Below are 115,343 nucleotides of genomic sequence, written 5' to 3'. Positions count from 1 at the left end.
GCGCGCGGTATTGGTCCTCCCGCGCTAATCCATCGCCGCGCGGATCGCGGCGCCAGCGACGAACGGCGCACCGGCAACCAGCAACAGGCTAACCGCCGCGAGCAATTTCACCGCGCCTGCGCCGCCGTCGAGCGAGCCCGCGCCGAAGATCAGCAACGGCACCGCGAGCGGCAGCATCACCAGCCCCGCGACCGCGCCGCCGCCGCGCACGCCTGCGACGAGCGCACTGGTTGCAACCGCCAGCGCAGCAAGCCCCGGCGTACCGATCGCCAACCCGATCTCGACGCGCAGCAACGTCTCGCCGGAGAGGTCCAACAACCCCGCAGCAACCACTGCGGCCAGCATCAGCGGCGGACCGAAACTGAGCCAGTGCGCCAGCGTCTTCGCCGCCGCGACCGCCGCGATCGACACACCGCGCACCGCGAACTGGTCGAACACGCCCGTCTCCAGGTCCGGCGCGATCAGACGTTCCACGGGCAACAGGCCTGCGAGCAGCGCCGCGGTCCAGATGATTCCGCCCCCGACCCGCGCAAGCAACGCCGCATCCGGACCGATCGCAAACGGGAACAGCGTCGCGACCAGCAGGAAGAAGCCGACGACCAGTGTCGCGCCCCCTCCGGCGACGTTGCGCCGCAAGTCGCGCGTGACGATACCGATCACAGCGCGATCTCCTGCGCGTCCGGCATCGCCAGCGGCTGATGCGTCGCGACCAGCACGATCCCGCCACCTGCGCGGTGCGCGGTGATCATCGTCTCGAGCCGCGCGACCGAATAGCGGTCCAGTCCGTTCGCAGGTTCGTCGAGCAACCACAGCTCGGCGCCGCTCGCCGCGACGCGCGCGATCGCGGCGCGGCGGCGCTGGCCGGTCGACAACAACCGCACCGGGATAGCTGCCAGATCGGCAAGATCCAGCGCGCCGAGCGCCGATCGCACCCGCGTCTCAGGATCGGGCGCCGCATCGAGGCCCGCCCAAAAACCCAGCGCTTCGACCAGAGTCCGGTCCCCATCAAGTGCCGCCGCCTCGGTCAGTAGCGCCCGCGTCCCGCCGAACGCGACCGATCCGCCAGCCGGCGCCAGCAACCCCGCGGCGATCCGAATCAGGCTCGACTTGCCGACACCATTGGGGCCGGTCACCACCGCCGCCCCGCCCGCCGCCAGCGTAAAGTACAGCCCCTCGAACAGCAGCCGCCCGCCCCGCGCGCAACTCACGTCGCGGAACGCCAGGCTCACGACCCGCCCGACTCCTCGAGCGCGTGCATGTCTTCGTCGGACAGCCCGAAATGATGCCCGATCTCGTGAATCGTCACATGCGCGACCAGATCATCGAGGCGCACCCCGGTCTCGACCCATTCCTCAAGGATCGCACGGCGATACAAGAAGATCCGATCAGGCAGCGCCCCCGTATCCATCGACGATTTTTCGCCGATCGGGCGGCCGTGATACAGGCCGGACAGGTCCAGCGGGTGGTCGACCCCTAGTTCTGCCAGCGTCTCGTCATCCGCGAACTCCTCGACCTGCAGCACGACATCGCCAAGGTGCGCGGCGAACGCAGCCGGCAGCCGCGCGATCGTCGCACGCGCGATCGCCTCGATGGCTGCGGCGTCCGGCGCCGCGGCGAAACGCTCTTGCCCGCTCATGCCCCCAGCCATAGGCGTAGTGGCTCGATAGCGGCAAGGGACGGTGATGATCGAAGCGTTGAACGAAGTCGACCGCGCCGAGGCGCTCGATGGCCTGGACGAGTGGGATTACGATGACGCGCGCGACGCGATCACGCGGACGATCGTGTTCGCGGACTTCGTCGAGGCGTTCGGGTTCATGACGCAGGTCGCGCTGATCGCCGAGCGCGCGAACCACCATCCGGAATGGAAGAATGTGTGGAACCGGGTCGAGATCCTGCTGACCACGCACGACGCCGGCGGGCTGTCCCCGCGCGATATCGAGATGGCGCAGGCGATCGACGCGATCGTCGACGAGGACTAGCGCCGCCGCCCGCGCATCATTTTCCGGAGCTTCCCCGGCATCCAGCGCGCGGCGAACGCCATGCGGTGCGCAGTCTTGCCGACATAGGTGTGGAGCCGCTCGCCGTGCACGGCATCCCATGCGGCCTGCGCCACCGCCTCGACGCCGGTCAACTCCATCCCCGCCGCGGTCACGGTTTCGCGGATCGAGCGGTTGGTCGCCGCGGTGGTGGTGTTGAGCAACGGCGTGTCGATGAAACCCGGGACGATCGACCGCACCCGGATACCATCCGCGGCCCATTCGCCGTCCAGCGCCTCGGTCAACGCGCGCACGCCGAACTTGGTCGCGGAATAAGGCGCGAGCCCGGACGAACCGTAGATCGCAGAGGCCGATGCGGTGTTGAGCAGGCACGATCCGGGCGTCCGCTTCAGATAGGCATAGCCGATCTTGGCGCCGTTGATCGCGCCCACCAGGTTGATCGCGACGACGCGGTCGATCTCGGCGAAATCGGTCAGCGCGAGCGGCCCGCCCGACCCGATTCCGGCATTGTTGAACAAAACGTCGAGCCCACTGCCAACGGTGAACGCGTCGAGCGAAGCGACCCAGGCGTCGCGGTCGCGCACGTCCATTTGGTAGGTTTCGGCCATCCCCGCAGGCAACAACGCCTTCGTCGCCGCCAGCCCCGCGATATCGACATCGGCAAGCCCGACCTGCCAGCCGTGCATCGCGAACAGCACCGCGGTCGCGCGGCCGATGCCCGATCCGCCGCCGGTGATGAAGATAGTCTGGGTCATGGCCCCTCTCCGTTTGATTTTGTCCCCTGCATCCCGCATCCCCGACGTAGATGCCAGCGCTTTCCCCCACCCTCGCTTTCGAAGGCGTCACGCGGCGGTACGGCGCGACGGTCGCAGTCGACGACGTCTCGGTTCAGATCGTCGGCGGCAGCTTCGTAGCGCTGGTCGGCGCGTCGGGATCGGGCAAGTCGACGTTGCTGAAGACCATCAACCGGCTGGTGGAACCGAGCGCCGGCCGCGTGACGATCGACGGCGCCGACGTCGCTGACGGCCCCGCACCCGCGCTGCGGCGGCGGATCGGCTATGTGTTCCAGACCATCGGGCTGTTCCCGCACATGACGGTGGCCGAGAACATCACGGTCCCGTTGCGGATCGCCGGGCGGCACAAGCCTGAGCGGGTCGGCGAGCTGCTCGATCTGGTCGACCTGTCGCGCGAAGTCGCCGGCCGGATGCCGGACGCGCTGTCGGGGGGCCAGCGCCAGCGGGTCGCGATCGCGCGGGCGCTGGCGCCGGGCGCAAAAGTCCTGTTGCTTGACGAGGCGTTCGGGGCGCTCGATCCGGTCACGCGCGATGCGCTGGGAACGGAGATCCGACGGCTGCATGAACGGCTGGGGCTGACGACGATCCTGGTAACGCATGACATGGCCGAGGCATTGCTGCTCGCAGACCGCGTGCTGGTGATGAAGGCGGGGCGGATCGTTGCCGATGCGACACCCGGCGAACTGCTTGCAGGCCAGGGCGGCGCAGACGCGCAGGCGCTGGTCCAGGTCCCGCGCGACCAGGCCGCGCGGCTGGCAGCATTGAAGCCATGAACGCCTTCCTCGACGCCCTTGCCCGCGTGCCGCCACTGCTCGCCGCGCATGTCCAGCTGTCGGCCTGTGCGCTGTTGCTAGGGATCATGATCAGCCTGCCGCTCGGCATCTGGTCGGCGCGCAACGTCCATGTCGCCCGGGTCTCGATCGGGTTCGCCAGCCTGGTCCAGACCGTCCCGAGCTTGGCGCTGCTCGCGCTCTTCTATCCGCTGCTGCTCAGCCTGTCGGCCCTGATCGGCGGCGGCATTCCCGCGCTCGGCTTCCTGCCGTCGCTGATCGCGCTCACCCTGTATGCGCTGCTGCCGATTCTCCGCAACGCGGTGACAGGGTTGCACGGCATCGATCCCGCGGTGCTGCAGGCGGCCGATGCGGTCGGGATGACGCCAGGTCAAAAACTGCGGCTGGTCGAGGCGCCACTGGTGGCTCCGGTGCTGGTCGCGGGCATCCGTACCGCGGCGGTGTGGACGATCGGCGCGGCGACGCTGTCGACCACGGTCGGCCAGCCCAGCCTCGGCGACATGATCTTTGCCGGCTTGCAGACCCAGAACTGGGCGCTGGTGCTGGCGGGGTGCGTGTCGGCGGCGGCTTTGGCGCTCACGGTCGATGCGCTGATCGGGGCGATCGAACGCGGCATTGCAACGCGCCGCCGCTGGCTGTGGATCACGAGCGCGGCCTTGCTGGTGATCGGCACGCTGGCAGCGACCGCGCCGCTATGGGCGCATGCGGGCAAGGGCCGTACCGTGGTGGTCGGCGCCAAGAACTTTTCCGAACAATATATTCTCGCGCGGCTGATCGGCGATCGGCTCGAACGCGCGGGCTATACCGTCGAGTATCGCGACGGGCTTGGGTCGGCGGTGGTGTTCGGTGCGGTCGCGGGCGGCGATATCGACGTCTATGTCGATTATGCCGGCACGATCTGGACCAACGCGATGAAGCGCACCGACGTGCCCGATCGGCCCGCGATGGTGAAGGCGCTCGGGGCGTGGACGAAGGCGACCAGCGGGGTGCGGCTGGTCGGCGCGCTGGGGTTCGAGAACGCCTATGCGTTCGCGATGCGCGGCGACGATGCGCGGCGACGCGGAATTGCCAGCCTTGACGATCTTGCGAAGGCATCGCCGGGACTGAAGCTGGGCAGCGACCTGGAGTTTCTGGAACGGCCGGAATGGGCGGCGGTATCACGCGCCTATCCGCTGCGGTTCGCGGAGGCGACGCCGTACAGTCCGACCTTCATGTATCGCGCGCTGGAGAGCGGGAATGTCGATGTGATCTCGGCGTTTTCATCGGATGGGCGGATTGCGGCGGACAAGCTGACGGTATTGACCGATCCGCGTCATGCGATCCCGGGGTATGACGCGATCCTGCTGGTCGCGCCGAAACGCGCGGGCGATGCGAAGTTCGTCGCCGCGCTACAACCGCTGATCGGGAAGATCCCGGTCGAGGCGATGCGCGCGGCGAACTACCAGGTCGACCGGGATACGGACAAGCGCACGCCGGAGGCTGCGGCGACGTGGTTGGCAGCGAAGGTCGGACTTTAACCTGTCCTAGAAGAACAGTTTCCGGACGCTCAGCCGCACCGTGCGGCCCAGCGCGTCAAGATAATCCGGCTGGAAGCTGATCGGCGTCACGCCGGTCGCGTCGGTCACCCGCTGGCGGCTGTTGAAGACGTTATCGACCGAGAAGGTCAGGCGCATGCCGCGGACCCAGGGGTGCGCCTTGACTAGCGTCAGTTGCTGGCCGAGGTCGGCGAACAGGCGCAGATTGCCGGTCGCGAGCCCCGAGAAGTTCAGCGTCTCGGGGGCAGCGGTGGTGCCGCCGTTGACGCGCGTGCCGTTGGCGTAGTTGGCCGACAGCCGCACGCCGATGCCGTTGTTGCTGTAGCCGGCCTGCGCCTCGACCTCGTGGCGCGACTGGCCGCCACTCGCGCCGATCGCGTCGCCGTTGAGCAGGTCGAGCGATGGTCCGCCCTGCTGCACCAGGACCCGGTCGGTGAAATGCCAGGTGTGGTAGACCGCGAACTGCAGACGCCCGCCGCCCTGCCCGCCGCCGCGGCCACCGAAGCCCCCGCCGCCGCCACGCCGCCGCCACCGAAGCCGCCACCGCCACCGCCCGGTCCGCCGGGGCCACCACCTGGACCACCGGGACCGCCGCCGCCGGGCGCGCCCTCGCCGCCCGGCCGGCCACGAAAGCCACCTGGGGGTGCAAGGCCTTCGAACGGGTTGGGACCGGTCCCGGCGCGATACGCTTCGAGCTCCTTCTGGATCTTCGACTTGATCGGCGCGGAGAAATTGATCCCCCAGCGCAGTTCGGAACGCTCACTGCGCGCGAAATTGATCGGTCGCTGGTCGACGCGGAGCAGATTGCCGCCGGCATCGCGGGTGAAGCGGTCGGGGAACGCGGCCTCGATCGCGGCGGTCGGGGTCGGGAACGACGCGATCGGGTTGTCGGTGCGTGCGCTGACGTAATTCGCGGTGAAATTGATGTCGCGCTTGGTCCACGGCTTCAGCGTCAGTCCGAGCTTCTTCACATGGTTGTTGTCCGCGATCAGGTTGGGGTTGCCGCCGCTGATCGCGGTGACGGTCGCGGTGGTACCCTGGATATAGTCGAAGATGCGCACGTTCGGCCGGGTGATCGATGGGTTGCCGAGCTGCTGTGCGGACGGTGCCTCGTCGCTGTCGGTGGCCGACGCGATCACGCGCACGCCCTCAATCGGCGACCAGTTCGCCCCATAGCCGAGCGTCGTCAGCGTGCCGAAATCGGAGAGATGATCCTCCGCAAGGTTGAAGTTGGCGGACAGATTGCCGAGGAAGCCGAGCACGTCCTTCGTCCGGCTGGCGATCGGCACGTCGATATTGACCTGGCCGTTGACGGTGTCGCGCGAGACCTGGCCGGTGGTGAGCAGGTTGGCGCGGTACGAACGGCTGCTGAAGTCGGCAGTCTCGGCACCCAGCTTGATGCTGGTCGATACCGCGCCGGCGGGCAGGCTGAACAGCGTACCGTTGAGTAGCGCATCGACGCCGCCGGTGCTCTGCTTGGCGTAGGCGCGGTTGCCGGGAGTGGCTGCGATGTCCGATGCGGTCAGGCGCGACAGGCTGGCGGTCGGATCGCCGGCGGTCAGCCGCGTCTGGAATGCGCTCCCATCGACGCCGGTTTCGGAAAAGGTCTGGGTGTCGCTGCGGTCGTAATTGCCGGTGACCGACCAGCGCCAGGTGCCAAGCCCGCCGTTCATCGTCGTGCCGAGATGGGCCGCGATCGAAGAACTGGTCTGCGCGAGCGGCAGGAAGCCGGGATCGTCGAGCGCGCGGCTGACCGTCGTCCCATTCGGCAGCGTGAAATTGGCGACCGGCAGGCCGTTCAGGCTCTTGCTGTCGGTCGATTCGAGCCGCGCGTTGATCGTCGCGCCGACATTGCCGAAGATGTTGCGCGCATAGACCGCGTTGGCGCTGGTCGTACGGCTGGAGCCGAGCAGCGTGCGGTACGGCGTCGGATCGATCACCGCACCACTCGCGCCGACCGCGGTGGTCGGCGTGGAGATGATATCGCGTTCCGATTCGGTCAGCGCCGAACTCTGCGTGTGATCCAGATGCAGGTTCATCCGCTTGTCGCGCGATATGCCGAGCAGGTCGATCGTCCCCTGCGGGGTGTTGCGACCGCCCTCGGTCGCGAGACGATCGTTGGCTTCCAGCGTCGCGGCACGGAAACGACGGCGCAACACGAAGTTCACGACCTTCTGGTCGGCACGATAGCCGTATTTAAGCGCGACTTCCTCGGGCAGGATGTCGACGCGCTGGATCGCCTCGGTCGGGATGTCGCGGATTTCGGCGAAGCTGGAGATGCGGCGGCCGTTGAGCAGCACGACGGGCGCGCCGCCGCTGCCACGACCGCTCGTCGTCTGCGGCGCGAGTTCGGCGAGCAGGTCCGATACCGTACTGACGCCGTACGAGCGGATGTCCGCCGGCCCCAGCTGCTGGTCGGGCGGAATGTCGCCGATCACCGCGCCGGGCAGGTTGCGCTGGCCGGTGACGATGATGTCGGGCTCGTCCGAATTGCCTTCCTCGGCCTGTGCTGCCGGTGCCGCCGGCGTGGCGGCAGGCGCGGGCGCCTGTTGTGCGGTCGCCAGCGCGGGCGTGCTCACCGCCAGAAACAGACCCAAACGCCGCATGAAAACTCCCTCGATACCCATGCGCATCGCCTAGTCGGCAATTGTCGCAAGACTATGCCGGAGGCGAAACGGACTTCGGGTTTCTCGACGACGCGTCCGCGCGGTCACCGCCAAACGGCTCTTGTCATCGCACGCCCGAGGCTAGACACTCGCCGCCACAACCGAACGGGAGAGCGGGATGGCGGCGATAACGAACGCGGAATCGAACGGGGGCACGCCCGCGCGGCAGAGCGAGCGACTGATCATCATCGCGTCGTCGCTCGGCACCGTATTCGAATGGTATGACTTCTACCTCTACGGCCTGCTCGCGACGATCATCACCGCGCAGTTCTTTTCGGGCGTCAACGAAACCACCGGGTTCATCTTTGCGCTCGCAGCCTTCGCTGCCGGGTTCGCGGTGCGGCCGTTCGGCGCGCTGGTGTTCGGCCGGATCGGCGACATGGTCGGGCGCAAGAACACGTTCCTCGTCACGATGGGGATCATGGGCGTCTCGACCTTCGTCGTCGGGCTGCTGCCCAATTACGCGACGATGGGCGTCGCCGCGCCGATCCTGCTGGTCGTGCTGCGGTTGCTGCAGGGTCTCGCGCTCGGGGGCGAATATGGCGGGGCGGCGACCTATGTCGCGGAACATGCGCCGCCGCACCGTCGCGGGCTGCACACCAGCTTCATCCAGACCACTGCGACGCTTGGGCTGTTCGCGGCGCTGCTGATGGTGATCGGCGTGCGCACGCTGATCGGCGAGCCGGCGTTCGCGGCGTGGGGCTGGCGCGTGCCGTTCATCGCCTCGATCCTGCTGCTCGGCGTCTCGCTGTGGATCCGCATGCAGCTCGCCGAGAGCCCGGTGTTCCAGAAGATGAAGGACGAGGGCACGGTGTCGAAGGCGCCGCTGACCGAGGCGTTTGCGCGCTGGGGCAATCTGAAGATCGTGCTGATCGCATTGTTCGGCGCGGTGATGGGCCAGGGCGTGGTCTGGTACACCGGCCAGTTCTATGCGCTGTTCTTCCTGGAAAAGACGCTGCGCGTGGACGGCGCGACGACCAACATCCTGATCGCGATCGCGCTGCTGATCGCAACGCCGGCGTTCGTGTTCTTCGGCTGGCTGAGCGACCGGATCGGCCGGAAACCGATCATCCTGACCGGTTGCGCACTGGCCGCGCTGACCTATTTCCCGATTTTCCACGGCCTGTCGCAAGCCGCCAATCCCGCGCTCTACGCCGCGCAGGCCAATGCGCCTGTCACCGTGGTCGCCGACCCGCGTGAATGCTCGGTGCAGTTCGATCCGGTCGGCAAGAACAAGTTCGATTCGAGTTCGTGCGATATCGCCAAGGCGTATCTGGCTAAGGCCGGCGTATCGTACGAGAACGTCGCCGCCCCCGCAGGCACGCTCGCGACGATCCGGATCGGCGGCACCACGCTAGACACGGTCGATCCGCGGCTGGTCACCGGGCCGGCACGTGCCGATGCGATCAAGGCGTTCGGGGTCCGCGCAAAGGCCGCGTTGTCGGCGGTCGGCTATCCCGAAAAGGCCGATATCGCTGCGATGAACAAGCCGCTCGTCGTGCTGTTCCTGACCATTCTCGTGCTCTACGTGACGATGGTCTACGGCCCGATCGCGGCGTTGCTGGTCGAACTGTTCCCGACGCGGATCCGCTACACGTCGATGTCGCTGCCCTATCATATCGGCAATGGCTGGTTCGGCGGGTTCCTGCCGACGACCGCGTTCGCGATGGTCGCTGCGACCGGCAACATATATTACGGGCTGTGGTATCCGGTGGTCGCCGCGGCGGCGACGGTCGCGATCGGGCTGTTCCTGTTGCCGGAGACGTTTCGGCGGTCGCTGGATTAATCCAGCGCGACCGTCGCGGCGTCGATACGGCGGAGCATCGCGACGAAGCCGGCGATCTCGTCCGGCTCGAACCCGGCAAAGATCCGTGCCTCCAGGTCGCGTGCCTTGGGCGCGACGTCGGCGTAGAGCGCCCGCCCCGCGTCGGTCAGCACCAGCAGATGCGAGCGCTTGTCTCCGGGATTGTCGCTCCGCCCGAGCAGCCCGCGCTCGACCAGCCCGATCGCGGCGCGGCTGACGGTGACCTTGTCCATCCGGGTACGCTGGCCGATCTCGCCCTGGCTGATGCCGCCGGTCTCGGCGACCACCGCGACCAGCCGCCATTGCGGGATCGTCAGCCCGAACAGCGCCTCATACGCCCGCGCGACGCGTTCGCTGACCAGGTTCGAGGTGAAGGACAGCCGGAACGGGATGAAATCGTCGAGCACAAGTGGGCGGTCGGACGGTTGGGCGGTCATGCCGAGATGGTAACGGTTGACACCATCGCTGCAACCCGACAAATTGGTATCAACGGATACTAAGCTCAATTCGAGGATGCGCGACATGGACCATATGGACGTCAACCCGATGGGTCTCGACGGTTTCGAGTTCTGCGAATTCACGTCGCCGGATGCCGATGCGATGGCCCGGCAGTTCGAGCAGCTCGGCTTCGTCGCGGCGTCGACGCACCCGACCAAGGCGGTCACCCGCTACAAGCAGGGCCGCATCAACCTGCTGCTGAACCGCGAGCCCAGTTCGCACGCATCGGACTTCGCTGCAGCGCACGGTCCTTCGGCAAGCGGGATGGCATTCCGCGTCGCGGATGCGAAGACCGCGTTCGAAGCGGCCGTCGCGCGCGGCGCGAAGGCGGCGGATGCGAGCTCGGGCGCGCTGGGCGAAGGCTATGTGCTCGAGGGGATCGGCGGATCGCTGCTGTACCTGGTCGACCGTCACGGTGCGGCGGGGTCGCTGTACGACGACTGGACCCCGGTGCCGGGCGCTGCGGAAGCGGAGGCGGAGAACAATGTCGGGCTCGACCTGCTCGACCACCTCACGCACAATGTGAAGCGCGGGCAGATGCGGACCTGGTCGGCATTCTACGGCCAGATCTTCGGGTTCGAAGAGGCAGAAGTATTTCGACATCAAGGGCAAAGCGACCGGGCTGTTCAGCCAGGCGATGATCGCCCCCGACCGCGCGATCCGCATCCCGCTGAACGAGAGCCAGGACGACAAGAGCCAGATCGAGGAGTTCATCCGCGACTATAACGGCGAAGGCATCCAGCATCTCGCGCTGACCACCGACGATATCTACACCACCGTCGAGAAGCTGCGCGCGCGTGGCGTCAAGCTGCAGGACACCATCGAGACCTATTACGAGCTGGTCGACAAGCGCGTGCCGAACCACGGCGAGGACCTTGCGCGCCTGAAGGCGAACCGCATCCTGCTCGACGGCAATGTCGGCGAGGAAGGCCTGTTGCTGCAGATCTTTACCGAGACGATGTTCGGGCCGATCTTCTTCGAGATCATCCAGCGCAAGGGCAACGAGGGTTTCGGCAACGGGAACTTCCAGGCGTTGTACGAGTCGATCGAACTGGACCAGATTCGGCGCGGTGTAATTACCGTCGACGCGTAGGATCGGGTCGAGCGGACATACCGTTCTCCTGCGAACGCAGGAGCCCAGGAGTCCCGAAGGACGGCGTTCGTTACCCTGGGCTCCTGCGTTCGCAGGAGAACTGATGACGTACCGGAGAAGTTTTGAACGGCCGGCGGTCGTGCACGGATCGGAACAGGTGTTGGAGAGGAAGCCAATGACAATACACCAGCCGATCGAGACCGCCGGCCAGCGCGAAAACTATATCCCCGGGTTCGGCAACCACGTGTCGACCGAAGCGGTCCCCGGCGCACTCCCGATCGGCCGCAATTCGCCGCAGCGCCCCGCGTTCGGCCTGTACACCGAACAGCTGTCGGGCACCGCCTTCACCGCGCCGCGCCATGAAAACCGCCGTAGCTGGCTCTACCGCCTGCGCCCGACCGCGGAACATCCGCCCTACACGCGGTACGAAGGCGCGAAGCGGTTCGCACCCGGCACCAGCGACGCCCCGCTCGCGCCCAACCGGCTGCGCTGGGACCCGATCTCGGATTGCCCCGCTGGCACCGACTGGATCGACGGGCTGACGACGATGCTCGCCAACCGCGACCCCGCCGATCTCGAAGGCGTCGCGCTTCACGTCTATGCCGCCGACACCGACATGCGCCGCGTGTTCATGGACGCCGACGGCGAACTGCTGTTCGTACCGCAGGCTGGGCGGCTCGACATCGTCACCGAACTCGGCCGCATCGCGATCGCCCCCGGCCAGGTCGCGCTCGTCCCCCGCGGCGTCCGCTTCCGCGTGATGCTCCCCGACGGTGCCGCGCGCGGCTATGTCGTCGAGAATCACGGCAGCCTGTTCCGCCTGCCCGACCTCGGCCCGATCGGCGCCAACGGCCTTGCCAACCCGCGCGATTTCGAGACGCCGGTGGCGTGGTTCGAGGACCGCGACGAGCCCACTGAGGTGGTCCAGAAATTCATGGGCAGCCTGTGGACGACGACGCTCGATCACTCGCCGCTCGACGTGGTCGCATGGCACGGCAACCTCGCGCCGTGGCGCTACGATCTAGCGCGGTTCAACACCATCGGCAGCGTCAGCTTCGACCACCCCGATCCGTCCATCTTTACGCTGCTGACGAGCCCCAGCGACGTGCCCGGTCGCGCCAACGCCGATTTCGTGATCTTCCCGCCGCGCTGGATGGTCGCCGAGGACACCTTCCGCCCGCCCTGGTTCCACCGCAACATCATGTCCGAGGCGATGGGGCTGATCACCGGCGCCTATGACGCCAAGGCCGAGGGGTTCGCACCGGGCGGCATCTCGCTGCACAATCTGATGGCGGGCCACGGCCCCGATCTGGCGAGCTGGACCGGCGCCAGCAACGCGACGCTCGCGCCGCACAAGATCGATGGCGCGATGGCGTTCATGGTCGAGAGCTGCTGGCCCTACAAACCGACCAGCTACGCGCTCGAACATGCCCAGCTCGATTACGACGCAGTCTGGGCGGACTTCCCCAAGGCGAAACTGCCGGAATGATCCTGCACGGCTATTGGCGATCGACCGCCGCTTACCGCGTGCGGATCGCGTTGGCGCTGAAGGGCGTGGCGTACGAGCACGCGACCCACGATCTGCGAACGGGGGCGCAGGGCGCGGCGGATTACCGCGCGATCAACCCGCAGGCGCTGGTACCGGCAATCGAGGCGGACGGTGACGTGCTGACGCAATCGCTGGCGATCCTGGAGTGGCTGGAGGAGCGTTATGCGTCCCCGGCACTGCTGCCTGTAGGCCTCACCGATCGCGCCATCGTGCGGGCCATGGCTGCAACGATCGCCTGCGACATCCACCCCATCAACAACCTGCGCGTACTGCAGGTGCTGCGCGGCGAATTCGGCGCGGACGAGGCGGCGGTGAATGGATGGATCGCACGCTGGATCGGTGACGGATTCGCTGCGCTTGAAGTGCTGATCGGGCGGCATGGACGTGGCTTCGCGTTCGGGGACACACCGACGATCGCCGATTGCTGCCTGGTGCCGCAGGTTTATTCCGCCGAACGGTTCGCGGTCGACCTGATGCCGTATCCGCGGTTGATGGCGGCGGCCGAGACCGCGCGCGCGCTGCCCGCCTTCCAGGCAGCGCACCCCGATCGCCAGCCCGACGCCGGATGACCGAGCGCGTGTTCGCGACGCCGGCGGGGGTGACGTTGGGGCCGCTGTCGGCGATCCCCGACGGCACCGCGCGCAACTATGTGCTGCAGCTGCGCGCCGGGCGGTTCCACGGTTTCGTCGTACGGCGCGGTGATGATGTCGTCGGCTATGTCGATCGCTGCCCGCACATGGGCGTGCCGCTGGCGCAGATGCTCGACGCCTATCTGACCCCCGACGGTACGCGGATCGCGTGTGCGTGGCACGGCGCGCTGTTCGAGATCGACGATGGGCTGTGCGTTGGTGGACCGTGCGTGGGGGCGAGACTGACCCCGTGGCAGGTTACGGTGGCGGACGGGGCGATCGTCACGGCGTAACGTTCTCCTGCGAACGCAGGAGCCCAGGGTTACAGAACACAGCGCCTGCGACTCCTGGACTCCTGCTTTCGCAGGAGAACCGTTATTCCAACTCCAAGATCACCTGATCAACCGCCAGGCTGTCGCCGGCCTGCGCCGAAACCGACTTCACCGTCCCGGTCTTCTCAGCGCGCAAAATATTCTCCATCTTCATCGCCTCGACCACAGCGAGCGGCTGCCCCGCCTCGACCGTGTCGCCGGCGCCGACATCGAGCCGCACCAGCAGACCCGGCATCGGGCAGATCAGGAACTTCGACAGATCGGGCGCGACCTTCTCGATCATGTGCCGAGCATAGGGGGCCGCGCGGGCCGGCAGTACGCGGACGACATGGCTAGCCCCCCGCGCCGTCAACTTGAACCCGCTCCGGGTGCGGGCGATGCGGACGGTGAGGTCCTCCGCGCCCTCGACCGTGACCATGCGGTCCCCGGGGGTGTATTCCAGGCTGAGGTCGAGATCGTCGCCGTCGACCGCGATGCCGTCGGTCGAGACCGTCACCGCATGGTCGTGCGCGGCGATCGTCACCACCCAGTCCGAGGGCGGCCGTAGCCGGCGACCCAATTGCCCGTCGGTGCGACGCGCGCGGTCCGCCTCTGCGGTGGCGGCGAAGGCGGCGACCGCGGCGAGCGTCTTCAGCAACGGCGCGTCGGCAGGCGCGCCGTGGAAGCCGTCGGGATATTCCTCGGCGATAAAGCCGGTGGTGAGTGCGCCCGACTGAAAGCGCGGATGCTGCATGATCGCCGAGAGGAAATCGATGTTGTTGCCGGGGCCTTCGAGTTCGAACGCGTCGAGCGCGGCGATCTGCGCGGCGATCGCACCATTTCGCGTTGGGGCCCAAGTGATGAGCTTGGCGATCATCGGGTCGTAGAACATGCTGACCTCGCCGCCCTCACGCACGCCGTCGTCGACTCGGATTCGGGGCTCCCCTCCCGCATCGCGGGAGGGGTTGGGGGAGGGCATGTCGGCGTAGGACACGTCTGCGTACGCGGACATGCCCTCCCCTAGCCCCCCCCGCGAGCGGGAGGGGGACTGATGCGGCGGATTATACCGCACGAGGCGGCCGATGCTCGGCAGGAACCCGCGATACGGGTCCTCGGCATACACCCGGTTCTCGATCGACCAGCCGTTCAGCTTCACCTCGTCCTGCGTGAACCCGAGCGGCTCGCCGGCCGCAACACGGATCATCAGCTCGACCAGATCCAGCCCGGTGATCTCCTCCGTCACCGGATGCTCGACCTGGAGCCGGGTATTCATCTCGAGGAAGTAGAAACCCTCCCCCGTCGTATCCGCACCCGAGACGATCAGCTCGACCGTCCCCGCCGAATAATACCCCACCGCCTGCGCCAGCGCGACCGCCTGCTCGCCCATCGCCTTGCGCATCTTAGGCGTGACGAACGGCGACGGCGCCTCCTCGACGACTTTCTGGTGCCGCCGCTGGATCGAGCATTCACGCTCGTTGAGATAGATGATGTTGCCGTGCTGGTCGCCGATCAGCTGGATCTCGATGTGGCGTGGCGATTCGATGAACTTCTCGATGAACACGCGGTCGTCGCCGAAGCTCGCTAGCCCCTCGCGCTTGGTCGCTTCGAAGCCTTCGCGGACGTCCTGTTCGCTGTAGGCGAGCCGCATGCCCTTGCCGCCGCCACCGGCCGACGCCTTCATCATCACCGGATAGCCGATGCCGCCGGCGATCTCGACCGCGTGATCGGTGCTGTCGATCTCGCCGAGATAGCCCGGCACGACGTTGACGCCCGCGGCCTTAGCGAGCTTCTTCGATTCGATCTTGTCGCCCATCGCGGCGATCGCGTTAGGTGGCGGGCCGACGAACGCGATCCCGGCCTCGGCGCAGGCCAGCGCGAAACTCTCGCGTTCGGAGAGGAAGCCGTAGCCCGGATGGATGCAGTCGGCGCCGGTTTCCTTGGCGGCGAGCAGGATCAACTCGGCCTTGAGATAGCTCTCCGCGGCAGGTGCCGGCCCGAGCCGGACGGACTCGTCGGCCATCAGCACGTGCGGTGCACGCGCGTCGGCGTCGGAATAGACCGCTACGGTCTTGATGCCCATCGCCTTGGCGGTCCGCATAACGCGGCACGCGATCTCGCCCCGATTGGCGACCAGGATTTTCTTGAACATTCTCGCTCCCCTCCCGCCTGCGGGAGGGGCCGGGGGAGGGCCTGTCCACGCGCGGATATTATGGTGCGGGAGGACATGCCCTCCCCTAACCCCTCCCGCAAGCGGGAGGGGAACTACTCCGCCGCAGCCCGCATCGGCTCCGCGCCGACCATCGGCTTCATCCCCAGCTTCGCCAGCAGCGTCGCATCGGCGCTGTCGCCGGCGTTGCCGGTGGTCAGCAGCTTGTCGCCGGTGAAGATCGAGTTCGCGCCGGCCATGAAGCACAGCGCCTGCGTCGCCTCGGACATGCTCTCGCGGCCCGCAGACAATCGCACCATGCTCAGTGGCATCGTGATGCGCGCGACGGCGACGGTCCGGACGAACTCGATGTCGTCGATCTGCGCCATCGGCGTGCCCGCGAGCATGTCGCCGAGTGGCGTCCCCTTGACCGGGACCAGCGCGTTGACGGGGACGCTCTCCGGGTGGCGCGGCAGCGTGGCGAGCGCGTGGACGAAGCCGACGCGATCGCTGCGCGTCTCGCCCATTCCGACGATCCCGCCGCAACAGACTGAAATGCCCGCGTCACGCACGTTCGCCAGCGTCTCCAGCCGATCGCCGAAGGTGCGCGTGGTGATGACGTTGCCGTAATTCTCCGGCGAGGTGTCGATGTTGTGGTTGTAGTAATCGAGACCGGCGTCGGCGAGTTGCTTCGCCTGCTGCGCGTCGAGCATGCCGAGCGTCATGCACGTCTCAAGCCCCATCGCGCGGACGCCCTCGACCATCGCGACGACCTTCGGCATGTCGCGCGGCTTCGGGTTGCGCCAGGCGGCGCCCATGCAGAAACGCTGCGATCCCGCGGCCTTGGCCTGCGCGGCGTCGGCGAGGACCGCGTCGACGTCCATCAGCTTTTCCGCCTTCAGGCCGGAGTCGGACGACGCGGACTGCGAGCAATAGCCGCAATCCTCGGGGCAGCCGCCGGTCTTGATCGACAGCAGCGTGCACAGCTGGACCTCGCCGATCGCGTGGTGCGCGCGGTGGAGGGTCTGCGCGCGGAACATGAGTTCGTCGAACGGGAGGTCGAACAGCGCGGCGATCTCGGGACGGGTCCAGTCGGTGCGGGACACGGGAGCATCGCGCACCAGGCTCGGAGCCACTGCATGTACGAGAGTACGAAGAAGGGTATCGGTCATTCGGCGGCTTCCTCTTGCGGGGCCATATTGTGGCCGAGGAGTTTCAACACGTCCTCGGCGGCCTGGATCAGGTTGGTGCCGGGTCCAAAGATCGCCTGGACCCCGGCATCGCGCAGCGCCTGATAGTCCTGTGCGGGGATAACGCCACCCGCGATCACCTTGATATCCGCGCGGCCCGCCTCGCGGAGATAGCCGATCAGTTCGGGGATCAGCGTCTTGTGGCCGGCCGCGAGCGACGAGGCACCGACGATGTCGACGTCCTTCTCCAGCGCGAGCGCGGCGGCTTCGGCGGGGGTCTGAAACAGCGGGCCGGGGACGATCTCGAACCCCAGGTCGCCGAACATCGACGAGACGAGGTTGGCGCCGCGGTCGTGGCCGTCCTGCCCCATCTTGGCGACGAGCATGCGCGGTTTGCGGCCCATCCGGCGCTCGGTGGCTTGGACGCCATCGGTGAGGCGGGTCCAGCGCGCGTCGTCCTCGTACGCGCCGCCGTAGATGCCCGAGACGGGGGTGGGCTGCGTGCCGTAGCGGCCGAACACGTCCTCCATCGCCGACGAGATTTCGCCGAGCGTGGCGCGGGCTCGGGCGCATTCAACGGCTAAGGCGAGGAGGTTCGTTTCCGATCCTCCCCTGGCAGGGGAGGTGGCAGCCGCGTTTGCGGCTGACGGAGGGGTATCGCCCTCTCGATAGGGCGCAACCCCTCCGTCATCGCTGTGCGATGCCACCTCCCCCGCCGGGGGAGGATTTCCGCGTCGCGCCCCTTCACGCAACGCGTCGAGCGCGGCGCGGCACGCCGCGTCGTCGCGCGTCGCCTTTACCCGGTTGATGCGTTCGATCTGGCCTGCCCGCACCGCGACGTTATCCACGTCGAGGATCTCGATCGCGTCCTGTTCGGCGAGCTTGTACTTGTTCACGCCGACGATGACGTCCTCGCCGCGATCGACGCGGGCCTGGCGGCCGGCGGCGGCTTCCTCGATCATCGCCTTGGGCCAGCCCGCCGCGACCGCTTTCGCCATGCCGCCTTCGGACTGGATCCGCTCGATCAGGCTCCACGCGCCGTCGACCAGCGACTGCGTCAGGCTCTCGATATAATAGCTGCCGCCGAGCGGATCGACGACCTTGGTCATCCCCGTCTCTTCCTGGATCACGATCTGCGTGTTGCGCGCGATCCGCGCGGAGAAGTCGGTCGGAAGCGCGATCGCCTCGTCGAGCGCATTCGTGTGGAGCGACTGCGTGCCGCCGAGCATCGCCGCCATCGCCTCGATCGTCGTGCGCATGACGTTGTTGTACGGGTCCTGCTCGGTGAGCGACACGCCCGACGTCTGGCAATGCGTGCGCAGCATTTTCGAGCGCTCGTCCTGCGCGCCCAGCTGCGTCATCGCGCGGTGCCATAGGACGCGGGCGGCGCGGAGCTTGGCGATCTCCATGAAGAAGTTCATGCCGATCGCGAAGAAGAAGCTCAGGCGCCCGGCGAACTTGTCGATGTCGAGCCCGGACGCGACGCCGTATTTCACATATTCCATGCCGTCGGCGATCGTGAAGGCGAGCTCGTGGAGCTGCGTCGCCCCAGCCTCCTGCATGTGATAGCCGCTGATCGAAATGCTGTTGAACTTGGGCATCTCGCGGCTGGTGTAGCCGAAGATGTCCGAGATGATCCGCATGCTCGGCTCGGGCGGGTAGATGTAGGTGTTGCGGACCATGAACTCCTTGAGGATGTCGTTCTGGATGGTCCCGTCGAGCAGTTTCCGGTCGACGCCCTGCTCCTCGCCCGCGACGATGAAGAAGGCGAGGATCGGGATCACCGCGCCGTTCATCGTCATGCTGACCGACATCTTGTCGAGCGGGATGCCGTCGAAGAGGATCTTCATGTCCTCGACCGAGTCGATCGCGACGCCGGCCTTGCCGACGTCCCCGGTGACGCGGGGGTGGTCGCTGTCGTAGCCGCGGTGGGTGGCGAGATCGAACGCGACCGACAGGCCTTTCTGGCCGGCGGCGAGGTTGCGGCGGTAGAACGCGTTCGAGGCTTCGGCGGTCGAGAAGCCGGCGTACTGGCGGATCGTCCACGGGCGACCGGCGTACATCGACGCGCGGACGCCGCGGGTGAAGGGGGCGAAACCGGGGAGGCCGGGGTCTTCGCGCACGTCTTCCGCGGTGTAGAGCGGCTTGACGTCGATGCCCTCGGGGGTCGGCCAGATGAGGTCGGTGCCTTTTACTTCCTTGGCGGCGAGCGCCTGCCAGTCGGCGAGGGTTGGGGCGGTTTCGGGCGTGTCGGTCATGCTGAAAACACCACCCCGGCGAAGGCCGGGGCCCAATTGGAAAGGTTGCTGTAACGGAGAACAGCACCAGCCAAGGCGCCGTTGCCCAATTGGGCCCCGGCCTTCGCCGGGGTGGTGTTGAAGGCGAAGGTCACTTGCCAGTGAACACCGGTTTGCGCTTCGTCAGGAACGCGATGCCCCCCTCCATCGAATCCGCAGACCCCCGCGCGTCGCGCTGGTTCGCAGCCTCCGCCTGCATCGCGGTCGCGTAATCCGTTTCGTACGCAGCCGTAATCGCCCGCCGCATCAACCCGAGCGCGACCGTCGGCATCGCCGCCAACCGCTCGGCCAGCGCAAACGCCTCAGCATCCAGCGCGTCGTCAGCAACGACCTTGTGCACCATCCCCCAGTCGAGCGCCTTCGCCGCCGGCACCCGCTCGCCAAGCATCATCATCTCCGTCGCGCGGGCCTTGCCTATCAATCGAGGCAGCATCCAAGATGCACCGCCGTCGGGCACCAGCCCGATGTTCACGAACGCCTGGAGAAAATACGCGGTCTCGCTCGCGACACAGAAATCCGCAGCGAGCGCGAGGCTGCAGCCGATGCCCGCCGCCGGCCCACGCACCGCGCTCACCACCGGCACCGACAGATCGGCGATCGCCGCCATCGTCGGATTATAGCTTCCCGTCAGCGCCGCGAACGTCGCCTCGCCCGGATTGTCCGAGCCAAGCGCCCCGCCACCAACATCCGCCCCCGAACAGAACGCCCGCCCCGCACCCGCGACCAACACCGCCCGCGCGCCATCGAGATTGCCCAACGCCGCGCGCAATTCCTCGAACATCGCCGGAGGCGCTGCGTTCAGCCGGTCGGGCCGGTTCAACGTCAGCACCAGCACGTCGCCGCGTCGCTCGCTCAGGATATGCATGTAGCTCAATGCGCGTCCTTCGGGGTTTCCATGAGCTCGACCAGCATCCCGCCGAAATCCTTCGGATGGACGAACACGATCGGCGTGCCATGCGCGCCGATCCGCGGGCTGCCAAGAACGGTGGCGCCCTTGGCGGTCAGATCGGCGACCGCCGCATCGATGTCAGGCACCTCGAAGCAGACATGATGCTGCCCACCGGCGGGGTTCTTGCGCAGAAACCCGGCGATCGGCGACGTCTCGTCATACGGCTCGATCAGCTCGATCTGCGTGTTCGGCGTATCGATGAAGCACACCTTCACCCCCTGCGCGGGCAGATCGAACGGCTCGCCGATCGCGGTCGCGCCGAGCAGCAGCCGATACGTCTCGACCGACTTCGCGATCGACGGCGTCGCTACCCCGACATGATTCAAGCGTCCGATCGTCATTTCGGGTCCTTGGCCGGCGGCGGCGTGGGTACGACGCCCAGCGTATAGCCGCACACGCCCAGCACCTGCCGGATCATCGCATCGTTGCCTGGCGCGGCGAAGGTCGCTTCAACCGCGAAGTTCGACGCGTTGGTGGTCTCGACGCCGACCTGCTTCGCCTTGACCAGGAAGCTCGTCAGTTTCGTGACCGCCTCCGGATCGGCGATGTAGGTCGCGGTCCCCGGAAACTGCCACAGATAATTGAAGGCCGGCCCGCCATCGAACCGCATTGCAACGGCCTTGGCGGCCGACTCGCCGAGCGCAGTCGGCTGGATGAACTGTACCGAGACGATCGGTTCGGATCCGACGTCGCACTTGACCAGCAATCGCGACAGACCGTCGCGCCCGATGACCGACGCCGAAACGCTGCGCACGCCGGCGGCATTGGTGCGTTCGGCAAGTTTCCATGCCTGGGCCGCCGGTGCCGGGGCAGGTGTTGCGGCTGCAACGGCCGCCTGGAAAAGCAGGGGTACGATCATTCTTCGATCCTCCGTTGCTGCCGCCCGGACGCCATCGCCGCGCCTTCGATCATACCCTCGAGGCGAGACACCCGATCGCGTAGGTCACCGTGCGCCCCGGCGAGACCACTGAGTCGCCCGCCGAGTTGCGCGAGGTCTCGATCGAGGTCGTCGAGTTGATCCTTCAGCGTCAAGATGGTCTTGAAAACACCAAATGCCTTTTCGCCGGCGCTCACGGGTTTTCGCCGGCCAGCACGGCATCAACGGCAGCACAGCTACGCGCTATATTTTCGCGCATCGACCGAATGGATGCCTTCATGTCGTCGACAGCAGCTTCGATCTGCGGCGTTAGCATCGCCAATGCCGCGTCCTCATCATGCGATGCCGGCGAGGCAATGTACCGTGTGGTCGCCTCGCGCACGACACGGCCAACCGACATGCCACAATTCGCTGCATAGGCGTCGAGCGCGGCCTTGTGGTCGGGCGTAGTCAAAAACGTCACGCGTTCGCTCTGCATGTCGCGACTCCTTCGCATGACATTATAATGTGCTTATCATCCTGCAACAAGCTGGCGGGCGGGTCGTAGGTCAAAGCGGAATGTTGTCATGCTTCTTCCACGGATTCTCAAGGACCTTGCCGCGCAGTTTCCGCAGGCCGAGCGCGATGCGGCGCCGGGTAGAGTGCGGCTGGATCACCTCGTCGATAAAACCCTTGCTCGCCGCCACGAACGGGTTGGCGAAGCGCGCCTCGTATTCGGCGGTGCGCGCGGCGATCTCGTCCGGGGTCTTGCCGCGGAAGATGATCTCGACCGCGCCCTTGGCACCCATCACCGCGATCTCCGCGGTCGGCCAGGCATAGTTCAAATCGCCGCGCAAATGCTTCGACGCCATCACGTCGTACGCGCCGCCATACGCTTTCCGCGTGATCACGGTGATTTTTGGCACGGTCGCCTCGCCGTACGCGAACAGCAGCTTCGCACCGTGCTTGATGATGCCGTTATGCTCTTGGGCGATGCCAGGCAGGAAGCCGGGGACGTCGACGAAGGTTACGATCGGGATGTCGAACGCGTCGCAGAACCGCACGAACCGCGCCGCCTTCTTCGAGCTGTTGATGTCGAGCACACCCGCCAGCACCATCGGCTGGTTCGCGACGAAGCCGACCGTGCGCCCTTCGATTCGGCCGAAACCGGTGATGATGTTGGCCGCATGTGCCGGCTGCGTCTCGAAGAAATCGCCTTCGTCGACGACCTTCCGGATCAACTCGTGCATGTCATAGGGCTGGTTGGCCAATGCCGGGATCAGCGTGTCGAGGCTGTCCTCGATCCGGTCCCATTCGTCTGCGGTCGGGCGTTCGGGCACCCCCTCCCGGTTCGAGGCGGGCAGGAAGTCGAAGAAGTCGCGCGCCGCCAGCAGCGCCTCGATGTCGTTCTCGAACGCGTTGTCGGCGACCGACGTCTTGGTCGTGTGCGTCACCGCGCCGCCGAGCGCCTCTTGCGTCACGACCTCGTTGGTCACGGTCTTGACCACGTCGGGGCCGGTCACGAACATGTAGCTCGAATCCTTCACCATGAAGATGAAGTCGGTCATCGCCGGGCTGTACACCGCGCCGCCTGCGCACGGCCCCATGATCAGCGACAGCTGCGGCACCACGCCCGACGCCAGCACGTTGCGCTGGAACACGTCGGCATAGCCGCCGAGCGACGCCACGCCCTCCTGGATGCGCGCGCCGCCCGAATCGTTGATTCCGATCACCGGCGCGCCGACCTTCATCGCCATGTCCATGACCTTACAGATTTTCTGCGCATGGCGCTCGCTCAGGGATCCGCCGAACACGGTGAAATCCTGGCTGAACACGAACACCAGCCGGCCGTTGATCGTGCCCGATCCGGTGACGACGCCGTCGCCCGGATAGACCTGGTCCGCCATGCCGAAATCGACGCAGTTATGCTCGACGAACATGTCGAGTTCCTCGAACGAATTCTCATCGAGCAGCACGTCGAGGCGTTCGCGGGCGGTCAGCTTGCCCTTGGCATGCTGCGCCGCGATGCGCTTCTCGCCGCCGCCGACGCGGGCCGCTTCACGGCGCCGGGCGAGCTCTTCGATCGTCGAGGACATGGACTCTCCTTGGTATTCCGCGCCCTACCTTTGCGGAGCAGCGCACATGGCGAGGGGTGCCTATTCTATTCCGCGTCCTTGGGAAAGAAGTGCTCGATGACGCTGTTCGCCAGCCGCGACGGCCGCAGCGTCTCGGCATCGAGGCAGCACCAGCTCGACTTGACCTCGGCCAGCACGTCCTCGCCGCGCTTGATAATCGTCTCGTAGAACGCGCGCGCGCCTTGCACCTTTTCGAGCAGGACGGTCGCGATGACGTCGTCGTTCAGGAACGCCGGCTTGCGGTAGGTGATCTCGTGCTTCAGCGCGACCCACAGGTGCCCCGCGACCGCATCGGGGGGCGCCAGGCGCTGCCAATGGTCGACCACGGCGGCCTGTACCCACTTCAGATAATTGGCGTTGTTGACGTGACCCATGAAGTCGATGTCGTCCGGCTCGATGCCGATGGCGTAGCTATGGGGAATGGCGGTGGACACAGCGCTATCCTAGCACGATCCCGGCCCGGGCGCGACGGCGATCAATCGCCGGTCCGTGCCGGATCATCGCCATCGGCAGCGCGGCCCAGCCGCTGCTCGGTCAGGATCTGCCAGCCCGTGATGAACAGTGCCCCCGCCAGCGGCCCGACGACGATACCGCTCAGCCCGACCAGATCGATCCCGCCCAGCGTGGTGACCAGCACCAGCCAGTCCGGAATACCGGTATCGCGACCGACCAGGATCGGCCGCAGAATATTGTCGGCCAGGCCGATCACCAGCACGCCCGACACGATGACGACCACGGCCTGCCAGATCGCACCGGTTGCGAGCAGGTAGATCGCGACCGGACCCCAGATGATCGCCGGACCGATCGCCGGCAGCAGCGCCGCGACCGCCATCAACATGCCCCACAGCAACGCCGCCGGCAGCCCGACCACCCAGAACGTCACCGCACCGAGTGCACCCTGGACCAAGGCGACGACGCCGGACCCCTTGATCGTCGCCCGCACCACGGCGACGAACTTGTCCGCGAGACGCCGCGACACCGTCGGCTCAAGTGGCAGCGCGCGCACGATCGCAGGACCGATCCGCGCACCGTCGCGGAGCAGGAAGAAGGTCACGTACAGCCCGACGCCAAAGGCGAGCAGAAAGGCGGCGGCGTTCGCGCCGATCGACAGCGCGCGGCTGGCCAGCATGCTCGCGCTGTTGCCGACCGCCTGCGAGAGTTCGGCCTGTGCGCGTTCGAAGCTGCCGAACCCGGCCTTGTCGATCAGCCGCTGCAAGCGCAGTGGCAACGCGTCGTGGACCTGTTCGAAATAGGACGCGAAGTTGATCTGGCCGCTGCGCATCTGGTTGTAGACGCCGGCCGCCTGCTCGACGACCAGGCTGGTCACGATCAGCGCCGGAATGACGACCGCGACGGTGATGATCAGGATGGTCAACGCGGCTGCGGTGTTGCGACGCTCCGGCCACCGCGCCAGAATGCGCTGGAACAGCGGCTGGAACAGCAATGCCGCCAGCACCGCCCACAGCAGCGCACCGGCGAAGCTGGATACCACCAGCGCGAGGCCGACGGTGATGAAGGCGAGGAAAAGGATAAGCCCGCCGTTTTCGACGCGGGGCCGCGCAATAGTCATGGGGTCGAGCCTTGCAGGGAGAGATACGCCCCGTCGGGGTCGTTGCGCAGGTGTAACTCTCGTCGCGCACTAAGGCTCCCGCCAGGCGTTTGCGGGGTAGCTGCCCTTAGCGGAAATTATCCGCGTAGCTCTGCAACTTCAGCGTCTTTTGCGGCGCGGGGACGATATTGTGGTCCCAGCCCTCGCGCTCGCAATGCGCGACGGCAGCCTCCAGCGTCGGGAAGAACAGCCGCACCTGATCGCGGGTGTCGCCGCTGCCGGCCCAGCCGGTCAGCGGGTCGGGCCGCTTGGGCTCGGACGGCTCGAATTCCAATTGCCAGGATTCGGTCCGGTACTTGCCGGACTGCATGGCGTTCTTGGGGCGCTGGAAGATACGGGCGGTAGGCATGACGCTTCCCTACCGCGAACCGGCGGCCCTTGCATCCGCCTTTTTCGTGCGCAGCGTCGCCGACGCCGAGGCGGGATCGTCGGGCCAGGGGTGCTTGGGGTAGCGCCCGCGCATTTCCTTCGCCACCGCGCTCCAGCTGCCGGCCCAGAATCCGGGCAGGTCGCGCGTCGTCTGGATCGGCCGGCCCGCGGGCGAGGTCAGGCTGAGTACCAGCGGCACGCGGACCTCGCCGATCACCGGATGCACCGCGAGCCCGAACAACGCCTGCACGCGCAGGTCGACGCGCGGGCCACCCTCCGCGGCATAGTCGATCGCGTGGGTGCTGCCCGCGGGGCTGGTGAAATCGGCGGGCGCGAGCCGGTCGATCGTCCGCATCGCATCCCAGCCGATGAGATTTCGCAGCGATTCGGTAAGCGACCCGATCTGGTCGAGCCTGCGCTTGCCCGCCAGCAACGGCGCGAGCCATTCGTCGGCACGATCGAGCAGCGTCGCATCATCGAGCGGAACCCCCGCGAACGCGGCACGGTCACGGAGTGCCTGCGCGCCCTCGCTCCACGCCAGCAATGCGAGCCCATGGGTCCGCACGCCATCTAGTAGCGCCGCGGCGATCGCCTCGGGATCGGCGCCGCTGTCCGGCCCGCTCGACAACCGGATCGCGCCGAGCCGGCGTTCGCGGGTCGGCTGCACGCCGCCCGTCGTTGGGTCGAAGGTCGCAGTGCGCCGCGTCTCGATACGGTCGGCGAACAACGCTTCGACGGTGGCGGCGTCGATCGCCGCCGCGGACAGGATGCGCGCGCCCGCCGCCGAGCCTTGCGTATCGGCCACCGCCAGCCATTCCGAGCGCGCGAGCGGCAATGTCGGATCAAGCCGAAACCCCCGCCCCCCAACCGAAGCCCAGGTCTCCCCCGAAGCATCCCGCCGCCGCGCGATCCGATCCGGAAAGCCAAGGGCAAGCGCGACTTCTACTCCCCTCCCGATTGCGGGAGGGGTCGGGGGAGGGGCTGTCGGTCCAGAACGCGCGGCAATATCCCCGACACGCCCTCCCCCAGCCCCTCCCGCAAGCGGGAGGGGGGCAAGACGCGCCCACCGTTCAGCCATCCCCCGAGCCGCCTGCGCCTTCGGCCCGCGCTCGCCCTTCCATCGCCGCAACCGCGCTTCCAGATCGACATCCGGCCCCCCGATCCCACGCTCCCCCAGCAACACCGCAACCTCCGCCGCGACCTGCCCCAGCCCCCGCTCGCCCGCACGGATCAGCATATGCGCCAGTCGCGGCGGCATCAGCAGCTTCGCGATCGCGCGCCCATGCGCGGTCGGGCGCCCATCGGCGTCGATCGCCTCCAGCGTCATCAGCCGCGCCTGCGCCTCGTCGGTCGCAGCCGCAGGCGGCGCGTCGATCCAGCGCAGCCCGTCGGGCGTCACGCCCCACAAGGCGCAAGCCAGCACCAGCGCCGACAGGTCCGCCTCCAGTATCTCGGGCGGATCGTAGCGCGGCAATCCCGCGGTCGCCGCGGCCTCCCACAGCCGATACGCCACCCCCGGCCCCTGCCGCGCCGCGCGACCGGCGCGCTGTATCACCGCCGCCTGGCTCGCGCGTTCGGTCACCAGCCGCGTCATCCCTGCCGCGCGATCGTAGCGCGGACGCCTCGCCAGCCCCGAATCGACGACGATGCGGATACCGTCCAGCGTCAGGCTGGTCTCGGCGATACTGGTCGCGAGCACGACCTTCCGCCGCCCGTCGCGCTGCGGCAGGATCGCGGCGCGCTGCGCGGCGGGGTCGAGGCTGCCGTGGAGTTCATGGACCACGATGTCGTCGGGCAGATTCGCCAGTCGTTCGGCGGTACGCTCGATCTCGGCGACGCCGGGCAGGAAGGCGAGCACCCCGCCCTCGCTTTCGGACAGCGCCAGCCGAACCGCACTCGCGACCGAATCCTCGATCCGCAGCTCGGCGTTCCGCCCGATGTGACGCAACTCGAGCGAATAGCTTCGCCCCTCACTTTCGATCACTACAGCGTCGTCCATCAACGCCGAGAAGCGCGCACCGTCCAGCGTCGCCGACATCGCGACGATGCGCAGGTCGGGGCGGAACCCCGCCTGCACGTCTAGCGCGAGCGCGAGCCCGAAATCGCCGTCGAGACTGCGCTCGTGCACCTCGTCGAACAGCACCGCCGACACGCCAGCGAGTTCGGGATCAGCCTGGATCCGCGCGACGAAGATACCCTCGGTGATCACGGTGACGCGCGTCGCGGCGGAGCGCTTGCTGTCCATCCGGGTCGCGTAGCCGAACGTCCCACCAACGGACTCCCCCGCGGTCGCGGCCATCCGTTCGGCGGCGGCGCGTGCCGCCAGACGTCGGGGGGAAAGCAGCAGGATCTCGCCCCCGCACCAGGGTTCCCCAAGCAGCGCCGGAGCGACCGCGGTGGTCTTGCCGGCGCCCGGCGGCGCGACCAGCACCGCGGACGACCGTTCGCGCAAGGCGGCGAGCAGCTCGGGCAGAACGGCAAGGATCGGCAACGCAGGCGTCATCCGCGCCTGCTGCCATGGATCGCGGCGGAGAGACAGTACTCCAGTAACCGTTCCCTCGCGCAAGCGGGAACCCAGCGAACACCGCCCCGAACCCTTCGTCATCCCGGGCTCGTCCCGGGATCCAGAGCCAAGCAGCACCGCCCCCCGTTACCCTGGATCCCGGGACAAGCCCGGGATGACGAAGGAGATGTACGTCGGGATGCCGAAAAAGACAGCGACGCCCTTCTACCGCGACAGACCGAACCCCGCTGGCAAGCGTCCGCGAACCTGCTAAACGCTCGGCCCAGTTTATGGCATCCGAACCTCCCCCCAGCTCGACCGTCCAGATCCGCCGCCCGATCGCGGCTGCCCGCGGCTGGCTCGCGCGCGTCTGGTCGCGGAAACTCGTCAAGGCCGCGCTGGCGCTGATCGTCCTCGGAATCGTCGCGATCTTTGCGTTCTGGCTGCTCGTCGTCCGCGACCTGCCCTCGGTCGACGCCTTGCGCACCTATGAGCCGCCGCTGCCGACCAACGTCCGCGGCATCGATGGCGTCCCGATCCACAGCTATGCCCGCGAGCGCCGCGTCGAACTCAGCTACGCCGAATATCCGCCGATGCTGATCCGCGCGTTCCTGGCCGCCGAAGACAAGTCGTTCTTCGAGCATCACGGCGTCGACTACACTGGCCTCGCCGGCGCGGTGATCGACTATGCATCGAAGATGGGCACCGGCCGCCGCGCCAAGGGTGGCTCCACGATCACCCAGCAGGTCGCCAAGAACCTGCTGATCGGCAACGCCTATTCGCCGACGCGCAAGCTGCGCGAGGCGGTGCTGGCGTACAAGATCGAGGACACGCTGACCAAGCAGCAGATCCTGGAACTCTACCTCAACCAGATCGCGCTCGGCCGCAACGCGTTCGGCGTGGAGGCGGCGAGCCACGCCTATTTCGACAAGGAGCTCGACCAGCTCGACCTCGCGCAGATGGCCTATCTGGCGATCCTGCCCAAGGGGCCGTCCAACTACGATCCGGTGCGGTCGCGCGAACGGGCGACGATCCGCCGCAACTATGTGCTCGCCCGGATGCTCGACAACGGCTTCATCACCCGCGCCCAGCACGATCAGGCGCGTGCCGAACCGATCGTCGCGGTGCTGCGTCGCACCCCGAAATTCGAGAGCGTCGGCGGCTATTTCGTCGAGGAAGTACGCCGCCAGTTGCTCGCCAAGTTCGGCGAGAACGCGAAGGACGGTCCGTACAGCGTCTATTCCGGCGGGCTGTGGGTGCGGACCTCGCTAGACACCCGGCTGCAGGACCTGGCGCAGAAGGCGTTGCGCGACGGCCTGATCCGGTTCGACCGCGGTCGCGGCTGGGCCGGGCCGATCCGCCATATCGACCTGACCACCGACGACGACGGCCAGGCCAACTGGCTGCAGTCGCTGCTCAACACCAACATCGCGCTCGATTACAACGACTGGGTGGCGGCGATCGTCACCGCGAAGTCGAGCGGATCGGCCGAGCTAGGGTTCGCGGATGGCGATACCGGCACGCTGCCGCGATCGGGCGCGCAGATGCCGGTTCGTGGCCAGGGCGGCAATGCGTTCACAGCGCTGAAGGTCGGCGACATCGTCGCGGTCGCTCCGGAAGGCGGCGGCTTCGGCCTGCGCGCGATCCCGAAGATCTCGGGCGGGTTCGTCGTCGAGGAACCGTCGAGCGGCCGCGTGCTGGCGATGCAGGGCGGCTTCGACGACCGTATCCAGGCGTTCAATCGCGCGACGCAGGCGATGCGGCAGCCGGGGTCGACGATCAAGCCGATCGTCTATTCCGCGGCGCTCGACAACGGCATGACCCCAGCGTCGATCATCGTCGACGGCCCGTTCTGCGTCTATCAGGGCGCCCGGTTGGGCAACAAATGCTTCCGCAACTTCGGCAATTCGCGTGGGAGCGGGCCACACACGATGCGCTGGGGCATCGAACAGTCGCGCAACCTGATGACGGTGCGCGCCGCCGCGCAGACCGGCATGCCGAAGGTCGTGGCGACGATCAAGAAGATGGGCGTCGGCGACTACGCACCGTATTTGTCGTTCGCGCTGGGCGCCGGCGAGACCACGGTGGGCCGGATGGTCAACGCCTATTCGATCCTCGCCAACAACGGCAAGGGCGGCGCGCCGTCGCTGATCGACTTCGTCCAGAACCGCCGCGGCAAGGTGATCTGGCCCGAGAACTGGCGCCCCTGCGATCGCTGCAACGCGCCCGACTGGGACGGCAAGCCGATGCCGCGGCCGGTGCCACGCCAGCGCCAGGTGCTGGACGCGCAGACTGCGTTCCAGATGGTCCATATCACCGAGGGCGTGGTCCAGCGCGGCACCGCGGTGACGCTGCGCGATCTCGACCGGCCGATGTTCGGTAAGACCGGCACCAACAACGGCCCCACCGACGTGTGGTTCGTCGGCGGCACCCCGCAATATGTCGGCGGGCTGTACATCGGCTTCGACACGCCGCGGAACCTCGGCGGCGCCGCACAGGGCGGCACGCTGGCCGCACCGATCTTCAAGCAGTTCGCGATCAAGGCGTACGAGGGGCTCGAGAAGCTGCCGTTCCGCGCCCCGCCGGGGATTCGTATGGTCCGCATCGATCGTGCCAGCGGCCGTCCGGTCTATGGCACCTGGCCCAATACCAGCGATCCCAAGCCCGCGGTGATCTGGGAAGCGTTCAAGCCCGAGAGCGAACCGCGCCGCGCCGCGCGCCGCTCGGGCGGGCCGATCGCGCCGGTCGTCGCCAAGCCCGTCGCGCCGCGTGCCGAAGCGCCGCGCGACAGCGATTTCTTGCAAAGGCAGGGCGGCATCTACTAGGCCGTGTCCTATATAGCGGGATTGGCCGTTCGTGCCGTTCCCGACCATTGGAGAATACCCATGCGCGCCGAAGCGCAGGCTCATGTCGACACCATCAACGACGCGCTGGCGCTGCTGCGCCGCTTCCTCGACTGGGACCGCGCGCTGCGTCGCCTCGACGAGCTGAACGCGCGCGTCGAGGACCAGGCGCTCTGGTCGGATCCGAAGGCCGCGCAGGAGGTGATGCGCGAGCGTCGTCGTTTGGACGAGGCGATCTCGGCGACCCGCGCGATTGAGAGCGAACTCAGCGACACCTCCGAGCTGATTGAGATGGCCGAGGCCGAGGGCGATACAGCGATGGAAGCCGACGGCGTCGCCGCGCTCGCAGAACTCGCTGCGCGCGCCGACCGCGACAAGATCAAGGCGCTGCTCGCGGGCGAAGCCGACGCCAACGACACCTATATCGAGGTGAACGCCGGCGCCGGCGGAACCGAGAGCCAGGACTGGGCGGGCATGCTCAGCCGGATGTACTCGCGCTGGGGCGAGCGCCATGGGCTCAAAGTCGAACTGGTCGACCAGCATTCGGGCGAACAGGCCGGGATCAAGTCCGCCACGCTGCTGCTCAAGGGCGAGAACGCGTACGGCTATGCCAAGACCGAAAGCGGCGTCCACCGCCTGGTCCGCATCAGCCCGTACGACAGCGCCGCACGCCGCCATACGTCGTTCGCCAGCGTCTGGGTCTATCCGGTCGTCGATGACGACATCAACGTCGAGTATAACGAGAGCGACCTGCGCATCGACACCTACCGCGCGTCCGGTGCGGGCGGGCAGCACATCAACACGACCGATTCGGCGGTGCGCATCACGCATATCCCGACCGGCATCGTCGTGCAGTGCCAGAACCAGCGCTCGCAGCACAAGAACAAGGCCGAAGCGTACAACCAGCTTCGCGCACGCCTGTACGAACGCGAGCTGGCCATTCGGGAAACGGCAGCCAATGCCGAGAACGCGGGCAAGACCGACATCGGCTGGGGTCACCAGATCCGGTCGTACGTCCTGCAGCCGTACCAGATGGTCAAGGATCTGCGCACCGGCGTCGTTTCGACCAGCCCGTCCGACGTGCTCGACGGCGATCTCGAGCTTTTCATGGCCGCGGCCCTGTCGCAGCGCGTGACCGGCGAGGCCGTCGAGGTGGAGGACGTCGATTGAGGATAGCCGTCGGACTCGCATTGATACTCTCGCTCGTGGCCTGCGACGGCAGCAAGCCGCTGATCAAGCGCGAGCCGAAGGGTCCGGGGCCGTTCCCTGCCGCCGACCGCCCGGTCGCGTCGATCGTGTCGGCACGCTGGTCGAACGAGGAAGCGCGCGACCGGCTTAACGAAGCCGGCGAGGTGATGGACAAGTCGCATATCCGTACCGGCATGACCGTTGCGGATATCGGCGCGGGCGAAGGCTATTATACCATCCGCCTGGCCGCGCGGGTCGGGCCGGACGGCCGCGTGCTCGCCGAGGACATCGTAGCGCACGTCCGTGACCAGCTCGCCGAGCGCGTGGCGCGCGAACGGCTCGACAATGTCAGCGTGCGGCTGGGCGAACCGAACGATCCGAAACTGCCGCCGACCAGCTTCGACCGCGTGCTGATGGTGCACATGTATCACGAGATCGCGCAGCCCTATGAGTTCCTGTGGCGCCTGCGGCCGTCACTGAAGCCCGACGGACTGGTCGTGATCGTCGATGCCGACCGTCCCACGCGCGACCACGGTACGCCGCCGCCGCTGCTGAAATGCGAACTGGCCGCGGTCGGCTATACCCAGGTGGCGATGGACGACATGCCGTCCGCGGGCGGCTACATGGCGACCTTCCGTGCCACCGGCCGCCGCCCCGAACCGACCGGGATCGTTCCCTGCAGGCTGAATAGTCCGGCGCCGCAAAAATAGGCGCCGTCAGGATGACGTAAGGTCGCGAATGCTCGTCGTCGCCTCTCCCGCCATCACGAGATGGTCGAGCAGTTCGACCTCGATCCCTGCCAGTCCCCGCGCCAGCGCCCGCGTGAACGCCAGGTCGCGCTCGCTCGGCCGCGCATCGCCGCTGGGATGATTGTGCGCCATCACCACCGCCGCGGCGTCGAACGCCAGCGCATCGGCCACGATCCCGCGCACCGAAACATCGACCCGGTCGCGCGTGCCGACGATGTGGCGCAGGCCGAGAATCCTCCGATCCGGATCAAGATACGCCACCCCCACCACTTCGCGCCGCGCCTGACCGAGCGCGTGAAACAGCGCGAGGGCGGTCGCGAAGTCGTTGACAGGCGGCAGGTTCGGCACGAACCGGCCTGCACTGCGGCTGCCGACCATGCACGACGAGCCAACTCCATCTTGGCGGCAGGCACGGCTTGGACTAGGCATCCGGCATGCGTCAATATCTCGATCTCATGGACCGTATCGTCTCGACCGGCGTCGAGACGATGGACCGTACCGGCACCGGCACCCTGAGCGTGTTCGGCGCGCAGATGCGCTTCGACCTCGGCCAGGGCTTTCCGGTGCTGACCACCAAGAAGCTCCACCTCCGCTCGATCATCGTCGAGCTGCTCTGGTTCCTGCGCGGCGACACCAACGTTCGCTGGCTGCAGGAGCGGAACGTCGCGATCTGGGACGAATGGGCGGACGAGACCGGCGACCTCGGCCCGGTCTACGGCAAGCAATGGCGCGACTGGGTCGCCGCGGACGGCCGCCATATCGACCAGATCGCCGAGCTGATCGACCAGATCAGGACCAACCCCGCCAGCCGCCGCCAGATCGTCAGCGCCTGGAACCCCGGCGACCTCCACGCGATGGCGCTGGCGCCGTGCCACTGCCTGTTCCAGACGCACGTCGCGAACGGCAAGCTGTCGCTGCAACTCTACCAGCGCAGCGCCGACGTCTTCCTGGGCGTGCCGTTCAACATCGCGAGCTACGCGCTGCTGACGCACCTGCTGGCGCAGCAGTGCGGGCTCGAGGTCGGCGAGTTCATCTGGACCGGCGGCGACTGCCACCTCTATTCAAACCATCTGGAGCAGGCGCGCACGCAGCTCGCCCGCACCCCCGGCCCGCTGCCGCAGCTGGAAATCGTCCGCAAGGCGCCGTCGATCGACGCCTATGACTACGAGGATTTCGTGCTGCACGATTACGTCGCGCAACCGCACATCAAGGCACCGGTCGCAGTCTGAAGCGATCGAATCGCAATAGGAACCGCGCGCACGCTGCGCGGTTCGGACCCGCATGGACATCACACAGCTCATCCTCGACGAACACGCCCAGCAGCGGACCCTCTTCGCCCAGATCGATTCGATCGACGCGAAGGACACCGAAGCGCTCTCCGCGCTGTGGACGCGCCTGAAAAACCTGCTCGACGCGCATGCGGAGGCCGAAGAGCGCTTCTTCTACCCGCGACTGATGCAGATCGGCACCGGCGGCAACGATGCCGACTCGGCCGCCGAGGAAACCGAGGACGCGATCGAGGATCACAACGACATCCGCGACACGGGCGAGGCGGTCGACAAGCATCCGGTCGGCTCGGACGCGTGGTTCGAGGCGGTCGGCGAATGCAACAAGGCGAACAGCGACCACCTCGCAGAGGAGGAACGCCAGGGCCTGACCGATTTCCGCAAGCACGCCACGCTGGAGGAACGCCACGAACTGGGCGTACGGTTTGCTGCGTTCGAGGCGAACCACCTGAACGGCGTGAAGGTCGTCGACAAGGACCCCGAAGCCTACGTTAAGGAACACGCACCGAGGTAAGGCATGTTCTCCTGCGCACGCAGGAGCCCAGGGTATCAAGCGTTACCCCCCGTAACCCTGGGCTCCTGCGTGCGCAGGAGAACGGGGTGGTCTTGGTGCATTCGCTACGGCATGACCGAAGCATGATCACCTTCCACCTAGCCCGCGCCGCCAACGGCGTGATCGGCCGCGACGGCCAGCTCCCCTGGCGCCTCCCTGCCGACCTCAAGCGCTTCAAGACCCAGACCATGGGCAAGCCGATGATCATGGGCCGCAAGACCTTCGAGAGCTTCCCCAGCCCCCTACCCGGCCGCCGCCACATCGTCCTCACGCGTGGCACTTGGAGCGCCGCCGGTGCGGAAATCGCCCATTCGGTCGACGAAGCGCTAGCGATGGCCGGCGACGACGTCGCGGTGATCGGCGGCGCGGAAATCTTCGCGCTGTTCCTGCCGCACGCTGACCGCATCGAACTGACCGCGGTCCACGCCGAACCCGAAGGCGACGCCACCGTGCCCGCGTTTGACGGCTGGCAGGAGACAGCTCGCGAAGACCACCCCGCCGACGGCGATCGCCCGGCGTACAGTTTCGTGACCCTCACTCGCTAAGGATACAGAAGGACTATCGCCTTTGGCAGCGGCTGGTTACTGACCCGCGCATGCAGCGGCTCGACGGGGGCGCTTCGATTCCCCCGCATCTCAGCAACGGGATCGTCGCGCTCGGCAATTTCGACGGATTCCATCTCGGCCACCAGGCGGTGGTCGCGCGCGCCGTCGCGTGGGCGAGGGCCGAGGGGCGTCCGGCGCTGGTCGCGACCTTCGACCCGCACCCGGTCCGCCATTTCCGCCCCGACACCGCACCGTTCCGCCTGACCACGCTCGACCAGCGCGAGCGGCTGTTCGCACAGGCCGGCGCGGACGCGATGATCGTGTTCCATTTCGATGGCGACCTCGCCGCACTGACTGCCGAGCAGTTCATCGCCGATCGGCTCGAACGCGCGCTGAAGATCGCCGGCGTCGTCACCGGCGAGGACTTCACTTTCGGCAAGGGCAAGGCCGGTACCGTTCACACCCTCGCCGCTCGCGGCCCCGCGCACGGCTTTCGCGCGGAAACCGTCGGCGCGGTCGCGCTCGACGGCGAGATCGTCTCCTCCACCCGCATCCGCGACGCGCTCCGCGCCGGCGACATGGCGACCGCCACGCGCCTGCTGACGCGCCCGTTCGCGATCGAGGGTGTGGTCCAGCACGGCGACAAGCTCGGCCGCACGATCGGCTATCCGACCGCGAACCTCGACATGGGCAAATATCTGCGCCCCGCCTACGGCATCTATGCGGCGACCGGACGGCTGCAGGACGGACGCGTCCTCAAAGGCGCCGCGAACCTCGGCATCCGCCCCAGCTTCGACCCGCCCAAGGAGCTGCTGGAGCCGTTCTTCTTCGACTTCTCAGAAGACCTGTACGCGCAGACGATCGAGGTCGCCCTGATCGAATATCTCCGCCCGGAGGCCAAGTTCGACAGCCTCGACGCGCTGACCACACAGATGGACGCCGACTGCGCGCGCGCGAGAGAGATACTGCGGTAGGCGCACGCCCCAAACCCCGTCACCCCAGCGAAGGCTGGGGTCTCCCTCCACGGGCCGCGCGCCTGCCGCATGAGATCCCAGCCTGCGCTGGGATGACGAGATCGTTGGGGAAGACAGCACGCTGACCTCCGCCTCCGCGTGAACCCCCTTCTTCCCTATTTGTGTAAGACCGACAGCGCGGGTAAAGCCCCGCTCTCATGACCGACGCTCCCACGCCCGCCCCCGCCCGCGATTACCGCGACACCGTCTTCCTGCCGAAGACCGACTTCCCGATGAAGGCGGGTCTCGCCGCGAAGGAACCGGCGATCCTCGAGCGCTGGGCCAAGCTCGGGATCTACGACCGGTTGCGCGAACAGAGGCTTGGGCGCGAGCGGTTCATCCTGCATGACGGCCCGCCCTACGCGAACGGCGACATCCACATGGGCCACGCGATGAACAAGGTCCTGAAGGACATCATCGTCCGCTCGCAGTCGCTGATGGGCAAGGACGCGCCCTATGTCCCCGGCTGGGACTGCCACGGCCTGCCGATCGAGTGGAAGGTCGAGGAAGCGTATCGCGCGAAGAAGCTCAACAAGGACGACGTCCCCGTCGCGCAGTTCCGCGCCGAATGCCGCGCCTATGCCGAGAAATGGGTGGCGGTGCAGAAGGCCGAGTTCGAGCGGCTCGGCGTGATGGGCGACTGGGCCGATCCGTACCTGACGATGAAGTACGACGCCGAAGCGACGATCGTCGGCGAGCTGCTGAAGTTCGCCGAGAGCGGCCAGCTGTACCGCGGCGCCAAGCCGGTGATGTGGTCGCCGGTCGAGAAGACCGCGCTCGCCGAGGCCGAGGTCGAGTATGAGGACATCGTCTCCACGCAGATCGACGTCGCGTTCGAAATCGTCGAGGCGCCGAACGCGCCCGAACTGGTCGGCGCGCATGCGGTGATCTGGACGACCACGCCGTGGACGATCCCGGTGAACCAGGCGCTGAGCTATGGGCCTGAGATTGAGTATGTGTTTCTCAATTTAAGGATGGGCTTCCATAATCCGTCTCAGTCCGCAGGCGATGCATTCGTTCCAACAGAGCACCCTCTGAACGACAAGCCCCTCATCGTGGCAGCAAACCTCGTTGAACAGTTTATCATCCGACTAAAAACTGATTTTCAGTCCAGCTTACCCGAGCGCATAGCTGGAACCCCTGTATCGATTCAGTACGCAATACAGCGTAGCTACAAGGGCTCCGACCTCGCCGACGCAACCGCCCGCCACCCGATGCACGCACTCGGCGGGTTCTTCGCGAAGCCGCGGCCGTTCCTCCCCGGCGCGTTCGTCACGACCGACGCCGGCACCGGGCTCGTCCACATGGCGCCAGACCACGGCGAAGACGATTTCGAACTCTGCAAGCAATACGGCATCGACCCGGTCTTCGCGGTCGACGGCGCGGGGATGTACCGCGCGGACTGGGCGTGGCTCGGGGGCCAGGGTAGCGTCATCAACAAGAAGTTCGTGGGCGCCGACGGCCCGATCTGCTCGGACCTGCGCGAGGTCGGCGCGCTGCTGGCGGCAAGCGACGACTTCAAGCACAGCTACCCGCATTCGTGGCGCTCGAAGGCCAAGGTGATCTTCCGCGCCACCCCGCAATGGTTCATCCCGATGGACTCGTCTTCTTCCCCCTCCCGCAAGCGGGAGGGGCCGGGGGTGGGCACGCGCTCTCGACCGGTGCTGACGGGGATGGCGCGAGCCCACCCCCCAGCCCCCTCCCGCTTGCGGGAGGGGGAGCAGAAGCTGGCAACGGCGCCACCCTGCGCGAGATCGCCCTCGACGCGATCGCCGCGACCACCTGGATCCCCGCGCGCGCGGAAAACCGGATCACGTCGATGGTGCAGGGCCGCCCCGACTGGGTCATCTCACGCCAGCGTGCCTGGGGCGTGCCGATCGCGTTGTTCGTGAACCGCGCCACCGGCCAGTACCTCAACGACCCCGCGGTCAACGCGCGCATCGTTGCAGCCTTTCGCGAGAACGGCGCGGACGCGTGGTATTCCGACGGCCATCAGGCGTTGCTCGGCCCCGACTACGACCTCGCCGACTATGAGGTCGTGAAGGACATCCTCGACGTCTGGTTCGACTCCGGCTGCACCCACGTCTTCACCGTCGAAGCGCGCTACGGTGAGGGCACGCGCGCGAACCTGTATCTCGAAGGCTCGGACCAGCATCGCGGCTGGTTCCAGTCGTCGCTGCTCGAAAGCTGCGGCACCCGCGGTCGCGCACCGTACGACGCGGTCCTGACGCACGGCTTCGCGCTCGACGGCCAGGGCCGGAAGATGTCGAAATCGCTCGGCAACGTCGTCGATCCATTGAAAATCATCGGCGAATCCGGCGCGGACATTCTGCGCATGTGGGTCGCTTCGACCGACTATTTCGACGACGTGAAGATCGGCAAGGAGGTGCTCGCCACCGCCTCCGACGCATACCGGAAGCTGCGCAACACCTTCCGCTACATGCTCGGCGCGCTCGAAGGCTTCGAGGAATCGGAGCGCGTCGCGGTGTCCCACATGCCCGAACTGGAGCGCTACGTGCTCCACCGCCTCGGCATGATCGACACCGAACTGCGCCAGGCGGCTGAAGCGTATGAGTTCAATCGCTACACGCGCCTGCTGACCGACTTCGCGAACGAGGACCTGTCCGCGTTCTTCTTCGATATCCGCAAGGATTCGCTCTATTGCGACGCGCCGGGCGACATCAAGCGCCGCTCGTACCGCACGGTGCTCGACGTGCTGTTCCACGCGCTGGTGCGCTACGCCGCCCCGGTGCTCTGCTTCACCGCGGAAGAAGTCTGGCAGTCGCGATTCCCGAGCGACGACAGCTCGGTCCACTACCTCGAATGGCCGCTGTTACCGCACGTCGAGGTCGAGGGCGCCAAATGGCATGAGATCCGCGCGCTGCGCGAGCGCGTGACCGAGGCGATCGAGCCGCTGCGCCGCGAGAAGACGGTGCGATCGAGCCTGGAAGCGGAAGTCAGCGTCCCGACGATGCCGCTCGACGCCGCCGGCCTGACCGAGGCGTTCATCGTCGCAAAGGTCACCGAAGGCGAGCTGTTCGTGACCCGCACCGAATACCTGAAATGCGGCCGCTGCTGGCGCCATCTGCCCGAAGTCACCGAGGACGGTAGCCTGTGCGCCCGCTGCGAAAGCGTGGTCGCCGATGCGTAATGTGCCCCGCGCCGGGATCGCCACGGCCGCGCTGCTGTTCGTTGCGGACCAGCTCAGCAAGTTCGCAGTCACGCGCACGATGGGAATCGACTCGCTCGGCGACTCGCGGACGATCACCTCGTTCTTCGACCTGCGCTTCGTGCCGAACATCGGCATCTCGCTGGGGCTGCTGCCCGCCGACGGCCATGTCACCCGCTGGGCGCTGATCGCCTTGACCGGGGCGATATCGGTCGGCGTCGCGATCTGGATGACGCGGGAAAAGAACCGCGCGGACCAGGTCGCACTCGGTTTCGTGCTGGGCGGGGCGCTCGGCAATATCCTCGATCGCGCGCGGCTGGGCTATGTCGTCGACTTCTGCGACCTGCATATCGGCGACTGGCGTCCGTTTTTGGTCTTCAATGTCGCCGACGCAGCGATTACGGTCGGCGTGCTCGTCCTGCTTGTTCGGGCGCTCCTCGTGCGCGAGAAGCCCCCTGTGGAGAATTCCCATGCGTAAGTTTGTGCCCCTGGCCGCCGGCCTCGCGAGCATCGCCCTGCTGTCCGGTTGCGGTGCGGGTCGCAGCCTCGATCGCGCACGCCCGGACGAGTTCGCCGTCGCACGCCAGGCACCGCTGGTGATCCCGCCCGACTTCAGCCTGGTCCCGCCACAGCCCGGCGCCGCGCGTCCACAGGACACCACCGCCAACGCCCAGACCCTCGACGCGCTGTTTGGCGGCGCGGCACCGCGCAGCGCCAGCGAGCGATCGACGGTCGATGCCGCCGGCGCCGATTCGGACGATCCCGGTATCCGCTCCAGCGTCGGTGATCCCGGCACGACCGTGGTCGACAAGGGCTCGACCACGCGCGACATCGTCGCCGCCCCCGAAGGCGACGGCCAGGACGCACGCGCCTCCGCGAACTGAGTTCAGCGGTACGAACGAAAAAAGGGCGGTCCCTCACGGGGCCGCCCTTTTTCGTGTCTTCCGTCATCCTGCCGAAAGTCAGGACCCAGGGTTTGGCGATCGCCGCGTTATCAGAACCCTGCCGACAGCGAGAACAGCACGGTCGCGCTGGAGATCAGGCTGCCGTCCTTGGTGCTGCGGAAATTCGGCGCGATGTAGAAGCTTTCCTTCTTGCCGATATCGGTGTCGATATACGACACGTTGAACGTCAGGTTCTTGTACGCCGCGACGTCGAAACCGAGCAGCCAGTCCCAATATTCGCCGGTCGGCGACATGCTGGTACCATTGGGCCCAAGCCCCGGATTGCCGTGTGAATAGCCGATATGCCCCTTCGCCGTCACCGGCAGCCCGGGGATCGCGATCGCGCTGTCGCCGGTCAGGTACAGATTGTCCTGCTTCTGCCCACGGCTGTAGCTCGTGTTCGAGAAGTTACCGAGCGAGGTCTGCTTCGGCGCATAATAGACGCCGCCGGTCAGCGTCGCCGGGCCGTGCGTGCCCGACACCCGGCCGAACAGTTCGACCACGTCGCTTTCCGAGAAACCGCCCGGATAGGTGTACCAGGTGCCGCCGACATCGACCGTCGCGGTCCCGAACGTGTGCTTGTAGCCGGCGATCGCGTCGAGCTCGACGTTGGCACCGCCGAACGTGCCCCAGCCGGCCAGGTTCGACCCGAACGTGCCGACATAGATGCCGCTTTCGTGCGCGACGGTCACGCTGCCTTGGATCGCGGCATGCTTGTCGGTCTGCGACACGCCGCGCAGGCGATAGTCGGTAATTGCGGTGACGCTGCCGGTGATCGTGATCGGCGACGGCGGGGCGGTATCCTGCGCGAACGCAGGCGTGGCGGCAGCAAGCGCGATGCCGCCGACGAGTAGAGTGGAGAAGCGCATCGTTTCCCTTTCGAAACCGGAAGTCGATGTCCGCCCTGCATGCCGTGAACGCCGCGTCTTTTGGGCATCGGCCCGAGCGCAGTCTTTTCGACGGTCCCGAACAGATGACAGGCGGTATTGCGCCGCACAAGACGTTTCTTGCGCCAGCCTCGGGAATGACACGCGATATGTTGCGCAAGCGCAACAGTTTCAACGGCGGAAGGCGCCCAGTCCTCGTTCCAGATCGGCGATCAGGTCGTCCGGATCTTCCAACCCGATCTGAAGCCGTACCATCGGGCCGGCCGCTTCGCGTGTCGTGACGCTGCGGTGGCGCTGCGGATCGACCGGGAGCGCCAGGCTTTCATACCCGCCCCAACTATACCCGATGCCGAACAGCTCCAGCGTGTCGATCAACGCGGCCCGCCCGGCATCGTCGCCGCCGTTCAGCACGAACGAGAACAGTCCGCTCGATCCCTTGAAGTCGCGCACGAAGACGTCGTGCCCCGGACAGTCGGGCAGTGCGGGATGCAGCACCTGCGCGACCTCGGGCCGCGCCTTCAGCCAGTGCGCGATCTGCAATGCGCTCGCCTGATGCTGTTTCAGCCGCACGCCCATCGTCCGCAGGCCGCGGCTGCCGAGCCAGCAATCGTCGGGGCTGGCGATCTGCCCCAATTGATAGCTGGTATCGCGCAACGCCTTGAAATGGCCCGGCGCCGCGGTGACCGATCCAAGCATCGCATCCGAATGTCCGACGACATATTTGGTACAGGCGAGGATGGTCAGGTCGACACCGCGCTCGATCGCCGGGAAGAACAGCGGCGTCGCCCAGGTGTTGTCGAGCAACGTCGTCACGCCGCGCGCTTTCGCCGCCGCGACGATCGCCGGCACGTCCTGCACCTCGAAGCTCAGCGAGCCCGGGCTTTCCATCAGGATGGCGCGCGTGGCATCGCCGATCAGCGCGGCGATCCCCGCCCCCACCAGCGGATCGTAGAACCGCGTGGCGATCCCGAACCGCTTGAGCAGCCCCATCGCCATCCCGCGCGTCGGATCATAGGCGCTGTCGGGCAGCAGCAGTTCGTCGCCCGGCGCCAGCACCGACAGCAAAGCAGCCGCGATCGCCGCGACGCCCGATCCGTACAGGAACGTCCCCTCCGCGCCCGGCTCCAGGCTGGTCAGCGCGTCGGCCAGGCTCCACTGCGTCGGCGTCCCCTTGCGTCCGTAGAACAGCCGGTGATGCGTATCGCGCCCCGCCGCCTCGCGCAGGTGCTGCACCGAATCATACAGGATCGTCGATGCGCGCCAGACCGGCGGATTGACGATGCCCCCCCCCTCAGCACTGTGCGTCCATTCCGGCCGGCGTCCTGCGAGAACGAGCTTGGTCGCGTCCTTGACCGGCCGCTCGGTGCCGCTCACTTGCCCGTCTCCTTGGGTGTCGCAGGGTTGGCGCCCCATTCGGACCAGCTGCCGTCGTACAGCGCCGCCTCGGTCCCCAGCAGGTGCGCGCCGAACGCAACGACCGCCGCGGTGATGCCCGATCCGCAGGTGGTGACGATCGGCTTCGTCAGGTCGATGCCCGCATCGGCGAACGCGGCCTTCAGCGCATCGCCGCGCGTCCACAGGCCGTCGGCATCGAACATCTTCCCGTAGGGCAGATTACTCGAGCCTGGAATATGCCCCGGCGCTACCCCGGCGCGAGGGTCAGCCTCTTCGCCCGTGAACCTTGCCGCCGATCGAGCGTCCACGATCTGTTCCGGGCTGGTATCGAGATTGGCCTGCATCTGCGCGAGGCCGCGAACCTTTCGCAGGTCGGGCTGCACGTCGAACGCGGCAGCGCGTGGCGCCGTGTCGCCCGCCACCGTCTCGCGACCCTCCGCGCGCCACCGCGCGATCCCGCCATCGAGGATCGCGACGTTTCGCGCGCCGAACATCCGCAGCAGGAACCAAGCCCGCGCCGAGGTGTGCCAAGGCGCATCGTCGTACAGCACGATGCGGTCGCCGCTGGCGATCCCGAGAATACCCAACCGGTCCGCGATTGTCTTCGCATCCGGCAGCGTATTGGGAAGGTCCGCACTCGTATCGCGCAACTGCGCCAGGTTCAGGAACACGGCGCCGGGGATATGGCCCGCGCGATATTCCGCCGCAGGATCACGTCCGCTCGCGCCATCGACATAGGTCGCATCGACGATCCTGAGATCGGCCGCGCCCAATTCGTCCGCCAGCCACTGCGTGGTCACCAACGCGTCCATGCCGATCTCCTCTTCGGGGAGGTCAGTAGCCAGCAGGGCCGCTCGCGTCGAGGGAGCCGAGGAACGCGGCGGCCTGCTCACGCGTGGCATCGCGGTCCGCCTCGCTCTGCTTCGCCCAGTTGCGATACGGCATCGCAAGGCGCGGATTGCGCCCAAGCTTGTCCTCGTGCCGCGCGAGGAAATCCCAGTAGAGCGCGTTGAACGGGCACGCATCCGGCCCGATTCGTTGCTTCACGTCGTAGCGGCAGCGACCGCAATAATCCGACATCCGGTTGATGTACGCCCCCGACGAGACATAGGGTTTCGACCCCAGCAGCCCGCCGTCGCCGAACTGGCTCATCCCCAGCGTGTTGGGCAGTTCGACCCACTCATACGCATCGACATAGACTTCGAGATACCAGAGATGGACCTTGGCCGGGTCCGCCCCGATCAGCAGCGCGAAGTTGCCGGTCACCATCAGCCGCTGGATATGGTGCGCGTGCGCCGTTTCCAGCGTCTGCCCGATGGCTTGCGACAGGCAATGCATGTCGGTCTCGCCGGTCCAGTACCAGCCGGGCAGCTCGCGGTGATGGTCGAGGAAGTTGCGCTCGACATACCCTGGCCCCTCGCGCCAGTAGATCCCGCGCATGTATTCGCGCCAGCCGATGATCTGGCGGACATAGCCTTCGACCGCGTTGAGCGGCGCGCGGCCGGCGCGGTATGCCGCCTCGGCGCGGCGGCACAGGTCGAGCGGATCGAGCAGCCCCGAATTGATGTACGGCGACAGGATCGAGTGCCACAGATAGCGCTCGCCGCTGAGCATCGCGTCCTCGTAGTCGCCGAACTGCGGCAAGGCGTGAGCGAAGAAATAAGCGGCCTGGCGCTCGGCGTCGGGGGCGGTGACGGCATAGTCGAAATCGTCGAGGCTGCCGGGATGATCGGCGAACCGCGTCGCGACCAGCGCGAGCACGTCCTGCGTGATCGCATCCGGCCCGAAGCGGAGCGGACGCGGCATCAGCAGATCGGCCTTCGCAGGCTTGCGGTTCTCCTTGTCGAAATTCCATTGCCCGCCTTCGGGCTTGCCGTCGGCCATCAGCAGGTCGGTCTTGACGCGCATTTCGCGGTAGAACCATTCCATCGTCAGCGTCTTGCGCTGCTCGGCCCAGGTTGCGAACTCGGCATGGCTGGCGAGGAAGCGATCGTCGGTGCGGATCTCGACGGGAATGCCGAACAGCGTCTCCCAGCTTTCGAGCATCGCCATTACGCGCCATTCGCCGGCTTCGGTGACGGCGATCCGGCCCGGGTCGTGGCGACCGACCGCGCGCGCGACTTCGCCGGTGAAGCTGCCGGTCGCGTCCGCGTCGTCGAGTTCGACATAGTCGACGGTCCACCCTGCGGCCCGCAGCGCCTCGGCATGATGGCGCATCGCCGAGAGGATGTAGGCGATCTTGCGGCGGTGATGGCGGACGTAGGTGGTTTCTTCGGCGACCTCCATCATCAGGACGATCGTGGTCGCGGGATCCGCATCGCGGAGAGCGGCGATGTCGAGCGTGAGCTGGTCGCCAAGGACGACGGCGAGCGTCGTCATGCCGCGAACCCTTCCGTCACGCCAGTCGTCACCCCGGGCTCGTCCCGGGGTCCAGGGTTCCGCACGCGGACAGGGCTCCCTGCGACAACCCTGGATGCCGGGACGAGCCCGGCATGACGGAGCGTTTGGCGGAAGGATCGCTCTTTTCGCGACCGCCGTCCGCCCCTACATCCCCAATCATGACACCTACGCATCTCGGTCAAACCAGCACCCTCCCCGCGTCTCCAGAAGCGGCGGTCCTCGATTATGTTCCCAACCCGCGGCTCGGCCAGACCTATCTGGTGCGCTTTGCGGTGCCCGAATTCACCTCGCTGTGCCCGGTCACCGGCCAGCCCGATTTCGCGCATCTGGTCATCGACTATGTCCCCGGCGATACCATAGTCGAATCCAAGTCGCTGAAGCTGTTCCTAGGATCGTTCCGCAACCATGCCGCATTCCACGAGGATTGTACGGTCGGCATCGGCATGCGGTTGTTCGAGGAAATGAAGCCCGCCTGGCTGCGCATCGGCGGATACTGGTACCCCCGCGGCGGCATTCCGATCGATGTGTTCTGGCAGTCCGCAGCGCCCCCCGCCGACCTCTGGTTGCCGGACCAGGGCGTGAGCCCCTACCGTGGGCGCGGCTGAAGACCGGTTGGTCGCAACACGTGTCATTATCCTGTTGCGATGCAACAATAATGAAACTTTATGCTAGAGCACTCGTTCGAGACATACGCGGTTCAGGTTAATCCCTATCGGCGTGCTCAAACGAGGGACAATCGAATGGTGAAGCCGGCGGACGGAGGCAATATCGCGCGACTGGCGCTGATCGGCAATTTCCTGCCCAGGCTGTGCGGGATCGCTACCTTTACCACCGACGTCTTCACCGCGCTGCGTGCCAGTTTTCCCGATATCGCCGTCGACGTCTACGCGATGGATGATCATCCCGGACTCTATGAGTATCCGAGCGAAGTCACGGGTACGATTCCAGAGAACGACCTGTCTGCCTATATCTCGACCGCGCGCGCGATCGAGACCAGCGGTGCGCAGGCGATCTGGCTGCAGCACGAATACGGCATTTTCGGCGGCCCCGCCGGCGAGCACATTCTCGCGCTGCTCGATCGCACCACGCTGCCGGTCATCGTCACGCTGCATACCGTGCTGGAAAAGCCGAGCGCGGACGAGCGCCAGGTCCTCGAAGGCTTGCTGCGTCGCGCGTCGCGCGTGATCGTCATGGCCGAGCGCGGCCGCGAGATCCTGCAGCGCGTGTACGGCGCCAACCCGCGCCAGATCGTCATGATCCCGCACGGCGTTCCCGACCGCGACCTGCTGGACACCGCGACGGTAAAGCCGAAATTCGGCTGGCAGGGCCGCAAGGTCGTCCTCACCTTTGGCCTGCTTGCGCCCAACAAGGGGATCGAGACGGTGATCGAGGCGCTGCCGACGGTCATCGCGCGGCATCCCGACCTGCTTTACGTCGTGCTCGGCGCGACCCATCCGAATCTTGTGGCGCACGAGGGCGAGAAGTACCGCGACAAGCTGAAGGCACTCGCGGCGGCGCGCGGTGTCGCGGACAACGTCGCGTTCATTGATGCGTTCGTCGAGCACGGCGAACTGATCGATTACCTGCAGGCCGCGGACATCTATCTGACGCCGTACACCAACCCGGCGCAGATCACCTCGGGTACGCTCAGCTATGCGATCGGCGTCGGTCGCCCCGTGATCTCGACACCGTACGTCCATGCGACCGAGATCCTGGCCGACGGTCACGGCGTGCTCGTCCCGTTCGGCGACGTGGCCGCATTCGCGCGCGAGATCGATGCGCTGCTGTCGAACGACCGCGACCGCATCCGCCTGTCGGAGCGCGCCTATGCGCGTGGCCGCACGATGATCTGGCCGAAGCTGGCCGAGGCGACCATCGCCGAGATCCGCGCGGTCGTCGCCGCGCGCCCTTTCCGCCTGACCAAGCCGCAGCCGCCGCTCAAACCCCTTGAGCCCGACTTCGCAGCGGTCGAACGGATGAGCAATTCGACCGGCATGCTGCAGCATTCGATCTATTCGATCCCCGACCGTCGCCACGGCTATTGCATCGACGACAATTGCCGCGCGCTGATCCTGATGAGCGCTATGGGCGGCCTGGATGACGTGACCCGCGACAAGTGGACGACGATCTACGCGTCGTTCGTGCAATATGCCTGGAACCCCGATGCGCGCCGGTTCCGCAACTTCATGCGGTTCGACCGCAGCTGGTGCGAGGATGTCGGGTCGGAGGATTCGAACGGCCGCACGTTGTGGTCGCTCGGGGTCACCGCGCGCGATGCGCAGATGGCCAAGCATCGCGACTGGGCGACGGCGATGTTCGATTCGACCGCCAGCCTGGCGCTCGAACTCGGGAGTTTGCGGGCACAGGCGTTCGCGATGCTGGGCGCAGCGGCGATGCTGGAGGCCAAGCCCGGTCACCGGTTGTCGCTGGAAATCATCCAGAAATTCCCGGACATCCATCTCGCCTTGCTGGCCGAGGCGCGACGCCCCGAATGGCAGTGGTTCGAGATCGTCCTCGCCTATGACAATGCGCGCCTGCCGCAGGCGTTGATCCGTGCCGGCCAAGCGCTCGGGCGGCAGGATTTGATCGATTGTGCGCTGGCGACGCTCGACTGGATCGTCGCCAAGCAGACATCGCCCGAAGGCCGCTTCCGCGCGGTAGGCAGTGAAAGCTTTGGTCGCCCCTACGCCGAACCCCTCCAGTTCGACCAGCAGCCGCTGGAAGCACAGGCGACAGTCGATGCGTGTGCCGCGGCATTCGATGCGACCGGCGACCGGCGCTGGCACGACGAAGCGCAGCGCGCCTATGGCTGGTTCCTCGGTGCGAACGACCTCGACCTGCCGCTCGCCAGCGTCGCCGACGGCGGGTGTTTCGACGGGTTGATGCCGACCGGGCTCAATCGCAACCAGGGCGCGGAGTCCATTCTGGCCCTGCAACTGGCCAATTGCGCGATTTCTGGGGTTTCAAAGGCAGCGCAAACCGTGGCAGGAGCCTCTCGCGTCGTCGCATAGCTTTCGTGCGGCACCCTGATGGCCGACACGGGAACGAAGCAATGGACCTGTTCAACCACCAGCTGAGGCTGCACGCGGATCCGTCGCGTGTCGTCGTCCGACCGTTCCACATCGCTTGGGGCGGTCAGGGCGGCGCACCTAGCCGCACCGAGCGGCTGGTCGGCGAAGTCCTGGAAATGACGTCCGCCGAGGCGCGCACCCAGCTGGAAGTCGTCCTCAAGGACTTCGAAGCGCGCCACTGGCAGACGCGTCGCGTGTTCATGACCCGCTACGACCAGATCGAGGACATGCTCGGCCTCGACGGCAGTGAGATCGGCGACGAGAAGCGCCAGCTGATCGGCGCGTATTTCTGCCACGAATATTCCTATGCCGCCGCCGCGCTGATGAACCCCAGCGCCGTGCCGCATTTCGACCAGTCGGGGATGCCGCCGGGCAGCCTGCGCGTGCTGATGTCGATGCGTGCCGTCGGCGAGGGTCACATCTCGTCGGTCGCCTTCCGCGAAGGCATCATCACCGACGAGAACCAGATGAAGCTCGCGCCCGAGCCGCCGTTCGCGACCGCGACCGATGCAGTGGGCAGCGGCGAGGACGAGATGCCGGTCGGCCCGGTCACGGTCTATCGCCACCGCGACAGCACGCTGAGCGGCACGGTGATCTTCCCGATCACGCAGGCGCAGTCCAAGGGGCTCGAAGACCTGCGCATCGTCCAGTTCGTCCACGACGACGGGTCGCTCGAATGGATCGGTACCTACACCGCGTACAACGGGTCGGTGATCCAGTCCGAACTGATGCGCACCCGCGACTTCCGCGCGTTCGATCTGGTTCCGATGACCGGCCACGCCGCGCGCAACAAGGGCATGGCGCTGTTCCCGCGCAAGGTGAACGGCCAGTACATGATGATCGGCCGGCAGGACGGCGAGAACCTGTTCCTGCTGAAGTCCGACACCCTGACCGACTGGGACGACGGCGAGAAGATCCTCGAGCCGACCTATCCGTGGGAGCTGGTGCAGATCGGCAATTGCGGTCCGCCGATCGAGCTCGACGAGGGCTGGCTGCTGCTGACGCACGGGGTCGGTGCGATGCGCAAATACTCGATCGGTGCGGTGCTGCTCGACAAGGAGGATCCATCGAAGGTGCTTGGCCGGACCCGGAAGCCGATCCTGGCGGCAAAGGACCAGGACCGCGAGGGCTATGTGCCCAACGTGGTCTATAGCTGCGGCGCTCTGCGGCACGGCGAGACAATCTTCATGCCGTACGGGATCGCCGACAGTTCGGTCGGGTTCGCGTTCGTGAAGATCCGCGAACTGCTGAAGGCGATGGGGCGGTAACCTACCGCCCCTGGCCCTAGCTTATCGACCGACGGCCATGGTGCGGCGGTACAGCAGCCAGGTCAGTGCCGCAAACAACAGGGTGCCGCCGACCAGAGCGATGCTGACGAACCCGTCGCCGACCAGCGCCAGCGGCGTCTCCTTGTTGGTGAGGTAGACGATCCCCGCGAACCCGACCCCCCACAGGCTTTCGCCAACGATCATCCCGGTCGCGGTCAGCACGCCCATCCGGCGCGCGCGCTCGGGATCAGCGGTGCGGTCCGCCCAGCGATCGTAGAAGAACCCGACCAGCGCACCGATCGACACCGGCAGCGTCACCGCCATCGGCAAATAGACGCCTAGCCCGACGCCGAGCGGCGGCAGTCGCAGCTTGCCCGCGCGCCCCAGTGCCTCGTCGACCAGGATCACCACCGCACCGGTCAGCGCGCCATAGCCGATCATCGCCCAGTTGAGATTGCCGCCAAGCACGCCTTTCGCCAGCGCCGAGATCAACGCCGCCTGCGGGGCTGCCAGTGCGTTTGGACCCGCTCCCGGCGCGCCGGCGAACCCCAGCGTGCTGCCGAGCAGGTTGAGCACCGGCGGCACCACCAGCGAGCCGAACACCACGCCGATCAGCAACGCCACCTGCTGTTTCCAGGGCGTCGCGCCGACCAGCTGGCCGGTCTTCAGGTCCTGCAGATTGTCGTTCGAGATCGTCGCGACGCCGAACACGATGCCGGTTACGATCAGCGCATAGGCGACCAGCGCCTGCGTCGTTCCCGGTTCGACCGCGCGGCCGAACCACGCGACCAGCATCACCGACGCTGCGAGGATGGAAAGGATTCCGATTCCCGACACCGGCGAGTTCGACGCGCCGATCAGCCCCGCCATATACCCGCAGACCGCCGCGATCACGAGGCCGATGACCAGGATGAACAGCAAGCTGCCCGCGATCAAGCCGATCGCGGACGCCTGCAGCGGTCCCCCGGCCAGCGTGGTCCACAACAGGATGCCGATCGGGACCAGCATCGCCAGCGCGGCCGTACCGACGATACCGATCGGGATGTCGCGCTCCTCCAGCGCCAGCACCGCGCCGCCGCGCTTGGCCGCCGATGCCGCCAGCGCCGAACGCACGCCGCCGACCACAGGCCCGGCGATCTTCAGCAGCGTCCAGATCGCCGCCACCCCGATCACGCCGGCGCCAAAGAATCGCACGTCGGAGCGGAACACGGTGTTGGCGAGCGCCTCGGCAGTGCCGGTGCCCAGGCCGATCTGCGCGGTCAGGATCGGCAGCAGGATCCACCAGCCGATCACGACGCCCGCGAACATCGCCATCCCGACCGAGATCCCGACCAGATGGCCCGCACCGAGCAGCGCGAACGACAGCCCGCCCGAGATCCCGGTCGCGCCGGCACCGACCCGGAACCAGGTCGCGGCCTCGGCAGCGGCGAGCTTGGTCTGCGTCAGGATCGCGAACCCGGCCGAGACCACAGCGTTGACGACGATGATGCGCAGCCCGACGGCGCTCTCCTCGCCGCCCTCGCGGCTGCCCGCCCCGACCTTCAGCACTTCGGCCGCCGCACGCCCCTCGGGGTAGGGCAGCACCGTGTCGACCACCAGCGCGCGACGAAGGGGTACCGAGAACAGCACGCCGAGCACGCCGCCGAACATCGTGATCGCCGCGGTGGTGAAGAACGGGAATCCCTGCCACCAGCCGATCATCACGAGACCCGGCAGCACGAAGATGATCGCCGCCAGCGTCCCCGCCGCCGACGCGATGGTCTGGACGATGTTGTTTTCGAGGATCGTCGAATCCTTGAACCCGCGCAGGATCGCCATCGAGATCACGGCGGCGGGGATCGAGGTCGCGAAGGTCAGCCCGATCTTGAGGCCGAGATAGACGTTCGCCGCGGTGAACAGCAGCGTGATGATCCCGCCCAGCACGATCCCGCGAAACGTCAGTTCGCGCATGCGGGGTGCGGCGGTACGGGCGGCGTCGGTCATTCTGGTCCCCTGATAGACGGTCCGAACCTAGCAGGCGGTTTGCGCGAAGTCTCGCGCCCGGCGCTCCTCGATTGCGCCACGAACTGCACCGCGGTCGGATACGCTATTGCAAGTCACTCGCGTTAGTATTAGCGCGCCGCCTTGAAAGGGGCATCATGTCACACCGTAAATTCCTGCTCGCGCTTTCCCTTGGATCCGCGCTGACCACCCTGCCCGCCTATGCGCAGACCACCTCGACGGACGACACGATCGTCGTCGAAGGCCAGATCGCGCGTACCGTGGCGTCGTCGGGCACCAAGTCCGCCGCGCCGCTTGCCGAAACGCCCCAGTCGATCAGCGTGATCAGCTCCGCCGACATCGCCAATCTCGGGCTCGCCAACCTCAACCAGGCGCTGCGCTTCGTTGCCGGCGTCACCACCGAGCAGCGCGGTTCGAGCGCCGAGGTGTACGACCAGTTCAAGCTGCGCGGCTTCGACGCACCGGAGTTCCTCGACGGTCTCAAGCTGGTCGGCGGCGCAAGCTACCTAACCCCGCAGATCGACGTATCGCGGCTCGACCGGATCGAGATCGTCAAGGGCCCGGCTTCGGTATTGTACGGCCAGTCCGGTCCCGGTGGCCTCGTCGCGATGTCGAGCAAGCTGCCGCTCGACGAAAAGCTCTATGGCGCGGTGTCGGGCACCTACGGCACCTATGATCTCTACCGTGTCGATGGCGATGTCGGCGGCAGCGCAGGCGATTCGGTGCTGTGGCGCATCAATGGCAGCGTCAACGGCGCACACACCCAGCAGCGGTTCAGCAGCCGCGAGCGCGAGACGATCTCGGGCGCAGTGACGATCAAGCTCGACCACGCCACCAAACTGACGCTGCTCGGCGCCTATTCGCACGATCCGCAAAACGGATCCTACGGCGTGTTCCCGGCCTCGGGCACACTGCTCGCCAACCCCAACGGCCCGCTCTCGACCAAGGCCGATTTCGGCGAGCCGGACAATTTCTTCAAGCGCGACCAGATCGCAGCGACCTATATCCTGACCCACGACATCAAGCCCGACTGGAGCCTAAAGTCGTCGGGCCGCTACATGCACGCGACGTCGCGGCTGGGTATCGTCTATGCCGGCGGAACGCTCGCCAGCGCCAACAACGCGAACTCGCAGATCTACGACCGCTATTCCTATTCGACGCGCGAGCGTGCCAATTCCTGGGTGGTCGACAACCAGCTGCGCGGCCGCATCACGACCGGTGACATCAAGCACGACGTGCTGTTCGGCGTCGATTACCAGACCGGCAACGCGCGCTCGGTCAACGCGTTCGGCTCCGCCACGCCGCTCAACGGCTACAACCCCGTATACGGCACGATGGTGGTGCCGCAGCAGCCCGAACTGGTGCCGAACAATTCCGGCGTCAACGACAACAAGCCGCGTTCGAACCAGGCGGGCGTCTATGCGCAGGACCAGATCTCGTATGGCGACCTGCGCGTCGTCCTGAGCGGTCGTCAGGACTGGGCCTCGGTCCGCAGCGCTCCCAACACCGCGTCGCAGGATTCGGCGAAGTTCACGTATCGCGCAGGCGCGCTCTACACATTGCCGTTCGGCCTTGCGCCATACGTCAGTTATTCGACATCGTTCGAACCCAATGGCACGTTGCAGGCGCGCGTCGGTGGGCCGATCACGGTTGCCAAGCCGAGCGAAGGCAAGCAGCTTGAAGCCGGCGCGAAGTTCACGGTCCCGGGCACGCAGATCCTGCTGACCGGTGCCTGGTTCCGCATCGACCAGACCAACTTGATCACCAGCAACCCGGTAACCCAAGTCTCGTCGCAGACCGGCAAGGTGCGATCGAGCGGCGTCGAGGTCGAGGCGGTGGCGCCACTGCCGTTCGGCTTCAACGCGCGCCTTGCCTATAGCCGCCAGAAGGTGCGGACGATCGCCGATGCCAACCCGGCCAATATCGGCAACGGCATCCTCGGCGTCGGTCGCGGCGGCGTGTCGGCCAATCTCGAATGGGCGCCGCGCACCGGTGCGTTCGAAGGCTTCGCGATCGGCGGCGCGGTGCGCCACGTCGACAGCATCTATGCGGGGACGCTCTACGATGCGAGCTTCACCCCGGTCGCGACGCGCCAGACTACGCCCGGCTTCACGGTGTACGACGCGCTGCTGCGCTACGATCTCGGCAAGGTCGCGCCGCAGTTCGCGGGGCTATCGCTCGGCGTCAACGCGCAGAACATCTTCGACAAGAAGTATGTGACGACCTGCTACCTCGATTACGCGTGGTGCTGGTACGGCAACCGTCGCACCGTGCAGGGCACGATCGCCTATCGCTTCTAAGAGACGTTCCTCCGGCTCCCTGTCGGAGGAGCGACCGGCCGGTAACGCCCCGTCATCCTGGCGTTCGCCGGGATGACGGGGCGTTACCGCGCCGCCATCCGTCGCGCGAAATGCACCTCGACGGCGCGCGTGACACTCTCGGCGATGCGGTGTCGCCCGTCGCCGCTGTCGAGGAAGGCGGCGTCCTGCGGGTTCGAGATATAGCCGGTCTCGAACAGGATCGATGGCATGTCGGGCGCCTTCAGCACCATCAGCGATGCCATCCGGTGGAAGTTCGGCTTGAGCGGCATCAGCGGCTTGGCCTCCCGGCCGAGCAACCGTGCGAACGTCGCAGATGCGTTCATCGTCTCGCGTTGCGTCAGGTCGATCAGGATCGACGACACATCGGCACCGGCATCGCCCAGGTTCACGCCCGAGATCACGTCCGCCTTGTTCTCGCGTGCCGCCAGCCGGGCCGCCTCCTTGTCCGACGCGACCTCGGACAGGGTGTAGGCGGTCGCACCCGTCGCATCCGCGGTACCCGTGCTGTCGCAGTGGATCGAGATGAACAGGTCGCCGCGCAGGCGGCGGGCAATGCCGTAGCGCTCGCGCAGCACCAGATAGCGGTCGTCGTCCCGGGTCAGCGCGACGCGTACCCGGCCGCTCGCGAGCAATTCGTCGCGGATCGCCTTCGCAACCTTCAGCGTCACATCCTTCTCGCGCAGGCCATCGGGGCCGATCGCGCCCGGATCGACGCCGCCATGGCCGGCATCGATGACCACCAGCGGCCGCGAATCATCGCCCTGCACGCGCGGCAGCTTCGCCCGGCGCGCGGGCGGCGGCACGGGTATCGACACGGTGTATTTCGGCCGCGCGCGCGCGCCGAAGGTGAACGGGAAGAAATTGAGCGGCCCCGCGATCCCGGCCTCGGCGAACTGCGCGTCGTCGACCTTGCGCAGCGACAGCGTCAGCTCGCGACCCTCCGAATCGAACCCCCCATCCTCGACGATCGCGGGCTTGGCGAGGTCGAATACCAGCCGCGTGACCGATCGGCCGCGACGCTGCTGCGTCATCCGCGTGACGATGCCCTTTGCCGCGAACGGCGCACCCGGGGTGGCGCCGGTGACGTCGACCGCGATCCGGCCGTCGTCGCTCAGCACCCGGCTGCTGGCATCCGCGACCGCTTCGTCGAAGCGGATCACGATCCTGCCGCCGCGCACCGCGACGCTTTGCACCGTCGATGCCCAAGCGGGCAGCGCGGTGACCCAGCCGACCATCATGGCGAGAAGCGCGAACACACGGCGTACTTGCCGCGTGGTCACCTCGCCGGTCCAGTGAAAAGCCATTACATGCCCTTTCCGAGCCCATACATTGGCAGCTCTTCTGACCTTCGCTACGCCCCACTTCCGGAACGCAGGCTTGCCGCACACGGTTAATTTCGTGTTCGGCATGAATTTGCCGGCAATGCGCTGCCGCTCCCGGCCGATCGCTGCCAGTTGCGGAGCGTCACCCGAGGTGCTAGCCCTGCGGTGCATCCGTGCGTGACCTGAATATCTGGTCATCGCAGGACGCTCTGCCGGCCCGGTCCCGGGCGCGGCACTTCAGGTTGACGCTCTCATGACGCATTTCCCCTGCCCCGCTGACCGACCGGCCTTCGCCGGTGGGAGCGCGGTCGCCTGGGAGCCGCCGGGCTTGTACCCGCGGCGTGCGTGGCGAGCAGAGGCACATTCGCACAGCTATACGCCCAGGGCAGTTGGCCCGGGCGCCCCACCATCAAGCGCGCGACGGCAGCAAACAGGCCCGGCGCGCGCGCGGAGACTTTACAATGACAACGCGCATGCTGATCGACGCACGCCACCGGGAAGAAACCCGCGTGGCGGTCGTCAAGGGTAACCGGATCGAGGAATTCGACTTCGAGTCTGCCGAACGCAAGCAGCTCAAGGGCAATATCTATCTAGCCAAGGTCACGCGGGTTGAGCCGTCGCTGCAGGCGGCGTTCATCGATTACGGCGGCAATCGCCATGGCTTCCTTGCGTTCAGCGAGATCCACCCAGATTACTACCAGATCCCCAAGGAAGACCGCGACGCGCTGTTGCGCGAAGAGGCCGAGCATGCCGCCGAAGAGGCCGCACTGCGCGCCGAGCATGACCTGGACGACGACGAGTTCGACGATCTCGAGTCTGGCGAAGAGCCGGGCGAAGACGACATTGAGCGCTTCGAGGATGATGGCGGGCTGGAACCCGACGCCACCGAGGACGGCGAGGCGCCGCGTCGCAAGCGCAAGTCGGGTAGCGACGATGCCGCGGTCGAGGATCTGCGCGAGCGCCGCATGAACCTGCGCCGCCGCTACAAGATCCAGGACGTGATCCATCGCCGCCAGGTGCTGCTGGTCCAGGTCGTCAAGGAAGAGCGCGGCAACAAGGGCGCGGCGCTGACCACGTATCTGTCGCTGGCCGGCCGCTATTGCGTGCTGATGCCGAACACGTCGCATGGCGGTGGAATTTCGCGCAAGATCAGCAACGCGGGTGACCGCAAGCGTCTCAAGTCGATCATGGCCGACATGCAGCTGCCGCCGTCGATGGGCTGCATCGTCCGCACCGCCGGGCTGCAGCGCACCAAGGTCGAGATCAAGCGCGACTTCGATTACCTGGCGCGGCTGTGGGACGGCATCCGCGAGACCACGCTGAAGGCGTCGGCACCGGCGCTCGTCTACGGCGACAGCGACCTGATCAAGCGCGCGATCCGCGACATCTACAACAAGGAAATCGAAGAGGTCATCGTCGAGGGCGAGGACGGCTATCGTCAGGCCAAGGAGTTCATACGCCTGCTGATGCCGACGCATGCACGTCGCATCAAGCATTACGCCGACGCCGTACCGCTGTTCCAGCGGGCAGGCGTCGAGGAACAGCTGGCGGCGATGTACCATCCGGTGGTGCAGCTGAAGTCAGGCGGTTACCTGGTGATCAACCCGACCGAGGCTTTGGTGTCGATCGACATCAACTCCGGGCGTTCGACCCGCGAGCATTCGATCGAGCAGACCGCGACCGCGACCAACCTCGAGGCTGCGCAGGAAATCGGTCGCCAGTTGCGACTGCGCGACATGGCCGGCCTCGTCGTCATCGACTTCATCGACATGGATAACAATTCCAATGTCCGGAAGGTCGAGAAGGCGATGAAGGACGCGCTGAAGAACGATCGCGCGCGTATCCAGGTCGGCCGCATCTCTAGCTTCGGGCTGATGGAGATGAGCCGCCAGCGGCTGCGCACCGGCGTGCTCGAAGCATCGACCCGCGCCTGCCCGCATTGCGAGGGCACGGGGCTGGTGCGTACCGCGTCGTCGTCGGGCATTTCTGCGCTGCGTATGATCGAGGACGAGGCCGCACGCGGTCGCGGCTCGGTGCTGACGCTGCGCGCGAGCCAGGAAGCGGCGGTGTACGTGCTCAACCGCAAGCGTGCCGACATCGCCGAGATCGAGGATCGCTACGGCGTGATCGTCGAGATCATCCCCGGCCAGGACGAGGAAGGCGCGCACATGACGGTCGAGGCCAGCGGCCCGCCGCCCGCGCACGCGCCGAAGTTCGTGCAGATCATCGAGGACGACGAGGACGACCTGCCCGAGGAGATCGAGGACGAGGTCGAGGAGGAAGAGGTCGACGAGACCGAGGCCGAAGACCAGCCCCGTCGCCGCGAACAGCCGCGCGAGCGTGAGGCCGCAGCCGAGGGCGAAGGCGGCCGCAAGCGTCGCCGCCGTCGCGGCCGTCGCGGTCGTGCACGTCCTGGTGAGGAGGGCGCGGAGGGCACCGAAGCGGTCTCCGGCGACGAAACCGAAGACGCTGGCGACTATGTCGAGGGTGAGGACGTCGCGGCCGACGACGGTGTGGAAGTCCAGGCCGATCGTCCCGAGACCGAAGGCGAAAGCGAAGCTGGCGGCGAAGGTCGGCGCCGGCGTGGTCGTCGCGGTCGTCGCGGCGGTCGTCGGAACGAGGGCACGCAGGAGCAGGGCGTCGACACCGTCCCCGCGGACGACGCTGCGCCGATCGCCGATGCCCCCGAGCCCGAGGCCGTCGAAGCGGTGGCTGAACCGGTAGCGCCGGTTGCGGCCGAGGCTGCACCGAAGACGCGGCGTCGCCCGCGTGCGCGTTCGCCCATTGCTGCGGTGGAGATCGCGGACGCGGTCGCCGACGCGACGATGGAGGAACTGGCACCGGTGGAACCGATCGCGGCGGTGATCCCGGAGGCCATCGCCGAGCCGGTCGCCGAGGCCCCTGCGGCCAAGACGCGCAAGCCTCGCCGCAAGGCAGCGCCGGCCGTCGAGACAGAGCCCGTCGTCGAAAAGCCGGTTGTCGAGGAGGCCGCCAAGCCGAAGCGTCGCCCACGCAAGAAGGCGGTCGTGGTCGAGGCAGGCGATGCCGCACCGGTCGACGATACGCTGAGCACGCCGCTGGATGCGGCGCCGGTCAAGGCCGAGGTCCAGCCGGACGCCGAGCCAGCCCCGGAGCCGGCCGCGACCGATACATCGTCGAGCGACGACCCCGACGGCGCGCCGCGTCGCGGCTGGTGGCAGCGCACGTTCGGCGCGTGACCAGGAGCAGGCGCGGGGTGATCCCCGCGCCTGCTTCGTTGTTCCCTGATGGGGGGAGCCCCAAGGGCCGGTTGCCCCTGTCCCCCCAATCGACGATAACGCGGCCCATGAAGCGTATCATCGCCGCCGCCACTGCCGCCCTGCTCCTGTGGGTCCAGCCCGCGCAGGCGCAGTCGATCCTCCGCGATGCGGAGACCGAGGCGATGTTCGCCGAGATGTCGAACCCGCTGATCAAGGCCGCCGGACTGTCGCCGCGCGACGTCAAGGTCGTGCTGATCAACGACGATTCGATCAACGCCTTCGTCGTCGGCGGGCAGACCGTCTACGTCCATTCGGGACTGATCCAGGCGGCAGACAACGCCAACGAGGTCCAGGGCGTGATCGCGCACGAACTCGGCCATATCGCCGACGGCCATGTCGTGCTCGCCGACCGCGGCACCAAGCCGGCGATGGGCATCTACCTGCTGTCGATGGTGCTCGGCCTGGCCGCGATGGCCGCAGGCAGCGGCGAAGCCGGCGCCGGGATCCTGTCGGCCGGACAGCAGGCGGCGATGGGCAAGTACCTGTCGTTCAGCCGCGTCCAGGAATCGACCGCCGACGCCACCGCCGCCAAGTTCCTGCGCGAATCCAACATTTCGGGCCGCGGCATGCTGAGCTTCTTCAAGAAGCTGCAGCAGCAGGAATATCGCTTCGGCACCGCGAATATCGACCCGTTCATGCAGAGCCATCCGCTGTCCGGCGAACGCGTCGCCACGTTAAGCGCGGATCTGCAGGCGTCGCCGGCGTGGGCGAACAAGCCCGATGCGGCGCTGGAGGAACGCTTCAAGCGCGTGAAGGCCAAGCTCGCCGGCTATGTCCAGCCGGCGCCGCGCACGCTGCAGCAATATCCGCCGTCCGATCAGTCGGTCTATGCGCATTACGCGCGTGCCTATGCCTATCACAAGGCGGGGTATCCCGAGAAAGCCGATGCCGAGTCGGAGGCGCTGATCCGCGCCGGGCCGGACGATCCCTATTTCCTCGAGATCAAGGGCCAGATCCTGCTCGAAGCCGGCAAGCCCGTTGCCGCGCTTGCGCCGCTTCGTGCCGCGACCGAGGGGTCACGCAACAATCCGCTGATCGCGACCACGTTCGGGCATGCGCTGATCGCGACCGAGGACAAGGCGAACTATCCCGAAGCAACGCGCGTGCTGCGCACCGCGGTGGGCCGCGACGACGAGAATCCGTTCGCCTGGATGCAGCTGGGCACCGTCTACGAACTGACCGGCGACACCGCCCGCGCCAGCCTGGCCACTGCGGAGCGCGCGAGCATGTCAGGTGACATGCGGACGGCGTCGGCCAGCGGGCAATATGCACTTGCCAACATCCCGCCCAATACGCCGGACTGGATCCGCGCGCAGGACATCGTCATGGCCGCGCAGAACGAGATGGACGACAACCCCAAGCAATATAAGCGACGCAAGAAATGACGAAATGGGTGCTCCCGGCGATCGCGGTTGCGGGCGCGGCGATCGGCGGATTGGCAATGTGGGGATATGACCGGCAGGTCGGCCCCGACGGCATGGCGCGCGCGCAGGTCGAGGGCATCGTCCACGACTATGTGCTGACGCATCCCGAAATCCTGCCGCAGGCGATGCAGGCGCTGCAGGACCGCGAGTCGGGCAAGGTCGTCGCGGCGAACCGTCCGGCGATCGCGACGCCGTTCGGCAGCGCCTGGGCCGGCAATCCGAAGGGGGACGTCACGCTGGTCGAATATTTCGACTATAATTGTGGGTATTGCCGCGCCAGCCTGCCGACGATCGCCAAGCTGATCGCAGCCGATCCCAAGCTGCGGGTAGTGTTCCGCGACCTGCCGATCCTCTCTCCGCAAAGCCGGGTCGCAGCGCGCGCCAGTTTGGCCGCCGCGGCGCAGGGCAAGTTCGGTGCGTTCCACGACACGCTGTACGCGGCGGGGCCGGTCAGCGAAGCGACGATCGCCGCCGCCAGTACGCGCGCCGGGGTCGATACCGCCGGCGCGGCGGCATTCGCGGCGACCGCGGATGCGGAGATCGGCAAGAACATGGAGACCGCCGCCAAGCTGGGCGTCACCGGCACCCCGGCCTGGGTGGTTGGCGACCGCATGCTGTCCGGTGCGTTGCCGCTCGAGGAACTGCAAAAGGCCATCGCGGCGGCGCGCAACTCGTCATCCTGACGAAAGTCAGGATCCAGGGGTACGAACGGTGGCGTTCCGTAACCCTGGGTCCCGGATCGAGCCCGGGATGACGACAGGACGGGGGTGTAATGAACTCCGCCCGCCCCCATCTCCGACCCGCAAGGGGACCCCACGAATGACCGAAACCATCCTGTCCGTCGCGGGCGTCACCAAGACGTACAAGAGCGGCACCACCGCGCTGCATCCGGTCGATCTGGACATCAGGCGCGGCGAGATCTTCGCGTTGCTGGGTCCGAACGGCGCCGGCAAGACGACGCTGATCAGCATCATCTGCGGAATCGTGACACCGACCGCCGGCACGATCACCGTCGCCGGCCACGATGCGATCCGCGACTTCAAGGCAGCGCGCAGCCGGATCGGACTGGTCCCGCAGGAATTGAACGTCGACATGTTCGAGACCGTGCTGGCGACCGTCACCTTCAGCCGGCGGCTGTTCGGGCGGTCCGGGCACAGCGCGTATATCGAACAGGTGCTGCGCGACCTCTCGCTGTGGGACAAGCGCGACGCCAAGATCATGACGCTGTCGGGTGGCATGAAGCGCCGCGTGCTGATCGCCAAGGCGCTGGCGCACGAACCCGAGATCCTGTTCCTCGACGAGCCGACCGCGGGCGTCGACGTGGCGCTGCGCCGCGACATGTGGAAGCTGGTCCACCGGCTGCGCGAGGGCGGCACGACGATCATCCTGACGACGCATTATATCGAGGAGGCCGAGGAGATGGCCGACCGGGTCGGGGTGATCGACAAGGGACGGCTGCTGCTGGTCGACGACAAGGCGTCGCTGATGAAGAAGCTCGGCAAGCGCGAGATGGACATTTCGCTGCAGGACCCGCTCGCCGCGATCCCGTCCGAGCTCGCCGAGTGGGACCTGTCGCTGCAGGACGACGGCAAGTTCCTGCGCTATGTGTTCGATGCGCAGGCCGACCATACCGGCATCCCGTCGCTGCTCAGGAAACTGAACGAGCTGGGGATCGGCTTCAAGGATCTCGAGACCAGCAAGTCGAGCCTTGAGGACATCTTCGTCGACCTGGTGGGAGAGCGCGCATGAACACCCATGGTATCTGGGCGATCTATCGCTTCGAGATGGCGCGTGCGCTGCGGACATTGTGGCAGAGCCTGGTCACGCCGGTGCTGACGACCAGCCTGTATTTCATCGTCTTCGGCGGCGCGATCGGCAGCCGGATGCAGGAGGTCGGCGGGGTCGGCTATGGCAGCTTCATCGTGCCGGGCCTCATCATGCTGTCGCTGCTGACGCAGAGCATCAGCAACGCGTCGATCGGGATCTACTTCCCGAAGTTCACGGGGACGATCTACGAACTGCTGTCGGCACCGATCTCGGCGATGGAGATGGTGATCGGCTATGTCGGCGCGGCGACGACCAAGTCGGTGATTTTGGGGCTGATCATCCTCGCGACCGCGGCGTGTTTCGTACCGCTCCGGATCGAGCATCCGTTGGCGATGATCGCGTTCCTGGTGCTGACCTCGGTCGCGTTCAGCCTGTTCGGGTTCATTATCGGCGTTTGGGCGCAGGGGTTCGAGCAGCTGAACTTCGTCCCCGCGCTGCTTATCACGCCGCTGACGTTCTTGGGCGGGGCATTCTATTCGATCGACATGCTGCCGCAGCCGTGGCGGACGGTCAGCCTGTTCAACCCCGTCGTGTACCTCGTCAGCGGGTTCCGCTGGAGCTTCTTCGGGGTCGGCGACGTCGCGGTCGGGATCAGCCTGGCGGTGACGGCGGCGTTCCTGGCGGCGTGCCTGGTGGTGATCGCGGCGATCTTCAGGACCGGCTGGCGGATGAAGAACTGAGCAGCGGCCGCACGACGAGACCGTTGAGGTCGATCAGCGCGTGGAGCAGCATAGCAAGCCACACCGCGCCGGTCATCAGATAGACCGCGGTCATGGTAGCGCCGACGATCGTGGTCGCGGCGACGCCTTTCCAGCCCTGATAGAGATGCATCGCGCCGAACAGCAGCGTGGCGAACGCGAAGGCGAGGATCGCGTTGCCGGTGGCGAGGGTGACAAGCAGCGGGATGTAGAGGCGGAAGGCGAGCTCCTCGGTAATCCCGGCAGCAACGGACATCGCGGCGGCGTGGGCCACTTCCGGGCGGTTGCGCGGTAGGAGCGCGCCAACATTGCCGACGGGGAGTGTGCGCTTGCGGCGGATCGCAGCGAGGGTACCGACGACCAGCCCGCCAACTGCCGCGCCGCCCACGGCGCCGGTGAGGAACGCGCTGGGCCCGCCGGCGAACGCTGGCAGCAGGGCTCGGGCGGCGGCGAAATCCGGTGGTACCGCGGTCAACGCATCGAGCCGGTTCAGCAGCGCTAAACCGGCGAGCGCGGGCACGGCGAAGGCCAGGATCGCCTTGGCGATCCAGAGCCGATAGCGGCGTTGGCGTGACGCGGTGTCGGACAGCGTCTTGAGGCGACGGTATGCGCCGAGGTGCCCCTTTAGGAACCACGCGATGGCACCAAGCGCGATCAGGAGGAGGGTGAGTGTCATCTCGTCACCTACCTACATGCCACCCCGGCGACGGCCGGGGCCCAGTTGGGAAGGTCGATATAACGGAGGACCGCCCGCCGTGATCAAGGCCCCCCACTGGGCCCCGGCCTGCGCCGGGGAACTGCTATGGAAGATCGACGTCGTGCAGACCTCCGTTGAGCCGGGGGTCCTGCGCCCGCGACTCCTGGACTCCCGCTTTCGCGGGAGAACAGGAAAGCGTCGATCACCCGATGCGGTGCTCGCCCTTGACCCAGCGGACCGTGCCCGACGAGGCGCGCATGACGACGCTTTCGGTGGTCATGATCTTGCCGCCCTTGCGCTTGACGCCGGCGAGCAGCGAGCCGTCGGTGACGCCGGTCGCGGCGAAGATGCAGTCGCCCTTGGCGAGTTCGGACAGGTCGTACTGCTTGTCGAGATCGGTCACGCCCCACTTCGCGGCACGGGCGCGCTCGTCGTCGTTGCGGAACAGCAGGCGGCCCTTGAACTGGCCACCGACGCAGCGCAGCGCGGCGCAGGCGAGCACGCCTTCGGGGGCGCCGCCCGAGCCCATGTAGACGTCGATCGTGGTGTCGGGGTTGGTGGTCGCGATCACGCCCGCGACGTCGCCGTCGCCGATCAGCATCACGCCGCAACCAAGCGAGCGCAGTTCGGCGATCAGAGCCTCGTGGCGCGGGCGATCGAGCACGCAGACGATGATGTCGCGCGGTGCGACGCCCTTGGCGGCGGCGACGGCGGTGATGTTCTCGGTCGGGGTCCGGTCGAGGTCGATGATGCCCTCGGGATAGCCCGGGCCGACCGCGATTTTGTCCATGTAGACGTCGGGGGCGTTGAGCAGGCCGCCCTCGTCGGCGATCGCCAGCACGGCGAGGCTGTTGGGGCCGGCGGTGGCGCAGATCGTCGTGCCCTCGAGCGGGTCGAGCGCGATGTCGATCTTGGGACCGGTGCCGATCGCGGATCCGACCTTCTCACCGATGTAGAGCATCGGCGCCTCATCGCGCTCGCCCTCGCCGATCACCACGGTGCCGTCCATGTAGAGTTCGTTGAGCGCGGTGCGCATCGCGTCGACCGCGGCGGCATCGGCGGCCTTCTCGTCACCGCGCCCGGTGAGCACGGAGGCGGCAATTGCGGCGGCTTCGGTCACGCGGACCATTTCGAGGACGAGGACACGGTCTAGGACCTGGCTGGGTACTGCGGTCATGATGATTCCTTTGGCAGAAGAGGGTGCGCGGTCAGTCGCGGAGAAGGTCGTTGATGCTGGTCTTGGAACGGGTCTGCGCGTCGACGCGCTTGACGATGACGGCGCAGTAGAGGCCAAGATCGCCCCCCGTGCTGCCAGGTACGACCACCGCATAGGGGGGGACTTCGCCCTTGAAGACCTCCCCGGTGGCGCGGTCGATGATCTTGGTCGAGGCGCCGAGATAGACGCCCATCGACAGCACCGCGCCTTCGCCGACACGGACGCCCTCGGCGACCTCGGAGCGCGCGCCGATGAACGCGCCGTCGCCGATGATGACGGGGTCGGCCTGCAGCGGCTCGAGCACGCCGCCGATCCCGGCGCCGCCCGAGATGTGCACGCCCGCACCGATCTGCGCGCAGGAACCAACGGTGGCCCAGGCGTCGATCATCGAGCCTTCGCCGACATAGGCGCCGATGTTGACGAAGCTCGGCATCAGGATCGCGCCCTTGGCGATGAAGCTGCCGCGACGGGCGACCGCACCGGGGACGACGCGGATGCCGGCGCTGCGGAACTCGGCTTCGCCCCAGCCGGTGAATTTGGAGGGGACCTTGTCGAACGCGGGAGCGCCGGCCGAGCCGCCGTCGACCAGCACATTGTCGTTGAGGCGGAACGAGAGGAGCACGGCCTTTTTCAGCCATTGGTTGACCTGCCAGCCACCCCCGTTCGCGTCGCCGGTGGGTTCGGCGACGCGCGCGGTGCCGGCGTCGAGCATGGCGAGCGCGGTCTCGACCGCATCGCGGACTTCGCCCCTGGTATCGAGACCGAGCGTCGCGCGGTCTTCCCAGGCCTGATCGATAATCGTCTTCAGGTCGCTCATCATCTCTCCAGGATGGTTTCGAGCCACGGCGCGAGCGCGGGCACGGTGAAATCGATATGGTCGCGCGCGACATCGGTCGGCGCCTGTTCGGAGCCGTTGTCGACCCAGACCGTGGTCATCCCGATCGCCTTGGCGGGCGCGAGGTTGCGCGACATGTCGTCGACGAACAGCGACTCGATCGGGTCGATCCCGAACGTCTCGCAGAACCCGGCATAGGCGGACGCGTGCGGCTTTGGCACCAGCCCCATCGCATGGATATCGTGGATAGCCTCGAAGCTGGCACCCAGCCCAAGCCGGTCGAGGATCCGCGTCGCATAGGGCGTGTCGCCATTGGTGAAGACGAGCTTGCGCCCCGGCAGCTTGGCGATAGCGGCGACGAGGGGGGCGTCGTGTTCGAGCACGTCCATCTCGATATCGTGGACATGCGCGAGGAAGGCATGCGGATCGACGTCATGCTCGGTCATCAGCCCGGACAACGTCGTGCCGTGGCCGTGGAAATACGCCTTTTGCACAGCGTGCGCCTCGTCCCAGTCGACGCCCAGAAGATCCTGGATGAAACCCGTCATCCGCTGGTCGACCTGATCGAACAGGTTCGCCGACGCCGGGTACAGCGTGTTGTCGAGATCGAAGATCCAGTTGCGGATCGAGGTCAGGCGCCCAAGCATTGGTCAGGCTCTAGGCACCGCGGGGAGTGCGGGCAAGACTGGCGGATACCCGGGGGTGTGACAATCCAACCTTTGGCTGCATCAAGGCAAACGAGGTTTGCAACCGGCAATGCCCTCCCCATCTCCTGACCATGACCCAATATTCCCTGCTCGATCTCGTTCCCGTCGTCGAAGGCGGCACCGTGCCGCAGTCCCTCGCCAACGCTGCCGACCTGGCGCGGCACGCCGAAAGCCTGGGCTTCACCCGCTATTGGGTCGCCGAGCATCATGGCATGACCGGGATCGCATCGGCGGCGACCGCGGTGGTGATCGCGCATATCGCCGCGGCCACCGACACCATCCGGGTCGGGTCAGGCGGGATCATGCTGCCCAACCATGCGCCGCTGGTAATTGCCGAGCAGTTCGGAACGCTGGATGCGCTGTTCCCCGGGCGGATCGACCTGGGGCTGGGCCGTGCGCCGGGATCGGACCAGCGGGTCGCGCGAGCGATGCGACGCACGCTGGAAACCGACGCCAACGCGTTCCCGCAGGATGTCCTCGAGCTGCAGAGCTATTTCGCAGACGATGGGCAGACCGGGATTACCGCAACGCCTGGCGCCGGTGCGAACGTGGATATGTGGATTCTCGGGTCCAGCACGTTCGGCGCGCAGTTGGCCGCAGCGTTCGGTCTTCCCTATGCGTTCGCGTCGCATTTCGCGCCCGATTCGCTCGACGCTGCACTGGCCATCTACCGGCGTGACTTCAAACCGTCGGCGCGGCTGTCCAAGCCGCATGTGATGGCGGGGTTGAACGTCTTCGCTGCCGACACCGACGAGGAGGCCGAACTGATCGCCAGTTCGCAGCAACAGTCGTTCGTTGCGCTCCGGACCGGAAATCCGCGGCAGATGCCGCCCCCGGTTGCGGGCTACCGCGCGTCGCTGGGCGCGCAGGGTGCGGCGATACTCGACCATGTGCTGCAATGTTCGGCGGTAGGCGGGCCGGCCAAGGTCGCTCGGGAGATCGCGGCGTTCGTGGCGCGGACCGGGGTGGACGAGGTCATGGTCGCGAGCGCGATCTACGATCATGAGGCCCGCAAGCGGAGTTTGACGATCACTGCCGAGGTGATGAGCGAGATGAAGCTGGCGGCGTAAAACCGGACCCCGTCATCCCGGGCTCGTCCCGGGATCCAGTGTTACGAAGGCCGTCGCATGTTACTCTGGATCCCGGGACAAGCCCGGATGACGGGGTGGGCGGGACGACGGCGCGTTTAGTTCGCCGCGGGGAGCCTCAGCCGGACGAGCAAGCCGCCGAGGTCTTCGCTTTCTTCCAGGCTGACCGTGCCCTCGTAGATTTCCGCCACATCGCGAACGATAGCCAGCCCGAGGCCGGTTCCCGGCTTGCCGGTATCCAGGCGCACGCCGCGGTCGAAGATGCGGACGCGCTGTTCCTCCGGGATGCCGACGCCGTCGTCCTCGACCAGGAATTCCACGAAACCAGCCTGGGCACCGACCGTGACGAAGACGCTGCCACCGCCATATTTCGCGGCGTTCTCGATCAAATTGCCAAGCATCTCGTCGAGGTCCTGGCGTTCGACATGGACCTGGAGCCCGCGCGGGCCGGTGACGTCGATGCGGATGTGCCGATAAAGCCGGCCGACGGCGCGTTCGACCGATTCGAGGCTGGGCCAGACATCGGCGCGGCTGTGTGCGGAGCCGCGACGACCGACCGCGCGAGCACGCGCGAGGTGGTGATCGACCTGGCGACGCATCGTCCGTGCTTCGCGTATGACGGTGTCGGCAAGGTCGTCCGACTGTGCGGTCGCCGCATTCATGATCACGGTCAGCGGGGTCTTCAGCGCATGGGCGAGGTTGCCGGCGTGGCGCCGCGCCTCCTCGGCCTGGCGTTCGTTATGCTCGATCAGCGCGTTGAGTTCCTCGACCATCGGCGCGACTTCGACGGGCATCGCGCTGGACACGCGTGAAGACTGGCCGGCGCGCATCCGCGCGATCTCTTCGCGGACGCGGCGCAGCGGCCACAGGCCGTAAAAGGTCTGCAACGCCGCGAGCACGATCAGGCCAAGCGCGAGCAGCGCGAAGCTGCGGACAAGGGTGCGGCGCAGGATCAGGATCTGCGCGTCGAGCCCGTCGCGGCTCTGTGCGACCTGAAAGCGCCAATGGACCTTCGATCCCGGCAACATCACGTCGCGCTCGACGACGCGGAGTTTTTCATCCGGGAACTGCGCACTGTCGTAGAAATGCACGTTGCGATCGTCGTGCGCGCCGCCATGCGCAAGGCGGCGGTCCCAGAGCGAGCGGGACGGGAAGTCCTCGCGCCCCTTGCCGGAGACCTGCCAGTAGAGGCCGGAGCCGGGTTCGACGAAGCGCTGGTCGGCGGCTTCGCGGGTGAAGATCACCTCGCCCTCGGGGCCGATCTCTGACGAATTGAGCAGCGAGCGCAGGACATATTCGAGTTGGTCGTCGAAATTGCGCGTGACCGCCGACGACAGCACGCGATCAAGCGCGAACCCGCCGCCCGACAGCAGCACGATGATCCAAACCGCCGCGATCAGGATCATCCGGCGGGAGAGCGAGCCCTTGGTCGCCACCGGGGTGCGGATGACCGCTTCGGCTGGGGGTATGGCGTCCACGCGAGGTCCCTGGTCTATCCCGGCTTACGCGTCGGGATCTTCGAGGCTGTAGCCAAGGCCGCGGATCGTCGTGATGACGTCCTGGCCCAGCTTCTTGCGGATGCGGGTCACGAACACTTCGATCGTGTTCGAATCGCGATCGAAGTCCTGGTCGTAGATATGTTCGATCAGTTCGGTCCGGCTGACGACCTTGCCCTTGTGATGGAGCAGGTAACTGAGCAGCTTGTATTCCTGTGCGGTCAGCTTGACCGGCTCGCCGGCACGCGTGACCTTGCCGCTGCGGGTGTCGAGGCGGATGTCGCCCGCGGTGAGCTCGGACGAGGCGTTGCCCGATGCGCGGCGGATCAACGCCCGCAGTCGTGCGATCAGTTCCTCGCTCTGGAACGGCTTGGCGACGTAATCGTCAGCGCCGGCATCGAGACCGGCGACCTTGTCGGACCAGCTGTCACGCGCGGTCAGGACGAGGACGGGCATGACCTTGCCCTCCTTGCGCCAGCGGTCGAGCACGGTGAGGCCGTCGATCTCGGGCAGGCCCAGGTCGAGCACCACGGCGTCGTAATTCTCGGTGCTGCCGAGGAAATGGCCTTCCTCGCCATCGACCGCGAGGTCGATCGCGTAGCCGGCGCCTTCGAGGGTGTTCTTGAGCTGTGCGCCTAGATTGGGCTCGTCCTCGACGATCAGAACGCGCATGATAATCCCCTCGCTTAAGCTTAGCGGCCGGTGCGGCCGACGATCTGGCCGGAACGGCCGTCGACATCGACCCAGATCACATTGCCATCGCGCAGGAACTTCAGCGTGTAAATGGCCGTACCCGAATCATAGTCGAAGCCGATATATTGCGCGCCCTTCATCGTCGGGATGACGCGCGCCTCGATTTCGCGAAGCGACAGGGAGCGGCCCTGGCGGCGGGCCTCGAACGCCGACATCTGGTCGTCGCGGCGCTGGTCGGGCGCTTCCGCCAGTACGGGCGTCGCGGCCAAAGCTAGGAGAAGCAGCATCTTCATGGGGTTGGCATAGGGCCGCTGCATTGAACAGCCTGTGAATGGAGCCGGCAGCGCGACGAAAGGCGAGCGTGGCTTGCCTGCATCACCCCCGGTCCCTACCTGCGCCCGATGGCAGCACCGATACTCGCATTCGAAGACCTTGGCATCGTACAGGGGTCAGGATGGCTCTTTCGTCACCTCGACATCCATATCGGGCCCCGCGACCGGCTCGCACTGATCGGACGTAACGGCGCCGGCAAGACGACCTTGCTGAAGTTGCTCGGCGGATCGATCGAAGGCGACGAGGGGCGGCGGACGATCGTGCCGGGCACCCGCGTCGTCGTGCTGGAGCAGGAGCCCGACCTTCGTGGGTTCGCGACGCTCGGCGATTATGTGATGGCGGGCGACGATGCACCGCTGTCCTACGAGGCGGATGCGATCGCCGACCAGCTGGGGATCGACCTGTCGCGCGAGGCGGCGTCGGCGAGCGGCGGCGAGCGGCGACGCGCGGCGATCGTCCGCGCGCTGGCGCAGGACCCCGACGTGCTGCTGCTCGACGAGCCGACCAACCATCTGGATATCGGCGCAATCGAATGGATCGAGGACTGGCTGAAGCGGTTCCGCGGGGCGTTCGTGGTGATCAGCCATGACCGTACCTTCCTGACGCGGCTGACCAAGCAGACCTTGTGGCTCGACCGTGGTGCGATCCGTCGCGCGGAGATCGGCTTTGGCGGGTTCGAGGCGTGGACCGAAGCGGTGTATGCCGACGAGCAGCGCAACGCCGAGAAGCTGGACGCGCGGCTGAAGCTTGAGGAGCATTGGCTGCTGCGCGGGGTGACCGGGCGGCGCAAGCGCAACCAGGGGCGCCTGACCAAGCTGCACGAGATGCGCGCCGAACGCGCGTCGATGCTGGGGCCGCAGGGCTCGGCGAATCTGGTCACCGGCACCGACGACGCGCGATCGAAGGTGGTGATCGACGCGAAGGGCGTGTCGAAGGGCTATGGCCCGCGGACGATCATCGACGACCTGACGTTGCGCGTGACGCGTGGTGATCGGATCGGGATCGTCGGGCGCAACGGCGCGGGCAAGTCGACGCTGCTCAAGCTGCTGACGGGCGAGATCGAACCCGATAGCGGATCGATCAAGCTCGCCAAGACGCTGGACGCGGTGGTGATCGATCAGCAGCGCAGCCTGATGGCACCCGAGAAGACGGTGCGCGAAGTGGTCGCCGACGGCGGCGACTGGATCGACGTGCTGGGCGTGCGGAAGCACATCCACGGATATCTGAAAGACTTCCTGTTCGATCCGAACATGGTCGACGCCAAGGTCGGGTCGTTGTCCGGCGGCGAGCGCTCGCGGTTGTTGCTGGCACGCGAGTTCGCGCGGAAATCGAACCTGCTGGTGCTCGACGAGCCGACCAACGACCTGGATCTCGAGACGCTCGACCTGTTGCAGGAGGTGATCGGCGATTACGACGGCACCGTGCTGATCGTCAGCCACGATCGCGACTTCCTCGACCGGACCGTGACAATCACGCTAGGGCTCGACGGGTCGGGGACGGTCGACGTGGTCGCCGGCGGCTATGAGGATTGGGAGAAGCGTCGGAAGCCGCAGACCAGCGGCAAGCGCGCCTCGACCAAGGTCGCGCCGACCGCGCCGGCCGCGCCGAAGGTCAAGCTGACCTACAAGGACCAGCGCGACTACGACCAGCTGCCGGCGCGGATCGAGGCGCTGGATGCGCAGATCGTTCGTGACGAGGCGGCGTTGGCGAAGCCGGACCTGTACACCCGCGACCATGCGACGTTCGCCAAGCTGACCAAGGCGGTGGAAGCTGCGCGCGCGGAGAAGGACGCCGCCGAAGTGCGCTGGATGGCGCTGGCCGAGCAGGTCGAGGGGCTGGGCTAGAGCGCCCGCCCTGCCCGGCCCGCGAGGTCGACGACGTATTGCCACGCGACGCGGCCCGAGCGGCTGCCGCGGCGGGTGGCCCAGTTGATCGCTTCGGCGGGATCGAACGCCAGGTCGTGCGCCTTTGCATAGGCCGCGACGATCGCGACATAGCCGTCCTGGTCGAGCGCGTGGAAGCCGAGGCTGAGCCCGAACCGGTCGGCGAGCGCGAGATGGTCGTCGGCGGAATCGCGCGGGTTGATCGCACTGTCCTGTTCGGCGATGTCGCGGGGCTGCAAATGGCGGCGATTGGCGGTGACGAGCAGGCGGACGTTGGCGGGTCGCGGCTCGGCACCGCCTTCGAGCATCGAACGCAGCGTGCGCGCCTCGGCCGGCGCGTCGAAGCCGAGGTCGTCGACGAACAGTGCGAACGCGCGGGGCACGTCGGCGAGTTGCGCGAAGAGGTCGGGAAGATGGCCTAGGTCGAGGACCTCGACGAGTGCGAGGTCGGCGCCGTCGGTTTGGACTGCGGCGACCGCGGCTTTGACTAGGGCCGACTTGCCGGTGCCCCGCGCGCCCCAGAGCAGCACGTCTTGCGCGGCGTGGCCGGCGGCGAGGTGGCGCAGGTTCGCGAGCAGCGTGGCTTTCTGGCGATCGATGCCGAGGAGCATGTCGAGCGGCAGCGGCGCGAACGCGCGGGCTGGCAGCAACGCGCCGGTGCGCCAGATATAGGCAGGATGCGCGCGGGGATCGGCCCGTGGCGGTGGCGGCGGGGAGAGTCGCTCGAGCGCGGCGGCGATGCGGTCCAGCGGGTCGGTCATGATCGCCGTCATGAAGGGGGGACGCCGAGGGGGCAAGCCTCGGCGCCGTCTTCAGGACGGCGGGAGCTGGCGGAGGTGGCCCGCGATGACCGGATTGCCGGGGGCGAGTTTGGCGGCCTTGACCAACAGCTGGCGCGCGCCTGCGGCGTCACCGTTGGCCGCAAGCGCGATGCCGTAAGCATCCGCGGCGGCGGCGTTCATCGGGGACAGCGCATAGGCGGCCTTGGCATAGCGTAGCGACACGTCGTCGGCGCCATCGCCGGCATAGGCGCGCGACAGGTCGGTCAGCAGATCGGCGTCGCGGTTGCCGAGCCGGCGGCGGATGCCCTCGAGCGTTTCGATAGCCGGCGCCCAATCGGACGCTGCGATCTGAAGCTGACCGAGCATACGCTGGCCGGTGACGCTTTGCGGGTTTTGCGACAGATACAGCGCGAGCGCGGTGGAGGCATCGCGGGCGCGGCCGGTGCGGCCGAGCGCATCGACCAGCCGGAGCATCATCGGTTCGTCGAAGCGCAGATCGGCGGCGCGCGCATAGGCCGTCGCGGCGTCGGGATAGCGGTTGGCGAGCGCGAGCGCGTCGCCGAGCGCGAGTTGCGCGGCGGGGGCGCCCGGGGTCGCGGCGACGAGGCTACGGGCGCGTGCGATCGCGGCTTCGGCATTGCCCGTACCGATCAGCCCGCGGATCACGCCGATCGCGTAGGTCGGGTCGTCGGCCTGGCCGGCGGCGTCCGCCTCCAGGGTGCCGACGGCGTCGACGGTCGCGAAGCTGGTCGCGGCGCCCCCTGTCCCGGTGGCGGCGCGGTCGAGGGCCTGCACCGTAAGGTCCCGGCCCCCGACCGCTTCGGATCCGCGGGCGATGAGGTCGAGCGCATAGCCGTCGGCGTCGGGACGCAAGCCGATCGGATTGAGCGTTTCGAGGGCAGCGCGCGGATCCCCGGACCGCAGCAAGGCGGCGCCGAGCAAGCGGCGCGCGGCGACGTTCATCGGCTGCGCGTCGAGGAGCTGCCGCCAGGTGGCTGCGGCCTGTTCGAACTTGCCATCCGCGTAATCGATCGCACCGCTCAACAGCAGCGTTGCGGGCAGGCCGTCGACCGCGCGACCGGTGCGCTGAAGCAGCGCGCGCGCCAAGTCGGTATTGCCCGCGCGGGCGGCGAGTACCGCCTGCAGATAGAATGCCTGCGGGCTGCCGGGTTTGGCGGCGAGCGCACGGCGGGCGGCAACGAGCATATCCGCGTTGCGGCCGACGTCGCCGAGCGTGGCGGCGTACTGGATCAGCGCGGGGTGATAATAGGCATCGCGAGCGAGCGCCTGTTCGAACCACGGGAGTGCGGCGACCAGGCCATAGCGGCTGCGGATCACCTCACCCTGCAGCGTCAGTGCGGCGGGCTCGCCGGGAGCAAGCGCGACCGCGCGAGCGGCGGCGGGGGTGGCGCCGCCGATGTCGCCGGCGCCGAAGCGGAGACGGCCGAGGTCGGTCCAGGCCGCTGCGTCGCGCGGATTGGCGTCGAGCAGCGTGGACAGTGCCGCCTGTGCCGCGCCGGTGTCGCCCTGCACGGCAAGCGCGCGGGCGCGAATACGGGCGGCATAGCCGGCATAGCGTGTTGGCGCCTTGGCGGCTTCGTCGATCGCACCCTGGGGGTCGCCTTGCAGCAGGCGGGCATGGGCCTGAAGCTGATGCAACCGGTTGGCGTCGAGCCCCGCATCGCGGGCGCGGGTCAGTTCGGCTTCCGCCGCAAGTCCGTCGCCGAGTTCGAGATAGGCGCGGGCCAGCACCGCATGCGCGATCGCAAGCCCGGGGTCGGCAGCGGTCGCGGCACGCGCATTAGCGCGCGCTGCGTTGTAGTTACCGGCGCGCAGCGTCATCAGGCTGTCGGCCAGCGCGCGGCGAGCATCGGGTGGCGTATGGCGGGTGAGCACGACATAGCCGACCGCGACGACCGCCAGGCACAGCCCCAGGATCGCTGCGATACGGCTGCGACTGCCGATCGTGATGCGCGGCATACGGCGCTTCCGGCGGGAGCGGAGCAAGGGATAGGTCGCGCTAGACATGGAGATCATAGCTTTTCAGGAGGTCGTACAAGGTCGGCCGGCTGATGCCGAGCAGACGCGAGGCACTGGAGATATTGCCCTCGGCGCGGGCGAGCGCGTGGCGGATCGCCTTGCGGTCGGCAACCTCGCGGACTGCGCGCAGGTTGAGCGCTACGGCGTCCGCGGCCTTGCCGTCGATGTCGAGATCAGCGGCGGTGACGAGCTTGCCGTCGGCCATGATCACCGCGCGCTTGATGCGGTTTTCGAGCTCGCGGACGTTGCCGGGCCACGACCAGGCGTCGACCGCGGCGCGCGCATCGGGCGCCAGCCCGGTGACGCCGGGGTTCATCGACTTGGCATATTTCGTGACGAAATGGCGGGCCAGCAATGCGGCGTCGCCGGTGCGTTCGGACAGTGCCGGGATGCGGACGACGATCTCGGCGAGACGGTAGTACAGATCCTCGCGGAAGCGACCATCGGCGACCATCGCGTCGACATTCTGGTGCGTGGCGCAGACGATGCGGGTGTCGACCGCAATCGCCTTTCGCCCGCCGATGCGTTCGATCACGCGCTCCTGGAGGAAGCGGAGCAGTTTCACCTGCAGGGCAAGCGGGACGTCACCGATCTCGTCGAGGAACAGGGTGCCGCCGGCCGCCTGTTCGATCTTGCCCTCGGTGGTTTTCACCGCGCCGGTGAACGCGCCCTTCTCATGACCGAACAGCTCGGATTCGAGCAGGGTCTCGGGGATGGCGGCGCAGTTGATCGCGACGAACGCGCCCTTGCGACGCGGTGACGCATCGTGGAGCCCGCGGGCGAGCAGTTCCTTGCCGGTACCGCTGGCGCCCAGCAGCATGACCGAGACGTCGGCGGGCGCGACCCGCTCCAGGGTCCGCGTGACGACGGCCATCTCGGGCGAAGCAGTGATCAGACCACCGAAGCCGGTCGCACCGACGCGTGCGGCGAGGCGGCGGTTCTCGGCTTCGAGCGCATGGACGTGGAACGCGCGCGCCACGATCAGGCCCAGCGCGTCGATGTCGATCGGCTTGGCGTAGAAATCCCAGGCGCCGTCGGCGATCGCCCGCAGCGCGCTTTCGCGGGCACCGTGGCCCGACGCGACGATGACCTTGGTATCGGGTTTCATCGACAGGATATCGCGCAAGGTAGCGAACCCTTCGGTGACGCCGTCCGGGTCGGGCGGAAGCCCCAGGTCGAGGGTCACCACCGCGGGTTCGTGCGCACGGATCGCGTCGAGCGCCTGGGCGCGATCGCTGGCGACGACGATCTGGTAGCCTTCGTAAGCCCACCGCAGCTGGCGCTGCAGCCCGAGATCGTCCTCGACGATCAACAGGACGGGCCGGCTCTCTTCCGACGCACCGCTCATGCCGCGACCTCCATCATGTCCGCAGCCGGGAGCGTGATGCGGAAACGGGTGCCTTCGCCTTCGCGGCTGTCGACGCCGAGCGTGCAGCCCATCGCCACCAACAGCTGCCGCGCCTCGAACGCGCCGATGCCGAAACCCATCGGCTTGGTGGACACAAACGGGCGGAACAGCTGGTCGCGGATGAATGCGGCCGACATGCCGCAGCCGCTGTCGATGACGTCGATGACAACCTGACCGTCGCGCGTTTCCACCGCGATCTGGATCGCGGCATCGGTGGCGCTCGCCTCGATGCCGTTCTGGACGAGGTGACCGAGCACCTGTTCCAGACGTGCGGCATGGGCGCGGGCCACTGCGGGCACGGCTGTCGTGACGATAGCGTGCTGCGCACGGCGGCTTCGCGCCACCCGTTCGACGAGGGCTGCGACGTCGACGGGTTGCAGCGGCTCATCGCGAGCGCCGCTGTGCTGAGACAGGCGCGCGAGAAGGGTGGTCATGCGATCGGAGGAGTCCTTGAGGGTGGCGACCATGTCGGCGCGGAAATCGGGGTTTTCGGCGTGGCGCTCGGCATTGCGGGCCACCAGGGTAAGCTGGCTGACGAGGTTCTTGATATCGTGCAGGATGAACGCGAAGCGGCGGTTGAACTCGTCGAACCGCGCGGCATCGGCAAGCGCGGTGTGCGCGCGATCTTCGGCAAGGTAGCTTGCGGCCTGACGACCGGCGACACGGAGCAGGTCGAAATCCTCCCAGTCCAGCGCGCGATCGACCGGGGGTCGTGCCAGCACGATCGCGCCGGTCAGGCTGCCGCCGTGGACGAGGGGGACGATCGCCCAGGCATCGGGTCGGTCGTACAGCCACGCGGGGACGCTGGCGATCTCTTCGGCGGGCGCGGTCCCCGAACGGACGCGGTCGAGTTCGACGATGCGCGTGCCATCGGCGAGGTGACGCGCCAGCGCTTCGTCCTGACCATGCGGCATGTCGGTCCAGTTCCAGACGGTCCCGAGACCGAGCGCCGCGCCGTCAGGCACGAGAAGCAATCCTCCCGGTGAATCGGTCAGGTCCGCGACCGCCTTTACCACGCGTTGCGCCAGCGGAGCGTCCCCGGGGGTGCCAAGCGTCGCGGTAAACCGCTGCCACTCGGCGCGATAGTCGTAGCGGTGGCGGAACAGGTGCTTGGCGATCTTGACCTTGGTCCAGGCGCGCAGCCACGGCGTCGACAGCAACGTGATCAACGCGGTGGTGGCACCGAAAACGATCCCGGTCTGGACGATGCGCGTATAGCCACCGGCATAGCTGCCCGCGAGATTGGTCGCGAGTGCGGTGATGCCGGCATAGAGCACCAGCACGACCGTCGACAGCGCGCGTACCGCGATCGGCCGCGACAGTGATAGCGTCCAGTCGCCGCTGCGATGCACCGCGACGACGAGCAGCAACCCGACCCCCGCCATCGCGAACCCCCGCGCCGCGATCAGTCCCTGCGGCCAGCTCGACTGGATATAATCCGTCGTGAAGACAATGAGGTCGGTGCTCCAGAGTGCGCCGAGCGCGAGGACGACCAGGCGGATGCCGCCGCGGCTTGCGGGCGCCGCCTGGTAGAGGTGATCCACCAGCACCAGCGCACTCACCGCGGTCATCATCCGGAACACCAGCCGGGCGGAATCGATCGCGCTGGAAGTGTCGGCATCGACCTTCATGACGCCGGCCAGCGCGAACAGCGCGCCTGTGGCGGCGACAACCATGACGACCATATAGACCGCGCCGATCGCGACGTTGCCGCTGCGATCGCGGCGGACCAGCGCGAGCATGAAGCCGAGCCAGGCGATGTTCCGCGCGCTTTCGGCCAGCCGCGCGCTGACGTCGCGCGCGTCGATCCCTGCCACCGCAAGCGCCCACAACGCGGTCAGCAGCAGCGCGGTGACGAACGCGCGGTGCGGCCACTGCCCACCCGGCCTGCGCAGTTGCGCGACCGCCAACGCAGCGAACACGAACGCCGCGAGCGCATGGCCCCACAGGATCAGTGCGGCGGTCATCCGCTACCGCGCGCCGGCCGGCCACAGCACGACCCGAAGCGTCTGGAGCAGGATCAGCATGTCGAGGAACGGCGAATAATTCTTGGCGTAATAGAGGTCGTATTCGAGCTTGTGCCGGGCATCCTCGATCGAGGCGCCATAGGGGTAGTTGATCTGCGCCCAGCCGGTGATGCCGGGCTTCACCATGTGACGCTCGGCATAATAGGGTAGCTTGTCCTCGAGTTCCTCGACGAACTGCGGGCGTTCGGGACGCGGGCCGACGAAGCTCATCTCGCCCTTCAGCACGGTCCAGGTCTGCGGCAGTTCGTCGATCCGGACCTTGCGGATGAAACGGCCGATGCGGGTGATGCGCGGGTCCTGTTCGGCCGCCCAGATCGCCTTGCCGGCAACTTCGGCGTCCTGGCGCATCGAGCGCAGCTTCAGGATGTCGAAGCTCTCATTGTACAGGCCGACGCGGCGCTGCCGATAGAAAGCGGGGCCTTTGGACTCCAGCTTGATCGCCAGCGCCGTGAGCAGGATCACCGGCAGCGTGATCGCCAGCAACAGCCCGCTGGCGACGATATCGAACGCGCGCTTGAAGACGCTCGACAGCATGCGGGTGGACGCGAAGCCATCCGAGAAGATCAACCAGGACGGGTTCACGCTGTTGAGGTCGATGCGGCCGGTTTCGCGTTCGAGGAAGCTCGAGATCTCGCTGACCTGGACGCCGGTGGTGCGGACGCGGAGCAGATCCTTCAGCGGCAGCGCGTTGCGGCGTTCCTCGAGCGCCAGCACGACCTCGCTGGCGTTGAGGTCGACGATATGCGCGGACAGGTTCGGGATCTCGCTGCGCGGGATCGCGCCCGGGATGGCCGAAACCTGCTCGCCCATCGCGACGAAGCCGGCGACGACGAAGTTGATGCCGGGCTGAGTCGCCAGATCGCTGATTTGCGTCGCGCGGCGGCCGGCACCGAGCACCACGATGCGCCGCTTGAACGTCTCACCGCCCAGCGTTCGCCCCAGCATCGCACGGACGGTGACGAGCAGAACGGTGGCGATCACCATCGAATAGAGCAAATTCGAACGCCAGAATGTCAGCGCGGGCACCAAGAAGAAGATCAGCGACAGGAAGATCACGCCCAGCGCGATCGCGACCGAAAGCCGCGCCGCAGCGAACCGCAGCGACAGGAACGAGCCGACGCCGTAGGCGCCGACCGCAACCAGCGAGATCTGCAACGCGGCCGCGAAGCTGAGCAATTGGGGCAGGCGCGTGACGATCGGGTCGACCGTCATCCCGATCTGATGCGCGCGCACGACCCAGCCGATCTCGGCAGACGCGATCAGCAACAGTGCATCGACCAGACCGAGCAGCAGCACGGCATAGGGCACATAATGTTTGAACAGGCGAACCATATTGCGCGCTATCCCGACAGGACGGTGTAAAACCTACCGACACCCGCCATCGCAGTCGCAGAAAAGTGCCAACAAAGCCTGAAGATTATCGAATCCGCCGGATTTGGACCGATCACTGGGCCCATTTGCACCGTTCGCGCGTCCGCTGTAGGCCCGGGGTCTAGTGGAGGATACATGAGCGTTAAGACGATCGTTCCGGTCATATTGTCAGGCGGTTCCGGTACCCGCCTCTGGCCGATGTCACGGCCAGAAATGCCCAAGCAGATGCTGGCCCTGACCGCCGCCGAGACGATGCTGCAGCTGACAGCCGGCCGGACCAAGGGCGAGGTGTTCGCCGCGCCGATCGTGGTGGCCAATGCGCGCCATGCCAACATGGTAGAGCAACAGCTCGCGGCTGCGGGCGCAGATCCACAGGCGCTGATCCTCGAACCTGCCGGACGCAACACCGCGCCAGCGATCGCGCTGGCTGCCATCGCCGCGGGAAGCGGACGCGAGGCGTTGCTGGTGATGCCGTCGGATCACGTGATCGCCGATGTCGCCGCATTCCATGCCGCGATCGAGCGAGCGTTGCCGATGGTGTCGCAGGGTTGGCTGGTGACGTTCGGGATCGCGCCCCAGTCGCCCGAGATCGGGTTCGGCTGGATCCAGGTCGGCGAAGAACTCGCCACCGGCGTGCACCGGGTCGCACGGTTCGTCGAGAAGCCGCCGCTGGATGCCGCGGAGGCGATGTTGGCGAGCGGCGACCACGCCTGGAACGGCGGCATCTTCCTGTTCCGCGCCGACAAGTATCTGGAGGCGCTGGCGCAGTTCGCGCCGGGTATGCTGGTCGCGACCGAAGAGGCGATGGCCAAGGCGCGGCGCGAGGGCGTGCGGATTTATCCCGATGCGACCGCGTTCGCGGCATCTCCCGACGATTCGATCGACTATGCGGTAATGGAAAAGGCCGAGCGGGTCGCGGTGGTGCCGGTCGCGATGGGCTGGAACGACCTCGGCAGCTGGGACGCGCTGCACGCGATCAGCGAGCGGGATGCCGCCGGCAACGCGCATCGCGGCGACGGCGATGGCGACGTGTTGGCGATCGACACCAGGAACTGCTTCGTGCGGAGTGACGGGATCAAGATATCGCTGGTTGGCGTCGAGGACCTGATCGTGGTGGCGAGCGGCAACGACGTGCTGATCCTGCCGCGGGGGCGGAGCCAGGAGGTCAAGAAGCTGATCGAGGCGATGAAGCGCCAGCCGACGTCTTCGACCTGACGGTCGACCTGCCGGGCGACCGGGATCGCGAGAGGGGATCAGTCGGTCGCGAAAATCTCGTTGTGTGGGATGGTCAGACCGACAGGTGCGAGATCAAGGTCGCCCGCAAAGAACATGCTGTCCAACCACCGGGCCGATGCCAGTCGTCTGACCGATCGGACAAGTTCATTCACCGGGTCGATGAAGGCGATCAACGCGACGCTGGGAAGCGACCTGTACTCATCGAGCTTGGTACCCTGATCATAGGTGGCTGTGGACGGTGACAGGACTTCGATGACGATAACGGGCGAATCCAGTGCCATGACGGCATCGCCCTGCTCGGGGCGCGCGCCGCAATGCACGCTGATGTCCGGGTACCGGATATCGGTTTCGCTGACCCTGATACCCATTTCCGAACCGTAGCACCGGCAGCCCGATCCGCGCAGGTTGGTGCGCAGCCAGGCAGCGATGTTGTTCTGAACCCAGGCATGCGTCTCGGTCCCGCCCGTCATCATGTGGATGACGCCGTTCGACAGCTCGAACTTGCGATCGGTGCCGAAATCCATCGCCAGGAATTGGTCGGCGGTGATCGGCTGGTAGCGCGGGTCAGTTGCCATTGGGCGAGTGTACGCCTGTGGGTCCGACAAAAAAAGGGGCCGGGAATTGCTTCCCTGGCCCCTTTCTCTTGGGTGTTTGGTCGGAACGGAGGACCGGCAAAGCCGGCCCTTTTCGTCGGACGGGATCGGTGGCTTGCGCCGCCGGCCCGCCGGCCGTTCTGATTTCGTGTCGGGACCAGCTCTCGCTGGCCCCGGTCGAAAATCAGAAGTCCATGCCGCCCATGCCGCCCATGCCGCCGCCGCCCATGGGCATGGCAGGCTTGTCGTCGGCGAGCTCGCTCACGGCCGCTTCGGTCGTGATGAGCAGGCCTGCAACCGATGCTGCGTTCTGCAGCGCGGTGCGGACGACCTTGGTCGGATCGATCACGCCGGCTTCCACCAGGTTCTCGTAGGTATCGGTCGCAGCGTTGAAGCCGATGTTCGAGTCGTTGCCGTCGAGCAGCTTGCCCGAAACCACCGCACCGTCATGACCTGCGTTCTGAGCGATCTGGCGAACCAGAGCCGTCAGCGACTTGCGAACGATATCGATACCGCGCGTCTGGTCGTCGTTCGCGCCCTCGAGGCCATCAAGCGCCTTGGTTGCGTACAGCAGGGCCGTACCGCCGCCGGGGACAATGCCTTCTTCGACGGCTGCACGGGTTGCGTGCAGGGCGTCGTCGACGCGGTCCTTGCGCTCCTTGACTTCGACTTCCGAAGAACCGCCGACCTTGATCACGGCAACACCGCCGGCAAGCTTGGCGAGACGCTCCTGGAGCTTCTCCTTGTCGTAGTCGCTGGTCGTGTTCTCGATCTGCTGGCGGATCGCTTCGGTGCGACCCTTGATCGCATCGCTGTCACCGGCACCGTCGACGATGACGGTGTTGTCCTTGTCGATCGTGACGCGCTTGGCGGTGCCGAGCATGCCGAGCGTGACGGTCTCGAGCTTGATGCCAAGGTCTTCCGAGATCATCTCGCCCTTGGTCAGGATCGCGATGTCCTCGAGCATCGCCTTGCGACGATCGCCGAAGCCCGGCGCCTTGACCGCTGCGACCTTCAGGCCGCCGCGCAGCTTGTTGACGACGAGCGTGGCCAGAGCCTCACCCTCGATGTCTTCTGCGATGATCAGGAGCGGACGACCCGACTGAACGACGGCTTCCAGGATCGGGAGCATCGCCTGCAGGTTCGAGAGCTTCTTCTCGTGGATCAGGATGTAGGGATCCTGAAGCTCGACGGTCATCTTCTCGGGGTTGGTGATGAAGTATGGCGACAGATAGCCGCGATCGAACTGCATGCCCTCGACGACGTCGAGCTCGAATTCGAGACCCTTCGCTTCCTCGACGGTGATCACGCCTTCCTTGCCGACCTTCTCCATGGCTTCGGCGATCTTCTCGCCGACTTCACGGTCGCCGTTTGCCGAGATGATGCCGACCTGCGCCACTTCCTTCGAACCCGAAACCGGCTTCGAACGCGCCTTGACGTCCTCGACGACCTTGATGACGGCAAGATCGATGCCGCGCTTCAGGTCCATCGGGTTCATGCCCGCTGCGACCGACTTCATGCCCTCGCGAACGATGGCCTGCGCCAGAACCGTTGCGGTGGTCGTGCCGTCACCGGCGATGTCGTTGGTCTTCGAGGCCACTTCGCGCAGCATTTGCGCACCCATGTTCTCGAACTTGTCCTTGAGCTCGATCTCCTTGGCGACGGTGACGCCGTCCTTGGTGATGCGCGGTGCGCCGAAGCTCTTGTCGATGACGACGTTGCGGCCCTTGGGGCCCAAGGTCACCTTGACCGCGTCGGCGAGGATGTCGACGCCGCGGAGGATGCGCTCACGCGCGTCACGGCCGAATTTTACGTCTTTGGAAGCCATGCTAGCTGCCCTTTCGAATGAATTGGAAAGTCACAAAGGTCACGCCCGAGGGCATGACATTCGAATCAGCCGACGATGCCCAGGATGTCGGATTCCTTCATGATCAGCAGGTCGTCGCCGTCGACCTTGACCTCGGTGCCCGACCACTTGCCGAACAGGATCTTGTCGCCAGCCTTGACGTCGAGCGGCGTGATCGTGCCGTTCTCGGCGCGGGTGCCGGTACCGACGGCGACGACTTCGCCTTCCTGCGGCTTTTCCTTGGCGGTGTCGGGGATGATGATCCCGCCTGCGGTCTTCTCTTCGGCTTCGACGCGCTTGACGAGCACGCGGTCGTGCAGGGGACGAAAGTTCATGGGGCCCATGTCCTTTAGGTTTGTGACAGATTTCTGGCACTTAGCGATACCGAGTGCCAACGGAGCGGATATGTGCCTGCATGTCCTACATGTCAAAGGGGGTCGGAGGATTTTCGGACGGGTTTGGATCGATTGCCGCGTCAGTGGGACGGGCCGATGATCCGACGATCTGCTCGGGCAGAAGGAGGCAGCACGCGAGGCCCGGTTGTGGCGGATAGGATGGGCTGCGACGGTCGTATTGGCACTCCGATAGGGGCCATTTACGCACGTGTGCGCTTGCTCTAGCCATGCGGCATGACCGACAGCGCTGCGCCCTACCCCACCCGTTCCGCCTCCTATGTCGATCCGACGCGGCCACCGCGGCGAAAATGGCGGCTGGTGCGCGGTGCCTGGAAATTGCTGGTCGCGATCAAGGACGGGTTGGTCCTGATCGCGATGCTGCTGTTCTTCGGCCTGTTGTTCGCTGCGCTGAACGCGCGCTCCGGGACCAAGGCGATCAAGGACGGCGCGCTGGTGCTCCAGCTGAACGGTTCGATCGTCGAACAGCCCGAGGAGCCGGCGACGATCGCATCGCTGTCGGGCAGCAGCCGGCCGCGGCAGTTTCGCCTGCGCGACGTGGTTCGGGCGATCGATACGGCGCGAACTGACGGGCGGGTGAAGGCCCTGGTGCTCGACCTCGACAGCTTCGGTGGCGCCTATCCGGCGGCGCTCGGCGAGATCGGCGACGCGCTGGCGCGGGTGCGCGCGGCGAAGAAGCCGGTGCTGGCCTATGCGACCGCCTATACCGATGGCAGCTATAGACTGGCCGCGAACGCGAGCGAGATCTGGGTCAATCCGCTGGGCGGGACGCTGTTCCTGGGACCGGGCGGCAACCAGCTTTACTACAAGGGGCTGATCGACAAGCTGGGCGTCAACACCCACGTCTACCGCGTCGGGCGCTACAAGTCGTTCGTCGAGCCCTATACGCGCACCGCGCAGAGCGACGACGCCAAGGCCGCGAGCCAGGCGCTGTACGGCACGCTGTTCGCGCAGTGGAAGGAGGCCGTCGCCAAGGCACGGCCTCAGGCGCAGATCGCCGAACTGCTGAACGCGCCCGAAAAGGTCGTGCTCGCGGCGAACGGCAATCTGGCCGAGTCGAACATGCATAGTGGCCTGGTCGACAAGCTGGGCGACCGTACCGCGTTCGGGCGGCGGGTGGCCGAACTGGCCGGGTCCGACACCAGCAAGCCGGCCGGTAATTTCAACACGATCAAATATGACGCGTGGGTGCGGGCGCACCCGTTGCCGACCGCGGGTGACGCGATCGGCGTGCTGACGATCGCAGGCGATATCGTCGATGGCGATGGCGGCGCAGGCTCCGCGGCCGGCAACACCATCGAAAAGGCGATGCTGACCGGGCTCGCCAAGAAGAACCTCAAGGCACTGGTGGTGCGCGTCGATTCGCCGGGCGGATCGGTGCTGGCATCCGAACAGATCCGGCTCGCGATCCTGGAGGCGAAGAAGAAGGGCCTGCCCGTCGTGGTGTCGATGGGCGGCGTGGCGGCGAGCGGCGGATACTGGGTGTCGACGCCGGCCGACGCGATCTTCGCCGAGCCGGGAACGATCACCGGGTCGATCGGCATCTTCGGGATCATCCCCAGCTTCGAGGCGACGCTGGCCAAGATCGGGGTGACGACGGACGGGGTGAAGACCACTGCGCTGTCGGGCCAGCCCGACGTCGTCGGCGGCACCACCCCGACGTTCGACACGATCATGCAGGCGGGAATCGAGAACGGCTATCGCCAGTTCATCGCGCGCGTCGCGGCGTCGCGGAAGATGACGCCGGCGCGGGTCGATGCGATCGGCCAAGGCCGCGTCTGGGACGGCGGAACCGCACGCCAGATCGGGCTGGTGGATCGGTTCGGGACGCTCAAGGACGCGATCGCCGACGCCGCCCACCGCGCGAAGCTCGATCCTACCAAAGTCCATGCCGAGTATCTGGAGAAGGAGCCCGGGTTCCTGGCGAAGATCGCCGAGGGCCTGTCGAGCGACGATGACGACGATGCGACCACCGGCGGTGATGCCTTCGCACGGATCGCCGCGGATCGCCGACAGGTGTTGGCGCGCGCGCTGGGCGACATGAAGCGGCTGGCGTCGGCGGGATCGGTGCAGGCGCGGTGCCTCGAATGCGGCGGGATCGGGCCGGCGGCTGGCGACATCGACGATACGAAGCTGCTCGATTTCGTACTGGCGCGCATCGGGCTGTGATCCGGGTCCGGGCTGCGACGCCCGCTGATGCGGAAGCGATCGCGCGGATCTATGCGCCGCACGTGCTGGTCGGGATCGCGTCGTTCGAGACCGAAGCGCCTGATGCCGCGGTGATCGCGGGGCGGATGGCGGCTAGCGACGGGCTGTATCCGTGGCTGGTCGCCACAGACGAGGCGGATGCGGTTTTGGCCTATGCCTATGCGACGCGGTTTCGCGAGCGGTTGGCGTACCGCTTCGTGGTCGAGACGACGGTGTATGTTGCCGACACGGCGCAGCGGCAGGGGGCCGGGCGGCTGGTGTACCGGTCGCTCATCGCGACGTTACGGGCTCAGGGATTTACCCGGGCGATCGGGGCGATCGCGTTGCCGAATGCCGGCTCGGTGGCGTTGCACGAGGCGATCGGGTTCCGGGCTGCGGGCGTGTACGACTCGGTCGGGTACAAGAATGACCGGTGGATCGACGTCGGCTATTGGCAGTGCGACCTGGGTGAGGCGGTAGTGCCGCCGGTCGAGCCGCGGCGGTTCGTCGAGGTCGGGGTGGTGCGAGGGTAGTTGACCCTTCCGTCATCCCGGGACGAGCCCGGGATGACGGGGAATGTCAGCCGAGGATGTGCATCCACATCGGCTGGCCGACCAGGCTTTGCGAGCCGCGGAGTTTCTCGAGCGCCTGGGCGACCGCACGTTCCGGGCCGTCATGCGTGACGATCGCGACCAGGACGCTGCCTTCGCCGCTGGCTCCGCGCTGGATCAGGCTTTCGATCGAGACGCCGGCGTCGCGCATCGCCGCGGCGATCTCGGCGAGGACGCCGACGCGGTCCTGGACGGTGAAGCGCAGATAGGCACGACCGCGACGTTCGCCGCTGTCGGCCTTCGGCGCCGCGACCAGCGAGGCGACTGGCATCGCAAAGGGGGGCCCGTACTCGCCGCGCGCGATGTCGATCAGGTCGGCGACCACCGCGCTGGCGGTCGGGCCATCGCCGGCCCCCGCCCCCTGGAACAGCAGGCGACCGACGAAATTGCCCTCCGCGACGACCGCGTTGAGCGATCCCGTGACGTGCGCGAGCGGGTGATCGAGCGGCACGAGATGCGGGTGGACGCGCTGGAACAGGCCGTTCGGACCAGCTTCGGCAAGCCCGAGCAGGCGGACACGGTAGCCGAGTGCGGCGGCTTCGGCGATGTCGGCGCCCAGCAGATGGCGGATCCCGCTGGCCGCGACGTCGGCGAACGCAGGGCGGGTGCCGAACGCGATCGAGGCGAGGATCGACAATTTGTGCGCGGCGTCGACACCGTCGATGTCGAAGCTGGGGTCCGCCTCGGCGTACCCCAGCGCCTGTGCCTCGGCCAAAACCTCGGCGAAGTCGCGGCCTTCCGCTTCCATCTTCGACAGGATGAAATTGCAGGTGCCGTTGAGGATGCCGTAGACGCGCGCGATCTCGTTGGCGGCGGCGCCTTCGCGCAGGCCCTTGATGACCGGAATGCCGCCGGCGACCGCGGCTTCGAATTTCAGCGCGACACCCGCCGCTTCGGCCGCTTCGCCGAGTTCGAGGCCATGATGCGCCAGCATCGCCTTGTTGGCGGTGACGAACGCCTTGCCCGCTCCGAGCGTCGCGCGCGCGAGCGTCAACGCCGGACCATCCGAGCCGCCGATCAGTTCGACCACGACATCGGCGTCGGACCGGGCAAGCGCGGTGGTGTCGTCGATCCAGTCGAAGCGCGACAGGTCGACGCCGCGATCCTTGGTGCGATCGCGCGCGGAAACCGCGACGATCTCGATCGCGCGCCCTGCCCGCCGGGCGATCAGGTCGCGGTTGGCGTCGAGCAGGCGAATGACGCCGCCGCCGACGGTGCCGAGACCGGCAAGGGCTACACGCAATGGGTCTGTCATAATCTTCCTCCGCTCGGCAGTCCGACTAGGGTTCGCGCCTGCGGACTGCAATGCCCGTGACGGAATCGTTCGCGCACCCTATCTGCAGGCGATGACCGGCCGCTTCGACCATTTGCCCAACCGCCGCGCGATCATCGATCGCCGCGCGCTTGCCGATACCATCGCCGCGCTGGAGGGTCCCAGCGACGCCGCGCTGCGCCGCGATGCGACCGCGCTGTTGAAAACCGCGCTCGACGCCGGGCGCTGCGAGGTCGAGCGGCGGCTGATCGAGCATCCGTCGCGCGGGCTGGAGGCGACCAGTGCGCAGGCATACCTGATCGACCAGATCCTGCGGCTGCTGTTCGGCTTCACGATCGAGCGGCTTCATCCGCGGCCCAATCCGACCACCGCCGAGCGGCTGACGCTGATCGCGGTCGGCGGCTATGGCCGCACCGAGATGGCGCCACATTCGGACGTCGACATCGGCTTCCTGACGCCGGGCAGGCAGACGCCGTGGTCCGAGCAGGTCATCGAATCGATGCTGTACGCGCTATGGGATCTTGGGCTGAAGCTCGGCCATTCGAGCCGGTCGCTGGACGAGATGATCCGCCAGGCCAAGGCCGATATCACGGTCCGCACCGCGCTGCTCGAGGCGCGCTATGTCTGCGGCGATACCGAATTGTACGAAGAGGCGTCGCGGCGGTTCAAGGCCGAGGTGCAGGCCGACACCGCGCGAACCTTCATCGCCGAGAAGCTCGCCGAGCGCGACCTGCGCCACAAGAAGATGGGCGATACGCGCTATGTCGTCGAACCCAACGTCAAGGAGGGCAAAGGCGGCCTGCGCGATCTGCACGCGCTGTTCTGGATCGGGAAGTATATCTACGACGTCCAGCGCGCCGCCGAGCTGGTCGAGGTCGGGCTATTCACCAAGGCGGAATACCGGCTGTTCCACCGTGCCGACAATTTCCTGCAGGCGGTGCGGTGCCATCTGCACAGCATCACCGGGCGCGCCGAAGACCGGCTGACGTTCGACGTGCAGCGCGAGATCGCCGAGCGGATGCGGTTCTCCGACCGGCCGGGAAAGTCGAAGGTCGAGCGCTTCATGCAGTTCTACTTCCTGCAGGTGAAGATCGTCGGCAGCCTGAGCGGGGTGTTCCTGGCGCATCTCGACGAGAAATTTGCCGCGCGGGGCCGCCGTTTTGGGCTGCCGACGCTACGACGCTCGCCGCGCAAGATGCACGGCTTCGTGCTGGATCGCGGGCGGCTGGCGTTGCCGTCGGACGACTTCTTTCGCGAAGACCCGGCGCGGCTGATCGAGATGTTCCAGCTGGCCGACAAGCATGGGCTCGAGATCCATCCGCTGGCGATGCGCGCGGCGGCGCGCGATGCCAAGTTGGTCGACGAAGTGCGCGACAGCCCGAGCGCCAATGCGCTGTTCCTCGACGTGCTGAGTTCTCCGCGCGATTCCGAGCTCGTGCTGCGCTGGATGAACGAGGCAGGCGTGTTTGGCCGCTTCGTGCCCGACTTCGCGCGCGTCGTGGCGCAGATGCAGTTCGACATGTACCATCATTATACCGTCGACGAGCACACCATCCGCGCGATCGGGCTGCTCAGCCAGATCGAGCGCGGGGCGCTGGTCGAGGATCATCCGCTGGCGACCGGGATCTTCGACCAGATCGTGTCGCGACGCGCGCTGTATGTCGCGGTGCTGCTGCACGACATCGCCAAGGGGCGCGGCGGCGATCATTCGATCCTGGGTGCGGAGGTGGCACGGCGGCTGTGTCCGCGGTTCGGGCTGACCGCGGCGGAAACCGAGACGGTCGCGTGGCTGGTCGAGAAACACCTGCTGATGTCGGCGACCGCGTTCAAGCGCGACTTGTCGGACTTCAAGACCATCCTCGATTTCTGCGACGTGGTGCAAAGCCCCGAGCGGTTGCGGCTGCTGCTGACGCTGACGGTCGTCGACATCCGCGCGGTGGGACCCGGCGTGTGGAACGGGTGGAAGCGGCAGTTGCTGTCCGACCTGTACGAATCCGCCGAAGAGGTGCTGCGACTCGGCCACAAGCAGAAGGGGCGCGCGGACCGCATCGCCGCCAAGCAGGAAACGCTGCAGGCGGACCTGGGTTGGGACGACGCGAAGTTTGCGGACTTCGTGCGGCGGATGCCCGAAGCCTATTGGGTGGCCGAGCCCGACGATGTGCTGGCGCACAATGCGCGGTTCATCGCAGGCGCCGGCGACGCGCATCTGGCGATCGACGCGCATGTCTATCCGGAACGCGGCGCGACCCTGGTCACGATCTACGCGGCCGATCATCCGGGGCTGTTCTACCGCATCGCGGGTGCGATCCATGTCGCGGGTGGCAACATCATCGACGCGCGCATCCACACCACGCGCGACGGCATGGCGGTCGACAATTTCCTGGTCCAGGACCCGTTCGGGCGGCCGTTCGACGATGTCGGCCAGCTGGCGCGGCTCAAGACCGCGATCGAGGATGCGCTCGCCAATCGCGGCAAGCTGGCCGACCGGCTGGTCGCCAAGGCGCTGCCTCGTGTTCGGGCGGAGGCGTTCGAGATCGTCCCGAACGCGCTGATCGACAACAAGGCGTCGAACCGCTTCACGGTGGTCGAGGTCAACGCGCGCGACCGGCCGGCACTGCTGAACCAGCTCGCTCACGCGCTGTTCCAGTCGAAGGTGACGATCCATTCGGCGCATGTCGCGACGTATGGCGAGCGCGCGGTCGACACCTTCTATGTCACCGACCTTACAGGAGACCGGATCGTCGCCGCCGCGCGCCTGAGGACGCTCGAACGCCGACTGCTGGCGGCTGCGGCGGGCGAGGAGATCGATCTGGCGGCGTGATGGCGGGTTGGCCGAGGTGAGCGAGTCTTCCTTAGCTTCCGTCCTGCTGAACTTGTTTCAGCATCCACCGCTCCTCAAGCGATAGCGTTTGAGGAGCGGGAGCCCCCGAAACGCGTCCACGGTGACGGGGCGCGTGCCTTGATGCCTGCGCCCCGTCCCGATCAGAAGCGCGAGCGCAGCGTCACGCCGTAGGTGCGGGGCTCGGCAAGGTAAGACGTGAAGATCTGATTCCCCACACCACCAAACGCCTGCACCTGTGACTGGCTGCCGGCGCCCTGGAACGGGGCGCTGAACGCGACCTGCTGATAGTGCGTGTCCAGCAGGTTCTGCGCCCAGAGTTCGAGCGCCCAGCGCTGTTCCGGACCGCGGATACCGACACGGGCGTTCATCAGGAAGAAGCCGTCCTGCTCCTTCTCGCCGAACAGATCCGAGCCGGTGTTGTAGTCGCTGGTCATACGGCCATCGATGTAGACCAGCCCGGTGATCCCGCCCGAGCCGATCGGTGGCGTCCAGGTGGTCGAGCCGGTGACCGTGTGCTTCGGCGCGTTCGACATGGTGTTGCCCGACAGCAGGAACAGTGCGGGGTCGAGCGCCTCGCCGCGTTCCGAGCCGACCAGATTGTTCCTGAACTTGGTCTCGACATAGGTGTAGCCGAGCCCGACCTGGAAGTTGCGGACCGGGAACAGCCCCGCCTCGAGCTCGACGCCCTGCGAGCGCACGCCGTACTTCACCTTGCCGGTGCAGGCGCCGGTCGCGGCGCTGGCGTCACGGTCGCCGCCGTTCAGGCTGGTGTCGCACGAACTGATGTTCTGGACGATGAAGTTGGTGCCGTTGAAGGTGTTAAGCTGGAAGTTCTTGAACTGCTGGCGGAAGGCAGCGACGTTCAGGGTAAAGTTGCGCGAGGAGTATTTCACGCCGGCTTCATAGGCGTTGACCGTTTCGGGGTCGAACCGCAGGCGGCTGGCGCTCGCGTTGGTCGGCGCGGTGAAGACGTCGGGGGTCAGATCCGACCGGTCGAGGTTGTAGCCGCCGGCCTTGTAGCCGCGCGAATAGGACGCGTAGAGCATGGTGCTGGTGATCGGCTTGTACGAGACGATGCCGGTGCCGCTGAACTCGCCCTCCTTGAACCCGTCGCGGAGATTGAGGCCGTTCAGCGCCGAAGTGGAGTTGCCGGTGCAGGTCAGGGTGACGACGCCGCCGACGATCTGGTTCAGCTGCGCGCGCTGTGCCGCGGTCAGGCCGGGCGCGGTGGCGATCGCGTTGAACACCGCGGCGCCGGTTGCCTGCTGAGTCGGGCAGATCGTGTTGTTGTTGGCGAAATCGCCGTGGAAATCCTTTTGCTCGTGGGTGTAGCGCAGGCCGCCGGTGATCGAGAGCTTGTCGGTCAGCTTGAAAATGTTGTGCGTGAAGAACGCGTAGTTCTTGCTGTTCTGGTAATAGGTCGAGCGGGTGTCGCCGAGATTGTTGAGCGTGCTGAGCCGGTCGATCATGCCGAGGATCGGCGTCGCCAGCGCGCCGAAATTGGCGCCGAACGCGGCACGCGCGGTGGTGCCGGGCGCGACCAGCGCGGTGCTGAGGCAGCCGGGCGCAGCGGGATTGCGCAGTGCCGCGACCGGGCTGACCGTTGCGACAATGCGGCAGGCGGCGAACGCGCCGTACTGCGTGCCGAACTTAAGGTTGTCGGCGACGACGAGATCTTCCTTCGAGAAATAACCGCCGATCAGCCAGTCGAGCTTGTCGTTGAAAAGCGAGCCGTTGAGGCGGACTTCCTGCGTGAAGGTGTGGAACTGGCGGTAGGCGTTGCCGTCATCGGCGCGGTAGCCGATGTCGAGATTGCCATAGTCGATGTCGGCGGCGTTGCCCGACTTGTACTCGCGGTAGGCGGTGATCGAGGTCAGCTGCGCGAAGCCGAGATTGGCATCGATCTGGCCCGAGCCGCCATAATCCTTGGTGACGTTGGAATACGCCTTGCCGGGCGAGTTGGCGATGCGGCGGCCGAACGGATCGCCCGCGCTGGGGAAGATCGCGCCCATGCTCTGCATGACCTGGACGATGCGGTTGCCGGCGGGATTGATCGCGAAATCACCGGGGACGCCCGGGGTCGGATCGATCTTTTCGTCGGTGTTGATGTAGACCGCGCCACAGCATTTCTCGTCGCGGCGGGTGTAATCGCCGATCAGGCGGACGGTGACGTCGGACGAGGGTTCGAACAACAGCTGGCCGCGAACGAAATAGCGGTTGCGGTCGTTGTAGTCGGTCTTGTTGACGACGTCGTAGAGGAAGCCGTCGCGCTTGCCGAACACGCCGTCGAGGCGGAAGGCGAGCTTATCCTTGATGATCGGCCCGGTGAGGCCACCGGCGATGCGAATGTTGTTGTAATTGCCGTAGGTGGCCTCCGCGTAGCCGCCGAATTGATAGTCGGGCAGCTTGGTCAGGATGTTGATCGTCCCTGCCGACGCATTGCGGCCGGCGAGCGTGCCCTGCGGCCCGCGTAGCACTTCGATGCGGTCGACTTCGCCGAGATCGTTGAGGCCCGAGCCGGTACGGCTGCGATAGACGCCATCGATGAACACCGCGACCGAGCTTTCGAGGCCGGGATTGTCGCCGACCGTACCGATGCCGCGGATGCGGGCGGAGGCGTTCGCTTCGCTGCCGGTCGAGGACACCAGCAGGGACGGCACGAGCTGCGTCGCCTGGCGGATGTCGGTGGCACCGGTGTTCTCTAGCGAGGCCGAGCCGACCGCGGAGACCGCGACCGGCACGTTCGAGAGTCGCTCGGCACGGCGGGTCGCGGTAATCACGATGTCGCCGATGTTGGTCGAGTCGTCCTGTGCGGCAACCGATCCCTGCGCGGTGCCGGATGTAGAGGTACCCGCGGTCTGAGCCTGAGCCTGCGAGGTCGGTACATCCTGCGCGAACGCCGGGACGGCCAGCGCCGTGGTTGCGGCTGCGGACAACAGATATGCGAGTCTACGCATCGGCATTCCCTCCCTGGTGCGTTCGAATTGTTTCGAACATCTGGTTTGGTCGGAGGATAGAGAGATACAGGAGTAAACGTCTAGGTATTTCCGTATGCGGAAAGTATTTTTGAGGTTTGTGTCTCGTACGCAACACTCGATTGCGGCCGTGCCGCGGTTCGAGTCCTCGTGCCACCTCCCTCTGGGGGGAGGATTCCCGAGGCCCACGGCGCTGAACGCGAAACGGCCGGCCCGACATGGTGTCGGACCGGCCGTTTCGAATCGCCATGCGGCGCGCGCGGTTACTTCGGTGCGAGCACCATCAGCATTTGGCGGCCTTCCATGCGCGGATAGGCCTCGACCTTCGCGACCTCCGCGACGTCGTCCTGCACGCGCTTGAGCAGGTTCATGCCGAGCTGGCCGTGGCTAAGCTCGCGACCGCGGAAGCGCAGCGTGATCTTGACCTTGTCGCCCTCGCCGATGAAGTCGTTCACCTTCTTCATCTTGGTGTCGTAGTCATGGTCGTCGATGTTCGGACGCATCTTGATCTCCTTGATCTCCTGCGTCTTCTGCGACTTGCGTGCGAGGTTGGCCTTTTTCTGCGCCTCGTACTTGAACTTGCCCACATCAAGGAACTTGGCGACGGGCGGATCCGCGTTGGGCGAGACCTCTACCAGGTCGAGGCCATGTTCGGCCGCCTGCTCCATCGCCTCTCGCGTGAACATGACGCCAAGGTTCTCGCCCTCATGGTCGATCACGCGGACCTTGGGGCTGACGATGAATTCGTTGAATCGGGGGCCGTTCATCGGCGGCGCCTGCATCGGCCGGCGCATCGTGGGAGGACGTATGGGTTTGCTCCTGTGGTTCTGCTATCGTTCTATATAGTGATTTTTCGCGAAAAGCGAAAGGTGCCGCGGTAACCGACCTGCGCGGCACCGATCGAGGGGCGATCTACCGCTTCAGATACCGGTCGAACCAGGCGATCGTCCGTGTCTGCAGGTCCGCAGCGTTCTTGGGATCGCGGATGCCGTGGCCTTCCTCGGGGTAGATCACGAGGCTGGTCGGCACGCCCAAAGCCTTCAGCGCATGCCAATATTCGATCGACTGGGTCGGCGGGACCTCGATGTCGCGCTCGCCGACATAGAGGAAGGTTGGGGTCTTCGCCTTAGCGATGTAGGTGATCGGCGAGAGCTTCGCGTAGATCGCCGGATCCTCGTACATCGAATGCCCGAAGAACGGGATCATCCATTGGTCGATGCCGTTGGTGCCGTAATAGCTGATCCAGTTGGACAGGCCGGCGCCGGAGACGATCGCCTTGAAGCGATTGGTCTGGGTGTTGGTCCACATCGCCATGAAGCCGCCGTAGCTGCCGCCGGTCAGGCCGAGCCGGGCATCGTCGATTGGTGCGACCCGTTCCACGGCGTCTACGCCAGCCAGGATATCCTTCAGATCGCCACCGCCGAAATCGCGCTTGTTGGCGGCGGTGAAGGCTTCGCCCTGCCCGTAGCTGCCACGCGGGTTGGGCAGGAACAGATAATAGCCGGCGGCGCTGAGCGGTGCGAGGCCGCCGCGGCTGACATAGGACGGCGTGTTGGCGGCCGACGGGCCGCCATGGACGACGACGACCATCGGCGCCTTGGTGGCAGGGTCGGCTTTGGCCGGGGCGAGCAGCCAGCCCTGGCTGGTGAACCCGCCATTGGTCCAAGTCACGCTGCGCGCCCTGACCATCGCTGGCAGTGAGTCGTTGTCGCGGGTCAGTTGGCGCGGCGCGGCCACCGGCCCGGCATAGATGGCGGGGGCGTGTTCGAAATCCTGAATGACGCCGGCCATGACGCGGCCGTCGGCGCTGTAGACCATCCTGCCGTCCCCAGCGGTGAAGCTGGCGGGACGCGACCACAGGTTCGCGGCGCCTTTGGCGGGGTCGAAGCTGACCGCGCGGGCTTCGGCGCCGGCGAGGCTGGTGGCGCGGATGCCGGCGGGGAGCCAGTCCATCGAGGTGATGGTCTGCTTGCTGCCCGGGGTGCGGTTGACGGGGGCTCCGCCGGCGAACGGTACGGTCCAGATGTCGCCGCCGACCGAGCCGAAGTCGCTCATCAAGCCGCCGATATAGGCGACCGTTTTTCCGTCGGGGGAGATGCGGGGGAAGTTGAGCTGCGTGGCGGGCTTGGCGATCTGGCGGACCGCGCCGGTGGTGGCGTCGATCGCGTCGAGCGTGGCGACCCACCAGTTGTTGTCGCCATTGCCGAGCGCGGTGGTGGCGACGAAGCCGCGGCCGTCGGGGGTCCAGTCATATTCATAGACATAGCGGTCGGCGGGCGAGACCGGTTTCAGCGCAGCGGCCGCGGCGGGACCGGTCGCGAGATCGAAGACGGCAATACGCTGTTCGTCGGTGGTTTCGCCGATCTCGCCAATCTGGCGGACGCCGGCCTGGACCGCGCCGGATTCTTTCGCAGCGCCGATCGTGACGAGCAGCGCAATCCGCTTGCCGTCGGGGGAGAAGCGCGGGGTCTGCGCGATACCGCGGACGGTGGCGACGGTGCGGCCGTCCTGTAGCAGCGCGACTGTGCCGGCGGATCTGTCGCGGGACAGATAGGCCAGCGTGCCGGTCGGTGAGAAGGTTAGGCCGGAGAGGGTGCAGCTGGCGCACGGTTCGATCCGGCGAAGGATATGGCCGTCGGTCACAGAGCGGACGACGATCGCGCCCTTGATGGGCCTGCCGGGGTCGTCGGACTGTTCGACGGCGGCGAGCGTGTCGCCCTTTGGCGACAGCGCCAACGCGGAATATTGATGAACGGACTGGGCATGCGCAGCGCCAGCGACAAGGGCCAGTGGCAACGTCAACATCAGGTAGCGCATCAAGGTCTCCCGCTTCGGAAAACGGACAACCGATTGGCGGGGCGCTTGGTTGCGGCCCCGCCATCTGGATATTCGGACTGGATTATTCGGCGGGGACCATCGGCGTACCGATCATCATGCGCTCGCCACCAGGAGGGGCGGCTTCGCGGGCGGCGCGCAGAACCTGCGTGCGCTCGGCGCGGCTGGCCATTTCGTCCCACGCCTTTTCGGCGCGGCGGCAGCGGTCGCGGACATTGTCGAGCAGGGCGGCATCGCCGTTGCGGCGTTCCTCGTCAGCACGGGCACGGTAGAATTCGGGGTTGTCGGCCATGCTGCTCAGCTCCTGCTGGAAAGTCGAAAGAGTGATGCGGCGACCATCATGGCCGCCGCATCGCCAGCCGATGTTAGTCGGCCGGCTGGAGGTTCACGGCCGACTGCTTGCCGCGCTTGTCCGGCTCGAGCTCGTAGGTCACGCGCTGGTTCTGGTTCAGCGTCGGCATGCCGGCGCGCTCAACCGCGGTGATGTGGACGAAGGCATCGTTGCCGCCGCCATCCGGCGCGATGAAGCCATAGCCCTTGTCGGCGTTGAAGAATTTTACGGTTCCGGTGATAGCCATGGACTGGCTCCTTCTTTGTTTAGGGACCGCCCGAGTGCCGGGCGACCGCGTGCCGCGGAGCAGGGAAAGAAGGAGAAAGGTGCCGCAAAGCGCCAAGAACCGTCGATGTGCGACTGTAGCAGACCACTATATGCGCGCTTGTCGGCCGAATTGCAAACCGAGGTGGCTTGATCGACCGCAAACCGATGCATTTCCAGCCGAAATATAACCGGATCGGCCAAGCCGCCAGACCTTTCCGATCGCTCGGAATGGTCTGGCGGCAGGGTGGATCAATCCTTGAGGCCGGCGGGGACGGTGCCGCCGTTCTTTTCGAGTTCCCGCATCACCGCCTTATGCAGCCAGATGTTCATTTCCGCGCTGCCGTCCTTGGCGCCGGTGTAGCCGAGTTCGGTGGCGAGTTCCTTGCGGTTGTCGAGGCTGGAGTCGAGGTCGAGCAGCTTCATCAGGTCGACGATCGAGCTGCGCCAGTTGAGGTCCGACGACTTGCGCTGAGCGATGCCGGAGAGGACCGCCTCGACGTCGACCGGCTGCTGGGCCGGAGCGGCGGGGGCGGCTGCCGGTGCTGCGGCCGGGGTTGGCGCTGGCTGGGCGGCGGTGGTCTGCGGCGCCGGAGCCGGGGCTGGAGCAGCGTCCTTGGGGGTGCCGAAATGGCCGCTGCCAAGGGGGCCGTGCTCGCCGAAGATGGCGGATTTGATCTTGCTGAAGATGCTCATGCTTATGTCCTTGCTTGAAACTGGGGTCAGCCGACCGGGGTGTTGCGGCTGGCGGCGTCGTGGCGGTCGGGGAACGAGGCGGCGCCGGTCGCAGGGCGCAGCGAGTCGTATTCCGCCTTGGTCGGGACCGCGGTCGGATCGGGGCGGAACGCCGCGGGGGCGCGGTCGGCTGCCCCCGGATGCGGCTTGCCGGGTGCGAGATCGGGCGCGGCATGCTCGGCCGGGTTCGACTTGCGCGTGCTCAGGAACAGCGTCAGCAGCGCCCCGCCCAGCCCGATCGCGGCGGCGCCGGTCGCGAGCAGGGTGCGGCCCAGCGTCTTCGGCTCGGGCGGCTGGCGCCTAGGCGACTGGTGGTGTGCTTTCGTCATCATCGCATCCTGGCTGTTGCGCATCCTTAACGGTTGCAGGCGGGCCCTGTTCCGGCTGTTCCTGTTCGGCGGCTTCGTCGAGCAGCGCGGCCGCTTCGGCGTCAGAGGTCGCCGCCAGGATCTCGGCGAAGAAGTCGTCGCGCTCGACGCTCTCGGTGCGGCGATAGGCTGCGACCCGGACGGCTTCGGTATCCTCCATGCAGGCCAGTTCGAAGGCATCGAGATCGCGTTCGTAGCGGACATCGCCGAACGCGCCCTGTTCAGCGCCGTCGAAATCCTCGGGCGGCGGGAAGCTGGTGCGCCACACGTCATACTCGGCGGTCTGCCAGACCAGCGGCATGTCGGGATCGCGCGAACATTGAGGATGTTGATACGCCGGCGCGGTTTCGGCTGCGTCATCAGGCTCGTCCCCCTCGACCGGCGCCGGCGCGGCGATCGCGATCATCCCAGCGGCTTCGGCGCGGAGCCATTGCCCGGCGGTCCAGTCGGCGCGGTGCGCGGCGTCGAGATCGGCGATGTCGACTTCCGCGGCGGTGGCGACGCCGGTGCGGACCATGCGGTCGGCGGCGGCGAGCGCATAGAGCGGTGCCAGATCGCGAGTGTCGGCGGAATCGGGGCCGGTGCCGGAGTGGGCCCCCTCCCCTGCCTCCAGCCCGCCGCCGCGACAGGCGAGGAACAGCCCGGCGCGCGCGGGGCCCGCATCGCAGCCGACCAGATCGAGATAGGCGTCGAATTCCTGCGCCACCAGGCGCGCGGCCTTCGAGTCGGAATCGGCGGCGGTCTCGGCCTGGCGATCGAGCCGGGCGAGCAGGCTGAGCGCGAGGCGGCTGTCGTATTTGTGGCGGGTGATGACGGTTTCGCCGCGGACGATGGTGTCGACGGTGCCGTCGAGCGCGCGGACCAGCAGCGTCTCTGTGATCGCCTCGCGCGCGACCAGGCACGCGGCGCGCCAGCCGAGCGCGAAGGTCGCGCCCTTCGCGGTGCGGCGAAAGGCGTAGGCGGATGCGGCGGACAGCCCGACGCGGCGCGCGGCGGCGTCGACACCGGCACCCTCCGCGACGGCTTCGAGGAACGCGCGCTGGCTGGCGGCGGACCAGCCGTCCTGGCGGCGCGAGACGTGCGCGTGGGCGTCGGGGCCGTCCCCGGACTCGAACGCGTCATCGCCGGGTACGAAGGTGGTCGGCGCGACCGGGGGCAGCGGCACGTCGGTGAAGGTCATGCCATAGTCGTTGCCGTAGTCGGTACCCGGGACGGTAGCGAAGGCGGCGCGTGCGGAGTCGGAACTGTCGTTCACGGTTTGATCCTTTCCCGGAAGGAGAGGATCGAACAGGTATGCCGGTTCGGGGTCTGTAGGACAGCCCGCCGTGCAAGTTTATTTGCGCAGCAAAGAAACGCGCGACGACGGCGGGCTCGGCCAGCGTCGCCACAGCGACGACTGACGACGCGGCTTTGCCGCGGCGCGTCGAAATCCGATGCAACCGGCGTTTGCCGCCATCGACCGAGGGTGTAGGTTTTCCGTCCCTGGGTCACGACTCTCAGGAAGTAGGCCCACTGGCCGACCGTAGGACGCCCTCGGGCGGAGTACCCGGTATGTCGTGGTGGCGGTGGGCTAAAAACCAGGTCGCGAAGCCGGACTTGGCCCTCTCGGTTTTCCCCTGTCGGGGGAAGGGCGCCGAAGGTGACCGAGGGAGGAGGACAAAGAGCCTGTGTTACCCTCCCGCCCCCTCCGCCAAGCTATGCTTGCCGCAACGCGATCGGCGGTTATGCCATGGGGTGTGGCCCTCCTACGCCTACAGCATCTCGGCATCTAAACGAGATAAAGAAACTTCCCGTCCAGTCGCATGAGATACAGATGACGCGAAGTGCCTAGAAACAGAGTTAATCATTATGTCATCATCAAGCAAAGCTAGGTAGGGCCCTCTTCTTTCGAGCGAAGATGATATAAACTCTTCGACTACAGGTGTCCAATAACCCGGGTTATGAATGGCTTTTTTATAATTTGTTAGGCCAACAATCCCAAATATATCTATGTAACGACTTCCGATTCTTTCGAACTCCCTAAACGCATGGGATCGCCCGCCGACCAAGCGATCCATCCGTGGCGCTGCCCGGATGTCAAAAATCCATTTCGGCTTGATCTGGTCCAACGCGCTCTTGAAAGAGACATAATGAAATTGGGCCACATCCAGGACAACGATAATATCGGGCTCAGGGAAAGGGAAAGAAAGCTGGCGGATCTCTGTGTCGACCTTCTCGGAAAAAGAAGGAATCTCTAAGCTATCGTACACCAGCTTCAACCAGGGTACATCTGGACGGTTCACGTTAGATTTTCCGGACTAATATTAGTTAGCATTGCTTCAACTTGTGAATAGCTAAGTTGAAGTACGTGAGATACTCCGCTTCCATCCGAGTCAGGAAACGAAGTCAGCATCGTGCCATCAATATCGCTTTTTAGATCTCGATCCTTATAAAAAGCCTTGCGGTAAAGTCGCGGAGCTACACCTGTGAATGCTCTAAACAAAACCTGAGGAAGTTTTCCGCGCTTCTCCAATGGAGACTTTTGATGAAACGCACTTGGAGGAATCCAACCTATTTTGTCTGAGGTTATCGAGTCTCCATGCAGCGGCAAGGCCCTGCTTTTGAGGTATGGCTCGATGAACTGAACCTCATCAACACCAGCTGCAACAATATGCCTTGCACAATTGTGGCAAGGATATGTTGTGACAAACAGACGCGATCCTACAGTAGATACGCCCTCTCTCGCAGCAGATAGCAGTGCGTCCATCTCGGCGTGAACCGCTCGGCTAAATTCAATAAGCTGACCTATGCGAGTTCCTCTAAGTCGCTTAATCAAATCCGGCGTGAGCTCTACCTTGAATTCTTCAATATCTTCTACTAGTTCTTTTATGATTTCGTTTTGGGACCTCGTATTTCGACAGTATCCTCCATGAACAGCACACCGGTGATCGCTTTCTGGATGAGGATCCTGATCAGAAAAGTCTTCGAAAGAACCGCCATACACACCGCCTCCTGCCCTCGGAACTTCATTGGTACCCGTGGCCAAAAGGTTTCCTTTTTGATCAAGCAAGGCGGCTCCTACTTGGCGAGACAAACAAGCGCTTCTCATTCTTGCACCATATGCATGGTACATAGCTGTCTCATTTGGGCGGGGCCGGATAATTTTTGAATGACTTAATACGTCAACGAGCCTTCCAAGCTCATCGACAACAGTCCAATCCGGATTTGGCCGACTTTCATCCGCTGCATTCTGAAGAAAGCGTGGCACAGAGTTTTCGACAAAAAAGTCTGCTAAATGAAAAGTTGAGGATACTTGCTGGCCATGCTTCTGTTCAGCTTTTTCATCACGTTTCATAAACAGATCAATTTTAGCTAAGCCGGCATCCTCATACTTTACCGTTAGTCGAGTCTTGCGAGTATCCTCGTCGCAAATTACCCCAATCAAACAAAAAGCTTGTTGATATACACGCCTTAAAATTTCAACCTCAGCGGGATTTCGCAAGGGTCTAGGATATAGGCTCTTTTTTTATCGTCGGGACGTACCGCTTCACCATTCTTGACATCGACACCAATCGACGCGGCACGATGCTGCCTGATTTTCTCGATAAGACCTACAGCAACAGCCGAACTTCCCTGCTTTAAGCGATAAGCATCACCGGCATCCTGCAGAGCTTCAGTCTGCTCCATTTTCGGCGCATCAGGCACAACAATGCCGCTAATGTCGGCCCAAGACGTTATAATATCTCGGGCTTTCAGAATTACCACATCATAGCTGGCGTTACTTAGGAAGTTCTCGAGCGTTTCAGCTACTTCACTTGTGCCAGAGCCGACCGGGCCGACTACACCGAAGATAAACTCCCTCGAAACCAGCTTCCGCACGATCTCGTGCGCATCGCGTGGTTGTGCGTCGTTAGCGGCCGCCGGCTTTAGAACAGTCGCCATAGAAAATATCCCCTGTTTTTGTTCTAGCCCTGCAGCCCTCGGCACCGCAAGAAATTACTGTGACGCCGCCTCCACCACGCGCTTCACCAGCAACGGCGCCAGATACTTCCCTGTAAAGCTCCCCTTCGCCTTCGCCACCGTTTCCGGCACGCCCTCGGCGACGATCTCGCCGCCCTTGACGCCGCCTTCGGGGCCGAGGTCGATGATCCAGTCGGCGGTCTTGATGACGTCGAGATTGTGCTCGATCACCACCACGGTGTTGCCCTGTTCGACCAGCGCGTGGAGGACTTCGAGGAGTTTCCGGACATCCTCGAAGTGGAGCCCCGTCGTCGGTTCGTCGAGGATGTAGAGCGTGTTGCCGGTGGCGCGGCGCGACAGTTCCTTCGAGAGTTTGACGCGCTGCGCCTCGCCGCCCGAGAGCGTCGTCGCCTGCTGGCCGACCTTCACATAGCCGAGGCCGACCTCGACCAGCATCGCCATGCGGTCGCGGATCGGGGGGACCGCCTTGAAGAACTCGGCGGCGTCCTCGACCGTCATGTCGAGCACGTCGGCGATGCTGTGGCCCTTGAACTTCACCTCGAGCGTCTCGCGGTTGTAGCGCGCGCCGTGGCAGACGTCGCAGGTGACGTAGACGTCGGGGAGGAAGTGCATCTCGATCTTGAGCACGCCGTCGCCCTGGCACGCCTCGCAGCGGCCGCCCTTGACGTTGAAGCTGAAGCGGCCGGGCTTGTAGCCGCGCGCCTGCGATTCCGGCAGGCCGGCGAACCAGTCGCGGATCTGCGTGAAGCTGCCGGTGTAGGTGGCAGGGTTGCTGCGCGGGGTGCGGCCGATCGGCGACTGGTCGATGTCGATGACCTTGTCGAGATATTGCAGGCCGGTGATCTTGTCGTGCTTGCCGGCCTGGATCCGCGCGCCGTTCAGTTCGCGCGCGGCGGCGGCGTAGAGCGTGTCGATGGTGAAGCTCGACTTGCCCGAGCCCGAGACCCCGGTGATGCAGCAGAAGGTGCCGAGCGGGATCGATGCGGTGACGCCGCGCAGATTGTTGGCGACCGCGTTGTGGACGGTGAGCTTCTTGCCGTTGCCTTTGCGCCGGGTGGCGGGGACGGGCACGCTGCGGCGGCCGGTCAGATAGTCGGCGGTGATGCTGGTCTTGGACTTGAGCAGCTGTTTCAGCGTGCCTTGCGCCACCACCTGGCCACCGCGGACGCCGGCGCCGGGGCCCATATCGATGACGTAGTCGGCGGTGCGGATGGCGTCCTCGTCATGCTCGACGACGAGCACGGTGTTGCCCAGATCGCGGAGGCGGCGCAGCGTCTTCAGCAGCATGTCGTTGTCGCGCTGGTGCAGGCCGATGCTGGGCTCGTCGAGGACGTAGAGCACGCCGGAGAGGCCCGAGCCGATCTGCGACGCGAGGCGGATGCGCTGGCTCTCGCCGCCGCTGAGCGTGCCGCTGGTGCGGTCGAGGTTGAGATAATCGAGGCCGACATTGTTGAGGAAGCCGAGGCGCTCGACGATCTCCTTCAGGATGCGTTCGGCGATCGCGTTCTGCTGGTCGCCGAGGTGCGTCGGGATGTCGGTGAAGAACTGCAGCGCGTCGACCACCGACAGATGCGTGGCGTAGGCGATGTCCTTCATGCCGATCTTGACCGCCAGCGCCTCGGGCTTGAGGCGCGCGCCGTGGCACACTTCGCACTTGGCGGCGGACTGGTACTTGCTGAGCTCCTCGCGCATCCACGCGCTCTCGGTCTGGAGCAGGCGACGGTTGAGGTTGCCGATGACGCCCTCGAACGGCTTGACGACGTCGTACTTCTTCTTGCCGTCGATGAAGGTCAGCGTGACCGGCTTGCCCTGCGATCCGTGGAGGATGAGCGACTGGATTTCGGGCGCGAGGTCGGACCAGGGGGTGTCGAGCGCGAAGTCGAACTCGCGCGCGAGGCTGCCCAGCACCTGCATGTAATAGGGCGACGGCGGGTTCGACTTCGCCCAGGGGACAACAGCGCCCTTCTTGATGCTGAGGCCGTGGTTGGGGACGACGAGGTCCTCGTCGAACAGCTGCTTCTCGCCGAGGCCGTCGCACGCCGGGCAGGCGCCTTGCGGAGCGTTGAACGAGAACAGGCGGGGTTCGATCTCGCTGATCGTGAAGCCGCTGACCGGGCAGGCGAACTTCTCGGAGAACACGATGCGGCCGGCGGGGGCGTTGTTGCCGAGCACCTCCGATTTCGGCGTGTGCGGCTCGACCGGATCGGCGGGGTCGACATACGCCAGGCCCTCGGCGAGCTTCAGCGCGGTCTCGAAGCTTTCGGCTAGGCGCGTTGCGATGTCGCCACCGACGACGAGGCGGTCGACCACCACCTCGATGTCATGCTTGTACTTCTTGTCGAGCGCGGGCGCCTCGTCGATCTCGTGGATCGTGCCGTCGACGCGGACGCGGGTGAAGCCGGCCTTCTGCCACTCCTGCATCTCTTTCCGATACTCGCCCTTCCGCCCGCGGACGACCGGGGCGAGCAGGTACAGCCGCGTACCCTCGGGCAGCGCCATCACGCGGTCGACCATCTGGCTGACGGTCTGCGCGGCGATCGGGAGCCCGGTGGTCGGGCTGTACGGCGTGCCGACGCGCGCCCACAACAGGCGCATGTAATCATAGATCTCGGTGACCGTCGCGACCGTCGAGCGCGGGTTGCGGCTGGTGGTCTTCTGCTCGATCGAGATCGCGGGGCTGAGGCCCTCGATATGGTCGACATCGGGCTTCTGCATCAGCTCGAGGAACTGGCGCGCATAGGCCGACAGGCTCTCGACGTAGCGGCGCTGGCCCTCGGCATAGATGGTGTCGAACGCGAGGCTCGACTTGCCGCTGCCCGACAGCCCGGTGATCACCGTCAGCGTGTCGCGGGGGATGTCGATATCGACGTCCTTGAGGTTGTGCTCGCGCGCGCCGCGGACGGAAATGTGAGTCAGCATGGGGCAGCGTGTTCCATATTTGTTCGGATCGGGCAAGATCGGGCGAGGCCCGCTGTCGACAGTCGAAGATGGGTTGCTAGAGTGTCGGGGGCAAGTTGGGGGACGGGTATGACGGGCGGGATGATCTGGGCATTGGCGGCGATCGTGGCGGGTAACGCGCAGGCAGCGCCGGATGTTGCGGTGCCGTTGGCGCCATCGGGAAAATGGACGGTCGAACACGAGCCTTACACCTGCATTCTTTCGCGCAAGTTCGGCCCCGCACCGGACGGCGTGTGGTTCGGGATCATGCCCCTGACGTTGGACAGCCACGCGACCGTGGTCGTCGTGCTGCCGAAGAATTTCCCCGGGCATCTGGCGTATCTCGGAAAGGCGCGGATCACATTGTCGCCATCCGGGCAATCGATCACGTCGGCCTTCGCCAAGACAAGGGCGGTGCCGGGGGGCGGTCGCGCGGCTATGATCACGATCGACCGAAGCGACCTGCCCGCTGTGCTTGCCGCAGCGAGCCTTACGATCGAGTCCGGTAGCGTCGCAGTATCGATCGTGCCAACGGCCGGCGCGTCCGCCATCCGCGCGCTGGAGACGTGCGAGACCGAACTGGCGGTACGATGGGGAATCGATGCGGCGGCATTGGCTGCAATAGCGACGCCTGCGGTGCCCGTGGACCCGCTGCACGCGATGATCACCAACGCCGATTACCCAAAGGGCGCCCTATCGAGCGGATCGCAGGGGGATAGCATGATCCTGATGCAAATCGGGACGGACGGAAAGGTCGTCACGTGCAGAACTCTGCAGAGCGCGGGATACCGCGAATTGGACGAGACCGCCTGTCGGGTCAAATCCCGGCGCGCGCGCTATACGCCGGCGCGCGACAAGCAAGGCGTTGCCGTTCCGTCATGGGTATCGACCACCATTTCGTTTCTCATACCGTAACCAGCCGCATGTCGAGATGACGATCCGCTTGTTCCGCGTCGGCCGTGTCTTATATTCCTGACACACAGGAGAATGACATGGCCAAGACGAAAGCTGGGACGAAGAAGCCGGACGGCGCGAAGCCCAAGATGAAGATTCCCAAGGAGATCGCCGGGTTCAAGGTGCCCAAGGACCTGCGCAAGAAGGGTGAGGCGCTGATCGAGCGCGCCAATTCGCCCGAGGGGCGGCAGGCGATCGCGTCGGGGCTGGCGATGGTCGGCGGGTTGGTCGCGGCGAATGCGGCGCGGAAGCAGGCGGAGAGTGCGAAGGCTGCGGAGGCGAAGGCTGGGCCGAAGCCGGAGGCTGCGAAACCTGAGGCTGCTACGTCGTCGGCACAGGCCGGTGCGGGCCCGACCGAGCCGGGCAAGCCGGGGATCAATCCGCAGCAGATGGCGGACCAGATCGGCGCGGCGGCGGACCTGTTGCTGGGGCGGATCTTCGCGAAGCGGTAGCGTCCTCTGGTACGGACCTGCGTAGCGGCTGTCTTTGACTGATGCTACGGCACCCGACAGGCGCTAATCCGTGGACCGCAATGACCGATCTTTCCGTGTACGAGCAGCAGCGGTTGGCGGCGCTCGCCCAGTTCGATATCCTGGACACCCCGCGCGAACAGGCGTTCGACGAGCTCGCGGCGCTGGTCGCTGCGATCTGCGAGGCGCCCGTCGGCATCGTCAACCTGATCGCGGACGGGCGGCAGTTCTTCAAGGCCGAGGTCGGCCTGGGTGTCCGGGAGACTCCGCTGGATACCTCGTTCTGCGCGCACGCCATCCTGGAGGACGATTTCCTCCTGGTGCCGGACGCGACCGAGGATCCGCGCTTTGCCGGGAACCCGCTGGTTACCGGGGACCCGCACTTGCGCTTCTATGCCGGTGCCCTCCTCAAGACGACGGACGGGTTTCCCGTCGGCACGCTCTGCGTACTCGATTACCGTCCCCGCATCCTGACCGACGTACAGCAGCAGGCGATCCGCGTTCTGGCCCGGCAGGTCATGACGCAACTAGAACAGCGTGTCGCGACGGCGCGGATCGCCGCGTCCGAGGAACGCCAGCGCGCCATCGTGGACAGCGCCAAGGACTTTGCCATCGTCGCGACCGACCTGGACGGCAGGATCGACGAGTGGAGTTACGGCGCGGAGCGCGTGCTCGGCTGGGCCGAAACCGAAGCCGTCGGCGAGCATATCGCGCTGTTCTACACAGAGGAGGACCGCGCGGCCGGCGTACCGACGGCGGAGATGGCAGCCGCACGCGAGAACGGTCGGGCGATCGACGAGCGCTGGCATCTGCGCAAGGATGGCGAGCGGTTCTGGGCCAGCGGCGAGCTGTCGCCGCTGAACGATCATGCGGAGCGCCACATCGGCTACGTCAAGATCCTGCGCGATCGCACCGAGGAGCATGTTGCGGGGATAGCGCTTGAGAAAGCGCAGCAGCGCTTCGCGACGATCTTCGACACCATCGAGGCGGCGTTTGCGATCGTCGAGGTGAAGTTCGACGAGAACGACAAACCGGTCGATTACCGCTTCCTCGAAGCGAACCCGGCGTTCGAGCGCCAGGCCGGCGCCGATCTGCGCGGCAAGTGGGTTACCGAGCACGCACCGGACCTGGAGCAGTTCTGGTTCGACACCTATGGCCATGTCGCCAAGACTGGTGAAGCGACCAGTTTCGAGAACTATGCCGAGGCGTTCCAGCGGTGGTTCGACGTCCGCGCGGTGCGGGTCGGCGACCCCGCCGACCGCCAGATCGCGATCATCTTCAACGACGTCACCGCCCGGCGCGAGGGTGAAGAACGCCTGCGCATCAGCGAGGCGGTGGCGCGCGAGAATGTCGAGCGGGTGAAGCTCGCGCTAGAGGCCGGCGCGATCATCGGGACGTGGCACTGGGACCTGCCGAGCGATCAGTTCACCGTCGACGAGGCTTTCGCGCGCGCATTCGGCCTGGATCCTGCGCTTGGCCGCGACGGCATCCCGCTCGCCCAGATCACGGCGACGGTTCACCCGGACGATCAGGCCGGACTGACGGAGGCGATCAACGCCGTCATCGCTCGTGGTGGGTCCTATGCCCATCAATACCGCGTGCGCCGCGCCGATGGCCGCTATTACTGGATCGAGGCGAACGGGCGGGTCGATCATGCGCCTGGCGGAACGCCGTTGCGCTTTCCCGGCGTGCTGATCGACGTCGAGGAGCGACGCACGATCGAAGCGGAACGCGATCGTGCGGTCGCCGACCTGCGTGCGCTTGCCGAGACACTCGAACAGCGCGTGATCGAACGGACCGCGGACCTCGGGCAGGCCGAGGATGCGCTGCGCCAGTCGCAGAAGGTGGAGGCGATCGGCCAGCTTACCGGCGGGGTGGCGCACGACTTCAACAACCTGCTCACCGTCATCCGCGGGTCGGTCGACCTGTTGCGCCGTCCCAACCTGTCCGACGAACGCCGCCTGCGGTATATCGATGCGATCGCCGATACCGCGGATCGCGCGACCAAGCTGACCAATCAGCTGCTGGCGTTTGCACGCCGGCAATCGCTGAAGCCCGAAGTCTTCGACGTCGCCGAGAGCGTGCGGACGGTGAGCGACATGGTCCGCACGCTGACCGGCGCGCGGATCAAGGTCTCGCACCGGTTGCCGTCCGAGCCCTGCTACATCAACGCCGACCGCAGCCAGTTCGATACCGCGATCATCAACATGGCGGTCAATGCGCGCGATGCCATGAAGGGCGCGGGCGAGCTGACCATCGCGGTCGCAGCGACGTCGGGCATGCCGGCGATCCGGTCGCATCCCGCCACCCCGGGCGAGTTCGTGACGGTAACGCTGACCGATACCGGACCCGGGATCTCAACCGAGCACATCGAGCGGATCTTCGAGCCGTTCTTCACGACCAAGGGGGTGGGCGAAGGGACCGGCCTGGGCCTGAGCCAGGTGTTCGGTTTCACCAAGCAATCCGGCGGCGGCGTCATCGTCACGAGCGACGAGGGCGAAGGCGCCAGTTTCACGATGTACCTGCCACGGGTCGAGGACATCGACGGCATCGCAACCGAAGCGGGCGACAATTCCCTGGCGCTGGGCGACGGTGCCTGCGTGCTGGTGGTGGAGGACAATGTCGAGGTCGGGATGTTCGCGACCGATGCGCTGGCCGAACTGGGTTACCGGACCGTCTGGGCGATGGACGGGTCCAGGGCGCTTGCCGAGCTGGCGGCGGGTGCGGAGCGGTTCGACATCGTGTTTTCCGACGTGATGATGCCGGGGATGTCGGGGATCGAGCTGGGTCAGGAAATCGCCCGACTGTATCCGAGGCTGCCGGTGGTGTTGACCAGCGGGTACAGCGAAGTCCTCGCGCAGGGTGGGACGCACGGGTTCGAGCTGGTGCACAAACCCTATTCGATCGACTCGTTGTCGCGGGCGTTGCGGAAGGTTGCGCGGCCGCGTTGAATTCGAGCTGATCTCGAAGCGTAGCGGCCCGCGGCGTTGCCGCGGGCGATCTTGCGCCGAAGCGGCCCGCGGCGTTGCCGCGGGCCGGGGCCGGTTACTTGACCTCGGCGGTGCCGTTGATCACCGCGGCCTTCTGGCCGTTGGTCAGGGCGTCGGCGTTGACGTCGGCGTCGTCGATCGCGTCGGAGCGCTCTTCGCCGTTGTCGCGGATCGCCTTGGCCTGGTCCTGGAGGTTGTCGGCGGTCGCTTCGAGGGCTGCCGCGTTGTTGTCGGCGGCCTGCTCGACCTGGTCGCCGAGCTTGTCGTCGCCCTTGCCGCCACAGGCGGCGAGCGACAGCGCGGAGACGGCGAGGATGGCGGCGGTGAAGGCGGTCTTCATAGAATATCGTTCCTGGTCGTTTCGGTGGCGGGACAACCGGCGTGCGCGGCGTTGGTTCCGCCGGGTTGCCCCGGGTTGCCCAGTCCGGCGCGCTTCTCTACCCTTGCGGCATGCGCAAACACATCCTCATCGTCTCCGGCCTGATCCTGCTCGTGATCGCCGCGGGGATCGCCTATTTCGCCTGGCCCGACACCGCGAAGCTGCCGGTCGATGCGGTCACCGGCAAGCTGCCCAGGATCACCGCGCCGCGCGAACAGCTGATCCCGACGGTCGACGTCGCCAAGGTGGTCGGCTGGCAGGGCAACGCGATGCCGACGGCGGCGGCGGGGCTGAAGGTGCAGCCGTTCGCGAGCGGGCTCGATCATCCGCGCTGGATGTACCGGCTGCCGAACGGCGACGTGCTGGTCGCGGAAACCAACTCGCCGCCGCGCGAGGGGGGTGGGATCACCGGCTTCGTGATGAAGATCCTGATGGGCCGCGCGGGTGCGGGAACGCCGTCGGCGAACCGCATCACGCTGCTCCGCGATGCCGACGGCGACGGCGTGGCGGAGACCAAGACCGCGTTCATGACCGGGCTGAATTCGCCGTTCGGGATGACCTTGCTCGACGGGCAGCTGTATATCGCGAACACCGATGCGCTGGTCCGCGTGCCGTATGTCGAGGGCGCGACGAAGATCACGGCCAAGCCCGAACTGGTGATCAAGCTCAATCCGGGTGGCAATCACTGGGCGCGCAACGTCATCACCGCGGCGGACGGCAAGACGCTGTACGTGTCGGTGGGGTCGTCGACCAACATCGCCGAGAACGGCATGGACGCGGAGAAATACCGCGCCAACATTTTGCAGGTGTGGCCGGCGGACAAGAACTGGCGGATCTATGCCGCCGGCTTGCGCAATCCGAACGGGATGGCGCTGAACCCGAAGACCGGGGGGCTGTGGACCGTGGTCAACGAGCGTGATCAGCTGGGGTCGGACCTGGCGCCCGACTATCTGACGCAGATCGAGTTCGGGGATAATTTCGGCTGGCCGTGGTATTATTGGGGCGGCTATCCCGATGCACGGGTCGAGCCGAAGAACCCGGCGCTGCAGGAATATTCGAAGCGGCCGGATTACGCGCTGGGGCCGCATGTCGCGGCGCTGGGGCTGACGTTCGCGCCGGATGCCAGACTGGGGGCGCGGTTTGCCAATGGCGCGTTCGTGGGCGAGCACGGGTCGTGGAACCGCAAGCCGGTGTCGGGGTACAAGGTGGTGTACGTGCCGTTTGCCGCAAACGGGTTTCCAACGCCTAACGTGAAGCCGGTGGATGTGCTGGGCGGGTTTCTGGATGCCGATGGCCGGGCGCAGGGGCGGCCGGTCGGGGTGATCACCGACAAGAGCCGCGCGCTGCTGGTTGCGGACGATGTCGGGAACCGGATCTGGCGGGTTAGCGCGCGGTAGGGCTTGCGGTTTTGGTGCGGGGCCCGGGTTTACGAGCGCGGCGCTTGGGACCCTGGGTCCTGACTTTCGTCAGGATGACGGAGTTTGGGAGGGACCGTCATTCTGACGAACGTCAGGATCCAGGGTTGCGGGGCTGCGCCTGGGGCTTTGGATGCCGGGACTAGCCCCGCCCAGCCGGGTTATTTCAGCAGCTTTGGGGCTTCGCGTTCGATCGCGCCTTTGATCTTGCTGGCGAACAGGCCGAGGATTCCGGGCAGGTCGACGACCGCGTGGACCTTGTCCTCGAACACCGTGGCGCTGCTGGCGATGGTCTGGCCCATCGCCTGGACGGTGAAGTGCATCGTGTCGCCCTCCCAGCGGTGATCGACCTTGCCGCCGCCGGGGATCTTCGAGACGACCTGGTCGACGCCGCCCTCCAGCCGCTGGCGGACCGCCTGCTTGCCGAGGGTATGCGGGATGTCGAGCGTGATCGGGTTGGCCATGGGACGTCCTCAGTTCGCGAAAATCTGTGCGTCGTCTGCAAACGCCTTGAACTCGAGGGCGTTGCCGGACGGGTCGCAAAAGAACATCGTCGCCTGTTCGCCGACCTGGCCCTTGAAGCGGATATGCGGGGCGATCCCGAACGTCACCCCGGCAGCGGCGACGCGCGCGGCCAGCGTTTCCCAGTCGGGCATCGTCAGCACGACGCCGAAATGCGGGACGGGGACGCTGTGGCCGTCGACCGGGTTGGCGACCGCGACGGCGCGCGCGGACGGATCGAGATGCGCGACGATCTGATGTCCGAACAGGTCGAAATCGATCCACGCATCGCTGCTGCGGCCTTCACGGCAGCCGAGCGTACCCGCGTAGAACGCGCGCGCGGCGGCGATGTCGTGGACGGGGAAGGCGAGATGGAACGGGCGGAGCGTCATGAGTGAGGTGATACCGTGTGGGTAAGCGGTCGTCATCCTAAACGTGACTGGGGGAAGCGCCTCATCGCCACCCCGGCGCAGGCCGGGGCCCAGTTGGGGGACGATGGTGACGAAAGACCGCGCTTCGTTACTCCGGCCTTCCCAACTGGGCCCCGGCCTTCGCCGGGGTGGGGAATGGTGAAAGATTGCCGAGGCCCGGCGCGCGCGGCATAGCGCGGGGGTGAACCGTTTTCTTACCTCCCCTGCCCTTGCCGCGCTGTTGCTCGGGGCGATCGCCGCGACGGGGTTTGCGCCGCTCGACCTGTGGCCGCTGACGTTGATCGCGACCGGGTTGTGGATCGGCCAGATCCATGCGGCGCCAACGCTGCGCAGTGCTGCGGTGCGCGGGTGGCTGTTCGGGCTCGGGCATTTCACCGTCAACAACAACTGGTTCCAGCACGCGTTCGATTTCCAGGACGCGATGCCGCCGGTGCTCGGCTATTTCGCGGCGGTCGGGCTGGCGCTGTACCTTGCGTTGTTCCCGATGCTCGCCGCCGTGCTTGCCTGGCGCATCGCGCGGCGGGGGGCGATCGATCCGGCGTTCGTGCTGATGTTCGCCGCGGCGTGGATCGCGAGCGAACGGCTGCGGAGCGTGCTATTCACCGGCTATGCGTGGGATCCGCTCAGTGTGGTCTGGTTGCCGGCGATCGGCGTGGCACGGCTGTCGGCGTATATCGGCACTTATGCGCTGTCGGGGGTGACCATCGTTGCCGCGGGTGCGCTGATGTTGCTGCTCCGCCGGCGGTATGCGCTGCCGGCGATCGTGGTGCCGGCGCTGGGGCTGGCAGCGCTTTCGGCATTGTGGACCGACGCCCCTGCCGCCGCGCCCGGGACTCCGCTGGTGCGCGTCGTCCAGCCCGATATCGGGCAGGAAGATCGTAGCGAGTCGGACGGCGAACGCGTGCTGTCGGCGCTGGAAAAGCTGTCGGGCACGCCTGGTACGCAGGCCCGGCTGGTGGTCTGGCCCGAAGGCGTGGTGCGCGACTATCTCGAGGATGGCTATCCGTTCTACGCCTATGACTGGTCGAGCCCGCTATACCTGCGGCGGCGGATCGCGCGGTTGCTGGGGCCGGGCGATATCCTGCTGACCGGGGGTACCGCGCTGCAGTTCGACCGCGACGACAAGATTTCGGGCGCCGCCAATTCCGTGTTCGCGCTCGATGGACAGGCGCGGCTGCGCGGGCGGTACGACAAGGCGCACCTGGTGCCGTATGGCGAATACCTGCCGATGCCGTGGCTGCTGAAGCCGCTCGGACTGGCGCGGTTGGTGCCGGGCGATATCGACTTCAATCCGGGGCCCGGCCCCGGTAATCTGACGCTGCCCGGGTTCGGCACGATCGGGATGCAGATCTGCTACGAGATCGTCTTCTCCGGACAGACCGTCGACCGTGCGCATCGTCCGCGGCTGATCTTCAATCCGTCGAACGACGCCTGGTTCGGCCGTTGGGGCCCGCCGCAGCATCTGGCGCAGGCGCGGATGCGCGCGATCGAGGAGGGCCTGCCGATCGTTCGCGCGACCCCGACCGGGATTTCCGCGATCATCGCTGCCGATGGCCGGCTGCTGGCGACCGTGCCGCACGAGACCGCGGGCGCGGTCGAACTGCCGATGCCGCCCGCCCTTGCCCCCACGCCGTTCTCGCGGGTCGGCAACGCGATGGCGGCGATCGTCGCCGGGCTGCTGTTTGCGATGGCCGTTGCCCTGCGTCGCCGGCCGCGCTAGGAACATATAAAGCTTTCCTTATATGTCGCTCCAACCCCAGGATCCTGGGTCGGGCCTTAGCCGTGAGGTACTATGCGCAAGTCCTTTCTCTTCACTTCCGAATCGGTCTCGGAAGGCCATCCCGACAAGGTCGCCGACCAGATCAGCGACACCGTCGTCGACCTGTTCCTGGCCAAGGATCCGCAGGCGCGAATCGCGTGCGAGACGCTGACCACGACCCAGCTGGTCGTCCTGGCCGGCGAAATCCGCGGCAAGGGCATCTATGAGGACGGCCAGTGGGCGCCGGGCGTGCTCGACGAGATCGAGGCCGCGGTGCGCAACACGGTCAAGGAAATCGGCTACGAGCAGGCCGGCTTCCACTGGGAGACGTTCGCGTTCCACAACAACCTCCACGGCCAGTCCGCGGAGATCGCGATGGGCGTCGACGAGAGCGGCAACAAGGACGAGGGCGCCGGCGATCAGGGCATCATGTTCGGGTACGCCACCGACGAGACCCCGGGGCTGATGCCCGCGACGCTGTACTACAGCCACAAGATCCTCGAGCGGATGGCCGCCGATCGCCATTCGGGTGCCGCCCCGTTCCTCGAGCCCGACGCCAAGAGCCAGGTGACGCTCGAATATCAGGACGAGAAGCCGGTCCGCGCGACCGCGCTGGTGGTGTCGACGCAGCATGCGCCGGGCTATTCGGAAAAGGGCCAGAGCCCCGATCCGGCGAAGTACGCGGTGCTGCGTGATTACGTGATGGGCGTGTTCACCGACGTGCTGCCGGACGGCTTCATCTCGGACGACACCGCGATCTACATCAACCCGACTGGCGCGTTCGAGATCGGCGGCCCCGACGGCGACGCAGGCGTCACCGGGCGGAAAATCATCGTCGACACCTACGGCGGCGCGGCCCCGCACGGCGGCGGCGCGTTCAGCGGCAAGGATCCGACCAAGGTCGACCGTTCGGCTGCGTATGTCGCGCGGTACCTGGCGAAGAACGTCGTCGCGGCGGGCCTCGCGCGGCGCTGCACGATCCAGCTGTCGTATGCGATCGGGATCGCCGAGCCGCTGTCGGTCTATGTCGACCTGCACGGCACCGGCACCGTCGAGGAAGCCGCGCTTGAGGCGGTGTTGCCGAAGCTGGTCCGCCTGACGCCGAAAGGCATCCGCGAGCATCTGAAGCTCAACGCGCCGATCTACAAGAAGTCGGCCGCGTACGGGCATTTTGGTCGCGAGCCCGAGGGTGATTTCTTCACCTGGGAGAAGACGGATCTGGTCGAGAAGCTGAAGGCTGCAGTGGCCTGATCTTCGGGTAGCTAGGTTGGTGGTACAGGAAGCCCCTGCCGGATCGTCCGGCGGGGGCTTTTTCGTTGCCTGTCGATCGTCGCGGCGAATTGCCTACGCCTGCCCTTCCATCGTGCCGATGATGGAAGGGCAAGCAAAGGCCATGCGGCGGGCTGACGGTCAACCGTGCCCCGTTCTCTACCGGTTCGAGACTGGCCCTTCCCCCCAGTTATGCGCGAATGCTGAACAGCGGCGGAAATGCCTTTCTGCACAAGATATCTGTGCCGACCTCAGGCCATTCTGCCTGCACACGTCGGACCTTCGCTCGACAGCGATAAGGCAAAGCAACTAGCTGGTGACACAGTGCCACCCGATCGCCTAACCTAGCAGATGCATGCCTGGGGGGATTGGTGGCGGAAGATTTATATCGTAGCGAGACTTTGCTTGTCCGGTGCATACCGGGCACCGATCAGAACCGGTGGGTAGTCACGTTCGACCATCACAGCGCCGGGCCGGGGTTCGATCGACCAGGATTCGCCGAAGCGTTTCTGAAGGATGCGGGCGTTTCCCAGATCGCGGTTCTCGGCGCGGGCAACCACTGGTACCAATATCGCGATATCGGTGTTGCGCTCGACGTCGTTCGCGCACGGATCGCGGGCGCCGCGCATGTCGTGACCTATGGGTCCAGCATGGGTGCCTATGCTGCGATCCGTTTTGCCCCCCGGCTTGGCGCCCACGCCTGCCTCGCGGTGTCGCCGCAATACAGCGTCGACCCGGTGGTCGTGCCGTTCGAATGGCGCTGGCCGGATGACGCGAAGACAATTGACTGGCTGCCCGAATGGAACGGCCCGATCGAGCGCGGTGTTCGCACCGTCGTCATCGCCGATGCGCGGCTGGATGATGCAGAGCATGTCCGACGCATAGCCGCCGACATTCCCATCGAATCTGTTTCGCTCGCCTATATCGCGCACCCCGCCACCACCTATCTCAATGCCGCCGGACTATTGCAGCGCGCGGTGATCGAAATGGTGGAGGATCGCTTCGATGCGGCGACGTTCCGGCGCGACGCGCACGCTCGCCGCCGCCAATCGGATGTCTATCTCGGCGAACTCGCGCGGCTGCAGCCCGCTTCACGTTCGCGCACGGCAATCCGGATTGCCCGGCGGGCGGTGGGGGTAGCGCCTGACAGCCCGCTAACCCACCACGTGCTCGGGCTGCGCCTCGGGACGTCGGGTCAACATGGCGAAGCGCTCTACCATCATCAGAGGGCCGTGGAGATCAGCGAGCGGTTCTGGGGCTACACATTGG

Annotated in this window: 98 protein-coding genes and 2 pseudogenes (2 of these 100 cut by a window edge); 41 read left to right on the top strand and 59 right to left on the bottom strand. The window is 66.5% G+C overall.

What is annotated here, in order from left to right:
* Positions 1-28, top strand: partial view of a sensor histidine kinase gene (locus SJY20_RS03055; RefSeq protein ID WP_380785131.1) — the 3' end only. Its footprint begins 1,280 nt before the window's first position; the window shows 28 of its 1,308 coding nt (coding positions 1,281-1,308); its start codon lies off the left edge, out of view; it ends in the stop codon at positions 26-28.
* On the opposite strand, the gene SJY20_RS03050 is transcribed toward SJY20_RS03055, so the two are convergent.
* The 3 genes from SJY20_RS03050 to SJY20_RS03040 are packed head-to-tail and all read right to left on the bottom strand — an operon-like array spanning position 25 to position 1,636.
* A complete protein-coding gene (locus tag SJY20_RS03050; protein ID WP_380785130.1) occupies positions 25-660 on the bottom strand; it encodes a heme exporter protein CcmB in 636 nt (211 codons plus the stop codon). The genes SJY20_RS03055 and SJY20_RS03050 overlap by 4 nt on opposite strands.
* Positions 657-1,229 (bottom strand): heme ABC exporter ATP-binding protein CcmA, encoded by a 573-nt coding sequence (gene ccmA, locus SJY20_RS03045; RefSeq protein ID WP_380785129.1) that lies wholly within the window; start codon positions 1,227-1,229, stop codon positions 657-659. The genes SJY20_RS03050 and ccmA overlap by 4 nt, the downstream gene beginning before the upstream one ends.
* Positions 1,226-1,636 (bottom strand): metallopeptidase family protein, encoded by a 411-nt coding sequence (locus SJY20_RS03040; protein WP_380785128.1) that lies wholly within the window; start codon positions 1,634-1,636, stop codon positions 1,226-1,228. Before SJY20_RS03040 ends, ccmA begins: the two co-directional genes overlap by 4 nt.
* A gap of 43 nt (positions 1,637-1,679) precedes the next feature.
* Here SJY20_RS03040 and SJY20_RS03035 point away from each other — a divergent pair, with 43 nt between their 5' ends.
* Positions 1,680-1,979, top strand: coding sequence for a 4a-hydroxytetrahydrobiopterin dehydratase (locus SJY20_RS03035; protein ID WP_380785127.1), 300 nt, complete (start codon positions 1,680-1,682; stop codon positions 1,977-1,979).
* Here SJY20_RS03035 and SJY20_RS03030 read toward each other — a convergent pair.
* Positions 1,976-2,752: an SDR family oxidoreductase gene (locus SJY20_RS03030; RefSeq protein ID WP_380785126.1), complete on the bottom strand. Its 777-nt coding sequence runs from the start codon at positions 2,750-2,752 to the stop codon at positions 1,976-1,978. The two genes, SJY20_RS03035 and SJY20_RS03030, sit on opposite strands and share 4 nt — an antisense overlap.
* A gap of 50 nt (positions 2,753-2,802) precedes the next feature.
* Here SJY20_RS03030 and SJY20_RS03025 point away from each other — a divergent pair, with 50 nt between their 5' ends.
* Positions 2,803-3,564: an ATP-binding cassette domain-containing protein gene (locus SJY20_RS03025; RefSeq protein ID WP_380785125.1), complete on the top strand. Its 762-nt coding sequence runs from the start codon at positions 2,803-2,805 to the stop codon at positions 3,562-3,564.
* A complete protein-coding gene (locus SJY20_RS03020; protein ID WP_380785124.1) occupies positions 3,561-5,099 on the top strand; it encodes a glycine betaine ABC transporter substrate-binding protein in 1,539 nt (512 codons plus the stop codon). Before SJY20_RS03025 ends, SJY20_RS03020 begins: the two co-directional genes overlap by 4 nt.
* 6 nt (positions 5,100-5,105) lie before the next feature.
* Here SJY20_RS03020 and SJY20_RS03015 read toward each other — a convergent pair whose 3' ends face one another.
* Together SJY20_RS03015 and SJY20_RS03010 are read right to left on the bottom strand one after the other, a co-directional pair.
* Positions 5,106-5,420 carry a hypothetical protein gene (locus SJY20_RS03015; RefSeq protein ID WP_380785123.1) on the bottom strand — a complete coding sequence of 105 codons (315 nt, stop codon included), beginning with the start codon at positions 5,418-5,420 and terminating at the stop codon, positions 5,106-5,108.
* A complete protein-coding gene (locus SJY20_RS03010; protein WP_380785122.1) occupies positions 5,348-7,723 on the bottom strand; it encodes a TonB-dependent receptor in 2,376 nt (791 codons plus the stop codon). The genes SJY20_RS03015 and SJY20_RS03010 overlap by 73 nt, the downstream gene beginning before the upstream one ends.
* A gap of 178 nt (positions 7,724-7,901) precedes the next feature.
* Between SJY20_RS03010 and SJY20_RS03005 the strand changes: the two genes are divergently transcribed.
* On the top strand, positions 7,902-9,569 hold the full coding sequence (locus SJY20_RS03005) for an MFS transporter (protein ID WP_380785121.1): 1,668 nt from the start codon (positions 7,902-7,904) through the stop codon (positions 9,567-9,569).
* Here SJY20_RS03005 and SJY20_RS03000 read toward each other — a convergent pair.
* Positions 9,566-10,024 (bottom strand): MarR family winged helix-turn-helix transcriptional regulator, encoded by a 459-nt coding sequence (locus SJY20_RS03000; RefSeq protein ID WP_380785120.1) that lies wholly within the window; start codon positions 10,022-10,024, stop codon positions 9,566-9,568. The genes SJY20_RS03005 and SJY20_RS03000 overlap by 4 nt on opposite strands.
* A gap of 85 nt (positions 10,025-10,109) precedes the next feature.
* Here SJY20_RS03000 and hppD point away from each other — a divergent pair.
* From hppD to SJY20_RS02980, 4 genes and pseudogenes are all read left to right on the top strand, one after another.
* Positions 10,110-11,178: pseudogene (hppD, locus tag SJY20_RS02995) on the top strand (4-hydroxyphenylpyruvate dioxygenase).
* Between the two features lie 175 nt (positions 11,179-11,353).
* Positions 11,354-12,667 carry a homogentisate 1,2-dioxygenase gene (hmgA, locus tag SJY20_RS02990; protein WP_380785119.1) on the top strand — a complete coding sequence of 438 codons (1,314 nt, stop codon included), beginning with the start codon at positions 11,354-11,356 and terminating at the stop codon, positions 12,665-12,667.
* A complete protein-coding gene (maiA, locus tag SJY20_RS02985; protein WP_380785118.1) occupies positions 12,664-13,296 on the top strand; it encodes a maleylacetoacetate isomerase in 633 nt (210 codons plus the stop codon). The genes hmgA and maiA overlap by 4 nt, the downstream gene beginning before the upstream one ends.
* A complete protein-coding gene (locus SJY20_RS02980; protein WP_380785117.1) occupies positions 13,293-13,649 on the top strand; it encodes a Rieske (2Fe-2S) protein in 357 nt (118 codons plus the stop codon). Before maiA ends, SJY20_RS02980 begins: the two co-directional genes overlap by 4 nt.
* Before the next feature lie 82 nt (positions 13,650-13,731).
* Here the strand turns inward: SJY20_RS02980 and SJY20_RS02975 are convergent, their stop codons facing one another.
* The 14 genes from SJY20_RS02975 to hrpB form a co-directional block, all read right to left on the bottom strand.
* Positions 13,732-15,816, bottom strand: coding sequence for a biotin carboxylase N-terminal domain-containing protein (locus tag SJY20_RS02975; protein ID WP_380785116.1), 2,085 nt, complete (start codon positions 15,814-15,816; stop codon positions 13,732-13,734).
* 113 nt (positions 15,817-15,929) lie between these two features.
* Positions 15,930-16,985: a biotin synthase BioB gene (gene bioB / locus SJY20_RS02970; RefSeq protein WP_380785115.1), complete on the bottom strand. Its 1,056-nt coding sequence runs from the start codon at positions 16,983-16,985 to the stop codon at positions 15,930-15,932.
* Positions 16,982-19,261, bottom strand: a complete 2,280-nt coding sequence (scpA, locus tag SJY20_RS02965) for a methylmalonyl-CoA mutase (RefSeq protein ID WP_380785114.1) — start codon at positions 19,259-19,261, stop codon at positions 16,982-16,984. The genes bioB and scpA overlap by 4 nt, the downstream gene beginning before the upstream one ends.
* Positions 19,258-19,395 (bottom strand): hypothetical protein, encoded by a 138-nt coding sequence (locus SJY20_RS02960; RefSeq protein ID WP_380785113.1) that lies wholly within the window; start codon positions 19,393-19,395, stop codon positions 19,258-19,260. The genes scpA and SJY20_RS02960 overlap by 4 nt, the downstream gene beginning before the upstream one ends.
* Positions 19,392-20,165 (bottom strand): enoyl-CoA hydratase-related protein, encoded by a 774-nt coding sequence (locus tag SJY20_RS02955; protein WP_380788534.1) that lies wholly within the window; start codon positions 20,163-20,165, stop codon positions 19,392-19,394. Before SJY20_RS02955 ends, SJY20_RS02960 begins: the two co-directional genes overlap by 4 nt.
* 5 nt (positions 20,166-20,170) lie before the next feature.
* Entirely contained in the window at positions 20,171-20,590 is a 420-nt protein-coding gene (gene mce / locus SJY20_RS02950; RefSeq protein ID WP_380785112.1) for a methylmalonyl-CoA epimerase, read from the bottom strand.
* Positions 20,587-21,108 carry a hypothetical protein gene (locus SJY20_RS02945; protein ID WP_380785111.1) on the bottom strand — a complete coding sequence of 174 codons (522 nt, stop codon included), beginning with the start codon at positions 21,106-21,108 and terminating at the stop codon, positions 20,587-20,589. Before SJY20_RS02945 ends, mce begins: the two co-directional genes overlap by 4 nt.
* Positions 21,105-21,323 (bottom strand): hypothetical protein, encoded by a 219-nt coding sequence (locus SJY20_RS02940; RefSeq protein ID WP_380785110.1) that lies wholly within the window; start codon positions 21,321-21,323, stop codon positions 21,105-21,107. Before SJY20_RS02940 ends, SJY20_RS02945 begins: the two co-directional genes overlap by 4 nt.
* Positions 21,320-21,604, bottom strand: coding sequence for a hypothetical protein (locus tag SJY20_RS02935; RefSeq protein WP_380785109.1), 285 nt, complete (start codon positions 21,602-21,604; stop codon positions 21,320-21,322). The genes SJY20_RS02940 and SJY20_RS02935 overlap by 4 nt, the downstream gene beginning before the upstream one ends.
* A 70-nt stretch (positions 21,605-21,674) precedes the next feature.
* Entirely contained in the window at positions 21,675-23,201 is a 1,527-nt protein-coding gene (locus SJY20_RS02930) for an acyl-CoA carboxylase subunit beta (protein ID WP_380785108.1), read from the bottom strand.
* 65 nt (positions 23,202-23,266) lie between these two features.
* Positions 23,267-23,674 (bottom strand): acyl-CoA thioesterase, encoded by a 408-nt coding sequence (locus tag SJY20_RS02925; RefSeq protein ID WP_380785107.1) that lies wholly within the window; start codon positions 23,672-23,674, stop codon positions 23,267-23,269.
* Between the two features lie 41 nt (positions 23,675-23,715).
* The gene (locus SJY20_RS02920; RefSeq protein ID WP_380785106.1) at positions 23,716-24,810 is read right to left on the bottom strand and encodes an AI-2E family transporter; all 1,095 of its coding nucleotides are present in this window, start codon (positions 24,808-24,810) and stop codon (positions 23,716-23,718) included.
* A 106-nt stretch (positions 24,811-24,916) separates the two neighbouring features.
* The gene (locus SJY20_RS02915; RefSeq protein WP_380785105.1) at positions 24,917-25,198 is read right to left on the bottom strand and encodes an ETC complex I subunit; all 282 of its coding nucleotides are present in this window, start codon (positions 25,196-25,198) and stop codon (positions 24,917-24,919) included.
* 9 nt (positions 25,199-25,207) lie between these two features.
* Positions 25,208-27,721, bottom strand: coding sequence for an ATP-dependent helicase HrpB (gene hrpB, locus SJY20_RS02910; protein WP_380785104.1), 2,514 nt, complete (start codon positions 27,719-27,721; stop codon positions 25,208-25,210).
* A gap of 290 nt (positions 27,722-28,011) precedes the next feature.
* Here hrpB and SJY20_RS02905 point away from each other — a divergent pair, with 290 nt between their 5' ends.
* From SJY20_RS02905 to SJY20_RS02895, 3 genes are read left to right on the top strand one after another with little or no spacing between them, the layout of a single operon-like run.
* Positions 28,012-30,546, top strand: a complete 2,535-nt coding sequence (locus SJY20_RS02905) for a penicillin-binding protein 1A (RefSeq protein ID WP_380785103.1) — start codon at positions 28,012-28,014, stop codon at positions 30,544-30,546.
* Between the two features lie 60 nt (positions 30,547-30,606).
* Entirely contained in the window at positions 30,607-31,734 is a 1,128-nt protein-coding gene (prfB, locus tag SJY20_RS02900; RefSeq protein ID WP_380785102.1) for a peptide chain release factor 2, read from the top strand.
* 20 nt (positions 31,735-31,754) lie between these two features.
* Positions 31,755-32,462, top strand: coding sequence for a class I SAM-dependent methyltransferase (locus SJY20_RS02895; protein ID WP_380785101.1), 708 nt, complete (start codon positions 31,755-31,757; stop codon positions 32,460-32,462).
* 6 nt (positions 32,463-32,468) lie between these two features.
* Here the strand turns inward: SJY20_RS02895 and SJY20_RS02890 are convergent, their stop codons facing one another.
* The gene (locus tag SJY20_RS02890) at positions 32,469-32,879 is read right to left on the bottom strand and encodes a JAB domain-containing protein (RefSeq protein ID WP_380785100.1); all 411 of its coding nucleotides are present in this window, start codon (positions 32,877-32,879) and stop codon (positions 32,469-32,471) included.
* A 56-nt stretch (positions 32,880-32,935) separates the two neighbouring features.
* Between SJY20_RS02890 and SJY20_RS02885 the strand changes: the two genes are divergently transcribed.
* The 7 genes and pseudogenes from SJY20_RS02885 (at position 32,936) to SJY20_RS02855 (ending at position 39,951) form a co-directional block, all read left to right on the top strand.
* On the top strand, positions 32,936-33,730 hold the full coding sequence (locus SJY20_RS02885; protein WP_380785099.1) for a thymidylate synthase: 795 nt from the start codon (positions 32,936-32,938) through the stop codon (positions 33,728-33,730).
* Positions 33,731-33,782: 52 nt separating this feature from the next.
* The gene (locus SJY20_RS02880) at positions 33,783-34,301 is read left to right on the top strand and encodes a hemerythrin domain-containing protein (RefSeq protein WP_380785098.1); all 519 of its coding nucleotides are present in this window, start codon (positions 33,783-33,785) and stop codon (positions 34,299-34,301) included.
* A 122-nt stretch (positions 34,302-34,423) separates the two neighbouring features.
* Positions 34,424-34,885: a dihydrofolate reductase gene (locus SJY20_RS02875; RefSeq protein ID WP_380785097.1), complete on the top strand. Its 462-nt coding sequence runs from the start codon at positions 34,424-34,426 to the stop codon at positions 34,883-34,885.
* 50 nt (positions 34,886-34,935) lie between these two features.
* Positions 34,936-35,859 (top strand): bifunctional riboflavin kinase/FAD synthetase, encoded by a 924-nt coding sequence (locus SJY20_RS02870; protein WP_380785096.1) that lies wholly within the window; start codon positions 34,936-34,938, stop codon positions 35,857-35,859.
* A gap of 197 nt (positions 35,860-36,056) precedes the next feature.
* Positions 36,057-39,049 (top strand): annotated as a pseudogene (ileS, locus tag SJY20_RS02865) (isoleucine--tRNA ligase).
* Positions 39,042-39,545, top strand: coding sequence for a signal peptidase II (gene lspA, locus SJY20_RS02860; protein ID WP_380785095.1), 504 nt, complete (start codon positions 39,042-39,044; stop codon positions 39,543-39,545). The pseudogene ileS and the gene lspA overlap by 8 nt, the downstream one beginning before the upstream one ends.
* Positions 39,538-39,951: a DUF3035 domain-containing protein gene (locus SJY20_RS02855; RefSeq protein ID WP_380785094.1), complete on the top strand. Its 414-nt coding sequence runs from the start codon at positions 39,538-39,540 to the stop codon at positions 39,949-39,951. The genes lspA and SJY20_RS02855 overlap by 8 nt, the downstream gene beginning before the upstream one ends.
* A gap of 110 nt (positions 39,952-40,061) precedes the next feature.
* Here the strand turns inward: SJY20_RS02855 and SJY20_RS02850 are convergent, their stop codons facing one another.
* From SJY20_RS02850 to SJY20_RS02835, 4 genes are all read right to left on the bottom strand, one after another.
* Positions 40,062-40,880: a TorF family putative porin gene (locus tag SJY20_RS02850; RefSeq protein WP_380785093.1), complete on the bottom strand. Its 819-nt coding sequence runs from the start codon at positions 40,878-40,880 to the stop codon at positions 40,062-40,064.
* A 189-nt stretch (positions 40,881-41,069) separates the two neighbouring features.
* Positions 41,070-42,272, bottom strand: a complete 1,203-nt coding sequence (metC, locus tag SJY20_RS02845) for a cystathionine beta-lyase (protein ID WP_380785092.1) — start codon at positions 42,270-42,272, stop codon at positions 41,070-41,072.
* Positions 42,269-43,105 carry a sulfurtransferase gene (locus SJY20_RS02840; protein WP_380785091.1) on the bottom strand — a complete coding sequence of 279 codons (837 nt, stop codon included), beginning with the start codon at positions 43,103-43,105 and terminating at the stop codon, positions 42,269-42,271. The genes metC and SJY20_RS02840 overlap by 4 nt, the downstream gene beginning before the upstream one ends.
* Before the next feature lie 22 nt (positions 43,106-43,127).
* The gene (locus tag SJY20_RS02835) at positions 43,128-44,672 is read right to left on the bottom strand and encodes a cryptochrome/photolyase family protein (protein ID WP_380785090.1); all 1,545 of its coding nucleotides are present in this window, start codon (positions 44,670-44,672) and stop codon (positions 43,128-43,130) included.
* 179 nt (positions 44,673-44,851) lie between these two features.
* On the opposite strand from SJY20_RS02835, the gene queF reads away from it, so the two are divergent.
* The 3 genes from queF to SJY20_RS02820 all read left to right on the top strand — a co-directional run bounded on the left by queF (position 44,852) and on the right by SJY20_RS02820 (position 49,032).
* Entirely contained in the window at positions 44,852-45,298 is a 447-nt protein-coding gene (queF, locus tag SJY20_RS02830; RefSeq protein ID WP_380785089.1) for a preQ(1) synthase, read from the top strand.
* A 135-nt stretch (positions 45,299-45,433) separates the two neighbouring features.
* Positions 45,434-47,704, top strand: coding sequence for a glycosyltransferase (locus SJY20_RS02825; protein ID WP_380785088.1), 2,271 nt, complete (start codon positions 45,434-45,436; stop codon positions 47,702-47,704).
* Positions 47,705-47,745: 41 nt separating this feature from the next.
* On the top strand, positions 47,746-49,032 hold the full coding sequence (locus SJY20_RS02820) for a glycoside hydrolase family 130 protein (protein ID WP_380785087.1): 1,287 nt from the start codon (positions 47,746-47,748) through the stop codon (positions 49,030-49,032).
* Between the two features lie 21 nt (positions 49,033-49,053).
* Here the strand turns inward: SJY20_RS02820 and SJY20_RS02815 are convergent, their stop codons facing one another.
* Positions 49,054-51,015 (bottom strand): OPT family oligopeptide transporter, encoded by a 1,962-nt coding sequence (locus SJY20_RS02815; RefSeq protein ID WP_380785086.1) that lies wholly within the window; start codon positions 51,013-51,015, stop codon positions 49,054-49,056.
* A gap of 155 nt (positions 51,016-51,170) precedes the next feature.
* On the opposite strand from SJY20_RS02815, the gene SJY20_RS02810 reads away from it, so the two are divergent.
* Entirely contained in the window at positions 51,171-53,333 is a 2,163-nt protein-coding gene (locus tag SJY20_RS02810; RefSeq protein WP_380785085.1) for a TonB-dependent siderophore receptor, read from the top strand.
* Between the two features lie 83 nt (positions 53,334-53,416).
* On the opposite strand, the gene SJY20_RS02805 is transcribed toward SJY20_RS02810, so the two are convergent.
* Complete coding sequence (locus tag SJY20_RS02805) at positions 53,417-54,658, bottom strand: N-acetylmuramoyl-L-alanine amidase (RefSeq protein WP_380785084.1); 1,242 nt, start codon at positions 54,656-54,658, stop codon at positions 53,417-53,419.
* 479 nt (positions 54,659-55,137) lie between these two features.
* Here SJY20_RS02805 and SJY20_RS02800 point away from each other — a divergent pair, with 479 nt between their 5' ends.
* From SJY20_RS02800 to SJY20_RS02780, 5 genes are all read left to right on the top strand, one after another.
* Entirely contained in the window at positions 55,138-57,894 is a 2,757-nt protein-coding gene (locus tag SJY20_RS02800) for an Rne/Rng family ribonuclease (protein WP_380785083.1), read from the top strand.
* A gap of 107 nt (positions 57,895-58,001) precedes the next feature.
* Complete coding sequence (locus SJY20_RS02795; RefSeq protein WP_380785082.1) at positions 58,002-59,360, top strand: M48 family metalloprotease; 1,359 nt, start codon at positions 58,002-58,004, stop codon at positions 59,358-59,360.
* Positions 59,357-60,082, top strand: coding sequence for a DsbA family protein (locus SJY20_RS02790; RefSeq protein WP_380785081.1), 726 nt, complete (start codon positions 59,357-59,359; stop codon positions 60,080-60,082). The genes SJY20_RS02795 and SJY20_RS02790 overlap by 4 nt, the downstream gene beginning before the upstream one ends.
* Before the next feature lie 136 nt (positions 60,083-60,218).
* Positions 60,219-61,148, top strand: coding sequence for an ABC transporter ATP-binding protein (locus tag SJY20_RS02785; RefSeq protein ID WP_380785080.1), 930 nt, complete (start codon positions 60,219-60,221; stop codon positions 61,146-61,148).
* On the top strand, positions 61,145-61,906 hold the full coding sequence (locus tag SJY20_RS02780; protein ID WP_380785079.1) for an ABC transporter permease: 762 nt from the start codon (positions 61,145-61,147) through the stop codon (positions 61,904-61,906). Before SJY20_RS02785 ends, SJY20_RS02780 begins: the two co-directional genes overlap by 4 nt.
* Here the strand turns inward: SJY20_RS02780 and SJY20_RS02775 are convergent.
* The 4 genes from SJY20_RS02775 to SJY20_RS02760 all read right to left on the bottom strand — a co-directional run bounded on the left by SJY20_RS02775 (position 61,878) and on the right by SJY20_RS02760 (position 65,319).
* Positions 61,878-62,600, bottom strand: coding sequence for a CPBP family intramembrane glutamic endopeptidase (locus SJY20_RS02775; protein WP_380785078.1), 723 nt, complete (start codon positions 62,598-62,600; stop codon positions 61,878-61,880). The genes SJY20_RS02780 and SJY20_RS02775 overlap by 29 nt on opposite strands.
* A gap of 223 nt (positions 62,601-62,823) precedes the next feature.
* Entirely contained in the window at positions 62,824-63,798 is a 975-nt protein-coding gene (glpX, locus tag SJY20_RS02770) for a class II fructose-bisphosphatase (protein ID WP_380785077.1), read from the bottom strand.
* Between the two features lie 31 nt (positions 63,799-63,829).
* Complete coding sequence (gene dapD, locus SJY20_RS02765; protein ID WP_380785076.1) at positions 63,830-64,654, bottom strand: 2,3,4,5-tetrahydropyridine-2,6-dicarboxylate N-succinyltransferase; 825 nt, start codon at positions 64,652-64,654, stop codon at positions 63,830-63,832.
* A complete protein-coding gene (locus SJY20_RS02760) occupies positions 64,654-65,319 on the bottom strand; it encodes a pyrimidine 5'-nucleotidase (RefSeq protein WP_380785075.1) in 666 nt (221 codons plus the stop codon). The genes dapD and SJY20_RS02760 overlap by 1 nt, the downstream gene beginning before the upstream one ends.
* Positions 65,320-65,450: 131 nt before the next feature.
* Between SJY20_RS02760 and SJY20_RS02755 the strand changes: the two genes are divergently transcribed.
* Positions 65,451-66,449: an LLM class flavin-dependent oxidoreductase gene (locus SJY20_RS02755; protein ID WP_380785074.1), complete on the top strand. Its 999-nt coding sequence runs from the start codon at positions 65,451-65,453 to the stop codon at positions 66,447-66,449.
* Positions 66,450-66,565: 116 nt separating this feature from the next.
* On the opposite strand, the gene SJY20_RS02750 is transcribed toward SJY20_RS02755, so the two are convergent.
* The 3 genes from SJY20_RS02750 to SJY20_RS02740 all read right to left on the bottom strand — a co-directional run bounded on the left by SJY20_RS02750 (position 66,566) and on the right by SJY20_RS02740 (position 68,949).
* The gene (locus SJY20_RS02750; protein WP_380788532.1) at positions 66,566-67,873 is read right to left on the bottom strand and encodes an ATP-binding protein; all 1,308 of its coding nucleotides are present in this window, start codon (positions 67,871-67,873) and stop codon (positions 66,566-66,568) included.
* Between the two features lie 96 nt (positions 67,874-67,969).
* Positions 67,970-68,635 (bottom strand): response regulator transcription factor, encoded by a 666-nt coding sequence (locus SJY20_RS02745; RefSeq protein ID WP_031393490.1) that lies wholly within the window; start codon positions 68,633-68,635, stop codon positions 67,970-67,972.
* Positions 68,636-68,655: 20 nt separating this feature from the next.
* Complete coding sequence (locus tag SJY20_RS02740) at positions 68,656-68,949, bottom strand: hypothetical protein (RefSeq protein WP_380785073.1); 294 nt, start codon at positions 68,947-68,949, stop codon at positions 68,656-68,658.
* Between the two features lie 108 nt (positions 68,950-69,057).
* Here SJY20_RS02740 and SJY20_RS02735 point away from each other — a divergent pair, with 108 nt between their 5' ends.
* On the top strand, positions 69,058-70,833 hold the full coding sequence (locus tag SJY20_RS02735) for an ABC-F family ATP-binding cassette domain-containing protein (protein WP_380785072.1): 1,776 nt from the start codon (positions 69,058-69,060) through the stop codon (positions 70,831-70,833).
* Here the strand turns inward: SJY20_RS02735 and SJY20_RS02730 are convergent.
* Genes SJY20_RS02730 through SJY20_RS02710 form a run of 5 tightly spaced genes read right to left on the bottom strand, consistent with a single transcriptional unit; the run spans position 70,830 to position 78,461 of the window.
* Positions 70,830-71,633 (bottom strand): DUF815 domain-containing protein, encoded by an 804-nt coding sequence (locus SJY20_RS02730; protein WP_380785071.1) that lies wholly within the window; start codon positions 71,631-71,633, stop codon positions 70,830-70,832. The genes SJY20_RS02735 and SJY20_RS02730 overlap by 4 nt on opposite strands.
* A 51-nt stretch (positions 71,634-71,684) precedes the next feature.
* A complete protein-coding gene (locus tag SJY20_RS02725) occupies positions 71,685-73,634 on the bottom strand; it encodes a tetratricopeptide repeat protein (protein ID WP_380785070.1) in 1,950 nt (649 codons plus the stop codon).
* 40 nt (positions 73,635-73,674) lie between these two features.
* The gene (prsR, locus tag SJY20_RS02720; protein ID WP_380785069.1) at positions 73,675-75,042 is read right to left on the bottom strand and encodes a PEP-CTERM-box response regulator transcription factor; all 1,368 of its coding nucleotides are present in this window, start codon (positions 75,040-75,042) and stop codon (positions 73,675-73,677) included.
* Positions 75,039-77,069, bottom strand: a complete 2,031-nt coding sequence (gene prsK / locus SJY20_RS02715) for an XrtA/PEP-CTERM system histidine kinase PrsK (protein WP_380785068.1) — start codon at positions 77,067-77,069, stop codon at positions 75,039-75,041. Before prsK ends, prsR begins: the two co-directional genes overlap by 4 nt.
* Positions 77,070-77,072: 3 nt before the next feature.
* On the bottom strand, positions 77,073-78,461 hold the full coding sequence (locus SJY20_RS02710; protein WP_380785067.1) for a TIGR03013 family XrtA/PEP-CTERM system glycosyltransferase: 1,389 nt from the start codon (positions 78,459-78,461) through the stop codon (positions 77,073-77,075).
* Positions 78,462-78,635: 174 nt separating this feature from the next.
* On the opposite strand from SJY20_RS02710, the gene SJY20_RS02705 reads away from it, so the two are divergent.
* On the top strand, positions 78,636-79,715 hold the full coding sequence (locus SJY20_RS02705) for a mannose-1-phosphate guanylyltransferase/mannose-6-phosphate isomerase (protein WP_380785066.1): 1,080 nt from the start codon (positions 78,636-78,638) through the stop codon (positions 79,713-79,715).
* A 38-nt stretch (positions 79,716-79,753) separates the two neighbouring features.
* Here the strand turns inward: SJY20_RS02705 and SJY20_RS02700 are convergent, their stop codons facing one another.
* From SJY20_RS02700 to groES, 3 genes are all read right to left on the bottom strand, one after another.
* Positions 79,754-80,311, bottom strand: coding sequence for a Uma2 family endonuclease (locus tag SJY20_RS02700; RefSeq protein WP_380785065.1), 558 nt, complete (start codon positions 80,309-80,311; stop codon positions 79,754-79,756).
* 202 nt (positions 80,312-80,513) lie between these two features.
* Entirely contained in the window at positions 80,514-82,157 is a 1,644-nt protein-coding gene (gene groL / locus SJY20_RS02695) for a chaperonin GroEL (protein ID WP_380785064.1), read from the bottom strand.
* Positions 82,158-82,222: 65 nt separating this feature from the next.
* Entirely contained in the window at positions 82,223-82,510 is a 288-nt protein-coding gene (groES, locus tag SJY20_RS02690) for a co-chaperone GroES (protein ID WP_055982830.1), read from the bottom strand.
* Between the two features lie 294 nt (positions 82,511-82,804).
* On the opposite strand from groES, the gene sppA reads away from it, so the two are divergent.
* Together sppA and SJY20_RS02680 are read left to right on the top strand one after the other, a co-directional pair.
* On the top strand, positions 82,805-84,757 hold the full coding sequence (gene sppA / locus SJY20_RS02685; protein WP_380785063.1) for a signal peptide peptidase SppA: 1,953 nt from the start codon (positions 82,805-82,807) through the stop codon (positions 84,755-84,757).
* Complete coding sequence (locus tag SJY20_RS02680; RefSeq protein ID WP_380785062.1) at positions 84,754-85,308, top strand: GNAT family N-acetyltransferase; 555 nt, start codon at positions 84,754-84,756, stop codon at positions 85,306-85,308. Before sppA ends, SJY20_RS02680 begins: the two co-directional genes overlap by 4 nt.
* Positions 85,309-85,354: 46 nt before the next feature.
* On the opposite strand, the gene SJY20_RS02675 is transcribed toward SJY20_RS02680, so the two are convergent.
* Positions 85,355-86,641, bottom strand: coding sequence for a homoserine dehydrogenase (locus SJY20_RS02675; protein WP_380785061.1), 1,287 nt, complete (start codon positions 86,639-86,641; stop codon positions 85,355-85,357).
* Positions 86,642-86,732: 91 nt separating this feature from the next.
* Here SJY20_RS02675 and SJY20_RS02670 point away from each other — a divergent pair, with 91 nt between their 5' ends.
* On the top strand, positions 86,733-89,480 hold the full coding sequence (locus SJY20_RS02670) for a [protein-PII] uridylyltransferase (RefSeq protein WP_380785059.1): 2,748 nt from the start codon (positions 86,733-86,735) through the stop codon (positions 89,478-89,480).
* Between the two features lie 161 nt (positions 89,481-89,641).
* Here SJY20_RS02670 and SJY20_RS02665 read toward each other — a convergent pair whose 3' ends face one another.
* The 12 genes from SJY20_RS02665 to uvrA form a co-directional block, all read right to left on the bottom strand.
* A complete protein-coding gene (locus SJY20_RS02665) occupies positions 89,642-92,458 on the bottom strand; it encodes a TonB-dependent receptor (RefSeq protein ID WP_380785058.1) in 2,817 nt (938 codons plus the stop codon).
* Between the two features lie 281 nt (positions 92,459-92,739).
* Complete coding sequence (gene infC / locus SJY20_RS02660) at positions 92,740-93,270, bottom strand: translation initiation factor IF-3 (RefSeq protein WP_147083189.1); 531 nt, start codon at positions 93,268-93,270, stop codon at positions 92,740-92,742.
* Between the two features lie 118 nt (positions 93,271-93,388).
* Positions 93,389-95,293 carry a prolyl oligopeptidase family serine peptidase gene (locus tag SJY20_RS02655; protein ID WP_380785057.1) on the bottom strand — a complete coding sequence of 635 codons (1,905 nt, stop codon included), beginning with the start codon at positions 95,291-95,293 and terminating at the stop codon, positions 93,389-93,391.
* A gap of 82 nt (positions 95,294-95,375) precedes the next feature.
* Complete coding sequence (locus tag SJY20_RS02650; protein WP_147083772.1) at positions 95,376-95,603, bottom strand: hypothetical protein; 228 nt, start codon at positions 95,601-95,603, stop codon at positions 95,376-95,378.
* A 73-nt stretch (positions 95,604-95,676) separates the two neighbouring features.
* The gene (locus SJY20_RS02645; RefSeq protein WP_031394996.1) at positions 95,677-95,889 is read right to left on the bottom strand and encodes a cold-shock protein; all 213 of its coding nucleotides are present in this window, start codon (positions 95,887-95,889) and stop codon (positions 95,677-95,679) included.
* 269 nt (positions 95,890-96,158) lie between these two features.
* Positions 96,159-96,602 (bottom strand): DUF3597 domain-containing protein, encoded by a 444-nt coding sequence (locus SJY20_RS02640; RefSeq protein ID WP_380785056.1) that lies wholly within the window; start codon positions 96,600-96,602, stop codon positions 96,159-96,161.
* A 26-nt stretch (positions 96,603-96,628) separates the two neighbouring features.
* Positions 96,629-96,970 (bottom strand): hypothetical protein, encoded by a 342-nt coding sequence (locus SJY20_RS02635; protein WP_380785055.1) that lies wholly within the window; start codon positions 96,968-96,970, stop codon positions 96,629-96,631.
* Complete coding sequence (locus tag SJY20_RS02630) at positions 96,942-98,264, bottom strand: hypothetical protein (RefSeq protein WP_380785054.1); 1,323 nt, start codon at positions 98,262-98,264, stop codon at positions 96,942-96,944. The genes SJY20_RS02635 and SJY20_RS02630 overlap by 29 nt, the downstream gene beginning before the upstream one ends.
* Before the next feature lie 496 nt (positions 98,265-98,760).
* Entirely contained in the window at positions 98,761-99,291 is a 531-nt protein-coding gene (locus SJY20_RS02625; RefSeq protein WP_380785053.1) for a hypothetical protein, read from the bottom strand.
* Positions 99,288-100,343, bottom strand: a complete 1,056-nt coding sequence (locus SJY20_RS02620) for a hypothetical protein (RefSeq protein ID WP_380785052.1) — start codon at positions 100,341-100,343, stop codon at positions 99,288-99,290. Before SJY20_RS02620 ends, SJY20_RS02625 begins: the two co-directional genes overlap by 4 nt.
* Before the next feature lie 116 nt (positions 100,344-100,459).
* Positions 100,460-100,930, bottom strand: coding sequence for a hypothetical protein (locus SJY20_RS02615; RefSeq protein ID WP_380785051.1), 471 nt, complete (start codon positions 100,928-100,930; stop codon positions 100,460-100,462).
* A 54-nt stretch (positions 100,931-100,984) separates the two neighbouring features.
* Positions 100,985-103,888: an excinuclease ABC subunit UvrA gene (uvrA, locus tag SJY20_RS02610; RefSeq protein WP_380785050.1), complete on the bottom strand. Its 2,904-nt coding sequence runs from the start codon at positions 103,886-103,888 to the stop codon at positions 100,985-100,987.
* A gap of 132 nt (positions 103,889-104,020) precedes the next feature.
* Between uvrA and SJY20_RS02605 the strand changes: the two genes are divergently transcribed.
* The 3 genes from SJY20_RS02605 (at position 104,021) to SJY20_RS02595 (ending at position 108,281) form a co-directional block, all read left to right on the top strand.
* Positions 104,021-104,821: an energy transducer TonB gene (locus SJY20_RS02605; protein ID WP_380785049.1), complete on the top strand. Its 801-nt coding sequence runs from the start codon at positions 104,021-104,023 to the stop codon at positions 104,819-104,821.
* Positions 104,822-104,898: 77 nt separating this feature from the next.
* The gene (locus SJY20_RS02600; RefSeq protein ID WP_380785048.1) at positions 104,899-105,312 is read left to right on the top strand and encodes a hypothetical protein; all 414 of its coding nucleotides are present in this window, start codon (positions 104,899-104,901) and stop codon (positions 105,310-105,312) included.
* Between the two features lie 80 nt (positions 105,313-105,392).
* Positions 105,393-108,281: a PAS domain S-box protein gene (locus SJY20_RS02595; RefSeq protein WP_380785047.1), complete on the top strand. Its 2,889-nt coding sequence runs from the start codon at positions 105,393-105,395 to the stop codon at positions 108,279-108,281.
* A gap of 94 nt (positions 108,282-108,375) precedes the next feature.
* Here the strand turns inward: SJY20_RS02595 and SJY20_RS02590 are convergent, their stop codons facing one another.
* A complete protein-coding gene (locus tag SJY20_RS02590) occupies positions 108,376-108,660 on the bottom strand; it encodes a hypothetical protein (protein ID WP_380785046.1) in 285 nt (94 codons plus the stop codon).
* 110 nt (positions 108,661-108,770) lie between these two features.
* Between SJY20_RS02590 and SJY20_RS02585 the strand changes: the two genes are divergently transcribed.
* Positions 108,771-110,096: a PQQ-dependent sugar dehydrogenase gene (locus tag SJY20_RS02585; RefSeq protein WP_380785045.1), complete on the top strand. Its 1,326-nt coding sequence runs from the start codon at positions 108,771-108,773 to the stop codon at positions 110,094-110,096.
* A 179-nt stretch (positions 110,097-110,275) separates the two neighbouring features.
* Here SJY20_RS02585 and SJY20_RS02580 read toward each other — a convergent pair whose 3' ends face one another.
* Both SJY20_RS02580 and SJY20_RS02575 read right to left on the bottom strand, forming a co-directional pair.
* Positions 110,276-110,578, bottom strand: coding sequence for a polyhydroxyalkanoic acid system family protein (locus SJY20_RS02580; RefSeq protein WP_380785044.1), 303 nt, complete (start codon positions 110,576-110,578; stop codon positions 110,276-110,278).
* A 9-nt stretch (positions 110,579-110,587) separates the two neighbouring features.
* Positions 110,588-111,007 (bottom strand): VOC family protein, encoded by a 420-nt coding sequence (locus tag SJY20_RS02575; protein WP_380785043.1) that lies wholly within the window; start codon positions 111,005-111,007, stop codon positions 110,588-110,590.
* Positions 111,008-111,227: 220 nt separating this feature from the next.
* On the opposite strand from SJY20_RS02575, the gene lnt reads away from it, so the two are divergent.
* From lnt to SJY20_RS02560, 3 genes are all read left to right on the top strand, one after another.
* Complete coding sequence (gene lnt, locus SJY20_RS02570; protein WP_380785042.1) at positions 111,228-112,766, top strand: apolipoprotein N-acyltransferase; 1,539 nt, start codon at positions 111,228-111,230, stop codon at positions 112,764-112,766.
* Between the two features lie 72 nt (positions 112,767-112,838).
* Complete coding sequence (gene metK, locus SJY20_RS02565; protein ID WP_380785041.1) at positions 112,839-114,056, top strand: methionine adenosyltransferase; 1,218 nt, start codon at positions 112,839-112,841, stop codon at positions 114,054-114,056.
* 389 nt (positions 114,057-114,445) lie between these two features.
* Positions 114,446-115,343, top strand: partial view of an alpha/beta hydrolase gene (locus tag SJY20_RS02560; protein ID WP_380788530.1) — the 5' portion only. Its footprint extends 299 nt past the window's final position; 898 of the gene's 1,197 nt are visible here — the first part of the coding sequence; its start codon is at positions 114,446-114,448; its stop codon lies off the right edge, out of view.

Source organism: Sphingomonas sp. R86521, assembly GCF_042466235.1.
In the GTDB taxonomy this organism is placed as follows: Bacteria; Pseudomonadota; Alphaproteobacteria; order Sphingomonadales; family Sphingomonadaceae; genus Sphingomonas.
This window is presented reverse-complemented; position numbering and strand designations above follow the sequence as displayed.

Bases quoted from the DNA above. Each gene is read 5' to 3' on its own strand.
- SJY20_RS02640 (WP_380785056.1), bottom strand. From the start codon at position 96,602: ATGAGCATCTTCAGCAAGATCAAATCCGCCATCTTCGGCGAGCACGGC.
- bioB (WP_380785115.1), bottom strand. From the start codon at position 16,985: ATGACCGATACCCTTCTTCGTACTCTCGTACATGCAGTGGCTCCGAGC.
- hmgA (WP_380785119.1), top strand. From the start codon at position 11,354: ATGACAATACACCAGCCGATCGAGACCGCCGGCCAGCGCGAAAACTAT.
- SJY20_RS02915 (WP_380785105.1), bottom strand. From the start codon at position 25,198: ATGCCTACCGCCCGTATCTTCCAGCGCCCCAAGAACGCCATGCAGTCC.
- SJY20_RS03005 (WP_380785121.1), top strand. From the start codon at position 7,902: ATGGCGGCGATAACGAACGCGGAATCGAACGGGGGCACGCCCGCGCGG.
- SJY20_RS03040 (WP_380785128.1), bottom strand. From the start codon at position 1,636: ATGAGCGGGCAAGAGCGTTTCGCCGCGGCGCCGGACGCCGCAGCCATC.
- SJY20_RS02580 (WP_380785044.1), bottom strand. From the start codon at position 110,578: ATGGCCAACCCGATCACGCTCGACATCCCGCATACCCTCGGCAAGCAG.
- SJY20_RS02635 (WP_380785055.1), bottom strand. From the start codon at position 96,970: ATGACGAAAGCACACCACCAGTCGCCTAGGCGCCAGCCGCCCGAGCCG.
- SJY20_RS02935 (WP_380785109.1), bottom strand. From the start codon at position 21,604: ATGCAGAGCGAACGCGTGACGTTTTTGACTACGCCCGACCACAAGGCC.
- SJY20_RS02615 (WP_380785051.1), bottom strand. From the start codon at position 100,930: ATGGCGACTGTTCTAAAGCCGGCGGCCGCTAACGACGCACAACCACGC.
- SJY20_RS02740 (WP_380785073.1), bottom strand. From the start codon at position 68,949: ATGAAGATGCTGCTTCTCCTAGCTTTGGCCGCGACGCCCGTACTGGCG.
- SJY20_RS02775 (WP_380785078.1), bottom strand. From the start codon at position 62,600: ATGACACTCACCCTCCTCCTGATCGCGCTTGGTGCCATCGCGTGGTTC.
- SJY20_RS02670 (WP_380785059.1), top strand. From the start codon at position 86,733: ATGACCGGCCGCTTCGACCATTTGCCCAACCGCCGCGCGATCATCGAT.
- SJY20_RS02890 (WP_380785100.1), bottom strand. From the start codon at position 32,879: ATGGTCGGCAGCCGCAGTGCAGGCCGGTTCGTGCCGAACCTGCCGCCT.
- hrpB (WP_380785104.1), bottom strand. From the start codon at position 27,721: ATGACGCCTGCGTTGCCGATCCTTGCCGTTCTGCCCGAGCTGCTCGCC.
- prfB (WP_380785102.1), top strand. From the start codon at position 30,607: ATGCGCGCCGAAGCGCAGGCTCATGTCGACACCATCAACGACGCGCTG.
- groL (WP_380785064.1), bottom strand. From the start codon at position 82,157: ATGGCTTCCAAAGACGTAAAATTCGGCCGTGACGCGCGTGAGCGCATC.
- SJY20_RS03010 (WP_380785122.1), bottom strand. From the start codon at position 7,723: ATGCGGCGTTTGGGTCTGTTTCTGGCGGTGAGCACGCCCGCGCTGGCG.
- SJY20_RS02665 (WP_380785058.1), bottom strand. From the start codon at position 92,458: ATGCGTAGACTCGCATATCTGTTGTCCGCAGCCGCAACCACGGCGCTG.
- SJY20_RS02755 (WP_380785074.1), top strand. From the start codon at position 65,451: ATGACCCAATATTCCCTGCTCGATCTCGTTCCCGTCGTCGAAGGCGGC.
- SJY20_RS02585 (WP_380785045.1), top strand. From the start codon at position 108,771: ATGCGCAAACACATCCTCATCGTCTCCGGCCTGATCCTGCTCGTGATC.
- queF (WP_380785089.1), top strand. From the start codon at position 44,852: ATGACACCTACGCATCTCGGTCAAACCAGCACCCTCCCCGCGTCTCCA.
- SJY20_RS02835 (WP_380785090.1), bottom strand. From the start codon at position 44,672: ATGACGACGCTCGCCGTCGTCCTTGGCGACCAGCTCACGCTCGACATC.
- SJY20_RS02795 (WP_380785082.1), top strand. From the start codon at position 58,002: ATGAAGCGTATCATCGCCGCCGCCACTGCCGCCCTGCTCCTGTGGGTC.
- SJY20_RS02975 (WP_380785116.1), bottom strand. From the start codon at position 15,816: ATGTTCAAGAAAATCCTGGTCGCCAATCGGGGCGAGATCGCGTGCCGC.
- SJY20_RS02725 (WP_380785070.1), bottom strand. From the start codon at position 73,634: ATGCCGCGCATCACGATCGGCAGTCGCAGCCGTATCGCAGCGATCCTG.
- SJY20_RS02595 (WP_380785047.1), top strand. From the start codon at position 105,393: ATGACCGATCTTTCCGTGTACGAGCAGCAGCGGTTGGCGGCGCTCGCC.
- SJY20_RS02710 (WP_380785067.1), bottom strand. From the start codon at position 78,461: ATGGTTCGCCTGTTCAAACATTATGTGCCCTATGCCGTGCTGCTGCTC.
- SJY20_RS02620 (WP_380785052.1), bottom strand. From the start codon at position 100,343: ATGAAACGTGATGAAAAAGCTGAACAGAAGCATGGCCAGCAAGTATCC.
- SJY20_RS02785 (WP_380785080.1), top strand. From the start codon at position 60,219: ATGACCGAAACCATCCTGTCCGTCGCGGGCGTCACCAAGACGTACAAG.
- SJY20_RS02790 (WP_380785081.1), top strand. From the start codon at position 59,357: ATGACGAAATGGGTGCTCCCGGCGATCGCGGTTGCGGGCGCGGCGATC.
- SJY20_RS02840 (WP_380785091.1), bottom strand. From the start codon at position 43,105: ATGGACGCGTTGGTGACCACGCAGTGGCTGGCGGACGAATTGGGCGCG.
- SJY20_RS02800 (WP_380785083.1), top strand. From the start codon at position 55,138: ATGACAACGCGCATGCTGATCGACGCACGCCACCGGGAAGAAACCCGC.
- SJY20_RS02600 (WP_380785048.1), top strand. From the start codon at position 104,899: ATGGCCAAGACGAAAGCTGGGACGAAGAAGCCGGACGGCGCGAAGCCC.
- SJY20_RS02700 (WP_380785065.1), bottom strand. From the start codon at position 80,311: ATGGCAACTGACCCGCGCTACCAGCCGATCACCGCCGACCAATTCCTG.
- scpA (WP_380785114.1), bottom strand. From the start codon at position 19,261: ATGACCGACACGCCCGAAACCGCCCCAACCCTCGCCGACTGGCAGGCG.
- SJY20_RS02855 (WP_380785094.1), top strand. From the start codon at position 39,538: ATGCGTAAGTTTGTGCCCCTGGCCGCCGGCCTCGCGAGCATCGCCCTG.
- lspA (WP_380785095.1), top strand. From the start codon at position 39,042: ATGCGTAATGTGCCCCGCGCCGGGATCGCCACGGCCGCGCTGCTGTTC.
- SJY20_RS02805 (WP_380785084.1), bottom strand. From the start codon at position 54,658: ATGGCTTTTCACTGGACCGGCGAGGTGACCACGCGGCAAGTACGCCGT.
- SJY20_RS02655 (WP_380785057.1), bottom strand. From the start codon at position 95,293: ATGCGCTACCTGATGTTGACGTTGCCACTGGCCCTTGTCGCTGGCGCT.
- dapD (WP_380785076.1), bottom strand. From the start codon at position 64,654: ATGAGCGACCTGAAGACGATTATCGATCAGGCCTGGGAAGACCGCGCG.
- SJY20_RS03000 (WP_380785120.1), bottom strand. From the start codon at position 10,024: ATGACCGCCCAACCGTCCGACCGCCCACTTGTGCTCGACGATTTCATC.
- SJY20_RS02650 (WP_147083772.1), bottom strand. From the start codon at position 95,603: ATGGCCGACAACCCCGAATTCTACCGTGCCCGTGCTGACGAGGAACGC.
- SJY20_RS02750 (WP_380788532.1), bottom strand. From the start codon at position 67,873: ATGATCCTGATCGCGGCGGTTTGGATCATCGTGCTGCTGTCGGGCGGC.
- prsR (WP_380785069.1), bottom strand. From the start codon at position 75,042: ATGAGCGGTGCGTCGGAAGAGAGCCGGCCCGTCCTGTTGATCGTCGAG.
- SJY20_RS02590 (WP_380785046.1), bottom strand. From the start codon at position 108,660: ATGAAGACCGCCTTCACCGCCGCCATCCTCGCCGTCTCCGCGCTGTCG.
- SJY20_RS02825 (WP_380785088.1), top strand. From the start codon at position 45,434: ATGGTGAAGCCGGCGGACGGAGGCAATATCGCGCGACTGGCGCTGATC.
- groES (WP_055982830.1), bottom strand. From the start codon at position 82,510: ATGAACTTTCGTCCCCTGCACGACCGCGTGCTCGTCAAGCGCGTCGAA.
- glpX (WP_380785077.1), bottom strand. From the start codon at position 63,798: ATGACCGCAGTACCCAGCCAGGTCCTAGACCGTGTCCTCGTCCTCGAA.
- SJY20_RS02920 (WP_380785106.1), bottom strand. From the start codon at position 24,810: ATGACTATTGCGCGGCCCCGCGTCGAAAACGGCGGGCTTATCCTTTTC.
- SJY20_RS02820 (WP_380785087.1), top strand. From the start codon at position 47,746: ATGGACCTGTTCAACCACCAGCTGAGGCTGCACGCGGATCCGTCGCGT.
- SJY20_RS02735 (WP_380785072.1), top strand. From the start codon at position 69,058: ATGGCAGCACCGATACTCGCATTCGAAGACCTTGGCATCGTACAGGGG.
- SJY20_RS02930 (WP_380785108.1), bottom strand. From the start codon at position 23,201: ATGTCCTCGACGATCGAAGAGCTCGCCCGGCGCCGTGAAGCGGCCCGC.
- mce (WP_380785112.1), bottom strand. From the start codon at position 20,590: ATGACGATCGGACGCTTGAATCATGTCGGGGTAGCGACGCCGTCGATC.
- SJY20_RS02905 (WP_380785103.1), top strand. From the start codon at position 28,012: ATGGCATCCGAACCTCCCCCCAGCTCGACCGTCCAGATCCGCCGCCCG.
- sppA (WP_380785063.1), top strand. From the start codon at position 82,805: ATGACCGACAGCGCTGCGCCCTACCCCACCCGTTCCGCCTCCTATGTC.
- SJY20_RS02675 (WP_380785061.1), bottom strand. From the start codon at position 86,641: ATGACAGACCCATTGCGTGTAGCCCTTGCCGGTCTCGGCACCGTCGGC.
- SJY20_RS03020 (WP_380785124.1), top strand. From the start codon at position 3,561: ATGAACGCCTTCCTCGACGCCCTTGCCCGCGTGCCGCCACTGCTCGCC.
- SJY20_RS03025 (WP_380785125.1), top strand. From the start codon at position 2,803: ATGCCAGCGCTTTCCCCCACCCTCGCTTTCGAAGGCGTCACGCGGCGG.
- SJY20_RS02705 (WP_380785066.1), top strand. From the start codon at position 78,636: ATGAGCGTTAAGACGATCGTTCCGGTCATATTGTCAGGCGGTTCCGGT.
- SJY20_RS02880 (WP_380785098.1), top strand. From the start codon at position 33,783: ATGGACATCACACAGCTCATCCTCGACGAACACGCCCAGCAGCGGACC.
- SJY20_RS02980 (WP_380785117.1), top strand. From the start codon at position 13,293: ATGACCGAGCGCGTGTTCGCGACGCCGGCGGGGGTGACGTTGGGGCCG.
- SJY20_RS02745 (WP_031393490.1), bottom strand. From the start codon at position 68,635: ATGCGCGTTCTGATCGTCGAGGACGAGCCCAATCTAGGCGCACAGCTC.
- SJY20_RS02850 (WP_380785093.1), bottom strand. From the start codon at position 40,880: ATGCGCTTCTCCACTCTACTCGTCGGCGGCATCGCGCTTGCTGCCGCC.
- SJY20_RS02730 (WP_380785071.1), bottom strand. From the start codon at position 71,633: ATGACCGACCCGCTGGACCGCATCGCCGCCGCGCTCGAGCGACTCTCC.
- SJY20_RS02810 (WP_380785085.1), top strand. From the start codon at position 51,171: ATGTCACACCGTAAATTCCTGCTCGCGCTTTCCCTTGGATCCGCGCTG.
- SJY20_RS02645 (WP_031394996.1), bottom strand. From the start codon at position 95,889: ATGGCTATCACCGGAACCGTAAAATTCTTCAACGCCGACAAGGGCTAT.
- SJY20_RS02575 (WP_380785043.1), bottom strand. From the start codon at position 111,007: ATGACGCTCCGCCCGTTCCATCTCGCCTTCCCCGTCCACGACATCGCC.
- SJY20_RS02760 (WP_380785075.1), bottom strand. From the start codon at position 65,319: ATGCTTGGGCGCCTGACCTCGATCCGCAACTGGATCTTCGATCTCGAC.
- SJY20_RS02870 (WP_380785096.1), top strand. From the start codon at position 34,936: ATGCAGCGGCTCGACGGGGGCGCTTCGATTCCCCCGCATCTCAGCAAC.
- maiA (WP_380785118.1), top strand. From the start codon at position 12,664: ATGATCCTGCACGGCTATTGGCGATCGACCGCCGCTTACCGCGTGCGG.
- SJY20_RS03030 (WP_380785126.1), bottom strand. From the start codon at position 2,752: ATGACCCAGACTATCTTCATCACCGGCGGCGGATCGGGCATCGGCCGC.
- uvrA (WP_380785050.1), bottom strand. From the start codon at position 103,888: ATGCTGACTCACATTTCCGTCCGCGGCGCGCGCGAGCACAACCTCAAG.
- infC (WP_147083189.1), bottom strand. From the start codon at position 93,270: ATGCGCCGGCCGATGCAGGCGCCGCCGATGAACGGCCCCCGATTCAAC.
- SJY20_RS02780 (WP_380785079.1), top strand. From the start codon at position 61,145: ATGAACACCCATGGTATCTGGGCGATCTATCGCTTCGAGATGGCGCGT.
- SJY20_RS02815 (WP_380785086.1), bottom strand. From the start codon at position 51,015: ATGACCGACGCCGCCCGTACCGCCGCACCCCGCATGCGCGAACTGACG.
- SJY20_RS02885 (WP_380785099.1), top strand. From the start codon at position 32,936: ATGCGTCAATATCTCGATCTCATGGACCGTATCGTCTCGACCGGCGTC.
- SJY20_RS02875 (WP_380785097.1), top strand. From the start codon at position 34,424: ATGATCACCTTCCACCTAGCCCGCGCCGCCAACGGCGTGATCGGCCGC.
- prsK (WP_380785068.1), bottom strand. From the start codon at position 77,069: ATGACCGCCGCACTGATCCTGTGGGGCCATGCGCTCGCGGCGTTCGTG.
- SJY20_RS02945 (WP_380785111.1), bottom strand. From the start codon at position 21,108: ATGATCGTACCCCTGCTTTTCCAGGCGGCCGTTGCAGCCGCAACACCT.
- SJY20_RS02955 (WP_380788534.1), bottom strand. From the start codon at position 20,165: ATGCATATCCTGAGCGAGCGACGCGGCGACGTGCTGGTGCTGACGTTG.
- metK (WP_380785041.1), top strand. From the start codon at position 112,839: ATGCGCAAGTCCTTTCTCTTCACTTCCGAATCGGTCTCGGAAGGCCAT.